The sequence below is a fragment of the Vibrio sp. CyArs1 genome (genome assembly GCF_022432925.1).
GTDB classification, from domain to species: Bacteria; Pseudomonadota; Gammaproteobacteria; order Enterobacterales; family Vibrionaceae; genus Vibrio; species Vibrio mediterranei.
Genome location: NZ_JAKRBO010000001.1, coordinates 1,266,570 through 1,381,912 on the forward strand (window position 1 = coordinate 1,266,570; position 115,343 = coordinate 1,381,912).

Annotated in this window: 104 protein-coding genes (2 of these 104 cut by a window edge); 52 read left to right on the forward strand and 52 right to left on the reverse strand. The window is 43.2% G+C overall.

What is annotated here, in order from left to right; genetic code table 11:
• Positions 1-410, forward strand: the 3' portion of a protein-coding gene (locus MMA19_RS05940; RefSeq protein ID WP_006070136.1) for a Dps family protein. Its footprint begins 64 nt before the window's first position; the window shows 410 of its 474 coding nt (coding positions 65-474); its start codon lies beyond the left edge, outside the window; the stop codon is at positions 408-410.
• Between the two features lie 42 nt (positions 411-452).
• On the opposite strand, the gene MMA19_RS05945 is transcribed toward MMA19_RS05940, so the two are convergent.
• On the reverse strand, positions 453-1,244 hold the full coding sequence (locus tag MMA19_RS05945; RefSeq protein ID WP_240205763.1) for a hypothetical protein: 792 nt from the start codon (positions 1,242-1,244) through the stop codon (positions 453-455).
• 169 nt (positions 1,245-1,413) lie between these two features.
• Between MMA19_RS05945 and MMA19_RS05950 the strand changes: the two genes are divergently transcribed.
• A complete protein-coding gene (locus MMA19_RS05950; protein ID WP_124941669.1) occupies positions 1,414-2,034 on the forward strand; it encodes a glutathione S-transferase in 621 nt (206 codons plus the stop codon).
• Positions 2,035-2,132: 98 nt separating this feature from the next.
• On the opposite strand, the gene MMA19_RS05955 is transcribed toward MMA19_RS05950, so the two are convergent.
• The 3 genes from MMA19_RS05955 to MMA19_RS05965 are packed head-to-tail and all read right to left on the reverse strand — an operon-like array spanning position 2,133 to position 4,526.
• Entirely contained in the window at positions 2,133-3,530 is a 1,398-nt protein-coding gene (locus tag MMA19_RS05955; protein WP_240205764.1) for an MATE family efflux transporter, read from the reverse strand.
• A 29-nt stretch (positions 3,531-3,559) separates the two neighbouring features.
• Positions 3,560-4,090, reverse strand: coding sequence for an NAD(P)H-dependent oxidoreductase (locus MMA19_RS05960; protein WP_240205846.1), 531 nt, complete (start codon positions 4,088-4,090; stop codon positions 3,560-3,562).
• A 22-nt stretch (positions 4,091-4,112) separates the two neighbouring features.
• Positions 4,113-4,526, reverse strand: a complete 414-nt coding sequence (locus tag MMA19_RS05965) for a VOC family protein (RefSeq protein WP_240205765.1) — start codon at positions 4,524-4,526, stop codon at positions 4,113-4,115.
• Between the two features lie 116 nt (positions 4,527-4,642).
• Between MMA19_RS05965 and MMA19_RS05970 the strand changes: the two genes are divergently transcribed.
• On the forward strand, positions 4,643-5,584 hold the full coding sequence (locus MMA19_RS05970; RefSeq protein ID WP_240205766.1) for a LysR family transcriptional regulator: 942 nt from the start codon (positions 4,643-4,645) through the stop codon (positions 5,582-5,584).
• A 281-nt stretch (positions 5,585-5,865) separates the two neighbouring features.
• Here the strand turns inward: MMA19_RS05970 and MMA19_RS05975 are convergent, their stop codons facing one another.
• From MMA19_RS05975 to MMA19_RS06020, 10 genes are read right to left on the reverse strand one after another with little or no spacing between them, the layout of a single operon-like run.
• On the reverse strand, positions 5,866-6,081 hold the full coding sequence (locus tag MMA19_RS05975; RefSeq protein ID WP_006070144.1) for a hypothetical protein: 216 nt from the start codon (positions 6,079-6,081) through the stop codon (positions 5,866-5,868).
• A 16-nt stretch (positions 6,082-6,097) separates the two neighbouring features.
• Positions 6,098-6,541, reverse strand: a complete 444-nt coding sequence (locus MMA19_RS05980) for a F0F1 ATP synthase subunit epsilon (protein WP_006070145.1) — start codon at positions 6,539-6,541, stop codon at positions 6,098-6,100.
• Between the two features lie 11 nt (positions 6,542-6,552).
• Entirely contained in the window at positions 6,553-7,938 is a 1,386-nt protein-coding gene (gene atpD / locus MMA19_RS05985; RefSeq protein WP_006070146.1) for a F0F1 ATP synthase subunit beta, read from the reverse strand.
• Positions 7,939-7,958: 20 nt separating this feature from the next.
• Positions 7,959-8,816: a F0F1 ATP synthase subunit gamma gene (gene atpG / locus MMA19_RS05990; RefSeq protein WP_031493101.1), complete on the reverse strand. Its 858-nt coding sequence runs from the start codon at positions 8,814-8,816 to the stop codon at positions 7,959-7,961.
• 24 nt (positions 8,817-8,840) lie between these two features.
• Positions 8,841-10,379: a F0F1 ATP synthase subunit alpha gene (atpA, locus tag MMA19_RS05995; protein ID WP_038230813.1), complete on the reverse strand. Its 1,539-nt coding sequence runs from the start codon at positions 10,377-10,379 to the stop codon at positions 8,841-8,843.
• Between the two features lie 12 nt (positions 10,380-10,391).
• On the reverse strand, positions 10,392-10,934 hold the full coding sequence (locus MMA19_RS06000; protein ID WP_038230814.1) for a F0F1 ATP synthase subunit delta: 543 nt from the start codon (positions 10,932-10,934) through the stop codon (positions 10,392-10,394).
• An 11-nt stretch (positions 10,935-10,945) separates the two neighbouring features.
• A complete protein-coding gene (locus MMA19_RS06005; protein ID WP_006070150.1) occupies positions 10,946-11,416 on the reverse strand; it encodes a F0F1 ATP synthase subunit B in 471 nt (156 codons plus the stop codon).
• A 35-nt stretch (positions 11,417-11,451) separates the two neighbouring features.
• Positions 11,452-11,688, reverse strand: a complete 237-nt coding sequence (gene atpE / locus MMA19_RS06010) for a F0F1 ATP synthase subunit C (protein WP_004727739.1) — start codon at positions 11,686-11,688, stop codon at positions 11,452-11,454.
• Between the two features lie 40 nt (positions 11,689-11,728).
• Complete coding sequence (atpB, locus tag MMA19_RS06015) at positions 11,729-12,499, reverse strand: F0F1 ATP synthase subunit A (RefSeq protein WP_006070151.1); 771 nt, start codon at positions 12,497-12,499, stop codon at positions 11,729-11,731.
• Positions 12,499-12,909 carry an ATP synthase subunit I gene (locus MMA19_RS06020; RefSeq protein WP_006070152.1) on the reverse strand — a complete coding sequence of 137 codons (411 nt, stop codon included), beginning with the start codon at positions 12,907-12,909 and terminating at the stop codon, positions 12,499-12,501. Before MMA19_RS06020 ends, atpB begins: the two co-directional genes overlap by 1 nt.
• Before the next feature lie 691 nt (positions 12,910-13,600).
• Here MMA19_RS06020 and MMA19_RS06025 point away from each other — a divergent pair.
• Together MMA19_RS06025 and MMA19_RS06030 are read left to right on the forward strand one after the other, a co-directional pair.
• Complete coding sequence (locus MMA19_RS06025; RefSeq protein WP_006070154.1) at positions 13,601-14,977, forward strand: HAMP domain-containing sensor histidine kinase; 1,377 nt, start codon at positions 13,601-13,603, stop codon at positions 14,975-14,977.
• Positions 14,977-15,609, forward strand: a complete 633-nt coding sequence (locus MMA19_RS06030; RefSeq protein WP_038230815.1) for a response regulator — start codon at positions 14,977-14,979, stop codon at positions 15,607-15,609. The genes MMA19_RS06025 and MMA19_RS06030 overlap by 1 nt, the downstream gene beginning before the upstream one ends.
• Positions 15,610-15,708: 99 nt before the next feature.
• Here the strand turns inward: MMA19_RS06030 and MMA19_RS06035 are convergent, their stop codons facing one another.
• From MMA19_RS06035 to MMA19_RS06045, 3 genes are all read right to left on the reverse strand, one after another.
• A complete protein-coding gene (locus MMA19_RS06035; RefSeq protein WP_240205767.1) occupies positions 15,709-16,092 on the reverse strand; it encodes a DUF1090 domain-containing protein in 384 nt (127 codons plus the stop codon).
• Between the two features lie 210 nt (positions 16,093-16,302).
• On the reverse strand, positions 16,303-19,320 hold the full coding sequence (locus MMA19_RS06040) for an efflux RND transporter permease subunit (protein WP_240205768.1): 3,018 nt from the start codon (positions 19,318-19,320) through the stop codon (positions 16,303-16,305).
• Between the two features lie 15 nt (positions 19,321-19,335).
• On the reverse strand, positions 19,336-20,121 hold the full coding sequence (locus tag MMA19_RS06045; RefSeq protein ID WP_240205769.1) for an efflux RND transporter periplasmic adaptor subunit: 786 nt from the start codon (positions 20,119-20,121) through the stop codon (positions 19,336-19,338).
• A 156-nt stretch (positions 20,122-20,277) separates the two neighbouring features.
• On the opposite strand from MMA19_RS06045, the gene MMA19_RS06050 reads away from it, so the two are divergent.
• Both MMA19_RS06050 and MMA19_RS06055 read left to right on the forward strand, forming a co-directional pair.
• A complete protein-coding gene (locus MMA19_RS06050) occupies positions 20,278-20,961 on the forward strand; it encodes a response regulator transcription factor (RefSeq protein ID WP_200874605.1) in 684 nt (227 codons plus the stop codon).
• Positions 20,958-22,223, forward strand: coding sequence for a HAMP domain-containing sensor histidine kinase (locus MMA19_RS06055; RefSeq protein ID WP_346657524.1), 1,266 nt, complete (start codon positions 20,958-20,960; stop codon positions 22,221-22,223). Before MMA19_RS06050 ends, MMA19_RS06055 begins: the two co-directional genes overlap by 4 nt.
• A 57-nt stretch (positions 22,224-22,280) precedes the next feature.
• Here the strand turns inward: MMA19_RS06055 and MMA19_RS06060 are convergent, their stop codons facing one another.
• Positions 22,281-23,216 (reverse strand): LysR family transcriptional regulator, encoded by a 936-nt coding sequence (locus MMA19_RS06060; RefSeq protein ID WP_240205770.1) that lies wholly within the window; start codon positions 23,214-23,216, stop codon positions 22,281-22,283.
• Positions 23,217-23,321: 105 nt separating this feature from the next.
• Between MMA19_RS06060 and MMA19_RS06065 the strand changes: the two genes are divergently transcribed.
• From MMA19_RS06065 to MMA19_RS06075, 3 genes are all read left to right on the forward strand, one after another.
• Positions 23,322-24,005, forward strand: a complete 684-nt coding sequence (locus MMA19_RS06065; RefSeq protein WP_096443991.1) for an SDR family oxidoreductase — start codon at positions 23,322-23,324, stop codon at positions 24,003-24,005.
• A gap of 37 nt (positions 24,006-24,042) precedes the next feature.
• Positions 24,043-24,687, forward strand: coding sequence for a glutaredoxin 2 (grxB, locus tag MMA19_RS06070; RefSeq protein WP_006070163.1), 645 nt, complete (start codon positions 24,043-24,045; stop codon positions 24,685-24,687).
• 63 nt (positions 24,688-24,750) lie between these two features.
• Positions 24,751-25,515, forward strand: coding sequence for a DoxX family membrane protein (locus MMA19_RS06075; RefSeq protein WP_006070164.1), 765 nt, complete (start codon positions 24,751-24,753; stop codon positions 25,513-25,515).
• A gap of 47 nt (positions 25,516-25,562) precedes the next feature.
• Here the strand turns inward: MMA19_RS06075 and MMA19_RS06080 are convergent, their stop codons facing one another.
• The 3 genes from MMA19_RS06080 to MMA19_RS06090 form a co-directional block, all read right to left on the reverse strand.
• Positions 25,563-26,726 (reverse strand): glyceraldehyde-3-phosphate dehydrogenase, encoded by a 1,164-nt coding sequence (locus MMA19_RS06080; RefSeq protein WP_240205771.1) that lies wholly within the window; start codon positions 26,724-26,726, stop codon positions 25,563-25,565.
• Positions 26,727-26,965: 239 nt separating this feature from the next.
• Complete coding sequence (locus MMA19_RS06085) at positions 26,966-28,546, reverse strand: BCCT family transporter (RefSeq protein WP_240205772.1); 1,581 nt, start codon at positions 28,544-28,546, stop codon at positions 26,966-26,968.
• A 309-nt stretch (positions 28,547-28,855) separates the two neighbouring features.
• Positions 28,856-29,461 (reverse strand): class I SAM-dependent methyltransferase, encoded by a 606-nt coding sequence (locus tag MMA19_RS06090; RefSeq protein WP_240205773.1) that lies wholly within the window; start codon positions 29,459-29,461, stop codon positions 28,856-28,858.
• A 160-nt stretch (positions 29,462-29,621) separates the two neighbouring features.
• Here MMA19_RS06090 and MMA19_RS06095 point away from each other — a divergent pair, with 160 nt between their 5' ends.
• Positions 29,622-30,248: a hypothetical protein gene (locus MMA19_RS06095; RefSeq protein WP_236110000.1), complete on the forward strand. Its 627-nt coding sequence runs from the start codon at positions 29,622-29,624 to the stop codon at positions 30,246-30,248.
• Positions 30,226-32,616 (forward strand): hypothetical protein, encoded by a 2,391-nt coding sequence (locus MMA19_RS06100; RefSeq protein ID WP_240205774.1) that lies wholly within the window; start codon positions 30,226-30,228, stop codon positions 32,614-32,616. The genes MMA19_RS06095 and MMA19_RS06100 overlap by 23 nt, the downstream gene beginning before the upstream one ends.
• Before the next feature lie 76 nt (positions 32,617-32,692).
• On the opposite strand, the gene MMA19_RS06105 is transcribed toward MMA19_RS06100, so the two are convergent.
• Both MMA19_RS06105 and MMA19_RS06110 read right to left on the reverse strand, forming a co-directional pair.
• Complete coding sequence (locus MMA19_RS06105; RefSeq protein ID WP_006070170.1) at positions 32,693-33,349, reverse strand: GntR family transcriptional regulator; 657 nt, start codon at positions 33,347-33,349, stop codon at positions 32,693-32,695.
• 187 nt (positions 33,350-33,536) lie between these two features.
• Positions 33,537-34,118, reverse strand: coding sequence for a HupE/UreJ family protein (locus MMA19_RS06110; protein WP_240205775.1), 582 nt, complete (start codon positions 34,116-34,118; stop codon positions 33,537-33,539).
• Between the two features lie 275 nt (positions 34,119-34,393).
• On the opposite strand from MMA19_RS06110, the gene MMA19_RS06115 reads away from it, so the two are divergent.
• The 3 genes from MMA19_RS06115 to larB are packed head-to-tail and all read left to right on the forward strand — an operon-like array spanning position 34,394 to position 37,075.
• Positions 34,394-35,629: a LarC family nickel insertion protein gene (locus MMA19_RS06115; RefSeq protein WP_240205776.1), complete on the forward strand. Its 1,236-nt coding sequence runs from the start codon at positions 34,394-34,396 to the stop codon at positions 35,627-35,629.
• Positions 35,604-36,425 (forward strand): ATP-dependent sacrificial sulfur transferase LarE, encoded by an 822-nt coding sequence (gene larE, locus MMA19_RS06120; RefSeq protein WP_240205777.1) that lies wholly within the window; start codon positions 35,604-35,606, stop codon positions 36,423-36,425. Before MMA19_RS06115 ends, larE begins: the two co-directional genes overlap by 26 nt.
• A complete protein-coding gene (gene larB, locus MMA19_RS06125; protein WP_236110005.1) occupies positions 36,413-37,075 on the forward strand; it encodes a nickel pincer cofactor biosynthesis protein LarB in 663 nt (220 codons plus the stop codon). The genes larE and larB overlap by 13 nt, the downstream gene beginning before the upstream one ends.
• A 43-nt stretch (positions 37,076-37,118) precedes the next feature.
• On the opposite strand, the gene MMA19_RS06130 is transcribed toward larB, so the two are convergent.
• The 4 genes from MMA19_RS06130 to MMA19_RS06145 form a co-directional block, all read right to left on the reverse strand.
• Positions 37,119-38,414, reverse strand: coding sequence for a DUF362 domain-containing protein (locus MMA19_RS06130; protein ID WP_240205778.1), 1,296 nt, complete (start codon positions 38,412-38,414; stop codon positions 37,119-37,121).
• Positions 38,415-38,493: 79 nt separating this feature from the next.
• Complete coding sequence (locus tag MMA19_RS06135) at positions 38,494-39,489, reverse strand: TRAP transporter substrate-binding protein (RefSeq protein ID WP_006070176.1); 996 nt, start codon at positions 39,487-39,489, stop codon at positions 38,494-38,496.
• A 256-nt stretch (positions 39,490-39,745) separates the two neighbouring features.
• Positions 39,746-41,032, reverse strand: a complete 1,287-nt coding sequence (locus MMA19_RS06140) for a TRAP transporter large permease (RefSeq protein ID WP_062461902.1) — start codon at positions 41,030-41,032, stop codon at positions 39,746-39,748.
• A 1-nt stretch (position 41,033) separates the two neighbouring features.
• Complete coding sequence (locus MMA19_RS06145) at positions 41,034-41,516, reverse strand: TRAP transporter small permease (protein ID WP_240205779.1); 483 nt, start codon at positions 41,514-41,516, stop codon at positions 41,034-41,036.
• 208 nt (positions 41,517-41,724) lie between these two features.
• Between MMA19_RS06145 and MMA19_RS06150 the strand changes: the two genes are divergently transcribed.
• The 6 genes from MMA19_RS06150 to MMA19_RS06175 all read left to right on the forward strand — a co-directional run bounded on the left by MMA19_RS06150 (position 41,725) and on the right by MMA19_RS06175 (position 47,055).
• On the forward strand, positions 41,725-42,738 hold the full coding sequence (locus tag MMA19_RS06150) for a C-terminal binding protein (protein ID WP_240205780.1): 1,014 nt from the start codon (positions 41,725-41,727) through the stop codon (positions 42,736-42,738).
• 2 nt (positions 42,739-42,740) lie between these two features.
• Positions 42,741-43,394: a bifunctional 4-hydroxy-2-oxoglutarate aldolase/2-dehydro-3-deoxy-phosphogluconate aldolase gene (locus tag MMA19_RS06155; protein ID WP_240205781.1), complete on the forward strand. Its 654-nt coding sequence runs from the start codon at positions 42,741-42,743 to the stop codon at positions 43,392-43,394.
• Positions 43,395-43,396: 2 nt separating this feature from the next.
• Positions 43,397-44,083: an RraA family protein gene (locus MMA19_RS06160; protein ID WP_240205782.1), complete on the forward strand. Its 687-nt coding sequence runs from the start codon at positions 43,397-43,399 to the stop codon at positions 44,081-44,083.
• Between the two features lie 49 nt (positions 44,084-44,132).
• The gene (locus MMA19_RS06165) at positions 44,133-45,113 is read left to right on the forward strand and encodes a 2-dehydro-3-deoxygalactonokinase (protein WP_240205783.1); all 981 of its coding nucleotides are present in this window, start codon (positions 44,133-44,135) and stop codon (positions 45,111-45,113) included.
• A 77-nt stretch (positions 45,114-45,190) separates the two neighbouring features.
• On the forward strand, positions 45,191-46,183 hold the full coding sequence (locus tag MMA19_RS06170) for a zinc-binding dehydrogenase (protein WP_240205784.1): 993 nt from the start codon (positions 45,191-45,193) through the stop codon (positions 46,181-46,183).
• Between the two features lie 11 nt (positions 46,184-46,194).
• Positions 46,195-47,055 carry a DMT family transporter gene (locus tag MMA19_RS06175; RefSeq protein WP_240205785.1) on the forward strand — a complete coding sequence of 287 codons (861 nt, stop codon included), beginning with the start codon at positions 46,195-46,197 and terminating at the stop codon, positions 47,053-47,055.
• A gap of 61 nt (positions 47,056-47,116) precedes the next feature.
• Here MMA19_RS06175 and MMA19_RS06180 read toward each other — a convergent pair whose 3' ends face one another.
• The 3 genes from MMA19_RS06180 to MMA19_RS06190 are packed head-to-tail and all read right to left on the reverse strand — an operon-like array spanning position 47,117 to position 50,635.
• Entirely contained in the window at positions 47,117-48,298 is a 1,182-nt protein-coding gene (locus MMA19_RS06180) for a lactonase family protein (RefSeq protein WP_240205786.1), read from the reverse strand.
• 58 nt (positions 48,299-48,356) lie between these two features.
• Entirely contained in the window at positions 48,357-49,784 is a 1,428-nt protein-coding gene (locus tag MMA19_RS06185; protein ID WP_006070186.1) for a sugar porter family MFS transporter, read from the reverse strand.
• A 32-nt stretch (positions 49,785-49,816) separates the two neighbouring features.
• Positions 49,817-50,635, reverse strand: coding sequence for an NAD(P)-dependent oxidoreductase (locus MMA19_RS06190; protein ID WP_006070187.1), 819 nt, complete (start codon positions 50,633-50,635; stop codon positions 49,817-49,819).
• Positions 50,636-51,085: 450 nt separating this feature from the next.
• On the opposite strand from MMA19_RS06190, the gene MMA19_RS06195 reads away from it, so the two are divergent.
• Complete coding sequence (locus MMA19_RS06195) at positions 51,086-51,493, forward strand: VF530 family DNA-binding protein (protein ID WP_240205848.1); 408 nt, start codon at positions 51,086-51,088, stop codon at positions 51,491-51,493.
• 87 nt (positions 51,494-51,580) lie between these two features.
• Here MMA19_RS06195 and MMA19_RS06200 read toward each other — a convergent pair whose 3' ends face one another.
• On the reverse strand, positions 51,581-52,564 hold the full coding sequence (locus tag MMA19_RS06200; RefSeq protein WP_124941656.1) for an arginine deiminase-related protein: 984 nt from the start codon (positions 52,562-52,564) through the stop codon (positions 51,581-51,583).
• A 470-nt stretch (positions 52,565-53,034) separates the two neighbouring features.
• Between MMA19_RS06200 and MMA19_RS06205 the strand changes: the two genes are divergently transcribed.
• From MMA19_RS06205 to maiA, 6 genes are all read left to right on the forward strand, one after another.
• Complete coding sequence (locus tag MMA19_RS06205; RefSeq protein WP_240205787.1) at positions 53,035-54,891, forward strand: ABC transporter ATP-binding protein; 1,857 nt, start codon at positions 53,035-53,037, stop codon at positions 54,889-54,891.
• Positions 54,892-55,104: 213 nt separating this feature from the next.
• Entirely contained in the window at positions 55,105-56,526 is a 1,422-nt protein-coding gene (locus tag MMA19_RS06210; protein ID WP_038230835.1) for an anaerobic C4-dicarboxylate transporter, read from the forward strand.
• Positions 56,527-56,908: 382 nt separating this feature from the next.
• Positions 56,909-57,982: a 4-hydroxyphenylpyruvate dioxygenase gene (gene hppD / locus MMA19_RS06215; protein ID WP_240205788.1), complete on the forward strand. Its 1,074-nt coding sequence runs from the start codon at positions 56,909-56,911 to the stop codon at positions 57,980-57,982.
• Positions 57,975-59,108 carry a homogentisate 1,2-dioxygenase gene (locus MMA19_RS06220; RefSeq protein WP_240205849.1) on the forward strand — a complete coding sequence of 378 codons (1,134 nt, stop codon included), beginning with the start codon at positions 57,975-57,977 and terminating at the stop codon, positions 59,106-59,108. The genes hppD and MMA19_RS06220 overlap by 8 nt, the downstream gene beginning before the upstream one ends.
• A 1-nt stretch (position 59,109) precedes the next feature.
• The gene (locus tag MMA19_RS06225; RefSeq protein WP_240205789.1) at positions 59,110-60,126 is read left to right on the forward strand and encodes a fumarylacetoacetate hydrolase family protein; all 1,017 of its coding nucleotides are present in this window, start codon (positions 59,110-59,112) and stop codon (positions 60,124-60,126) included.
• Positions 60,127-60,128: 2 nt separating this feature from the next.
• A complete protein-coding gene (maiA, locus tag MMA19_RS06230; protein ID WP_088877724.1) occupies positions 60,129-60,791 on the forward strand; it encodes a maleylacetoacetate isomerase in 663 nt (220 codons plus the stop codon).
• A 48-nt stretch (positions 60,792-60,839) separates the two neighbouring features.
• Here maiA and MMA19_RS06235 read toward each other — a convergent pair whose 3' ends face one another.
• Positions 60,840-61,388, reverse strand: a complete 549-nt coding sequence (locus tag MMA19_RS06235) for an acyl-CoA thioesterase (RefSeq protein WP_231892995.1) — start codon at positions 61,386-61,388, stop codon at positions 60,840-60,842.
• 133 nt (positions 61,389-61,521) lie between these two features.
• Between MMA19_RS06235 and MMA19_RS06240 the strand changes: the two genes are divergently transcribed.
• The 5 genes from MMA19_RS06240 (at position 61,522) to MMA19_RS06260 (ending at position 64,071) form a co-directional block, all read left to right on the forward strand.
• Positions 61,522-61,926: a PPC domain-containing DNA-binding protein gene (locus MMA19_RS06240; protein WP_240205790.1), complete on the forward strand. Its 405-nt coding sequence runs from the start codon at positions 61,522-61,524 to the stop codon at positions 61,924-61,926.
• An 89-nt stretch (positions 61,927-62,015) separates the two neighbouring features.
• Positions 62,016-62,456 (forward strand): DUF1499 domain-containing protein, encoded by a 441-nt coding sequence (locus MMA19_RS06245; protein ID WP_031494477.1) that lies wholly within the window; start codon positions 62,016-62,018, stop codon positions 62,454-62,456.
• A gap of 103 nt (positions 62,457-62,559) precedes the next feature.
• Positions 62,560-62,985, forward strand: a complete 426-nt coding sequence (locus tag MMA19_RS06250; RefSeq protein ID WP_031494475.1) for a hypothetical protein — start codon at positions 62,560-62,562, stop codon at positions 62,983-62,985.
• Positions 62,982-63,593 carry an SCO family protein gene (locus MMA19_RS06255; RefSeq protein WP_006070200.1) on the forward strand — a complete coding sequence of 204 codons (612 nt, stop codon included), beginning with the start codon at positions 62,982-62,984 and terminating at the stop codon, positions 63,591-63,593. Before MMA19_RS06250 ends, MMA19_RS06255 begins: the two co-directional genes overlap by 4 nt.
• Before the next feature lie 25 nt (positions 63,594-63,618).
• Complete coding sequence (locus tag MMA19_RS06260; protein WP_240205791.1) at positions 63,619-64,071, forward strand: copper chaperone PCu(A)C; 453 nt, start codon at positions 63,619-63,621, stop codon at positions 64,069-64,071.
• Positions 64,072-64,119: 48 nt separating this feature from the next.
• Here the strand turns inward: MMA19_RS06260 and MMA19_RS06265 are convergent, their stop codons facing one another.
• The gene (locus MMA19_RS06265; protein ID WP_006070202.1) at positions 64,120-64,773 is read right to left on the reverse strand and encodes a potassium channel family protein; all 654 of its coding nucleotides are present in this window, start codon (positions 64,771-64,773) and stop codon (positions 64,120-64,122) included.
• A gap of 147 nt (positions 64,774-64,920) precedes the next feature.
• On the opposite strand from MMA19_RS06265, the gene MMA19_RS06270 reads away from it, so the two are divergent.
• Positions 64,921-66,153, forward strand: a complete 1,233-nt coding sequence (locus MMA19_RS06270) for a patatin-like phospholipase family protein (RefSeq protein WP_006070203.1) — start codon at positions 64,921-64,923, stop codon at positions 66,151-66,153.
• A 45-nt stretch (positions 66,154-66,198) separates the two neighbouring features.
• Here the strand turns inward: MMA19_RS06270 and MMA19_RS06275 are convergent, their stop codons facing one another.
• The 5 genes from MMA19_RS06275 to MMA19_RS06295 form a co-directional block, all read right to left on the reverse strand.
• Positions 66,199-66,429 carry a hypothetical protein gene (locus MMA19_RS06275; RefSeq protein ID WP_171390236.1) on the reverse strand — a complete coding sequence of 77 codons (231 nt, stop codon included), beginning with the start codon at positions 66,427-66,429 and terminating at the stop codon, positions 66,199-66,201.
• A gap of 19 nt (positions 66,430-66,448) precedes the next feature.
• The gene (locus tag MMA19_RS06280) at positions 66,449-66,889 is read right to left on the reverse strand and encodes a hypothetical protein (protein ID WP_124941649.1); all 441 of its coding nucleotides are present in this window, start codon (positions 66,887-66,889) and stop codon (positions 66,449-66,451) included.
• 109 nt (positions 66,890-66,998) lie between these two features.
• Positions 66,999-67,952, reverse strand: a complete 954-nt coding sequence (locus tag MMA19_RS06285; protein WP_240205792.1) for a DUF3187 family protein — start codon at positions 67,950-67,952, stop codon at positions 66,999-67,001.
• A gap of 72 nt (positions 67,953-68,024) precedes the next feature.
• Positions 68,025-69,869 carry an FUSC family protein gene (locus MMA19_RS06290; protein WP_240205850.1) on the reverse strand — a complete coding sequence of 615 codons (1,845 nt, stop codon included), beginning with the start codon at positions 69,867-69,869 and terminating at the stop codon, positions 68,025-68,027.
• Positions 69,869-70,720 (reverse strand): HlyD family secretion protein, encoded by an 852-nt coding sequence (locus tag MMA19_RS06295; protein ID WP_240205793.1) that lies wholly within the window; start codon positions 70,718-70,720, stop codon positions 69,869-69,871. The genes MMA19_RS06290 and MMA19_RS06295 overlap by 1 nt, the downstream gene beginning before the upstream one ends.
• Positions 70,721-71,440: 720 nt before the next feature.
• Between MMA19_RS06295 and MMA19_RS06300 the strand changes: the two genes are divergently transcribed.
• The 4 genes from MMA19_RS06300 (at position 71,441) to MMA19_RS06315 (ending at position 76,049) form a co-directional block, all read left to right on the forward strand.
• Positions 71,441-72,826 carry a glutamate decarboxylase gene (locus MMA19_RS06300; protein WP_006070210.1) on the forward strand — a complete coding sequence of 462 codons (1,386 nt, stop codon included), beginning with the start codon at positions 71,441-71,443 and terminating at the stop codon, positions 72,824-72,826.
• A gap of 145 nt (positions 72,827-72,971) precedes the next feature.
• Positions 72,972-74,861: an aspartate-alanine antiporter gene (aspT, locus tag MMA19_RS06305; protein ID WP_240205794.1), complete on the forward strand. Its 1,890-nt coding sequence runs from the start codon at positions 72,972-72,974 to the stop codon at positions 74,859-74,861.
• 268 nt (positions 74,862-75,129) lie between these two features.
• Positions 75,130-75,528 (forward strand): hypothetical protein, encoded by a 399-nt coding sequence (locus MMA19_RS06310; RefSeq protein WP_006070212.1) that lies wholly within the window; start codon positions 75,130-75,132, stop codon positions 75,526-75,528.
• Between the two features lie 44 nt (positions 75,529-75,572).
• Entirely contained in the window at positions 75,573-76,049 is a 477-nt protein-coding gene (locus MMA19_RS06315; protein ID WP_006070213.1) for an outer membrane beta-barrel protein, read from the forward strand.
• A gap of 119 nt (positions 76,050-76,168) precedes the next feature.
• Here the strand turns inward: MMA19_RS06315 and rpoH are convergent, their stop codons facing one another.
• The gene (gene rpoH, locus MMA19_RS06320) at positions 76,169-77,026 is read right to left on the reverse strand and encodes an RNA polymerase sigma factor RpoH (RefSeq protein ID WP_124942227.1); all 858 of its coding nucleotides are present in this window, start codon (positions 77,024-77,026) and stop codon (positions 76,169-76,171) included.
• Positions 77,027-77,391: 365 nt separating this feature from the next.
• Between rpoH and MMA19_RS06325 the strand changes: the two genes are divergently transcribed.
• Positions 77,392-77,775, forward strand: coding sequence for an STAS/SEC14 domain-containing protein (locus MMA19_RS06325; protein ID WP_006070215.1), 384 nt, complete (start codon positions 77,392-77,394; stop codon positions 77,773-77,775).
• Positions 77,776-77,816: 41 nt separating this feature from the next.
• Here the strand turns inward: MMA19_RS06325 and MMA19_RS06330 are convergent, their stop codons facing one another.
• The 3 genes from MMA19_RS06330 to MMA19_RS06340 form a co-directional block, all read right to left on the reverse strand.
• The gene (locus MMA19_RS06330; RefSeq protein ID WP_240205795.1) at positions 77,817-79,382 is read right to left on the reverse strand and encodes a winged helix-turn-helix domain-containing protein; all 1,566 of its coding nucleotides are present in this window, start codon (positions 79,380-79,382) and stop codon (positions 77,817-77,819) included.
• Between the two features lie 128 nt (positions 79,383-79,510).
• The gene (locus MMA19_RS06335) at positions 79,511-80,503 is read right to left on the reverse strand and encodes a phospholipase A (RefSeq protein ID WP_240205796.1); all 993 of its coding nucleotides are present in this window, start codon (positions 80,501-80,503) and stop codon (positions 79,511-79,513) included.
• A 10-nt stretch (positions 80,504-80,513) separates the two neighbouring features.
• The gene (locus tag MMA19_RS06340; RefSeq protein ID WP_006070218.1) at positions 80,514-81,173 is read right to left on the reverse strand and encodes a DUF3313 family protein; all 660 of its coding nucleotides are present in this window, start codon (positions 81,171-81,173) and stop codon (positions 80,514-80,516) included.
• Between the two features lie 482 nt (positions 81,174-81,655).
• Between MMA19_RS06340 and MMA19_RS06345 the strand changes: the two genes are divergently transcribed.
• Positions 81,656-82,108 (forward strand): DUF2536 family protein, encoded by a 453-nt coding sequence (locus MMA19_RS06345; protein ID WP_006070219.1) that lies wholly within the window; start codon positions 81,656-81,658, stop codon positions 82,106-82,108.
• Positions 82,109-82,445: 337 nt separating this feature from the next.
• Here the strand turns inward: MMA19_RS06345 and MMA19_RS06350 are convergent, their stop codons facing one another.
• From MMA19_RS06350 to MMA19_RS06365, 4 genes are read right to left on the reverse strand one after another with little or no spacing between them, the layout of a single operon-like run.
• Positions 82,446-82,775, reverse strand: coding sequence for a hypothetical protein (locus MMA19_RS06350; RefSeq protein WP_006070220.1), 330 nt, complete (start codon positions 82,773-82,775; stop codon positions 82,446-82,448).
• A 42-nt stretch (positions 82,776-82,817) separates the two neighbouring features.
• Positions 82,818-84,167 (reverse strand): BamA/TamA family outer membrane protein, encoded by a 1,350-nt coding sequence (locus tag MMA19_RS06355; protein ID WP_240205797.1) that lies wholly within the window; start codon positions 84,165-84,167, stop codon positions 82,818-82,820.
• Positions 84,167-87,244: an efflux RND transporter permease subunit gene (locus tag MMA19_RS06360; RefSeq protein WP_240205798.1), complete on the reverse strand. Its 3,078-nt coding sequence runs from the start codon at positions 87,242-87,244 to the stop codon at positions 84,167-84,169. Before MMA19_RS06360 ends, MMA19_RS06355 begins: the two co-directional genes overlap by 1 nt.
• Positions 87,245-87,259: 15 nt before the next feature.
• Complete coding sequence (locus tag MMA19_RS06365) at positions 87,260-88,357, reverse strand: efflux RND transporter periplasmic adaptor subunit (RefSeq protein WP_038221943.1); 1,098 nt, start codon at positions 88,355-88,357, stop codon at positions 87,260-87,262.
• A gap of 237 nt (positions 88,358-88,594) precedes the next feature.
• Between MMA19_RS06365 and MMA19_RS06370 the strand changes: the two genes are divergently transcribed.
• The 3 genes from MMA19_RS06370 to MMA19_RS06380 all read left to right on the forward strand — a co-directional run bounded on the left by MMA19_RS06370 (position 88,595) and on the right by MMA19_RS06380 (position 92,225).
• Positions 88,595-88,864 carry a hypothetical protein gene (locus MMA19_RS06370; RefSeq protein ID WP_006070224.1) on the forward strand — a complete coding sequence of 90 codons (270 nt, stop codon included), beginning with the start codon at positions 88,595-88,597 and terminating at the stop codon, positions 88,862-88,864.
• A 60-nt stretch (positions 88,865-88,924) separates the two neighbouring features.
• Positions 88,925-90,523, forward strand: a complete 1,599-nt coding sequence (locus MMA19_RS06375; RefSeq protein ID WP_240205799.1) for a bifunctional aspartate transaminase/aspartate 4-decarboxylase — start codon at positions 88,925-88,927, stop codon at positions 90,521-90,523.
• A 112-nt stretch (positions 90,524-90,635) separates the two neighbouring features.
• Positions 90,636-92,225, forward strand: coding sequence for a winged helix-turn-helix domain-containing protein (locus tag MMA19_RS06380; protein WP_006070226.1), 1,590 nt, complete (start codon positions 90,636-90,638; stop codon positions 92,223-92,225).
• Between the two features lie 65 nt (positions 92,226-92,290).
• Here MMA19_RS06380 and MMA19_RS06385 read toward each other — a convergent pair whose 3' ends face one another.
• Both MMA19_RS06385 and MMA19_RS06390 read right to left on the reverse strand, forming a co-directional pair.
• A complete protein-coding gene (locus tag MMA19_RS06385; protein ID WP_006070227.1) occupies positions 92,291-93,349 on the reverse strand; it encodes a hypothetical protein in 1,059 nt (352 codons plus the stop codon).
• 78 nt (positions 93,350-93,427) lie between these two features.
• Positions 93,428-93,832, reverse strand: coding sequence for a hypothetical protein (locus MMA19_RS06390; protein WP_006070228.1), 405 nt, complete (start codon positions 93,830-93,832; stop codon positions 93,428-93,430).
• A gap of 293 nt (positions 93,833-94,125) precedes the next feature.
• Here MMA19_RS06390 and MMA19_RS06395 point away from each other — a divergent pair, with 293 nt between their 5' ends.
• The 3 genes from MMA19_RS06395 (at position 94,126) to MMA19_RS06405 (ending at position 96,818) form a co-directional block, all read left to right on the forward strand.
• Positions 94,126-94,998: an RNA polymerase factor sigma-32 gene (locus MMA19_RS06395; protein WP_006070229.1), complete on the forward strand. Its 873-nt coding sequence runs from the start codon at positions 94,126-94,128 to the stop codon at positions 94,996-94,998.
• Positions 94,999-95,040: 42 nt separating this feature from the next.
• Positions 95,041-96,363 carry an outer membrane channel protein TolC gene (tolC, locus tag MMA19_RS06400; protein ID WP_006070230.1) on the forward strand — a complete coding sequence of 441 codons (1,323 nt, stop codon included), beginning with the start codon at positions 95,041-95,043 and terminating at the stop codon, positions 96,361-96,363.
• Between the two features lie 86 nt (positions 96,364-96,449).
• Positions 96,450-96,818, forward strand: coding sequence for a hypothetical protein (locus MMA19_RS06405; protein WP_240205800.1), 369 nt, complete (start codon positions 96,450-96,452; stop codon positions 96,816-96,818).
• 124 nt (positions 96,819-96,942) lie between these two features.
• On the opposite strand, the gene MMA19_RS06410 is transcribed toward MMA19_RS06405, so the two are convergent.
• Together MMA19_RS06410 and MMA19_RS06415 are read right to left on the reverse strand one after the other, a co-directional pair.
• Positions 96,943-97,167, reverse strand: coding sequence for a hypothetical protein (locus MMA19_RS06410; protein ID WP_006070232.1), 225 nt, complete (start codon positions 97,165-97,167; stop codon positions 96,943-96,945).
• A 264-nt stretch (positions 97,168-97,431) separates the two neighbouring features.
• On the reverse strand, positions 97,432-97,857 hold the full coding sequence (locus MMA19_RS06415) for a universal stress protein (RefSeq protein ID WP_006070233.1): 426 nt from the start codon (positions 97,855-97,857) through the stop codon (positions 97,432-97,434).
• A 331-nt stretch (positions 97,858-98,188) separates the two neighbouring features.
• On the opposite strand from MMA19_RS06415, the gene MMA19_RS06420 reads away from it, so the two are divergent.
• The 5 genes from MMA19_RS06420 (at position 98,189) to rsgA (ending at position 101,698) form a co-directional block, all read left to right on the forward strand.
• Positions 98,189-98,506, forward strand: coding sequence for an HPF/RaiA family ribosome-associated protein (locus MMA19_RS06420; RefSeq protein WP_038230859.1), 318 nt, complete (start codon positions 98,189-98,191; stop codon positions 98,504-98,506).
• A gap of 10 nt (positions 98,507-98,516) precedes the next feature.
• Positions 98,517-99,188, forward strand: a complete 672-nt coding sequence (locus MMA19_RS06425) for a ferritin family protein (RefSeq protein WP_006070235.1) — start codon at positions 98,517-98,519, stop codon at positions 99,186-99,188.
• A 12-nt stretch (positions 99,189-99,200) separates the two neighbouring features.
• On the forward strand, positions 99,201-99,596 hold the full coding sequence (locus MMA19_RS06430; protein ID WP_038221944.1) for an HdeA/HdeB family chaperone: 396 nt from the start codon (positions 99,201-99,203) through the stop codon (positions 99,594-99,596).
• Positions 99,597-99,605: 9 nt separating this feature from the next.
• Positions 99,606-100,103 carry a DUF1269 domain-containing protein gene (locus tag MMA19_RS06435; RefSeq protein WP_038230861.1) on the forward strand — a complete coding sequence of 166 codons (498 nt, stop codon included), beginning with the start codon at positions 99,606-99,608 and terminating at the stop codon, positions 100,101-100,103.
• 539 nt (positions 100,104-100,642) lie between these two features.
• Positions 100,643-101,698 carry a ribosome small subunit-dependent GTPase A gene (rsgA, locus tag MMA19_RS06440; RefSeq protein WP_006070238.1) on the forward strand — a complete coding sequence of 352 codons (1,056 nt, stop codon included), beginning with the start codon at positions 100,643-100,645 and terminating at the stop codon, positions 101,696-101,698.
• Between the two features lie 69 nt (positions 101,699-101,767).
• On the opposite strand, the gene MMA19_RS06445 is transcribed toward rsgA, so the two are convergent.
• Entirely contained in the window at positions 101,768-102,292 is a 525-nt protein-coding gene (locus MMA19_RS06445; protein WP_006070239.1) for a CueP family metal-binding protein, read from the reverse strand.
• Between the two features lie 588 nt (positions 102,293-102,880).
• Here MMA19_RS06445 and sstT point away from each other — a divergent pair.
• Positions 102,881-104,098, forward strand: coding sequence for a serine/threonine transporter SstT (gene sstT / locus MMA19_RS06450; RefSeq protein WP_006070241.1), 1,218 nt, complete (start codon positions 102,881-102,883; stop codon positions 104,096-104,098).
• A gap of 69 nt (positions 104,099-104,167) precedes the next feature.
• Here the strand turns inward: sstT and MMA19_RS06455 are convergent, their stop codons facing one another.
• Positions 104,168-115,343: the 3' portion of a VCBS domain-containing protein gene (locus MMA19_RS06455; protein ID WP_240205801.1), read on the reverse strand. The gene runs 5,462 nt beyond the window's last position; the window shows 11,176 of its 16,638 coding nt (coding positions 5,463-16,638); the start codon falls outside the window, past its right edge — the gene reads right to left on this strand; the stop codon is at positions 104,168-104,170.

The window sequence follows — 115,343 nt, forward strand, 5'->3', positions numbered from 1 at the left end:
ATCAGCTACTCGCTAACTATCAGGTGTTGTACATGAACACTCGTGGTTATCATTGGAATATCAAAGGTGAACAGTTCTTCGAATTGCACGCTAAGTTCGAGGAAATCTATACGGACTTACAAACGAAGATCGATGAGCTTGCTGAGCGTATTTTGACTATTGGTCATACTCCAGACCATAGCTTTAGTCGCTATCTAGAGCTAAGTGCAATTGAAGAGCACCAAAATGCCTTTCGCGGTAAAGAGTGTGTCTCTGGCCTAGTAAATGGTTTCTCTGTGCTTATCAATAAACAGCGCGAAATCCTAGAGCAAGCTGGCGAGGCAAGTGACGAGGGTACTGCAGCATTGATGGGTGACTATATTCGCGAGCAAGAGAAATTACTCTGGATGTTGAATGCCTATCTTCAATAATTCAACCGCAACAAAAAAGGCGCTTAAGCGCCTTTTTTGTCATCAATCTGTCTGCGATGTTAGCGTGATATTCCCTGAATATCTATATCGACCATCTGGCCAAAGATGGGTCGGATAATGATAGTCCCTAGACTCCATTAAAGAGACTAAATCTGACAATAAATGCCTCAACTCTTTGTGACTTTTTACTCGCATTTCATCACTTTGCAAATCAGCACTAGACCCTAAATACGCCGCAGTTGCCAAGTAAAAGAACTCGACGGTTTTGCACGCATCATCACACGTTGGGTCATCATAACTGTACAGTCCCTTTTGCTCGGCTAGCTGCCATTGCTTATACAGCACACTTTGTTTTGCCTTTTTGTCGCTAAATACCGCTGGTAAATACGGCTGCCAACCCGCATTGACTATCAAATGATGTATCTCTTCTTGCGACGCATCTCGCCCAAACGTCGGTGCAGTTTCATCTGCCGATAAATCTTGCCCTAACATATGGTCAAAGTAGGGTTCGAGCTTTTCAAATGCGTCATCACTAAAGCCCGATTGGCTCATCAACAAAGTAGCGTGATTATTCCGAAGTGGCTCAATGATATTAGGTTCATCAATCTGACCGTTTTGATCGTTGTCTAGCCATTGTGCGGTCACATTGGCGGCATGTTTGAGCTTATCTTGGGGTACCGATGAGGTGGCACAAATCGTAACCACGTCAAAGACTCGGGCTTTCTGGGTAAAGAAATCACCTGGGCATCCAGCAACAGGCGATTCCACAGAAGAAAACTCTCCCGCACTAGATAATGCACTGATAAAGAATAGTAAGCCTATACAACGTTTCATCCCTGCTCCTCAACCGTTGCTTATTTTTGGTCCTCATTCTAATAACAGTGATGAAGACTTACTGTATTAACAGGTCATTAATTGTCAGTGTTAGCCATTATTCTATTGCCTTAACAAATTAAATAGATAACAATTATATTGCACACAATATATTTTTAAGGATATCGATATGATCAAGCTTCACCATCTCAATCACTCTCGTTCAAAAAGAATTATTTGGCTGCTAGAAGAGCTTGGTCTCGATTATGAAGTCGTCCCATATCAGCGTGACTCAGTGACATTTCTTGCACCACCCGAGCTGAAGTCGGTACACCCACTTGGCAAATCTCCAGTGATCGAATTAGACGGCCAAATCATCACAGAATCCGGTGCTATTACTGAATATCTTATCGAGCGATTTGGCGCAGACCAATTGGCACCAGCTCGTCAAAGCCTTATCTACGCCGATTATCTGACTTGGCTACACTTTGCAGAAAGTTCTGCGATGCTTCCGCTACTTCTGAAAGTGTTTCTTGCAAAAGAGCCTGCAGAAACCGCCTTCCTATCAAGCTATGCAGATATAGAACAAAACAAAGTACTGGATTATGTGAATCAGCAACTTGAAGGTAAACGCTATCTGATTGAAGATCGTTTGACTGGTGCGGACATCATGATGTCGTTCGTGGTGGATGTTGTCACGAATTTAGGCGTCATTAGCCAATACGCCAACATTCAGCGCTACTCAGAGCAGCTGGAGAAAAATCCAAACTACCAAAAAGCTATCGAAATTGAACTTCAACATAACCATTAAGCGGCGCTTGGTCATTCCTATTATGAGATAATCACCGAACCACGCCGCTCCATATCAATCAGCATTACTGATATGAGCGGCATAATGCGTATCTCGCCCTATTTACCTGACGACCAAAACATCAGATCCGATTTATAATCATTAACTATGCTTCGCTTTGGCAGCGTCGAACCATGCTCACTAAGCCAACGATTCAGCACTTTGTATGCATACCATGCTCCGATTACATTGGCGATGGACAATCCTACCCAAGTCCCTTCTAACGACCAATATGACCCAAGCAAAGCAAGCGGTATTGTCAAACCGAGCGACTTCACTATGGTAAGTTTTAGCGACGTTCGAGGCGATTGCACCCCATTGAGAAAAGAGGTTGTAATGAGTAGTAGCCCAAACATAGGGAAACTTAAGCCGACAGTCCAAAAATAATAAACTCCTTGCGCCACAACCGCATCAGATTGGGTAAACAGCGTCATGATCGTCTGTGGAAATAGCGCCACAATAGTGAAGGCCGCTATCCCCCAATACACGGTCAGTCGTCCTGCGTGAGCAACGATTTTATCCAGTCTATGCCAATGTTTAGCGCCAAAATTCTGAGCCACGAAAGGCGTCATCACAACACTCAATGACAAAATGCCCACCAGAATTAGCGATTCTATGCGCGTGACAATACCAAAAGCCGCGACCGCATCCTCGCCGTAACCAGACACGATGCGGGTTATCACTGCGATCGCGACTGGGTTCAAAAGCTGAGCCGCAATTGCGGGCATGGCAACATATAACATGCCTCTAAGATCCTTTATCGCCTGTCGAATATCCTTAAAGAAGCTGAGTGAGAGCAACGACTCGCGCACTAACAACGTCATCATCAAGAGGAAGATGACAGCCCAAGAAAGAACCGTAGCGTAGGCAGCTCCCGCTAACCCCATGGCAGGAAAAGGTCCAAAACCAAAAATCAGCACATAGTCGAAGACCACATTAACAATCCCACCAATCCCCATCACCAATGTCGAACGAATCATGATCCCTTTCGCCATCAGCGCCGCATTACCAATTAATCCTGCTACCAGCGCAAACATGCCGATAAACAGAGGCTCCATGTACTGCTTGACCAAAGGTAACATCACCTCAGTCACACCTAGCGCAAAGAATAGGGCATCCATAACCAACAAACCGATACTAGAGAGCAGCACGGTTAGAAAGATGAAAGCAACGATAGCGAGAGTAGTCAGCTGCTTAGCTTTTACCCATTGCTTTTCTCCCAGCACCTTCGCTACCGACGAAGACACGCCAGCAGCGGCGCCCATAAAGAAGGACACTACTAAGATGTATACAGGGTAAGAGAAGCTCATCGCAGCCAGTTCTTGCGTACCGAGCTTCCCGACAAAATAGGTGTCGATAAGTTGGAACATGAAGGTCATCAGCATGCCAAATGCGGCGGGAGCGGTCATGGAAATCAGTGCCGGACGTACCGGCGAGGTAATTATTTTCGCATCCATTGCGTTATCCCTATTCCCTATCGGCCGGATTAGCTCTCGGTCAGTTGAGCCACCGCAGAAGCTACTTGATCCGCTAGCTCACCATTGGTGATTTTCTGCTGCTCAACATCAAAATTGTCGTAGAAACTAGGAATCGACACTAATGCTTTCACATCCGCGGCAAAATAAGGTGCAGCTCCAGAGGCTGCAGCTAGCACGCTTTGCGCTCCACCTGGGCCAGGTGAGGTAGCCAAATACACCACAGGTTTGTTTTGAAACACTTGCATGTTGATGCGAGAGGTCCAGTCAAATAGGTTTTTGTAGGCTGCAGTATACGAACCATTGTGCTCGGCAAGGGAGATAATCACTGCGTCAGCATCTCCAATCAACTGATAAAAGCGCTGCGCTTGTTCAGGAATTCCAGACTGTTTTTCACGATCTTCACTATAAATTGCGGCTTCAAAATCGTTGAGGTCGATAAGATTCACCTCAGCGTTCTCAAGCAGGTTTGCCGCGTAACCGGCTAGGGTTTGGTTAATGGATGCTCGGCTATTGCTGGCACCAAATGCGAGTACTTTAATTGCTTTTGTCATGATTGTTCTCCTAATTCTTGTATGCGTCTAAACCCACGTATTCAATAAACTCAATCACATTGTCGTCAGGGTCTCTGATAAAAAACGATAAACCCGTTGGATGGGTCATTGGACCACCACTAAGGGGGATGTTGAGCTCTACCAAGTTGGCCATCACTTGCTCAGCACTCGACACTTCAATTGCCACATGGGTGTAACCTGTGTGTTTAACGGGTACATCCATAAGTTGGTTTTTCTTTTCACCTGAATTCGCATTCAGAATAAAATTAATATTGATACCACTTGGATGCTCAACAATGGCTACAGGCTCGGGGCCTGCTGGTCCTGCGATGTATTCAAAACCTAGCTTGGCGTAAAAGTCTCTCGATTGTTCAAAGTCACTCACTCGAATTCCTATGTGATTCACTCGGCTAATCTGCTTCATGTTGGCACTCCATTGTTCTACTTGTTCATGGTTAAATTCAGTGTAATTGCTAGTCATATGGAAATTAATGACTAAAATATAAAATCATTATTTCCATATGACTAGGAATAAGCACGATGTACAACGGGAAGCTATTGGATGGTTACGTGGTCTTTGTCGAGGTTGTGGATAGTGGCAGTTTCACTGTCGCAGCGGAGCGGACACAGCACTCCACCTCATACATCAGCAAAGAAGTGACCAAGTTAGAAGAACGCTTAGGCGTGCGTCTACTTCAACGCACTACACGTACGCTGAAACTCACTCCTGAAGGGGAAAATTTTTACCAACATGCTCGTAATGTTGTCGATGCGGCACAAACGGCGGAAGAGTCGTTGTCCGGTAGTCAAATTGAGCCGTCCGGCCTACTAAAAATCACCTGTCCTGTTGCCCTTGGGCTGTCCACTATGAGCGCGATCTTTACCCAGTATGCGCAACGTTATCCCAAGGTCACCTTAGATATCGATCTGAGCGATAAGAAAGTCGACGTCATTGAACAAGGAATCGATATTGCGATTCGTGCGTCTGATAGGCTTGAAGACTCCTCACTCATCAGTCGTAAACTCTTTACTGATAGAGGAATTACGGTGGCCTCTCCTGCTTACCTTCAGCAATATGGAACACCAAGAGCGCCTAGCGAATTGGCTCATCACAACATCATTAGTTATAGCTACGCGAAAAACAACAAGCGCTGGGTTTATGAGGATCTTGATGGGAATGAAGCTTCGGTGGACATCACCAGTAGAATCACGGTCAACAGCGCTAAAATGGAACTAGAAATGTGCAAAGCCGGATTGGGCATCACCCGTTTGCCGCGATTTTATTTAGGTAACGAACTAGAAGCCGGAGAACTGATCGAACTGTTTGACGACTATCCAAAGCATCAACTTGGGGTCTACATGGTGTATCCGAGTAGAAAACACATGTCAGCAAAAGTAAGAGCGTTCAAAGACATTGTCGAAACAGAGCTGGTTCATTCCTTGTCTTTGCGTCAGAAGGAACTAAACAAAGGAATGGCGTAATAAGAAAAGAAAAAGCCGTCACTCCCAACTATGAAAAGAGTGACGGCTAAGTGCTGAAACCAATCTGGATAAGTGGCGATGGAGTCACTTATATAGATTGACCTCACCTCAGTGTCCGGTTTGTTGAGTGCTGAGTTCAACTCAACGGAGCTGAGAGGACGGTATAGCCAGTTCTTGTTTTAGAAACATCAAAGCCTTCATTGGTGAATATGAGCCTTTAAAGTTTCGTTGCCGGGTTCGTCCTGTTAGCTAATGAGATTCGAGCCTCATCGTTGCTTGTGTTATTTCTTGTCTTCTGGTTTGAACTCTTCGTTATCATCCACGGTCAGTGGTTTTCCATCTGGTCCAAAAATCGCAATCGCACTGCCCAAACTCACTAGACGCATAGCCAGTGATGGAGAAACTGCTTTCTGGACCCCTTTTTCTGCTAAGATCTCACCTTCCCAAGCTCGGTCCATGTAGCGACCACTTTGTGTAAACTCAATAACTGTTCTCATGATCTTTCCTCCGGTTTTAATATCTAGCTCGCGCAACGGTAAGTTCTACCGCTCGTAGTTGAGCCAGTGCTTTTGCAAGTTCGAGCTGTGCCTGAGCAAAATTAACGTCGTCGGTATACTTGTTAATGTTCTCTTCGGCTGCGCGGCGCGCCGCTTCCGCTCGAGCTTTATCAATATCTTTGCCGTGTAATGCCGTATCTGCGAGTACGGTAACCACGTCAGGCTGTACTTCTACCAAGCCGCCCGATACATACAAGATCTGCTCTGGTTGCTTGAGATCACCAAGGATTCTTGCAACACCTGGCTTGATCTTGCTGATTAATGGGGAGTGGCCGGGACGAATCCCGAGCTCACCATCCGCTCCGGCAACGGCGATTGCATGAGCTGGCCCTGAATACAGCGTCCCTTCCGCACTCACCACATTGAGTTGAAAGGTTGTTTGTGAAACACCTATTGCCATCACGTCACCCCTTACAGTGTTTTCGCTTTCTCAAGCACTTCGTCGATAGAACCGCAGTACATAAATGCTTGTTCTGGGATATCGTCATATTGACCGTTAAGCAGACCTTGGAAGCCCGCAATAGTGTCTTTCAAAGGTACAAACACCCCTGGCTGGCCAGTAAAGACCTCAGCTACGTGATACGGCTGCGTTAAGAAACGCTCTACCTTACGAGCTCGAGATACCAGTTGCTTGTCTTCTTCGGAAAGTTCATCCATACCCAAGATGGCAATGATGTCTTTGAGTTCTTTATAACGTTGCAGTGTTTTTTGTACCGCTTGCGCTGTGTCGTAGTGCTCTTGACCAATTATTTGCGGATCAAGCTGGCGAGACGTTGAGTCTAGTGGGTCGATCGCAGGATAAAGGCCAAGTGCTGCAATGTTACGTGACAGTACAACCGTTGCGTCCAAGTGAGCGAACGTCGTTGCTGGCGATGGATCCGTTAAGTCATCCGCTGGTACATACACCGCTTGAATCGACGTAATCGAGCCATTTTTGGTAGACGTGATACGTTCTTGCAGTACACCCATCTCTTCCGCCAACGTTGGCTGATAACCTACTGCTGATGGCATACGACCTAACAACGCTGATACCTCTGTACCCGCCAAGGTGTAACGATAAATGTTATCCACGAATAACAGTACATCACGACCTTCATCACGGAAGCGTTCCGCCATGGTTAAGCCTGTCAAAGCAACACGAAGACGGTTACCCGGTGGCTCGTTCATCTGACCATAAACCATGGCCACTTTGTCTAGAACACCAGCTTCTTTCATCTCGTAATAGAAGTCGTTACCTTCACGAGTACGCTCACCAACACCAGTGAACACCGAAAGCCCTGAGTGCGCTTTCGCGATGTTGTTGATAAGTTCCATCATGTTGACGGTCTTACCTACACCAGCGCCTCCGAACAGACCGATTTTACCGCCCTTAGCAAATGGACAAATCAAGTCGATAACTTTCACGCCAGTCTCAAGTAGTTCAGTACTGTTTGACTGATCTTCGTAGCTAGGCGCTGGACGGTGAATCTCATACGACGCTTGTTCGCCAATTGGACCACACTCATCGATAGGTTGGCCTAGAACGTTCATAATACGCCCTAGTGTTTCCTCACCTACGGGTACGGTAATTGGGCTACCTGTAGTTTCTACTTGCAGACCACGTCTTAGGCCATCGGATGAGCCCATTGCGATACAGCGAACCACACCGCCACCAAGTTGTTGTTGTACTTCTAAAACAAGTGAGCTGTTTTCATCACCTACGACTTTTAGAGCGTCGTATACTCGCGGACCGCTGTTTTGTTCGAACTCTACGTCGACAACGGCACCGATGACTTTGACAATTTTGCCAATACTCATAATCTTACCTCTGAATCCTGTTACACCGCTTGAGCGCCGGCGGTAATCTCACTCAACTCTTGAGTGATCGCTGCCTGACGTGCTTTGTTGAACACGAGTTGCAAGTCATCAATTAACTGACCTGCATTGTCCGTTGCGGCTCTCATCGCAACCATTCGCGCTGCTTGTTCACAAGCAATGCTCTCTACCACACCTTGATACACAAGAGACTCAACGTAGCGCAGCATTAAATGGTCCAAGATATCTCTTGGTGCTTGCTCGTAGATGTAGTCCCAACGTGTCTCTTTTTCCGCTTCTTCTTGCTTAGGAAACGGTAACAACTGCATCACGGTAGGTTGTTGCGTCATGGTGTTTACAAATTGGCTATAAACCAGAAATAGTCGGTCTATCTGCCCTTCTGCGTAATGCTCCATCATGGCGTGTACAGTACCCAGTAGCTCTTCGAGCTTTGGGTGGTCTCCCAAACCTGAGGTTTGAGCAATGACACGCCCTGATGATTGAAAAAAGCTGATTGCTTTTGAACCAATCAATGTGGTGTCAACTTCGACACCTTGCTCCTGCCAGCTTTGCATTTCAGACAAAACTTTTCGGAACAAGTTGGTATTTAAACCGCCACATAAGCCTCGGTCTGAAGAGATAATGATGTAAGCAACCCGCTTAACTTCTCTCTCCTGCAGGTATGGATGGCTATATTCCAACGTACCGCCAGACACGTGACTGATTACTTTTTTCATGTTGTCTGCATAAGGTCGAGACGCTTCCATATTGTCTTGAACCTTACGCATTTTGCTCGCCGCCACCATCTCCATCGCACTGGTGATTTTCTGAGTACTTTGAATACTCGCAATCTTGGTGCGTATCTCTTTGGTATTTGCCATTACTGACTCCTACTTGGTTGATGGTTAATATTGCAGCGCAGAAAACTCTTCTAGCAGCGTATAAAGCTTGCCTTCGATTTCCTTGTTGTAATCACCAGTTTTGTTGATCTCTTCGAGTAGATCAGCTTGAGTCTGTTTGGCAAAAGCCACCAAACCATCTTCAAACTCCGCGAGCTTGTTCAATGCCACATCTTCCAAGAAACCCTTTTCGGCTGCGAAGATGACCAATGCTTGATTCGCAACAGACATTGGTGCGTACTGCTTTTGCTTCATGAGTTCAGTCACTTTTTCACCGTGGTCAAGCTGCTTACGAGTCGCTTCATCTAAGTCAGATGAGAACTGCGCGAAGGCAGCTAGCTCGCGGTACTGAGCCAATGCGGTACGAATACCTCCAGAGAGCTTCTTGATGATCTTGGTTTGTGCTGCACCACCTACACGCGATACTGAGATACCAGGGTCCACAGCAGGGCGTAAGCCAGAGTTAAACAACTGAGTCTGCAAGAAGATTTGACCATCGGTAATTGAGATAACGTTAGTCGGTACAAACGCAGATACGTCACCCGCTTGCGTTTCGATGATCGGTAATGCGGTTAACGAGCCAGTACGACCTTTAACTTCACCATTAGTAAAACGCTCTACATAACCCTCATTAACTCGAGCTGCGCGCTCTAGAAGACGTGAGTGAAGATAGAAAACATCACCTGGGAACGCTTCACGACCCGGTGGGCGTTTTAGTAGTAGTGAGATTTGACGGTAAGCAACAGCTTGTTTAGACAGGTCATCGTAGATGATCAATGCATCTTCGCCGCGGTCACGGAAATATTCACCCATGGTGCAGCCTGAATATGGTGCCAGGTATTGTAATGCAGCAGATTCTGATGCTGACGCCACCACAATAATGGTGTTTGCTAGTGCGCCATGTTCCTCTAGCTTACGAACCACGTTAGCAATCGTTGAGGCTTTTTGGCCAATCGCGACATAAATACATTTAACGCCAGTGTCACGTTGGTTGATGATGGCATCGATAGCCATCGCCGTCTTACCTGTTTGACGGTCACCGATAATCAGCTCACGCTGACCTCGACCGATTGGCACCATAGCATCAACCGCTTTGTAACCAGTTTGAATTGGCTCATCCACTGATTTACGGTCGATTACACCCGGTGCAATCACTTCTACAGGGTCAAAGCGTTCAGCTTTCACTTCGCCTTTGCCATCGATAGGCTGACCCAAAGTGTTGACCACACGGCCAAGCAGCGCAGGGCCAACTGGCACTTCTAAGATACGACCCGTACCACGGACCTTCATCCCTTCACAAAGGTCGGCATAAGGGCCCATCACTACCGCACCAACAGAGTGGCGTTCTAAGTTAAGCGCTAGGGCAAAACGGTTATCTGGTAACTCAATCATCTCACCTTGCATAGCATCCGCAAGACCGTGAATGGTGATAATACCGTCACTGACCGAAATGATGGTTCCTTCATTTCTCGCCTCACTCGCCATGTCAAAATTGGCGATGCGCTCTCTGATCAGTTCACTAATTTCATTTGAATTCAATTGCATCTCTTTCCCCTACTATGCGTGTAGGTTGACAGCAAGACGGTGTAACGATGAGTAAATACTTCCATCTAACACCTGCTCGCCCGCTTTAATCATCACTCCACCAACAAGGGATGGATCAATTTGCTGTTCTATCGTTACCGTTTTGCCAAACTTAGCTTCAAGCGCGTTCTTTATGTCCACCAATTGGTCTTGTTCCAATGGCTCTGCGGTGTAAACCAAAACTTCCATGGTTTTTTCATATTCCGCTTTCATTTCAAAGAACAGCTCAACAGTGGTTGCCAGTAGCTTGAGTCTCTTGTTTTCAGCCATAACACGTAAGAAGTTCTTAACGTATTGGCTAAGCCACTCATCACACGAGGTCAGTATCATATCGAGCAAGACTTGCTCTGAACTTTCCTCTTCAAGGTCTTCAATCACCTCGACGACCGCTGGCTGTGATACCACCATTTTTAAAAGCCCTAACGCTTGTCCCCACTCATCGAGCAGTGCCTCATCAAGGGCAAAGTCAAACGCAGCTTTGGCATAGGGTTGAGCAATTGAGGTAAAGTCATTCATCTGATTTACCCCTACATTTCGCTAATCATGTGCTCAACAAGCTCACGGTTACTCTTAGAATCAAGGTTTTTGCGAATCAGTTTGCTGGCACTTTCAATCACTAAATCTGCCATTTCAGATTTCAGCTCCTGACGAACCTTGCTCTTTTCGCTCTCTACCTCAGCTTTACCTTCAGCGATGATTTTCGCTTTCTCTTTTTGCGCTAGCTCTGCTGCTTCTTCCACTAATTGGTTTTGACGTTGCTGTCCTAACTCAATAATGGATTGTGCTTTTTCGCGCGCTTCCGCAACGATGCTCTCACCGTTTGCTTTTGCTAGTTCAAGTTCTTTTGCCGCGGCTGCAGTATTCTTAATACCAGTCGCGATTTCGTCTCGACGCTCGTCAAGCAGTGTTACCAATGGTGGCCACACATATTTCATGCAAAGCCAAACGAAGATAACGAAGGAGATTGCTTGACCCAGCATGGTTGCATTTAGGTTCATAACATCCTCACCAATGTTTACTTATTAAAAATCAATTAAGCCACTGCGAAGATGATGTAGAGACCAATACCAACACCAATCATAGGAACCGCATCCACTAGACCCATCATGATGAAGAACTGAGTACGAAGCATCGGGGTTAAATCTGGTTGACGAGCCACACCCTCTAGGTATTTACCGGCAAGGTTACCGATACCTGCTGCCGCACCCGCCGCACCAAGACCAATTAGAAGTGCACCTGCTACATATAAAACAGCACTTACAATATCCATAACAACTCCTGAGAAATATATTTAGTAAATTAAGTTTGAATTAGTGATGTTCTTCTACTGCCATGCCCATATAGACAACAGTGAGAACCATAAATATAAACGCTTGTAATCCGACAATTAATATATGGAACAATGCCCACGGAACACTTAACGCCCATTGCATCCACCATGGCATTAGTGCGATAAGAATAAATATCATCTCACCCGCATACATATTGCCAAATAGTCGCAGACCTAATGAAATAGGTTTTGAAATTAGTGTGACTAATTCAAGAACCAGGTTCACCGGATATAACAAAGGATGTGAAAATGGCTGAGTAGTCAGTTCTTTAATAAATCCTTTTATGCCTTTATGTTTAAAGGTATAGCCAAGGACTAGAATAAATACTCCTAACGCCATTGACATAGTGACATTAACATCCGCTGATGGTAGGTCTCTAAAGTGACCAAGTCCTATTGCTCGGGTAAAGGCTGGAATAAAATCGATAGGTAATAAATCGATAGCATTCATCAAGAATACCCAAACAAAGATAGTCAGAGCCAATGGACCTATTAGTTTATCTTGTGCTTGGAAAATTTCTTTTACCAGTCCGTCGACAAACTCAAACACCAATTCAACGAGACATTGCAATCGGCTAGGAACCCCACTTGTCGCCTTGGAAACCGCATAGCGAAAGCCTACGATAAAGACGATACCCAGTAACCAAACCATCAACATTGAGTCTAGGTTTATGCCCCAAAAACCATCACCCGAAGTCCAGAACGTCAAATGGTGTTCAATATAGTCATGTGCTGATTGAACGTTTTCCATTACGCTTTCCTCTGTAGTTCAATGGTTTGCTGATCTTTAAGCATTGGACTGATAAAGAAACCTAATACCGTAATGCAATATCCGGCTAATACAGTAACGTTACTCAGTTCCATAAATCGAAATGTCAAAATGAACATCACTATGGTGTAGATCATCTTGATATTGCGACTCAAACGCATCAGATCTTTTAAATTTTGTTGCGGCTTATATTTAGCTTTTAGCGACGCGAATATCATGCCTATGAACGGAGGTACAACTGCAATAATCACTCCGATTAACGCCGATTCTATATCTAGTTTGTCTTTAAAAAAGAGCTCGTAGAGTATAAATACCGACCCAAGCATCAACTGGCTGTATAATATCCGCTTCCCAGCTAGCATTATATCTTCGCTGGGGATACTAGCTTGCATCAGCAATCCTTAATTGTATTTAAAACATATTGATAAATTTAATTACCGACTAAATTAATTAATGGATAACTAAATTTATCATCGACGCAAAATGTAGTTATTTATCTACACAGCTTGCGAGAAGAAAGATACACCCAACAAAGTGATAATATAAATAATAATTAGCGAAACTTATCATTTCATTTTTGGAGGATTTATTTATTTGTATTCCATTAATGATCAAGCTACGTTTATATAGTAAGCCAATACTTACAGACTAACTTATTCACAAGGATGTGAACTCTTTAGTTATTTACATTTAACCTTTGCTATTTTTTGATAAATACACTTATCAACTTAGATTATATTTGCTTAATTATATTTCACTCCCTGATCGTTTATTCTTCCCCACCCAACAGAATAGACTTTCAAGGAGTGATTTTTTTATTTCTAGTCCTTATAAATTTTCCTTCTACCACCACGCTTCGTTAATGTAACGCTTTGTCACTCAAGTTAACTACATTAGTAACAACCTAGCGACAAATCACTCAACAATCCCACCCAAAACCCTTACATATCAATGACTTAATATGTTTTTATACATTCTTACATTTGTTCATTTTCAAAAATAGAAAGTAAGATATCAGTGATAGAGATCACATAGAGAAGTGCTATAACACTAATACTGATTATCTTGTAAACAATATTACTCATGGATACTCTCTTTGTATTTAAGATTTATCTCATTTACGGACTAGCATTTATAACGCTATTTTTCGCGATATTACTGCGCGATATGTCCAGCAGTGAAATAAAAATTGCTAAAGTTCTTCCTTACTTAGGCATTTCTGGATTGGTGCTTGGCTTCCATGAGTGGAGCGAATTGTATCTTGCTATTTACCAACAAGAGTTCGTCATTACGAAACCGATGGAAGTACTACTTCTATTAAAGTTTGTTATTGCCTATCTTCCTTTAAACCTATTCGCATGGAAGATGACCGAACTTCTAGATGCCACTATTGCTAAAACCGTTCGCCGTGTCTGGTTAGGCCTAGCGACTCTCTTACTCGCGGTTTCCTTCTATCAGTTTTCTACTCAAGATTTTTACGCCTTTACCATTAGCGCCACTCGCAACGCACGACTCCTTTTTAGCTTGATCGCTAGCTGTGTTGCAGGGGTTGGTCTTGCGTTGTATTCAAAACAGTTAGAAGAACAAGATGTTCCCAACCATCTGTACTTCTTGCTATCTGGCATTGCCTTTTTCATATACGGCCTCGGCAGCGCCCTTGTTTTTGCTCAGTATGGAGCTTGGGTCTTGGTCTTCCGCTGTGTTGGTGCTGTCATGCTATTGGCAACACTGTGGCAAGCATTGAAGATGTTTGATCTCGAAAGAAAACAACAAATAGAAGAGGCACTATCACTGTCTCTACAAAATCAGAAGTTAAAAGAGCTTGGAGAACTATCTTCAGCCATCGCCCATGAAATAAAAACACCTATTAGCAGTGCTCTTATGAGTTGTGATTTGTTAGAGCAGAATCGCGAGAACCAAGAAATCGCAGACCGTCAAATCGTCCGTATACGTCGAGGACTTGAGCGAGCGGCTTGCATAAGCCAAGAAGTACTACGTTACTCACATCAGCACAGTATTGAGCGGGAGCGAGTGCATGTTGAGAGCATAGTGAATGCCGCTCTCGATATGCTTCGCTACCGTCTTGCTCAATATGACCTGACGTTAGATATCGACCCTAAACTCTATGTCAGAGGCGATAAAGCCTTGCTTGAAGAAGTCGTTATCAACCTTGTATCCAATGCTCTTGATGCCAGCGCCAATCAACGCAAGCTAGCCATCAGAGTTCAAAAAGATCATGACAAAGTGTCATTGAAAGTACGCGACTGGGGTACAGGAATGTCCCCTAAAACCTTAGAGAAGGCGACACAACCTTTCTTTACCACTAAACCAAAAGGCAAAGGTACCGGTATGGGCCTTGCCCTCGTTAAACAAATTGCCACACAACATAACGGCTCTATTACATTCTCGAATGTTTGCCCGGGGCTACTTGTTGAGTTCAAACTACCAGGAGTTAAATAATGAAACTGCAACTACTTTTAGCTGAAGATGATACGGACTTAAGAGAAGTATTGGAGGAAGCATTATCACTTGAAGGCTTTGAAGTCACCGCCGTCGATAATGCCGAAGATGCTCTTGATCTCGCAAAAGAAAAGACGTTTGACCTAGCCCTATTCGATGTGGTGATGAGTGGAATCACTGGCATTGATGCGCTGACAACACTACGCCGATTCCAACCCAATATCGGTGTGATTGTCACTACCGCATTTGCTACGGTAGACCTTGCGGTTGACGCCATGAAAAAAGGCGCTGATGAGTTTCTGACTAAACCATTTAACCTTTCCGCACTCTCCGTCACACTCAAACGTGTTCATGCAGAGCGCTCTCCTAAGGACGTGCAAAATGCCGAGTCTCGTGACCAAGTATTCAGCGCACTATCGAACCCAATTCGCCGCACCGTAGTGAGACAACTAAAAGTACACCACAAAATTAAGTTCATGGATCTATGCCGAATTGTCGGTATCGAGGATCATACGAAATTCAACTTCCACTTAAGACAACTTGTAAACTGTGGACTGGTAACTAAGGACAACGGCAAGGTATACACTTTAACTACTTTGGGCCAGCAGGTTTATACCAGCATGCTTCAATAAGTTCGACAAACAGTAATCAGTTCTTGGTAGGCACTTCTATCGCGAGAGTGCCTACTCGACCTTACAGGAGCCATTTGTGTGCTTTCGAATAGAGAATAATCACTCAGATAACTCTGAAATAGCCTCCTGTAACTCCTCCTCGGCATCCGCTAATTTGCGCTCCTTTTTTTTGATTTTTTTCTGATCACCCTTAGCTTTTGCTTGCTCCAGCTCTTGAGCTCTTTCCGCTACCTTTTTCTTCTTGCTCTCCACTTTCTCCATTCCTTCCTTATACAGCTTTTCATCAGTGCAGTAATTTTGAACATTCTCTATGGCTAATTCGAGGCTTTGGATCTCATGAGTGTTGTTATACTTTTTAGCATATTCCAGCTTGGTTTTGAGTCGCTGCTCTTTGGCCGCACACCCCGTCAACGCTTCTTGGGCAGACACACTGCCACTAACGGATACGGTAAGTGCTAGTAAGGTTAATGTCATTTTTCTCATAGTGTACCTAAATAGATTACGTCTCTTAGACTTCGGATAAAGAAACTAGTAGCATAAAAAACAAACACTTCTTAGCTTAACATTAAGATACTATACGTAAAGATTAATTATCTAGATTGGCTTAAATTGGAGCCATGCGCCCAAAGTGACGCATGAGTGCATACACATGATGTATTTTTCTATCAATCGTATACTGCTTATAAACACACTCTAGGTATTCATCGGCTCACGTTCACGGACAAAACACAAACTATACAAAACTGGAACAACCAATAAGACAATCGGTAGCGAAAACAATAAACCATAGCCGAGTGTTAACGACATCGGCCCCATATAAACGTCAGTGCCACCTATACCGTAAGCGAGTGGTAATAAGCCCACTACTGTTGTCAAAGAGGTTAATAATATTGGGCGCAGTCGACTTACGGATGCTTCTATAACCGCATCAACACCACAATTTCCATCAGCTCTTAGTTCGTTGATTCGATTAATGAGAACCAAAGCGTTATTCACAACGACTCCAGCCATTCCGAGCACTCCTATCAACGCGAATAAAGACAACGCTTGAAAGTGCACAACCAATGCCATCAACGATGCAACAACAGCAAATGGAATCACTGCCATTACTAAGAGTGGTTGAAGTAGCGAATTAAACATGATCGCGAGAACAAAATAGATCGCCACCATAGCGGAAGGAAAAGCAACAATAAATCCACTCATGGTTTCATTAGTTTTTTCCGCTTCACCGCCAATATCAATAGTTACTGTAGCAGCGTATTTACCCTGTAGTTCAGTAAGTAACTCGTTCGACAGTGCTACTGAGCTTAGGGCATCATCCGTTATCTGTGCTGTTACTGTCACTTCTCTCTGTCCATTGTAATGTTTGATCAGTCTAGGGGAGTCAATTTGCTCTACTCTTGCCAAACGACTCAACGGGACTTGTTTTCCATCTGAGGTATAGATCTTTGTTGTCGCTAACTTTTCTAGAGATCGGTAGTCTTCATTTAAAATCATACGGATATCGACTTCTCGGGTGCTTAACCACGTGGAAGTGATTTTCTCGCCATCAAAGGCAATACGTAGTGTATTGGCAAGATCCGCTACCGTGAGTCCATATTTCGCTAGCCATGTGTGCTGCGGCACTATTTTTAATTGAGGATCTTTTAGGGCTTCACTGTTTGTAACATTCGCAAGACCAGAGTGCTCGGCTAACCATTTAGATACCAACTCGACCGCTTGTTGACGATCATGCTCCAATCCTCCCAAGACACGCACTTCGATAGGCTCTCCTGGAGGCGGTCCTCCTGCATCAATGGAAAACTTAACAAACACCTGGTCACTGTAACTGGCAACCTTACGATTCAGTTCAGCGACGATCTCATCTGCTGTGCGCTTTCGCTGGCTATAATCACTCAAGTTGATTCGACCTGTACTCACCGGCGATTGATAAGTCATTTCAAAACTGTCGAGTTCGTCTACGGGTAGTGACTTTATTGCCTGCTCGATTCTCGCATGCATTACGCGAACATTTTCTAACGAGGTTCCCGGCTTTACCTCGGTATGTACCTCTACATATTTTGCAGCTTGTGAAGGAAAGATATCTAATTTAAGAGTCATCACTAGACTCGTCCCTGCTAATGCAACAACGATCACCGCGGTAATAACAGACTTTTTGTAGCGAAGACATTTGGTCAACATCCGCTGATACCAGCCAGCTACCTTAGTGAATTTGCCTGAAGTAGCACGCTTTGATTCTAACGATCCAGAAAGGTGTGCAGGTAAGGTAAAGGTACATTCACCAAGAGAAAACAACAGTGCGGTAATAACCGTAATTGGGATAACGACAATCACTTTCCCCATAATGCCAGGAATAAACATCATCGGAATGAATACCAAGGCCGTGGTCGTCAAGCTGGCCAAAATAGGCTTAATGACCGCTTTAGTTCCCTCAATTGCAGCTTCAATTCCCTGTTTCCCCGCCTCTTTTTGTTGATAAATGCTTTCGGCAACAATCACTGAATCATCAACAATGATTCCTATAACTAACAACAATGCCGCCAAGGTAATACTATCGAGATTCAGCCCAAGCATCGGCAATACGATCATGACACCCAATATGCAAAATGGAATTGAAATAGAAACCCAAAAAGCAACTTGTCTTTTGAGTACCATGCTCAAAACTAGTAATACTAAGAGAAGACCAATAGCACCGTTGGTCGACACGATAGTAAAGCGATTGCTCATGTCATCAGCGAGGTTCATTCCATATTGGAAAGCGAACTGCCCCTGGTACGTAGTTTGTTCTTGCTCTAGCAACGCTTTGATACTGGCGACCGTTTTAGTGATATCCGCATTGCCGCTGTTAGAGATATCGAATAACACCGCATCTTGACCATTGATCACTCCTTGTTGCGTCGCTTTCGCAAAGGTATCAATCACTTGCACAACATCGGAAACTTTCACTATAGTGCCGCTAGGGAGCGCCTTAATAACGATATTTCCAATTTCCTGCGCCGATTGCACTTGAGTCATCGTGATCAGCTTTTGCTCGCTGTTTGTAGCGCGTACCATTCCGCCCGATTGTGACAAGTTCGACTGAACAATTGCATTACTTATCTCGGCAAACGTTAATTGATAACGACTCACCTTTGTAGGATCAATCTCTACCCAAAACTCTCGCTCGCTATACCCAGAGAGTGTGACGGTTTGAACACCTGATAGTGCGCTTATCGCACGTTCTAAGTGGTACGCATACTCTTGTAACTCTCCATTCCCTTGCGTCTCGCCAACAGCACTGATGCCGAACGATAGAACAGAAAATGAAGATGTTTGCTTTTGAGTCACTAGTGGCGGGTTAGTGATATCTTTCGGTAAACCACTCACCCTATCGACGGCTTGTTGAATATCGCGCATAACTTGTGTGGAATCGACATCTGGAAGAAACTCCAGTTCTATTGCAGAAAAGCCATCCACAGATTGAGAGGAAAAAAAGTTAATACCTTTTACCGTGCGTAACTCTTTCTCCAATAGATTAGTAACATTGACTTCAACATCGGAAGCCGTTGCTCCTGGGTAATGAGTCGTCACCTCAGCGGACTCGAAGGCAACATCGGGGTATTCTTGCAGTTTAAGAGTGTATAGTGAAATCACTCCCATCATTAATACCATAATCGTAATAATTCGGGCGAGAAACGGGCGCCGAGCAAAATAGGAAATTAAAGAAAACATGGTCAAAATCGCCTCTTATTTCACTGAAGTTGTGATTTGCGAAACATCGGTCGTGGCATACATCGACATACCTGGTATCAGCTTAAAATCGGCGTTTTTTATATCAACTTCAATCGGATAAGCCATGTGCTGAACATCCATTTCCACTCCTATACGAGCAATAGACGACACCACTTTTTGCTCTGGACTTGTCTCTGCCCAAAGTTCAATCGACTGCCCCACCGATAGCAAAGACATATCATGCTCACTAGCTAACAGACGTACCGTCAACGTATCAATATTCACAAGTCGATAAAGCAAATCACCTTGGTTTACCCAAGCACCAACTTGTGTATCACGGCTCACCACAAAGCCTTCAATATCGGCTCGGATACTTGTCTCTTCGAAGTTTTTCTGAGCAATATCAAGTTCAATTTGTGCCAGCTTAAGTAATGCTTTGGCATTGAGGTAATCAGCTTTGGCGATATCAAGTTCATTAACAGATAAGTTGTTGTTTTTAATAAGCTCTTGATAACGTTCGTACACGGAACGTTTGAGTTTGAGCTCCGCTTGTGCTAGTTCCAGATTGGCCGTGGTACGTGCTAGTTCAAACTGAAAGTCTTGCTTTTTGATTTCAGCTATAACCGTGTACTGCTGAACCTTATCACCGACCTCTACGTCCATGGTTTCAATTACGCCATTGACTTCGGCAACCACATTTACCGATGACAAACTGACAGTTTGCCCAATTAGTTCTATGGCTTGAGCCCAAGGCGCCACCAGACTTAAAGCCAAACAAACTAATGATTTTGGTGTTTTCATATCACACACTCCCTTAGTAAATAAGAGCAGTGTGCAGGAGTGGATGTCGAGTTTTTGTCAAAGCAGTTTTACAACTTAGCAATCGCGTTTCGACAAAAAATCGACACAAGTTTGCTATCATCAATTCACGCTATTGAATTGGAAACATGTATGAGTGTGTTATCTGGCAGCCAGATCTTAGTCGTAGAGGACAATGAAGAACTACAAGGCATATTGGCGGACTTTCTTGACGTCAAACAAGCGGAAGCGGACTTTGCAAGCAATGGTGAGTTAGGCCTATCACTTGCGTTATCTCATACGTTCGATGCCATTATTCTAGATGTAATGATGCCAAAAAAAGATGGGATGCAGGTGGCACGAGAACTGCGCCTTAAAGGCTGCACGACACCTATTCTCATGCTGACAGCACTAAATGGACAATCTGACTTATTGACCGGTTTCGATTCTGGAGTTGACGACTTCCTCACTAAGCCGTTCCAGTTTCCTGAACTCGAAGCCAGACTTACCGCACTAATTAAGCGCTATCGTGGTCAAGTTGCCAAAAGCACACTGAGATTTGGCGATATTGTTATTGATGAAAAAAGCCATCAAGTGACACGACAAGGCGAAAATATAGAGTTAAGCCCAGCGACCTATCAAATCCTACTCGCCCTAGTAAAAGCTCAAGGTGAAGTGGTATCAAGAGAGTCATTAATTCAAACCCTTTGGGGGGAAAATGTGCCCGATAAAGACGTATTACGAAGTCATATCTATTTACTGAGAAATGTCTTAGATAAGCCGTTCGACGTTCCATGCCTAATGACGGTACCTAAATTTGGCTTCAAACTGGTAATTCAATGATGAAAAGGTCAAAGTCACAACCTAGTTATTACTCCATAAAACAAGTCAAAGCTCGCTTGTTACGAACCTTCTCTCTTATCGCTTTGGTCACTTCTTTTCTGGTCTTCTTTGCCTTTTCGCTTCACTTGGCTCTGGAGGAAGACGACCAGATCGAACATCACCTAGTATCATTTGAAGAAATTGCTCAATCCTACTATCAACTTCGTCAAGTAAATCAGGCTCAGCTCAGTAAAAGCGTTACCGCGTACTTTGATGCTAATGTGCTACCGAAAAGAATCGCACAACAGGGGCCTTTCCCATCAGGAAAAGTAACGAAATACAATACCTTCCTCGAAGATGGCTTTTTGGTCTATCACACCAATTTTAAGTTTAACGAGCAAACTATCCCGCTTTACCTCACCATTGATTCGAGAGCGATGGACTTTGGAGATGACTCTTGGGACACATTGATGATCATTTCAATGCTACTGATGGTCTTTCTGATTTTTGTCTTGCGGTTATCGCTGAAAAGGGTCTTCGACACATTAATGTCGCCAATCTCATCCCTCAGCCACCAACTCGCAAGTAACCAAGACGGAGCATTCTCTATCACAGAGCATTCAATTTTAGAGCTGCAAATACTCACCGAGCATCTTAATAGTTACACGCAAATGAAAGAGCGTGTCGCCAAACAAGAGCTTATGTTTGCCAAGTATGCGAGCCACGAGTTGAAAACGCCCATTGCCGTTGTATTGGGTGCCGCCAACTTACAGGCAATGAAACAAGATGAGGCTTTTCAAACCAAGCAACGTGAACGCATACTCAAAGCGGCAAACGGTATGCAACAGACCGTGGAACTGCTACTAAACATCGTTAAACAAGAAAATGCGAGTCCCGATAGCTTATCGACCAAAGTCAATGAACAAGATTTGGAGCTAGCAAAATACTATTCAAGTGCTTCAAAAGACACAAAAGTAACGGTGCAGATCGAAGAAGGGACAGCGGTTAACCTACCATTGATAGCCGTGAGAATGATAGTCGGAAATTTGCTAGACAATGCCATACGTTTTACAGCCAAAGGGGAGATTTCCGTCCGTATCTCATCTCAGGAAATTTGCATTACTGATAACGGCTGTGGACTGAACAATAGTAACGATATTGAGCATGGGCTGGGGCTGCTGATTGTTCATCGGATCGCAGAAAGCTATGGCTGGCAATTTACACTTTCGAACAATACTAACAGTAATGGATGCTACGCGAGACTCATACGGATTGATAGCTAGACGCAAACGATAGGAACCAAGTCGTTCCTATCGTTACACGATCATCACCCGTAATCCTCAGTTATCGCTAGATTGCTTGACTAGATCTGGGAACTGTTCGAACAAAAAGTCTAAGAACAATCGAATGCGTTTGGGTTGGTATTTTTTACTCAAATAGACCACATTCAAATCCGCACTTGATACCGTTGTCGAAGCATTGAAGTTTTTCATATAGCCGTTAAGCACTGTTACCAAACGACGATGGTTAATGTCTGCCTGAACATCCAATAGTGACTTGAGAGCAATACCCGTTCCCTCTAACGCCCATCGACGAATCACTTCACCATCATCTGAAAAACGTTTGGGCGTTACCGTAATGGATTTTCGTTGGTCATTTTCTCGAAAGTGCCACGTCTTTAACTCTTCGTTATGACGCAACATCACTAAACAATCATGCCCAACCAAATCTTGAGGGGTAATAGGAGTCCCCCGCTTTGCTAGGTACTCTGGCGAGGCGCACAACACACGGCGACTGGACGCTAATCTGCGAGAGATGAGGTTACTATCCGCCATTTCCCCATAGCGAATGACAATATCCATACCCGATTCGTTAACGTTCGACAGGTGGTCATTGAGGTAGAGATAAGGAATGACGTCAGGATAGCGTTCTGAAAACTCATTCAGAATGGGCACTATGTATTGTTTGCCAATGTCTTTTGGCGCAGACACTCTCAGCGCGCCTTTTACCTCTTTAACGCCACTTTGGATAATATTTTCCACTTCATTGACGTTATCCAATATATCCAAGCAAGCTTTGTAGTAGAGTTCTCCTGAGTCAGTTAACGATACGTGGCGAGTACTTCGATTAAGCAGTTTTACGCCATAACGCTCCTCCAAAGCCTGAAGCCTAGCCGTCATTGAGGCTGGCGACAATCCAAGGTCTCTGCCCGCAGCCGCTAACCCTTGGTGCTTAACAATGCTCGCGAACATCTCCATATCTGAAAACTTATCCATAGGCGCTCCATTATTTAACCAATCCGAATAATGATTTCGTATTTTACCCAATTATAAAACTAAGTCGAATAAATATAATGGGCGTTATCAAATGAAGTCATCGAATTGGGAGAAACAATAATGAACCGCGAAAAAACAACTTACGTCATTCTAGGTGGCACCTCAGGTATTGGAGAAGCTATCGCTCAGCTCGTTAATCACGAAGAGAATATCGTCCATGTTGCTAGTCGCTCAACTGGTCTAGATATCAGCAACGAGAAAGAGATGCACTGCTACTTCGAATCCATCGGTGCTTTCGACCACCTTATTGTCACTGCAGGATCAGCGGCGCCTGCAGGCAAAGTAACCGATGTAGCCATTGACGATGCTAAAGGAGCATTTGACGTCAAATTCTGGGGCTCCATCAACGCTGCAAAACAAGCTGCTCGCTTTATCAAGCCAAACGGCACCATTACGTTTACGACGGGCATGTTATCTCGAAAAGTCGTTCCTAACACTTATGCAAAAACCGCAATGAATGCCGCACTAGAAGCGGTGACAAAGATCTTGGCTAGAGAACTAGCGCCAATTCGCGTCAATGCCGTCAGCCCTGGCTTAACAAAAACCACCGCATACAAAGGAATGGATCAAACAACCCGCGATACCATGTACGAAAATGCCAAGAACAATCTACCTGTTGGCAAAGTTGGTGAAGCGCAAGATGTCGCAAAAGCGTATTTGTTTGCTATCGAAAACACTTATATGACTGGCGCCATTATTGATGTCGATGGCGGCGCGTTAATCAACTAAGTCAAAACCAAGCCTACTCTTATTACAGGTATTCATCATGAAGCTTTATATCTATGACCATTGCCCGTTCAGTGCACGTGTTCGCTACGTGGCGGGAATGCTCAACTTATCACTGGATATTGTCACACTAGATTATGACGACGACACAACTACAAAAAACATCATCGGCAGTAAGCAAGTTCCTGTGTTTGTCACAGGTAGCGGAAAAGCCATGGCGGAGAGTCTCGATATCATCGGTTATCTGCTCGACTTAGCAGATTCGGCAGAAAACAGTACGCCATCTCAAGACGTGATGAGATGGCAGAAGGATGCCTTCTTACCACTGCAGAAAATTGGATATCCACGTTGGAGCGCCTTGCCACTCAAAGAGTTCTCCACCGCCAGTGCAAAAAAAGCATGGCGTACTAAAAAAGAAACCTATGAGCTTAATTTCAACAGCTTGTTAGAAGACACATCGCAGATCGCCTCACAAGCAGAGGTGCTGATCACTCAGGCGAATGAACTTCTCCAACTAGGTACCGGAAGTCGCAGGAAATTGGTGGACGAGGCTATTGTATTTTCCATTCTAAGAGGCTTTTTCAGTGCACCTGAAGTGCGCTGGGAGCCAAGTGTTGCCGATTGGATGGTCACTCAAAGTCAAAGTACTCAGGTGAAATTACTCAACAACGAACAATACCAATAACTCCGAAATTCAATATTTGTGGCCTTTGCCAGTCACGACGAAGGCTACGTAAGGTGTACGATTATGGAAAGCAAAAACTACGCAAATATTATCGTTTTCACAGGATTACTCGCCGCAGCAAGTGCCATCATTAACGCCGATCTTTACGATGGTACCTGGTCTGAAGTCGCTACCATTGCAGCCGCAATAATGATTCCCGTAACTGCCTACTTCAATAGGAAGAATGTCGCACTGTCTTTTCTTTTACCACTATTTTTTACCACCATTGTCGTTAGAAATGCTGATCAACATGATTGGTCAATGATTGGTTGGATAGCGGCAATATCTTATCTGCCGTTGCTCGCACAGTGTGTTGTAGTCATGCGACGTACCTTTATCAAAGAAGGTCCGACAGAAACAGCATTAAGTATGCTGCGTATATTCATCGGTATGAACTGGTTAACGCACTGTACAGAAAAACTGTTTGTTTCTTCCCACGACGCTGGCTTGGTTAACTTTTTTGCCAACGGATTTGGTAACTTGGTGGTTGGACACCCATTAACGGATTCAACCGCCAATATTCTGATTGTGCTTGGCGGCCTAGTGGAACTGGCTACTGCTATTTCATTGGGACTAGGGGTACTTTCTCGGTTTGGAGCGTTCATGTCAGCAGGATATCTGATTGTTGCCCAGATAGTGGGTGGACACTTTGCCGTTGGTTATACGTGGATTTTACCGGGTGGAGGATGGGAATTGGCGTTCTATTACTTTATGGTCACCATACCATTTATGCTTCCAAACGTAGGTGGCTCTGTCGCTTTGGAACGGATGAAGTTCGCTCGCTCTTAATCAAGTAAAACAAGGGGGACTTACCATGTCCCCTTGTTCGATCACTACTAAAAACCAGTGCCTACTTGAAAATAAATGGCGTTATCCGATTCACTGGTAGCCACATCGATCCCTGCACGCAAGCCATAGCGACGGGCTATAAGGTAACGAAAACCAACACCATAGCTATAATGGTTATTGGTTGTAAAAATCGAGTCGCCATCATCAACGGCGGTACCTAATCCACCAAAAACAGAAGCAGACCAACGCATAGTCATTTGCCAAGTTAATTGGGTTTCTAACGAGGCTGTTGTGTCACCTTGGTATCGCTCTCTAGCAATGCCGCGCATATTGATATCAGGGTATACAGGTGTTGGTAAGTAACGCTCACTGGTACTTAGCGTGTTGTATTGCCCTTTGAAACCAAGGTTCCACGATTCTTTAATTGGAAAATAGTGTATCCCTTTAAATGTGAACGTATCAAAATCGTAGTCACTACCAAAACTCTTTCTAAACATGCGATATTCACCACTGTAATCCCCACCAGCAGAGGGGTATAAGAAGCTATTCCGTGTGTCATGTTCAACCAATAACCCCAGCATTGAAAATGTAGAATCTAATGAAGGATAGAACTCTCGCTGATGACGATCATGCTGACGTTCGATGGAATTTAGTGATAACGTAGATTGAATAAAAGCTTGTGAGATCCCTAATAACAATGGCGTGTCAGCGACTCTAAATTGCAATTTCTGTAGTTCTCCATACCCTTTCATATTCAGCTCAAACTTACTGACGTGTTCACCGCTACCATAGAAATCCATATTCACGTCACCATAAAATGCACCACCAAGATAGCGGATACTGTCACGCTTCCATGAGTGCCGATGACCCACAAATCCAGCCCAAGTACCATTATCTGTCCCAAAAGCACCACCTACAGTGATGGCTGGCGTTAGCAATTGAGCACCACCATTTACCGATGTCATCGACAACTTTCTACGCTTTTCTTTCTGCGCCTCCGATTCATGCAAGAATACTCCCATCACACCACCGCCATACCCAACGGCAGGTTCGGTCACGAGTATTGGTACAGGCAAAAAACCATAAGCATTTTCAGCTAGGTATTCGCCCATATCAAACTGATGATCAACTGGATCGGTAAAACTAGTAGCAATGCTGTGACTTGAAGCGATTGAAACCGTCAAAACAATAATAGAGAGGGAAGCTCTCACGGTAAGATCCTCGTTACTGGCAACATTAGGGAAAACAACTCATGTGTAAACGTTGGCGTATAGTAACGAGGACGAAGATAAGATTTATCACTAAACAATAAGAGTGGAATAAAACTGAAATAGTGTATGACAATCAATCGCTTTATTTTTATTTTATCTAATCAGGCGGGCACTTACAGACCAGCCTGAACGAAAAACAGGTGCTCTGAGAGCACCTGTTTTTCATTAACTAAGCAATTTTACGAATAAAGTGCTTGTTCCGTCCTCAAACCTTTTATTAGGCTAAAACACATCAATAGCAGAACAAAAGTAAACGGCAGAGCCGTTGCCACCACGCCAGACTGCAATGCTTGAAGCGCCTCTTTACCGCCAATCCACAACATTACTGCTGCAATTGCCCCTTCAATACACGCCCAAAATATCCTCTGGGGTACTGGCGCATCAATCTTGCCGCCAGCAGTGATGCTATCGATAACCAACGAGCCAGAATCCGAAGACGTTATAAAGAAAATCAAAATAAGAACAATGGAGATCACGGACAAAATAGAGCCAAATGGTAAAGCATCGTATACGTGAAATAGCGTTAGTGAAATGTCGGTTAAACCATTCGCCCCCAACTCACCTACATGATTTGCCACTTGATCTATAGCGATCCCGCCAAATACTGACATCCATATTAACGTCACTGCAGTTGGAATAAAGATAACCGCTAACAAGAACTCTCGTACCGTGCGTCCTTTCGAGACTCGAGCAATGAACATCCCAACGAATGGAGACCAAGAAATCCACCACGCCCAATAGAATACCGTCCAACCATGCATCCAGACAGTGTCTTCACGGCCATGAGGACTACTGAGCGCAATGATATTTTCTACGTAACCAAGCGTTGTATTCCAGATTGACGGCAGAGCGACATCCAGACTCACAGCCGTGACAAAAATCAGCAATAAGAAGGCCACAACCATATTGATGTTACTAAGAACCTTTACTCCACCATCAATACCACGCACCACTGACATAACCGCGATTAAGGTAACAAATGCAATCACCGCCAGTTGCATACCAATGCCACCGTCTAGACCAAATACATAGTTGATGCCACTTGTCGCTTGTTGAGCACCTAAACCCAGTGATGTCGCTAGACCAAACAAAGTCGCCAACACCGCCATGATATCAATCACGTGGCCTAGCCAACCCCAAGCTCGGTCACCGAATACTGGATAGAATGCTGAGCGAATAGATAGAGGCAACCCCTTGTTGTAGGTGAAAAACGCGAGTGATAACGCCACAATAGCGTAAATACCCCAACCATGGATGCCCCAGTGAAACAGCGTTGCCCCCATAGCAAGTGATTTAGCTGCTTCCGTATTGGGCTCTACATTGAGTGGTGTTCCCCACCAGTCAGTAAAATAAGCCGTTGGCTCCGCCACTCCCCAAAATAGTAAGCCGATACCCATACCAGCCGCAAACAGCATCGCCAACCATGAAATGGTTGAATGGTCAGTTGTTGCATTTTTACCACCGATACGAATTTTCCCAAGAGGAGAAATCAATAACGCGACGGCAAAGAATAGGAGAAAATTGGTTGCCCACATGAAGAAGACATCAAAGTCATTAATGATGCCATTTTTAAGACCATTGAGAGCGTTGAGTGCGGTTGCTGGCTCGACGATAAGAAGGGAAATTAGGCTGAGAATAACAAGCGCTGCGCTTGTTCCGAATACGGGGTTGTGTATATCGAAACCCCACTTTTGAATGTTGTCCTGACCTACTTGATAGTCAGTGGTTTCGATACTGTACTTCTTTAATGCATTGTCCATAAATACTACTACTACTACTACGTGTCCAAATTGCTTTCCTCGAAAAGGAAAAAACTAGAAACCGCCCTCCATTTAATTAGAACTCTAACAATTAATTTCGGGCAAAATGCTATCACACGCACAAAAATGATTCAAATAGCTCAATTTTTCATAGTGAAAATTAGAAAACACTCAAAATCAGCCATAAAAAGCAATGAACTCTAATCATTAGAATACAAACTAATTGACATTAGACGTGCTTTATCCCACCAATCTGCATTAGTGAGAGCAGCGAATAACAGCATTAGCGTATGCCAGAAGTAACGAGGGCTATTTGGTCAGCTTTTCAGCAATAAGGTAGGTATGAAGCTCTGGGTGTTGGTCGAACTCCAAATGACGAATTGTGCAGCCAAGTTTAATGAAAAGCTCTAAAAAGCCATTAGTCCCAAGAGACGAGTAATACACTTCTGGCCCCATGAAATCATCAGTATGCTGCCCTGCTTCTTGTGTGCCTCCAAAAGAAAAAACAAACACACCGCCCGGATTTAGACTAGCAATAATCTTCGTTATAACAGTGACTTGCTGTTCTAGAGGAATATGCCAAATACTGTCCCATGCAGTGATAAAATCATAGTTACTTGGTAGATCAGCGATACAGATGTCTTGATGATAAAAGGGAACATCTGGATGACGTTCGCGAGCAAGCTGAATCATTTTACTCGAGATATCCATCCCCTCAGGTTGAAACCCTACTTGTTGCAACAGATTGATAAATCGTCCGGTACACCCACAACCGATATCGAGCGCCTTACCTCTAGACGAAATAAACTCAATCGCTCGTTTATGAGCTTCGATGCCATTGTCGAGATTAAACTCTTCACTCAACCACAGGTGAGTAATCTGATCGTAAGCTTTCCCTATTTGTTCTGGCGTCATCTTGTTCCCAACTTGTCTATTTCCCTGAGTACTATTGCTATCTCACTATAAAACATATTGATGTTTAACGCTTTCTTTAGAGTGACCGCCAACGAATTTTGCAGAAATACCTTTAAGCCCATCCTAGACTCTTAATGACAAAATCCGAGGGAGAGTGAACATGCAGCAATTCTTGCGCCTAACATCCATCACGCACAGTTTTAAGGTGGGATTATCTCGGCGACTGATTTGGCGAGTGCTGTTCATCGCCGTACTCAGTGCCGCGATTAACGCTGCTCAGTTCTATTTCTTTTACTCTCAAACGCTCGATGTGCTCGCTGAACAGCTCTCGTTTCAGTTGCTTCCCGAAGAGTTTGCAGCGGTAGCTAACTCCATGCCTTCAATGTACCAAGCCATGAGTAATTGGCTGATTTTATTACTGTTACTTCAATTAGCACTGGCAACGTGGGCTGGATGCTGGCTCAGCTACCGTCTTTATGGTCCGGTAGAGCGGATTCGACAAGCTCTGGTCGACATCTCCTTAGGTAGGCTAACGACAGAAGTGAAGACTCGGAGCGGTGATGAACTCAGCGACATTGCAGAAAATGTCAGTGACAGTGCCGCTCGCCTACAAGTGATCGTATTAAGCATGAAGCAAAGCCTTGATGGTCTAGATAGCAGCGCGATGACTCCAGAACAAACTGCTCACATCGAAATGGTTCGCAGTAATCTAGACTACTTTGAGACCATTGATGTTGGCCCATCCAATGAAGCCGAGCCGTCTAATGACTTTAACTCGGAACGCTAACTTGGCGTCATGGCAACCGTGGTTACTTACGTTATTGCTTACCTTATTACTCACCATGGGTAGTAGCCAAGCCGTGAACGCTCCCCAAGCAATCGTCGGTCAAGGAATTCAACTGGTTCAAGTTGGACAAGTCACACAAGCCAAGTCAAAGTTGAACCAGTTGCCACAGCCTTATTCAGGAGAAGCACTATTCTTGGCAGCGCGTATTGCAGAAGCAGAAAACAACTGGACAACAGCGATGACCCTGTATCGCGAATATTTAGCCAGTAACCCTTTTAGCGTGCACCAATTAGAAGCAAGGGCGGCATTTGCACTATTGCGAGCCTACCAAAATGATCCGTTACTTGGCGACTTCTTCACTCTAGTTAAGCTACGCGACCTAAATCATATTCAGCAACTTCAAAACACTAGCGCCAGGCTATATGCCACACATCCGCAAGCGCCGTTGGCGATTCGCGGACAGCTTCTGACCGCATACAGTTTGTTAGAACTAGCTCAACAACCCCAAACAGCATTGCAACTTTACCTTTCCATTGCAGAAGATACTCAGAATGCCGATGCAGATTGGTACATTCAGGCATTGTTTGGGGCGGCTTTCGCAGCCATTCGCGCCAACCGTTTACCGCTAGCCCAACGAGCTATCAATGACATACAGGGTAAATTGAACTCTAGTTGGGGCAGCCGCAACAGCCTGTTAGCGAGAAGTTGGCAACAGCGCATCAACGCCATGACCTTCATGTTGCCTCTCGCACAACAAACGACAGTATCAACAACGCCATTTTTATGGGGAGTCGGCGCAAGGTTGCTGTTAGATAACCCTGTAGGTAGTGGTAACAACTTCGCGCCAATCTGGCACACGCTTACCAATAATGATTTACGGGTAAACAGCGTCAGTTTGTGGATCACTCAGGACAGCGATTGGAACTGGCTGCGCACAGATTTACTTCGCGGCGCTCATTTGCATGGTTATATTCCTATGATTAATTACTGGTTTTTTGGTGACAAAATCAGCCCTGACTACGTCACTGCCAATCGTCAACGTTATCTTGAACAGATCAAAAACCAGCTGATTCCGTTGTTGCGAGACCTTCCTCAAGCCTATCTAATTTTGGAGCCTGAGTTTAACAAACAGGGTATTGAATCTTGGGACGAGTGGGATCCATTAATGCTGGAGGTGATCCAACTAATACGAAAAGGGGCACCGCAAGTTAAAGTAGGATTGGGGCTGGGTGATTGGGATAAACCCGGTGGCAAACCGAGTTACGCCAGCGCTGAGCAAGCCATTGAAGCCAGTGATTTTGTGGCAAGTATGCTAATGCTCTCTAGTTATACTGAGCGGGCTCACGCCGCGCCAGATTGGTCCGCTTGGGTTCGAGCTTTACGACTAGGCGATAGGTTAAAAAAACGCTTCAACAAACCGTGGATGCTGGCGTATTTATCAATCGCATCTCAACCAGCATGGGAGCAGCAGCAAGCGGTGGAGATTGACAAGCTGGCATTTTATCTGCCGATGCTTCGTAGTCTTGGTCTGTTTGCCCTTAATTGGTTCTCTCTTACTGATGAACCCGAGCAGCAAGGTTGGTTTGCCGAAGCAGAACAAAGCTTTGGACTTCTTAAAGCCAGCTACCAACCCAAGCCCGCATTGGCTGACTATCAACAACTCATCAACGCGCATCGTAATGAAAAAACGCCTCAAGTTAAGCAGTTTCACGCCAAACTAATGGCAAATCGTCAGCTCGAAATCAAAGCTCAGTTAGCACACTGGACTCGCTGGGAAGTCGTTATTCAACAAGACACCAACACATGGCTTGAAAAAGGCGTTGGTGATGCCTTTACTATTCATTGGAATGGACAAATGCTGCCAACTTGGGCTGAAAATGGCGAGGTGTCTGTAACGCTGGTCCTCAATGGTACTATTCACAACTCACTGGTAACGAACTGGAACGTCCCTCTTAATTTCCACCAGCAAGCCTTCAATGAACAGGTTTCACTCAACAGATGGCAAACTTGGAAGCAAGCACCGGAACAGAGCATTGCACTTGAGCAGCTAAGTTCGGGTATTCCTGCAGCCATTGAGCTTGTTCTAAAGCGGCTTACTTCCCCTCAACTCGAGGCGCTGCATATCGGGCTCATAGACCAAATTGGCTTCCAACAAACCGTCTCCGCCTCTTCTTACGCCTATCAAATCGGTGATAGCATCGCCATTTATGTCCCATTGCAACAACTCAATCGACAATGGGTCAAATACGTCGACGGTAAACCAATATGGCGAGATAAACCCAGCGGCGTCATTTCTGTCGTATTACAAAATAGTAGCGCTGAGAATGTCGCGTTTGAAGTGAGTAGAATGAATCACTTTAAACCGTAATTTTAGACATACTGCTAATAAAAAAGGCCACTTATGCCACTAAACATAAATGACCTCATTTAGAATACCGTGAGACTTATTTGCCTAACACACAAGCGTCAATCAGTGACTTAATATCTAGCACGTGCTTTCTCAACATAGACTTAGCTTCTTCAATCTCACCATCGCTAAGCATTTGGTAAATACGACGATGATCATCGAGGATCTCAGCATAAGCATCTTCCGTACTGGTTAGGTGACTACGAATGGCCCCAATGTGGAACTGAACTAACTGGTAGCTCTTCTGCAGTAACGAGTTGTTGCAGTGTTTGAAAAAGGATTCATGGAACTCACCGTCTAACAATAAGAACGCTTTGAAGTCTTTGTTCTTAAATTTGTGTTCCATTTTAACGATGCTAATTTCTAGGCTTTCCAAAAATGCTTGAGAGTCATTTCGCATTGATTCTTCAATTGCGATTGGCTCTAAATAGCTTCGAAAATTACATAGTTCAACAATAGACTTTTCATCTGGTTGAAAAACAAAGCTACCTTTCTGAGGAATGATATCGATCAACCCTTCTTGCTTAAGAATAAACAGTGCTTCTCTTACGGGCGTTTTACTGACTCCAAACGTTTCTGACAGTGACGCTTCTGAGAGTGGTTGACCTAGCTTCAATTCACCACTCACAATTGAATAGCGTAAATTCTCAGCAACATTTTCTGTTAAACTTTTAGGGCGAGTGATGACTTTCAATCTCGTTACCTCATGATTAATTCTACTGACGTTAGTCTACCCCAATATCTTATTGTTGACAGCAACTAATAAGTGGCGAGACCGGCTTACTCATGCATGTTAATAACACATATTATATTTATTTAATTTAGCTATATCACTCGTTGTTTCAGTGCGTTAAATCGCATTTGGTTAAAGACCTCGAAATTTAAACTAGAAACATTGCCGTCATCGCTAGGTACATACTACCGGAGTATAGAAACGCTTTTTTCTTCGATTCCGGGCTTTCGAATTGAGCACCCAAAATGAAACCCATAAAGTACAGCGCGGCACTAGCAGTGACAAAACCGAGTGTGTATAACATAACGGCTGCGTTTGTTGGCATTTCGAATAAATGCACGTAGCCATGAAAACAAGCAAAAGAGGCTAGCATATAGACTAACCATCGACTCAATTGTCGACCCGAAACACCAAACGTCAACACCACTCCTACTAAGACCACCGATAAGGCGATCAAACTCTCAAACATCGGGATATAAAAACCCGTCACTGCTATTCCGGCACCGAAAACCAAACTTAACGCAAGCACGCTAAGTGAGACCCATTTCATTGATTTGTCACGGCCAAAGTACAAGCTGCAAACTAAACCAATACCCATCATAGCTGCAACATGGTCAACACCGGAAAGTGGGTGCAGCATACCCGATAGAAATCCTACTTCAGAGTGACCGGGATGGGCACTTGCCAAAGAAGGAAAGAGTAAAGCCAATAGCATCCACGCGTTTTTCATAAACCTAGCCTTTTTGTTTATTAGAGAGTTCAAATGACGGCAACGTCTTATTGCAACCAAATTACGACAACTAACATATCAGATACCAATGGTTATTTTTTATAAATATTTTCTTTTAATGGCATCGATCACATTTAGAGAAAAACATCATTAAACTTAGTATGACAAACTAGATAACTATCAATTTTGAACTTAAAGTATCTGACATATCACATCAAAGAAAAATCACTACCATTTTATAAACGTGGCAGATAATGACGACTCGGAGTACGAAAATGCATATTCATTTGGATCTTGTCGGTGGAATTGCTGGTGACATGTTTACAGCATCCATGCTTGATGCATTACCAGACTTGGAGTTACCGCTGCTAGCTGCTCTTGATGCGGTGAAAGAGACCGCACAAGTTAATTATTGGACTGAGAGTGCGTTAGATAAGGGCTTAACCGGTAAACGCTTCTATGTTGAAAGTCAGCATGGTGCAACGGGTGACCATCACCATCACCATCACCATCACCATCACCATCACGAGCATAGAAGTTGGAAACATATACGACAGCTAATTTCTGAGTTGCCGTTAGATGAACCGATTAAAAAAAACGCGCTTGGTATCTTTGGACTTCTCGCGGAAGCAGAGGCGAAAATCCACGGTAAAAGTGTCGAGGATGTCCACTTTCATGAGGTAGGCGCGTGGGATTGTATTATCGATATCCTATCTGCTAGCTGGCTGATAGAACACTCCAAAGCCACATCATGGTCGTGCTCAGATATTCCATGGGGCGGAGGCACTGTAAAATGTGCTCACGGCGATATCCCAGTTCCTGCTCCGGCGACCTTATCGTTGCTAAATGGCTTTCAGATGATAGATGACGGTATCAAAGGAGAGCGCGTGACCCCAACTGGCGCTGCTATCCTTGCATGGCTCAATCCTTCACATAACGTAGCTAAGGGGCAAGTCTTTGACATAGGTTACGGTTTTGGCAAACGCAAACTAGATGGAAGAGCAAACCTTCTGCGAACCACCTTGCTGAAAACAAAGGAAGGCTGTCACAACAACCATGAAGAAATCTGTGTCATTCAATTTGATATTGATGATATGACTGGAGAGTTACTCGCGATCGCTAGGGAGAAAATTCGCGCTCAACACGGCGTACTTGAAGTGACCGAGACCGTGGCGCATGGTAAGAAAAATCGCCATATTAATACCATAACGGTACTCACTCAGTTAACGGTTCAAAACCCTATGATTGAGTTTATATTCAATCATACCTCAACTCTTGGTGTACGTTATTGGACCTGCCAACGAAAGATATTACCTCGCCACCATCATCAAGTCACAATCGATGGTAGTCAATATGACGTAAAAACGGCAGAGCGACCTGATGGTACCTTGACCAGCAAAATAGAATCGAGTCAATTAGAGCAGCCCCGCATGACCCTGAGCCGTCAGATTGAAATCAAATCACTTACAGAGAAGCTAGCGACCCATGAATTCAATAAACAACAAGATTGAGAGATTAGAAAATCAGCTCCAACAACTTGGTAAGGTCACTGTTGCGGTAAGTGGCGGTGTAGACAGCATGACACTCGCCTTTGTTGCTCACCGAGTGTTGGGTGCCAACGCAAAAATGGTTCACTCCATCTCTCCCGCTGTCCCGCCACAAGACACCCAGCGGATTGAGGACTTTGCTACTAGGTACGGATGGAATATGATGTTTGTGGAAAGCGGCGAGATAGATACTCCAAACTACCAATCCAACCCTGTCAATCGCTGCTACTACTGTAAATCATGCCTCTACACGACACTCGGAAGCTTATCATTTGGACAAGTGGTATCAGGCACAAACTTAGACGATTTAGATGATTACCGACCTGGCTTAATCGCTGCAAAGGAACACCGAGTGGTGCATCCTTTTGTCGATGCTTCAATCAATAAGCAAGATATCCGTGATATTGCTAATCAATTAGGACTACCTAAGCTGTCTAAGTTGCCCGCTTCTCCTTGCTTAGCCAGCAGGATAGAAACCGGTATTTACATCAATGAAAGTAACTTAAATTTAGTCAATTCGGTCGAACAATACTTACGAACCAAAGTAGAAAGTAATACGCTTCGTTGTCGTGTTCAAAAGCAGCGTTTAAGCATAGAGCTTGATACTCAAACCATAACAGCCCTAAGTGAATCTGAGATTAAAGTACTAACACAGCAAATAACGGTCATAGCCAGAAAGTTTGAGGCTTCCGTTCCCATTCAGTTTATGCCCTACCAGCGAGGCAGTGCGTTTATTGGAGAGAAAGAATGTCAGGCATAATAATCGATTTTGAACGCAAGCAACGCTGTGGTGTTGAAGAAGCTATCTTATGCTCTAGTAAGAGCCCGCTTCAAATAGAACAGATTATTCAAATGGCTCTAGAACGAGATGCGCGAATGTTGTTCACTCGCTTATCACTAGAAAAGTGGCAATCTTTAAGTCCCACCTTTCATCCGAAGCTATCTTATTGCTCTGTTTCTGAAACCGCTATTTTGGGAACAATACCAGACCTTACACAACAAGAAAGCCCTATTGCTATCGTGTCAGGAGGGTCTTCGGATACTAACATCTGTCATGAAATCTTACGGACGTTAAACTATCATGGCGTGAGTGCTTCACTGTATGAAGATGTTGGAGTTTCTGCGTTGTGGCGCTTAACAAACGCACTGGAAGACATTAACAAGGCCAAGATCATAATAGCAGTCGCGGGTATGGAAGCGGCACTGCCAACGGTTTTAGCAGGTCTAACACCTAGACCTATTATTGCGGTGCCTACTTCTGTTGGCTACGGCGTGTCAAATGGTGGTGAGCTCGCCCTACACTCTTGCTTAGGAAGCTGTGCTGCAGGCGTCATGACCATGAATATTGATAATGGATTTGGTGCTGCCTGCGCAGCGATCAAGCTACTAAACAGTTTCCAGCATAATTGATCACAAAAGAAAAAGGGCTCAGATGAGCCCTTTGTAACGATTGCTATTCAATCCAAGGCAATAAACTGCCTGATTCATCAAACTCAAACGCTATCGATTCCGAAATACAATCTACGCCCTCTAGCGACTCGACGACATCTTTCAGCCCTTCTGATACATAAATATTGTCGAGTTCAAGCGTGTTTTTTATCCACACGATTTTCGCATTCTGAATATCATGAATCGGTCCTGTTTTCAGCGCAAATACAATCGCTTCTCGGTCATTCCCCATAACCATGGGGATCTTTGCAGTCGCTAACGTACCCGCCGTCGCTGCGTTAGTGTACATCGCGGAAAAGTCTAGGTTTTGCACCAATTGACGAGTAGTAATGTCAGCCATGCCAATCCCAACGCCATTACCGTGAGTTGCTTCTGTAAGAGAAAGTACTACAGTGCTTGAAATATTAGGCCCAGTAAAGCCACTGACACCGGATCCCGGACGTCCTGTCACGTTCGGGTCCATCCCTTCACCGCTGATGTTCTTGCCGATTTCCTGAATAATCAGTACATCGATATCCGGTATCTTAATCGTCGCAATATTCTGTTTGGCTTTTTCCAAGTACTTCGGTTCGAGCGATAAGATATCGGCCTGTTCTACCACCTCAATATCCATTAACTCATCATAAGCATTTTCTACTAAGCCAATAGCGAAAGGCACGTTGATTTGTTCCAGCAAACGACCTCCTGCTTCAGGAATTACTCGATGAAAATTGTGGAATCCATACCGGTGAAGTGATGAAGCACCAACGTGATTCCCTAACCCAATACACAGCATTTTCAGTAAACCGCTTTCGACCTGACCTTTGAAATCAGCATGAGGTTTAATTTTATTACAGAGAATAATGCCGTCCGCTTCCATCGCCACTTTATCTAAGTAGAGCGAGACTCCATCAGACATTTGAGCAACTTCAATAACCTCCATGGAGGAAACGATAGGTACCTCCATGGAACTTTCTGTAATGCCGTAAGTTGCCAGTATCTTGGTTTGCCCTTCAGCATTCGCCGAACCATGACTACCCATAGAAGGAACAATAAAAGGGATAGCACCATGGCGCTTTAAAAACTGTATCGTTTGTTGGAGCACTGGTATTAGTCCAGAGATCCCACGACTACCAACCGTAATGGCCAAGCGTTGTCCCTGCAAACGTTCTGGATTAGGATAACGTGCTAATTCTTGGTTTATACGCTGAGGAATATCTTCCAGCTTGTTTCGGCTAAAGTGCTGACGCACCTTCACCATTTTAGGCAGCTCGCACTCAAAGCCACCATCTAACGTAAACTTTATTTCTCTATCAAACATGACTTACTTCTCACCAAGAATGAAAACGAAAAGAGAGGGCATTGCCCTCCCAAACAGTGGATGTAGAATTTGTGACTACTTAGCTTTTAGATGTCACTTCTTGAATAGTTGCCATCCATGCGTCATAGACGTCAGCACCTAGTTTTTCTTTGTACTCTTGACGTACTGGCTCAGTCGCATCAATAAATAGTTGAAGTTGTTCTTCACTCAGTGCGTTCACTTGTGTACCCTGCTTCTTAAACTCTTCAATCTGTTGACCTTCTTCCGCAGACACTAATTCCTGTTGATAAATTTCTGCGTCACGCATAGAGCCCTTGATTAATTCTTGGTCTTCTGCAGATAGGCCGTGCCAAAACTCTAGATTCATTACAGGGATATAGAAGGTAACTACGTGACTTGTCAGGCTTACATAATCCTGTACTTCATAGAAACGCTGCGCGTAGATATGCGCGATTGGGTTCTCTTGACCATCAATCACTCCTTGTTGAAGTCCAGAGTATACCTCACCAAAGTTCATTGGTGTCGCTGAAGCGTTTAGCGAGTTAAATGTCTTAACATGCGCAGGAACCTTCATTGTTCTAATTTTCAGACCTTTTAGATCTTCAGGTGTTTCTACTGGACGGCTGTTATTTGTAACGTGACGAACACCATTCTCTAACCAGCCGATACCTTGAAGGTTCATGTTGTTAAGTTTTGTTAGTAACTGGTCGCCAGCTGGGCTATGCACCGTATCTAGTGCCGCCTGCTTGCTTGGGTAGATAAATGGAAGTTCTACTACGTCAAAGGATGGATCCCAAGATGAATAAAAAGAAGAAGGAGATACCGCCATTTGAAGCATGCCAGATTGAACACCTTCAATCATCTCACGGTCAGGGCCCATTTGAGAGTTGGCAAAAATTTGGACTTCGAACTTACCCTCTGATTTAGTCTCAACGTCTTCTTTGAATTTTTCTAGAGCTCTATGTAAGTGATAGTTTTCATTAGCACCATGTCCAATTCGGATTGTCGTTGCTGACATTACAGAAGTTGATAGTGCGAGCATAGATACCGCGGTAGCCATAATTAGTTTTTTCATTGTGCCCTCGTTTCTCGTTTGCAGGGTGACTCTGGTTCATCGTTAAAGGCCGCTACATAGCGTGCAGCAACAATATAAGTATTCTTCACTCCATCTAACATCTGACATATCAGATGCTAGATGTTAATTATTACCGACTAATCTAATTATTGCTGTGAGAATGGTCACGAATATATAACGCTTTTTATTAATACTAGAAATAAAAAAAGCCTTAGTATGAACTAAGGCTCTTATTTACTACTCTAAAGTATTAGTACTATCCAATTAATTCTGTAAGGAATAGTGACAGCTCTGGTATAAATGTAACTGCCAATAATAATACTAACATCGATAATAAGAATGGAATTAATGCTCTTGATATTTTCTCTATACTTACATTAGAAACTTGGCTTGCAACAAATATATTAACTCCCAACGGAGGGGTACAGAAACCAATTGCCAAGTTAACCGTTAATATTACACCAAATACAATAGGATCAACGCCTATCTGTTTGACTACAGGTAATAGAATCGGGGTAAGTATGATAATCGCCGAAATGGTCTCCATAAACATACCAATTATCAACAACATACCATTAATTAATAGCAATAAGACTACTGGATTATCAGACAGTCCTACCAGAGTACTAGCAACCACAGATGGTATTTGTTCAAACGTAACCAAGCGACCAAATGCTGCTGCAAATACCACAAGAACTAGAATTGTTGCTGATGTTAGAGTCGAACGAGCGAATATTTTTGGCAAGTCGGAGAATGAGATTTCTTTATATATAAATAGACCACAAATCACTGCATAAACAACCGCAACCGCCCCTGCTTCAGTTGGTGTAAATACACCACCATAAATACCACCAAGAATAATACCTGGAACAATTAAAGCCCAAATTGATTCTTTAAACTGTGCACCAACTCCAGCCCATGAAAATGGCGTAGGTTCCACATCCATAATAGGCTGATTGCGAACAACTACTCGGCTCATTGCCATAAAGGTAAGTCCGAATAAAACGCCTGGAATAATACCAGCTAAGAATAACTTACCAATAGAGACTTCTGCAGATACACCATAAATAATAAATGGAATACTTGGCGGAATCATAACCCCAATCATGCCAGCAGATGCCGTTAATGCTGATGAGAAATCCTTTTTATAACCTTGCTGAGTCATTGAAGGAATAATATTAGAGCCGATTGCTGCCACCGTTGCTGGCGCTGAACCAGAAATAGCCGCGAAAAACATGGAAGCTATCACGTTTACGTAACAAAGAGAAGCTCGAATATGCCCAACAAGAGAATATGCAAAACCGATAATACGTGCAGACAGACCACCTTTTTGCATCAAATCACCAGCCAAAACAAACAGCGGTACAGCAATAAGTGGGAACGAATCAGCCCCTGTCACAATTGAGCGAGCCATCAAACTTAATGGCGGCGTGCCGTCAACAAAGCTCATCACGAACAGAGAGCTCATTCCTAAACTCATTGCAATGGGCATACCTAGGATTAATAAGAGGCCCAAAGCGCAAAATAGTATAATTCCAGACATTTTATACCTCTACTGGCGATGATGTTTGTGTTGGTTTTACAACGTAAAACTGAATAATTCTAAATACGGATAGCAGCGAACCTACCGGAGCGGATGCATACATAATGGCAATTGGAAGGTTAAGTACCACTGACTTTTGCGATAGAACATAGGGAAGAGTAATAAGTTTGTAAGACTGGTATGCCATTGTTAATAAGAAGGCAACAATGGCAATATCAATCAAAATTTCTAGTACTCGTTTTGCCTTCGCCGGAAGTAGGTCTTGGAAAAACGTAACTTTTACATGCTTTCTTTCTTTAAAAGCATAGGCGATACCAATCCAAATAAACCAAATAAACGTCCATAAGGTGAGCTCTTCAGACCAAGACAATGCATTTTGAAATACATACCGCATCACTACTTGGACTGTAATCAATATTACAATTCCCGCGAGAAGTAACCCGCCAAGGGCCGCTTCTAAATTGTCATTTAACCATTTCATCATACTAGTCTCATCGTTATCTGATTACTGATATGTCAGATATCATAGACCTCAAACAACGCCAAAAACAGTCAAAAGCATCAATTAAACCGTCAAATATCGAGTTTCTTGTGATTGATCACAGTTTGAAAACATCAGAATTCCGATCTTAAAATTCAACTGATATGTTAGATCTCAGATATCAAATATTACAACAAAGAGGTGATGTGACATGACTGCTGAGACCAAATTCAAAGTCTATGTATCCGACTATGACTATCCAGATCTGGAGATTGAGCGCAGTGTTTTGGAACCAATTGGCGCAGAAGTTATCGGCCTAAAATGTAAAACCGGTATTGGACTTGGTGAGTTAGCTAAAGACGCTGACGCTATTTTGCAGCAATATGCCAAAATCCCTCGCACCACTATTGAGCAGCTAGACAACTGTAAGATCATTTGCCGTTACGGTATTGGCGTGGATATTTTGGATGTAGAAGCGTGTTATGACCACGGCATCAAAGTATCTAACGTCCCAGACTACTGTATTGATGAAGTCGCTGATCACTCAATTTCACTAGGCTTGACACTGTTTAGACGCATTCCTGCCTACAACAAGTTCACCCATGAGGGCCAATGGCACTGGGATATCGACGGCTTAGTTCCTAAACGTTTTCGCTCTTCTACATGGGGTTTGATTGGCTTTGGTCGCATTGCCCAAAACATCGCCAAAAAGATGACTGCATTGGGTTTCAAAGTTATCTCTTTTGATCCTTATGTATCAGGTTCTTATATGAACACCTTTGGCGTAGAGAAAGTCGATCTTGATACTCTGATCAGTACGTCTGACGTCGTTAATGTGATGTGTCCACATACACCAGAAACCGACCGCTTAATCAATGAAGATCGTCTACGTCAAATGAAGTCGAATGCCGTACTTGTTAATGGTGCTCGCGGGAAAGTTGTTGATAACAAAGCACTTTACAAAGCACTTGTTGAAGGTTGGATAGCGTCTGCCGGTCTTGATGATCCAGAAGAAGAGCCTGCGAAACTCGATAATTGGAACCCTAATGACAACCCAATTTTTGGTTTAGACAACTGTATTGTGACACCACATGTTGCTTATGTTTCACAAGAAGCTTTCCAAGAATGTCGTCGCATTGCCGCAGAAAACGCAAAAGCCGTTTTATTAGGTGGTGAGCCTCTAGATCCAGTAGCGTGTGTCAAAACTCCAATTTCGGAACAGTAATCATGAGACAGACAACTATTGCCGCCATTGAAGAGCATCAGGTTTTCGCTATCGTTCGTGGCCTTGAACCGGACAATGTTCGCCCAACGATGGAAGCACTATACAGCGGCGGAATTCGTTTAGTCGAAGTGACATTTGACCGAAAAAACGGTGACGAAAATACGTTGGCAGCACTCGATATTCTCGCCAGCGAGTTTCAAGACAAACTGATCTTCGGGGCAGGCACCGTCACTACGGTGGAGCAAGTCAAAGCTGTCAAAGCCCTGGGTGGACAATTTATCGTTTCCCCAGACTTTAATGCAGACGTCGTTAAGGCAACCCGCGAATGCGATATGGTTTCATTGCCCGGCATTATGACACCAACCGAAGCCGTACAAGCCAATGAAGCTGGTGCTGACTTTATCAAGCTGTTTCCAGGAGGTTTGTTAGGACCTGAATATCTAGCTGCATTAAGTGCCCCTCTGTCGGATCTTAAATTTATTGCTGTTGGTGGTGTTGATGCAGACAACATCTCTGACTTCGCTAAAGCTGGCGCAGTTGGGTTTGGTATTGGCTCTAACTTGGTCAACAACACTCTCGTTGCAAACAACGAATTTGAAAAAATCTACCAAAATGCTTGTCGTTTTAAGCAAGCGATTGAATCTATTAGGAAGTAAAAATGGAATACGCAAAAAAAATCATTAACCCTCGTCCAGAAGTAAACGAAGAGCTCATCGCAAAGTGTGCAGAAATGACTGATGTTTTGAGCGTAAGTGCGGTCTTTAGTGATGCGTTTAAACGCGATGGTGTTATGGATCACGAGATCAAATTCCGTTCATCAAACAAGCCATTTATTGGTACTGCACTTACTGTAAAACTTAAGCCAGGCGACATCGTTGATTGTCTTCCAATCTTCGACATTGCTAAACCGGGCGATGTGGTTGTTATAGACGCAAACGGCACACCAAATACCTCAATCTGGGGTGGCTTAATGTCTGGCCTAGCTCGTGCTGCAGGTGTTGTCGGTGCAGTTGTTGACGGTTCTGTTCGTGATACTGATGAGTCAAAAGTGCTAGGTTTCCCAATCGCATCTCGATCTGTATCACCTCGCGCAGCGCACTCAGCAGAGACTGGCCGCACTGAACCAATCGAAATCAACGTACCAGTTGTTGCTGGTGGCCAAATTGTTAAACCTGGTGACCTAGTGGTTGCAGATGAGCTAGGTGTAACCGTAGTTCCTTACGAATTTGTAGAAGAAGTTTATCCAGCAGCTAAACAGCTTTCTGAAAATGAAAAGAAAGTACGTGAAGAGATTCTTAACGGTGCAACAGTAGAGCAGCTTCTAGCTAAGTTTGGCCGCATCTAAACATGACAGAGGCCCATTGAAAAATGGGTCTCTTCAGAGGGATATTCCATTGATCATTACAATAGATACTGGCACTACCAATACTCGCGTAGCGCTATTTGATGGTAAACAACGCGTTGATCTGGTTAAGGCGAATATCGGTGTTCGTAATACCAGTATCGACGGCAATAATCAGCAATTGATTAGTATTATTGCCAATGCTATTAGTCAGCTGAAAAAGACTCACTCTCTGCAAGATTCGGATATTGAAGCCATACTAGCTGCTGGGATGATTACCTCTAACTTAGGTTTATACGAGGTTCCACATCTTGTCGCTCCAGTTTCTCTCGAGAGCTTTGCCAACAACATCAAATCGGTCGTGATTCCAGAAGTTTCAGCTTTGCCAATCCACTTTATACCAGGCGTGAAAAACCTCGACACTGAAAACCTTCAGTCTGTTGTTGGTTTGGATATCATGCGAGGTGAAGAAGTTGAAGCACTAGCGATTGTTGATTTGTTTAACATTGAACAGGACGCCATAATTGCTCTCCCTGGTTCACACTCAAAGTTTGTTGCGGTTGACTCTAAGCAGACAATTAGAGGGTGCTGCACCACGCTTGCTGGTGAATTAAATGCCATCGTGACGCACCACACCATTCTTACCAACTCATTGGAAGACCGTTTTTCTGATACGTTGTGCAACGAGTCTCTATTAGAAGGTTATCAATCGGCTGACCGTTATGGTCTTGGTCACGCTCTGTTTATGATTCGACTTCAGGAACAATTCGGTGGCAAACAGCATGATCAGCTCGCCAGCTTCCTAATCGGTGTGATACTGCATTCTGACATAAAGGCTCTAAGCTCCGCTCCACAACTGCACTTTAACTCAGAAACTCCAGTGTACATCGGTGGCTCAGGATTGCTCTGCGAAGCGACCGCTACGCTACTTAATTACCAATTCCCTGATAACTCTGTGACTCGCTGTGAAGGTGTTCATGATTTGTCAGCTATTGGCTCTATTTATGTCGCCCAGAAGGCGAACCTTATTTAGTCACTCACCCCAAGTGACCTTTCTGGAGCTTTCGACCCCAATCGAAAGCTCCTTTATTGTTTTTGGAGACTCACAACATGAAAGCTCTAACCTATCAGCCTTCCATCGATAAGTTTCAGATTCAGGATTTGTCTATTCCTACTCCTAATACTAACCAAGTCTTGGTAAAAGTTCTTGCTTGCAGCTTAAATCCCGTCGATACCAAAATTGTAAACTGGCACACATTGGTGAATGACATGAAGGACGATTTTGTTGTAGGCCTTGATGTGGTTGGTGAAATCGTCACTATCGGCGACCAAGTCGACAACTGGAAAGCTGGAGACAAAGTGCTATTTCACGGCAATATGTTTAGCCAGCATGGTGGCTTAGCCGAGTTTTGCTTACAAGACAATCGTACATTAACACGACTACCGAATGTTCCTATTGCAATGGCTGCCTCCACACCTTGCGCAGGTTGGACCGCGTGGCGCGCGTTGTTCGACAAACTGAAAATAAAAAACCGTAACTCAATATTCATTGCTGGCGGTTCTGGTGGCGTGGGTAGCTTTGCTATTCAAATTGCCAAGCATTTTGGGCTTGAGACAATCATCACGACCTGCTCTGGTCGCAATATTGATTACGTTAGAAGCCTCGGCGCTACTCATATCATCGATTACCAAGCACAAGATGTGGTTAAAGAAATCATGGCAATAACTCATGGTTCTGGCGTTAATATCGCCCTTGATTGTGTGGGTGGCGAATCTGAGTTTTATTGTGCGGAGGCACTGGAATTTGACGGCGAGATGGTAGAGCTTGTCGGAACAGCAGACCTAAACCAATATCGACAAGCCAAAGCAAGAGGTATAGGAGTTCATCAACTGAGTCTGGGCGCTGGCTACAATAATGGCATCAAAGGTCGGAACTCAATTTTAAAGGCGGGAGAGTCATTCAACCTATTGCTCAATCAAAACGCGATTAAACCTCCTCACATTCAAACCATCGATCTTGAACAAGCAGCTCAAGCGCTAATGGAAATGAGAATGCAGAGGACGGTTGGCAAAATTGTTGTCATGTTCCCAGAGGCTGAATAAGGAGAAAAGCTATGGTGCGTTCTGTCAGGGGAGAATGGTATCTACTTATCGCTACTCTTTTTGCTGCCGTTGGCTGGGTCGCGTCAAAATATGTTTTACAAGAGATGGCTAGCAGCGCCTTTATCGGGGGGCGTTTTCTTATTGCTAGCGGGCTATTGCTTCCTTTTTGTTGGAAGGAACTAAGACATATCTCGATGACATTGACTCTGAAGCTGAGCGCCATCGGTATCTTGCTAGCATTATCGATTCACGTTTGGGTCTACGCTGTCAGCATCACCAAAAGTCTCTCCGAGGGAGCATTTATCATGAGCTTGGCGATGATTATTGCTCCGCTCACTCGCTGGGTATTGTTCCGGCAACGTCCCAACAGAGCATTCTGGCTTTCCTTGCCTATCGCTATAGTAGGCATGGTCTTTCTCACCCTGACAAATGGTTGGAGGATTGATATCAGTCAGGGGTACTTTTTGCTTTCCTCCTGCCTTTTGTCCGTTCATTTTGTCTTAAACAAACGCGCCAGTAGCGCCGCATCCCCATTATCTTCTATTTGTTTGCAAATGTGGGTGGTAGGAATGAGTGGTTTGCTACTTTATCTCATTCATGGTGCGCCTTCCCTGCTTTACTCTGGCAATACTTGGGTTTGGTTCGCAATCGCGACTTTTGTCGCAACTGCATTGAGATACTTAAGTCAGACTGTAGGTCAGCACTCAGCCAATATTGAAGTCGCAGCACTAATTATGATCTTGGAGCCTATATGGACACTGATTATGAGCGTAACCTTACTCGGTGAATCACTAAGTGGCTACAAATCACTCGGTAGTGGATTAGTCGTATTGTCCTTGTATCTTTATATTCGTCTTTCTAGGCGGAGGTAGTGTGCGTTTCAGGAAGCAAGTTAAAAGCATTCAAAACCGTTTCTTTTGAATGCTTTTAGTTTTATCGATTAATGAACACGAAGTCTGTCGGTACTGGGCAAAGTATTATTTGAGGGTTTTGCTGTAACTTTCCATTTTGTTTGTCGATCTTAAACCGAGCAATCGTGTCAGAGTTTTGGTTACCCACAACCACATAATTTCCATTAGGTTCTATTGATAAGCCCCTTGGAATACAACCTTCTGTCGAAACCCAGTCGATTGCCGTCACCTTGCCAGATTCTCCGCACACAGCATATACCACGATACTGTTCATTCCGCGGTTAGTGGCATAGATATAACTCCCATCGTCATTAATACAAATTGCTCCTCCAGTATTACCTCCTACGGGAACTTTGCCTGGATTGGTTGGGTCAAATATCGGTCGTTGAAAGTCTGTGTCTGCTGGTAGCAAAGACGTTGATTGTTTCCAAACCATACTCCCAGTCGCTTCATTAACAATGAAGACATCTAACGTTGACGACAGCTCATTGAGTACAAAAGCAAACTGACCATTGGGATGATTGACCATATGGCGAGGTCCACTACCAGAAGCCACTTGTGTTGAAGCTTGAGCGATGGGAGACAGCACCCTATCTTCTTGCTGTATTGACCATGTGTAAATTTTATCACTCCCTAAATCGACGCCAAATAAGAACTTTCCTGAAGGATGGGCCGTCATCATATGTGGATGTGATGCTGATTGACGATTAGGGTCGGCACCTATTTTGTCCAACGTAATAACGACTTCATCAACCATTAAACCGATTGAACCGTCTTGCTCAATTTGATGAGCAATAAAGTTTCCGGTTCCATAATTGGCACTTACTAAATAGCGGCCACAAGGCGTAACCTCGCAATGACAAGGCCAATTACCATTGGTCGATTGCGTGTTCAAAAAGGTTAATAAACCGGTGTGAGCGTCTATTCGATATGCACTAACTCGACCTTCCATCTTCCTATCATCCACGCCCAACTCATTGACACAATATAGGATGGACTGATCGCTATTACATGTTAGATAAGAAGGATTGGCCGATTCCATGACTTGAACAAGTTCATGGTTACCGCTGTCGTCAATCTCATACACTGATATGCCCTTGGCTGTACTAACCGTGTCTGAGCCGGGTGCAGAATGAGGGTAAGTATAGCTAGCTACATACATATACTTCTTGTGTGTCGACGGACTTTTATGAGCATCAATCATTCAATATTCCTTTTACAACATCACCTAAGCGAAGAAACTTCGCTTAGGTGAAAGGTCTTTATGCTTTCGCTGAGCTTAGTTCGCTCTGCTCTTCTTCGCTCGACTGCGCTTTCCAGTGCTGCTCAATCTCTTCAAGCGACATTCCTTTGGTTTCTGGCATCACCTTGAGTACAAAAAAGATCTGCGGTACCAAAATTAGAGCAAAGAAAATGAAAATTGCACCAACTGGGATGATTTCTCGAAGCATCGGGAAGAACTGGTTCAAGAATGCTTGGCACACCCAAATAGTGATAGTGGCAATGGCGACAGCTCGGCCACGCACTTTAGTTGGAAAGATCTCGTTCATGATAACGAACTTGATAGGTCCCATTGAGAAAGCGAAGAAGGCCACAAATGCACACATCAAGAATACAAGAGCAAAGCCCGTGTCATAGTTATTCAAGAACAGAATACCAATCGCTGTATGAGCCAAAATCACGCCAACAGTACCTGTAAGAAGCAGCTTTTTACGACCGGAAATATCCATAAGCCAAAGTGCCACTACGGTAAAGAGCACATTCACGATGCCGATGATAGCAAAGCCGCCTAACGAATCACCCAGTGAAAGTCCTGCTTTTTCAAGAATGGTAGGCCCATAAAAGAACACAACTGTGATCCCACTCATTTCAGAGAAGATTGATAATGCAACGGCAATCGTGAGTGCCGTTTTATAACCGCCCTTAAATAAATCAGAGAACTTACCCGTTTCTTCCGAGATAACCTCTTTAATTTCACTGATCTGCTTTGATGCCCATTGCTTTCCAGCCACTCGTGAAATGATCTGTTTTGCTTTATCTTCTTGGCCGTTACTAATCAGCCAACGAGGTGACTCTGGGATTAATAAACAAAGTAGTACAAAGAAAATGCCCGGGATACCTTCCGCCAAGAACATTCCACGCCAAGGCTCTGAACCGAACAACCAGCCTAAGGTACCTTCTAACTCTCCGCTTGCGATAAGAGAGTCTGACCAGTTCTTAATCGCTGCGTTAGAGAAGAGTGATATCATTATCCCAACAGTGATAGCGAACTGGAACAAAGTAACCATTCTACCCCTTACATTGGCTGGAGAGATTTCAGCAATGTAGAGAGGTGACACCAGCGTTGCAACGCCCACGCCAAAGCCACCAATTAATCGATAAAAGATTAACGAGTTAGCATCGGAGGCAAACGTACAGCCCATCGCTGAAATGAATAGCACTAACGCGGCCAAAAATAAGTTGTTTTTCCTACCAAAACGGTCACTGAGTTTCCCTGCAACCGCCGTCCCTGCAATAGCGCCAACTACCGCACTACTAACGAAAAAGCCTTCTTGCCATGGCAAAAATCCGAATTGAGCTTTTACCAGACTTATCGTCCCTGAGATAACAATTAAGTCAAACCCAAAGAAGAATCCACCTAAGGCAGATACTAAACAGATAAACCAGAGGTAGTGATTACTCCCACTCATATTTTTTCATTCCTTTTGTTTGTTATTTTTAATTAAAAGCTTGGTTTGTTTACCCATTTCCCTAGAGATGGAATGAGCCGTTGTCCTAGCCAAGCAATGCACTCTTTAATTCTTATCGTTATAGGTAATTCAGCTGTTGCACTGTCCTGAGGTTGGTAACCGATCTGTTGAGCCGAACTTTCAAGACACCATTTCATTCCTTTGTTGTTTGACATCAGGTTAACAACGACATGACCTTCAACTTCGGCAAAAAGCGAGCGCTCCATTCCATGCAGATAGTCTCGGTCACTCAGCCACATTAGTTGCCCCCAACGCCCCATTTCCATGTGCGCACCAGGCTGGTTATCATGAGTCCATTGAGTCCAGCCAATTCTCGCGCTGACCACACTCATATCATATTGCTCACTAAAGAAATTCCCCATACGCTCACCAACTAATTTGGTTACACCATAAGGGTTTACAGGATTAGGTAAGATGTCAGGTGTAAGGCGAGCATCGATAAATCGATAGCCACCTACAACCCAATTGGAACTGGCAAATACAAAACGTTTCACGCCATGTTTTGCAGCTGCTTGAAAAACATTGATAGTCGCATCGATATTATTAGGAATTGCAGAGTCCCAATTACATTGATTATCTCGGTCTGCAGCTAAATGGACTACACCATAACAATCTGCAAAGACATCCGCCCAAGCGTCATCATATTGGGTAATGTCACCAACAATAATTTGGGGGTTATCACTTGGTCTTATATCAAGACCCCACACATCCAGTTGATCGTTTTGCGATAAGTACTCATATAGCTTGTTTCCCAGATGACCTGTCGCACCTGTTATCACAATTTTTTTCATACATTCACTCTATATTAAACTCATTAACATTTCGCAAACTAATATATCAGATGTTAGATATGATATTTCGATCGAGGTCATGTTTAGAAAAAAGCAGTTTAATAACCCAAATTAGCTCACTAATAAGAAATAATAAATTACATAAAATTGACTTAGTAGCCATTAAATCTAAATGGATTTACTAGATAGAGTGATATGTAATTCAGAATAGAGGAGTATCAGGATACGAACCTTAAACAAAGCTTGACCGAATTAAAAATCTAAATCGCCGTTCTATAAAGAAAGCGGATGCTTTATAAAAATGTTGCAAATTTAACCGGAAATTAAAGAGATCTTTTATTTAGGTCAATTAAAGCTACTTTGTTAGACTTCGCGCTTTATTTCCCTTGAGTAATGTATGCTCATAAGCATCGTCTTACTAATCACCGACTGATGTAAGGACTTTTCATGATGACAGATGAAGAAAGAATCGAACTCCAACAAAATAACCCATTACATGGCCTTAAATTAGAAACAATGTTGCAAGAGCTAGTGGACTTTTATGGGTGGGATATTCTTGATACAGCGATGCGCTTTAACTGCTTTCATACTAACCCGTCGATTGCTAGCAGTGTGAAATATCTCAAGAAGACCGAGTGGGCACGAGAAAAGTTGGAGAACTTCTATCTGTATCGTTTTAAGCGTATGCCTCGAGCCTCTACTGAAGAGTACAATTTACCGCCACGTGCGCGCACTTTTCCTCATGGATTAGAACCTAAAGAACCAATGGCACTGACGGTTGATTCTATTTTGAAGTCTCAAGCGAAAGCTGCCTCTGCTTTCAAAAACCGCTCATCTCGTAGACGTCATTCTCGCTAATAAGCACATTCATAAACTATGAATAAACAACAGCCGCAACCTTTTTAAGGGCGCGGCTGTTATGATAATAATTATCAAGAAAATTGCTTATAGAGACTTCACTCGTGTTGGTAGAAACACTTCTCCCAACATACATCTCACGCTACCTCCACCAATGTTCTCAATGGTAGAAACATCAAAAGGAAGCAGTTTTCCGTGGGTAGACAATTGCTGTTTTTGTGCGGGATTGAACGCATCGAATGCGGATTTAGACATCGCGATCACCTTGTCACCATTAACCGTTTCAAGTTGCAAAATATTGCCGCAAAACTGATTAACTTGCTCAAGTGTAATATCAATCACCTGCTTTGTGTTTGCCAAAGACTTCACTACAAATCGACGTTCGTATTCAGGGATCACTTCTGAGCAAATCACCGCAAAGTGCTCACCAACTGCCATCATCACATTGGTGTGGTAGATCGGTTGCCCAGATGGCAGCGCCGTTTGAAATGATACGACGCGATGATAACCAATGCGCTTGGCGTAGTCTTCGAGTGCTTCACGCTCACATCGTTGAGAGAGTGCCGCATAAATCGTTTTGTTAATATGATCTTTTACCATCACACCCGTGCTCTCCAAAAAAGCACCTTGCTCGATGTAATTGGTCAACGAGTCCACAGCGACTACTTTTCTTCCCGCAGTTCCAAGACTATCAATCAGCGCCTGTGGCCTCACTTCTTGTTGCCGATTCTTACAAGCCATGGGGAAGGTATAGAAGGCACCTTCATGGGTGGTGCTAAACCAGTTGTTCGGAAAGACTGCATCAGGTGTTTCACTGGCATCCATAGGATAGTCAAACTCAACCACTTGAACGCCAGCGCGGCGCAAGCCAGAGACCATCGCTTTAAACTCAGACATTGCATTTTGCTTTACAGAATCGGCATCAAGAGAAACTTGGTGTTGAAATTCATTATCGGCTGCCGTCTGTGCATTAAAACCAAACTCTTTCGGCGGTACCATCACCACACAATTGGCATTTTGAACTGATCGACTAAGATGCGTCGGCTCAGCTGTTTCGATACTAACTGTCATTCCATGATTCATAGAGGGTCCACTTAACTACTTTTGCGTGCAACAATCTTTAAATTGTAAATAATGTGTTAAATATTAATTTACTGAATACGTGTTTTTTTCGTTTTCTCTCCACCGTTAATTACTGGATATTTTAAAAAATACAGTAATAATCACTGCCACCTATATTGTAAACCTAACTTCATCAGCGGAGTAAGGTAACGGTAAGGTGAGAGTCACAGCCAATATTCTGCGGTTAAATTGCTACAATTGTTGAGCAGTTTGGTTAAAGGTTATACACTGTTTCGTATCTGAATTTTCAGATTTCTTTCTCTTGTTCTAACCCGCGAAATGGATCTTTCGCCATGTAAAATTACATTATAAATTCGCTCTTACTATTACTCTTATCCTCGGATTGGAGGATTTTTTGTCTCTTCTCGAAAGCTCGAATTAACGTTGAAACACGGGCTTTCTAACGATTTAGGTGAATCATGTTTAAGCGCTTTGAAAATTTCACAGAAGCTTTTCCAAAGCAAGAACCCGATCAGCCGCCTGAGGGCATTTTTGCGTTTTGTCGACACTACACGCGTGGCTTTGAAAAACCATTACTGCTTATGGCGCTGCTCAGCACGACAGTGGCTATTATCGAGGTTGCCCTTTTTGGATTTATGGGTGAGCTTGTTGACTGGCTGACTTCGAGTAATCCTGAAACCTTTATGGATGAAAACGGCGCAACACTAATGTGGTTGGCCTTGGTGATATTGTTTGTAATGCCTGCGTTAATCTTGGTGTATTCATTAATTACGCACCAAACCTTGCTCGGCAACTACCCAATGTCTATCCGATGGCAAGCGCACCGCTACTTACTCAAGCAAAGCTTATCGTTTTATCAAGATGACTTTGCTGGACGTGTTGCTACTAAGGTGATGCAAACGGCACTTGCTGTACGTGAAACAGTCATGAAGACGGCGGACGTGTTTATCTATGTTTCCGTTTACTTTACTTCCATGTTGGTGATTTTGGCGCAAGCTGATTTACGCCTGATGTTACCTATGCTGTTTTGGCTTTTTGCGTATATTGGTATCCAGATTTACTTTGTACCAAAGCTCAAAAAAGTGGCGTCAGAACAAGCCGATGCACGCTCTTTAATGACAGGTCGTATCGTTGATAGTTACACCAATATCTCTACAGTTAAACTGTTTTCGCACAGCCGGCGTGAAACTGAGTATGCAGAAGAAGGTATGGAAGGCTTTTTAGATACCGTTCATCGTCAAATGCGTTTGGTAACTGGCTTTGACGTTGCCGTTCAGCTTGCCAACTACATTCTACTGTTCTCAATCGCAGCGATTTCTATCTACCTATGGATGGGCAGTGCGATTACCGTCGGCTCAATTGCTATCGCAATCAGTTTAGCACTGCGTATTAACGGGATGTCGATGTGGATCATGTGGGAAGTAGGTGCACTTTTTGAAAACATGGGTACGGTCGTTGATGGTATTAAAACCCTATCAAAACCTATTGCTATCCAAGACGAACCAAATGCTAAACCAATTAAGGTCGATCAAGGCGGTATTGAGTTCGATGACGTCAGCTTCCACTATGGTGAGAACAAAGGTGTCATCAGCAATTTAAACCTCAATATTAAGCCAGGTGAGAAAGTCGGCTTAGTCGGTCGCTCCGGCGCAGGTAAATCCACCTTAGTGAACCTGCTACTGCGTTTTCACGATGTTGAAGGTGGCAGTATTCGTATTGATGGACAACCCATTGATAAAGTTACCCAAGATTCACTGCGCAGCAAGATCGGAATGGTGACGCAAGACACGTCGCTGCTTCACCGCTCAATTCGTGACAACATCTTATATGGTAAGCCTGATGCGAGCGAAGAAGAACTTTTGGCTGCAACTCGCCAAGCTCATGCTCATGAGTTCATCGATACCCTAACCGACCCATTTGGTAACGCAGGCTACGATGCTCAAGTAGGTGAACGTGGTGTAAAATTGTCTGGCGGTCAAAGACAGCGTATCGCTATCTCGCGCGTACTGTTGAAAAACGCACCGATTCTTATTTTGGACGAAGCCACCTCAGCACTTGATTCCGAAGTAGAAGCGGCCATTCAGGAAAGTCTCAACGAGTTAATGGAAGGGAAAACGGTTATCGCAATTGCGCACCGACTCTCTACTATTGCCGCAATGGATCGTTTGATTGTTCTGGATAAAGGTGAAGTCATTGAGGAAGGTTCTCACCAAGAGCTTATTAACCACGGTGGTATTTACGCGCAACTATGGGCTCACCAAACTGGTGGTTTTATAGGTGCGGATGAGGACAACGAACAAGATATCGTTGCCTAACTCTCACTCTTGTGAAAAACGGAGCTCATTGGAGCTCCGTTTTTTTATTTACACTTTTATTTCAATAACATATGTAAACAAACCCGCAACAATGTGACCCACTTTTGAAATTTACACTCTCATCAGATTATGCAAACTTTTTCCTACCCAGATCAGTATTTGGTTTGCCATTGATGCGCATTATAACTCTGTCGTTATAAAAAAGGAGTTGTTATGTTTTATGTTCATATGCTGCTACTTTTGGCAGTAATATTTGTAGGTATTCGGTACGGTGGTATCGCTTTTGGTTTGCTAGGCGGACTGGGCGTCTCCATTTTAAGCTTCTTCTTTGGTATCGCACCGGGACAACCGCCCATCGGTGTTATGCTTATCATCCTTGCTGTCGTTGCGGCTTCCGCTACATTGGAAGCCACAGGCGGCCTCAAACTGCTAGTAAAGTACGCTGAAATCTTGTTGAGAAAGCACCCTTCAAAGGTGGTTTTTCTCGGCCCTCTATGTACTTACTCTCTAACAGTTCTAGTCGGAACTGGTCACTCTGTTTACCCACTGCTTCCTGTTATCTATGATGTCAGTATCAAGCGTGGAATTCGCCCCGAGCGTCCAATGGCCATCTCTACCATTGCGTCGCAAATGGGTATAACTGCAAGCCCAATTGCTGCAGCAGCGGCTGTAGTTATGGCCACAGCCGCTACTAACAACTTGGACATTACTTTAGGACAGGTATTGCTTGTCACTATTCCGGCGACTCTTACTGGTGTTCTCATCGCGGCGACGTGGAGCCTTAAACGTGGTAAAGACCTTAACGACGATCCGGAGTTTTTAGAACGTTGTAAAGATCCACAGTTTAAAGCGCAATTAATTGATACTAGTGAAGCAAGTACAGGTGCTGCTGGACAACAAGAAGACCAAAAAGCAAAACGTGGACTGACAGTCTTCTTGCTCGGTATTCTAACGGTTATCTGTGTTGCCATGTTTGGCAAAGATTTAGGACTACTGCCTGATGGCGTGAGTACATCCACAGCACTGCAATTTTTGATGCTGTCGGTCGGTGCCATTATCTTGCTAACCACAAATGTTGACCCTAAAAAAATCGTCAATACCAATGTGTTTATTGCTGGTATGAGCGCCGTCATTATCATCTTTGGTATTGCTTGGATGAGTGACACCATCATTGCTCACAACAAACCGTACATTATTAGCTTGGTTGAAGATGTCGTTCAAACTCATCCTTGGACATTTGCTATCGCCATGTATGCCTCTTCGGTATTCCTTAAGAGTCAAGCTGCCGTTCTAACCATCATGTTACCGCTTGGTTTTGCTTTAGGTATTCCTGCAGAAGTACTAATCGGTGTACTACCGGCTTGTTACGCTTACTACTTCTTCCCATTCTATCCATCAGACTTGGCAGCCATCACGTTTGACCGCTCTGGAACAACGAAAATCGGCAAATACATCCTGAACCATAGCTTCTTGATCCCTGGTTTCATCGGCGTATTTGTTGCAACTTGTATTGGTTATGCGCTATCTACTGGCGTATTGCCAATCTGGTTATGGGCTATTGCGGTTGCTGGATTAGCCTTTGCGGTAAACAGTTACATGAATCGTTTGAGCAGTGAAACACTTAAACTGGCTTAATCGATAATCACCACACTTCAAACGGAGCAATTTAGCTCCGTTTTTTTTATATAGATGCTAACAACCACTCTTCGTAAAGCTCGCTGTACTGCTTTTAGCCAAAATTTACACCCTGTAGCACATTGTGAACCCTCTCACAGGCAGCAGAATCCTCTCTTAGTTTTCAATTAGTTATTTTTGCGCTTAGTGTTTGTTATGCCCATAAAATCCACTATGTAGCAAAAATGTTACAAAAATAACTATCACTGCCCTTCTTTGCTAAATCCTTGAGTCAGTTTCTTTTTCTTCGCTAATTAGCCAAATTTTATAGAGGAACCACGCTTTACCAATAGAAAGCTCCTCATCATAAAAGGAGCGCAATGACTATCAAAAGGAAACCTACATGAGCATCAATTTTAACCCTCTCGGCACCGACGGATTTGAGTTTGTGGAATATACCGCAGCAGACGACAACGGCATTAACGATCTCAAACGTCTATTTGATTCCTTGGGGTTTGCAGAAATTGCTAAACATCGTTCCAAGGAAGCATGGTTATACCGCCAAGGTGATATTAACTTTATCGTCAATGCACAGCCTCACAGCCAAGCAGAGGCATTCGCTAGAGTGCATGGCCCTTCTGTGTGCGGTATGGCCTTTCGTGTAGAAGATGCAGGTAAAGCAATGTCTCACGCTTTGGAAAATGGTGGTCAACAATACGTGACCGAAATTGGTCCAATGGAGCTCAGTATTCCCGCCATCTATGGAATCGGCGAAAGCTTACTGTATTTTGTCGATCGTTATGGCAGCAGCAGTATTTACGATGTTGATTTCAAATTCTATCCCGATGCCGACAAGCGATTGGCTGAACAAGACGTGGGCTTATACGAACTTGATCACCTAACTCACAATGTTAAGCAAGGACACATGGATGTGTGGTCAGGATTTTACGAGCGTATTGGCAACTTTAGAGAAATTCGTTACTTCGACATTGAAGGCAAACTGACGGGTCTTGTCAGCCGAGCTATGACCGCGCCTTGCGGAAAAATCCGAATTCCAATTAACGAGTCCTCTGACGATAAATCACAAATTGAAGAGTTCATTCGTGAGTACAACGGTGAAGGGATTCAGCACATCGCTCTGACAACCGATGATATCTACCAAACAGTACAAACGCTTCGCGAGCGTGGGATGGACTTTATGCCAACCCCCGATACCTATTACGAGAAGGTTAACGACCGTGTGGTAGGCCACGGCGAAGATGTTGACCGCCTCCAAGACTTGAGAATCCTCATCGATGGCGCTCCAATGAAAGATGGCATCTTGTTGCAGATCTTTACGCAAACCGTTATTGGTCCAGTGTTCTTTGAAATCATTCAGCGCAAAGGCAATGAAGGGTTTGGCGAGGGTAACTTTAAAGCGCTGTTTGAGTCCATTGAAGAAGACCAAATTCGTCGCGGGGTACTTAATGATGCGTAAATGGCCAACGTTCCCTCACAGAGAGGGAACTTACTCCAAACAGGCGCACGCCGATTTTCCTGAAGAAGCCATCTACGAGCGAGAGGCGGGTCGCGAGGGGTTCTTTGGTCCCGCAACCCACTTCCATCACAAACATGCTCCTACTGGCTGGACAGAATGGGAAGGCGAGCTCAAACCGCGTGCTTTTAACCTCAACAATATAGAGGGTGCGCAGCAGACATCGCCATGGTCGATACCCACCGTACTGGAAAATAGCGAATGTAAAATTCGAGTATGGCGGCTGCAAGAAGCCATGTCCCACCTCGTTCGCAATGCTGATGGGGATGAGCTGTTGTTCATTCATCAAGGCAGCGCTGACCTATATTGCGATTATGGTCATCTAGAGGTCTCTGACGGAGATTACGTCCTGATTCCCCGCTCCACTGATTGGCGCCTAGAACCGCATAGTCCAATGTTCTTATTGATGATCGAAAACACAGGGTCGGCTTATGCGTTACCTGACAAGGGTATCGTCGGTCAACACGCGGTGTTCGATCCTGCGGTTCTTGAGCCACCAGCCATTAACGACAAGTTCAAAGCTCAATACAGCGAAAATCAAACTCAAGTACAGCTGAAACGTGGTGGAAAAGTGAATGTCATCACCTATCCCTTCAACCCTCTGGATGCAATAGGCTGGCACGGTGATTTGTCAGTGCTAAAACTCAACTGGCGTGATATTAGACCTTTGATGTCGCACCGTTATCACCTTCCTCCTTCAGCACACACCACCTTTGTTGGAAACGGCTTTGTGGTCTGTACTTTTGTCCCTAGACCGATTGAAAGCGACCCCGGAGCCCTGAAAGTACCGTTTTATCACAACAACGATGATTACGATGAAGTGCTTTTCTATCACGCGGGCGATTTCTTTAGCCGTGACAATATTGAAGCGGGGATGATGACGTTCCACCCAGCAGGCTTTACTCACGGACCACACCCGAAAGCCTTCCAAGCCGGAAGAGAAGCCAAGAAAACCTTTACTGATGAAGTGGCAGTGATGATCGATACCCGCAACGCGCTGCATCATAGCCCAGAAGCGGCAAACGTTGAGAATAACCAGTACGTCTATAGCTGGAAAACAGGAAAATAATATGAAGTTAGCCACATTAAAAGATGCCTCTCGCGACGGCCAACTCGTCGTCGTGAGCCGTGACTTATCACAGTGTATTGCAGTGCCTGATATCGCGAACACATTGCAATTCGCACTCGACAACTGGCAACAGACCAAACCTCTATTGGAAGAGGTGTACTTGGGACTCAATCAAGGGATCTTGCTTCAAGCTATGCCATTCGACCAAAACCAGTGCGAATCACCATTGCCAAGGGCCTATCAATGGGCGGATGGGTCAGCCTATGTCAATCATGTCGAACTGGTTCGTAAAGCCCGCGGAGCAGAAATACCAGAAAGCTTTTGGACTGATCCGTTGATGTACCAAGGTGGCTCGGACGCATTTCTAGCCCCAAGAGATCCCATCGTCATGGCAAGCGAACAATGGGGCATAGACTTTGAAGGCGAAGTCGCGGTTGTGACCGGCGATCTCCCTATGGGTTGCTCGACCGCACAAGCCTCTGACGCGATTCAATTGCTGATGCTGGTCAATGATGTTTCGCTTCGCGGCCTTATCCCACAAGAGCTCGCCAAAGGGTTTGGTTTCTTTCAATCGAAACCGTCATCAGCGTTCTCCCCCGTTGCGGTCACGCCAGATGAATTAGCAGACGCGTGGCAAGATAACAAAGTGCATTTGCCGCTTGTTTCTGTCTACAACCGTGAACCTTTCGGTCACCCCAATGCTGGGCTCGACATGACATTCGACTTTGCCCAACTGGTTGCTCATGCTGCTAAGACTCGTCCTTTATCAGCTGGCACTATAGTTGGCTCTGGCACCGTCTCTAACAAGCAAGGGACAGAATATGGCACCTCTATCGAAGAAGGTGGCGTCGGCTATTCATGCATTGCAGAGCGGCGCATGATAGAGACCATAAGAGATGGAAAACCAAGCACATCGTTTATGCATTTTGGTGACACGATTAAGTTGGAAATGCTCGATAAAAACGGCCACTCCATCTTCGGTTCCATTGAACAGGTGGTGGAAGCATACAAGGATTAACCATGACTCAATTTGTTCTGTATGAGTATTGGCGCTCGTCTGCCTCTTATCGGGTACGAATTGCTTTAAACCTGAAGCAGTTACCTTACCTATCCATGCCTATTCATCTGCTTAAAGATGGCGGAGAGCAACATCACGCCATGTATGCAGAGCTCAATGCCAACGAGTTAGTACCGACGCTGGTCGATAATGATTTTGATGGTGAAAAACTGGTACTGAATCAGTCTCTCACCATTATAGATTACCTAGACGAACGTTTTCCTCGGCCGCGGTTAACGCCCGTTTCAGGCCGCGAACGTTATCTCGTTACTGCATTGGCTCAAGACATCGCTATCGATTTACATCCCATCAATAATCTACGCGTTATCCAAAAGCTCAGTCGAGACTTTGATTTGAGTGAGGCGGGTAAAACCGAATGGATGCAATATTGGATTGAACTTGGTTTTCATGCACTAGAGAAAAAGCTCATCGATGTGCATGGAGAGTATTGTGTCGGTGATAGCATCAGCTTAGTAGATGTTTGTCTGGTCCCTCAGCTCTACAACGCAGAGCGGTTTGGCGTAGACATGAGCCCGTTTCCAATCATTACATCAATTTGTTCGAAACTTTGTGAACATCCAGCTTTTGTTGCCGCAGAGCCAGAAAGGCAACCCGATGCCAGTTAATGAAAAAGACCAGCGTCAAATGCTGGTCTTTTTTTGCTATTCAATAAATTAGGCCAGATTAGATGGCGGCCAAGGTCGATGCTGCTCAGAGTCGACCCATTCCTGTACCCATTGTGGCGTTTCGTTGTCTGCAGGACTTACGCCTGCGGCATCCACTACATCAAGCGGCGCAACGATGCCTTGTTTTGATGTGACACCCGCTCGAATCAAAACCGATGAGCAAGGCTCGCCTTTCACCCACATAGACTGTTCGAGGTAAAACCACTTGTCATCTGTTGCGACGCATTGGGTTTTCATGGTGATTTTATCAAACATGTGGATGCGCTTTCGATAACGGACTGAGCTGCCTGCAACGACTAGTCCCCAACGTTTTTTCTTTAACGTCGACATCAAGCCACATTTTACAGATAACGCCGTACGTCCGAGATCATATAAGGTTAGTATGCGGCCATTGTTGAGCTCAAGAAACAGATCGATATCCCATGGGTGGCAGCGAAATTGGATTTCATCTTGTTGTGTGTAGGAAAGTGTTGGCTGCTTTTTTGATTGAATAATGGTTTTTGCCAACCGGAAAAAAGGGTACATAGGGTTACTCATATTACTGATTGACCTATAAACATAGACCTAATTTGGAGGTTTTACTCTAATATCTCTTATTTTTGTGAACATAACGTTAACTATGGCAATCAATACCTGTAACATTAAGATTTTACAAATCGTGGATTGAACAATGACGATATCGCCAATTACTGTGCGCCTCACTCGAGGAACTGATTTGAAACAAGCATTGCATAAGCTGGTTGCTGAACACCAGATCCAAGCGGGTTCCATTGCCTCATGCGTCGGTTGCCTGTCACAAATATCTATGCGTTTAGCAGGAGCAGAGCACACTCTTAAACGCTCTGAGCCATTTGAAATTGTCTCTGTGATGGGAACTCTGACGCCTGAGCATCAACATGTGCACATTTCTGTCGCTGACAGCAAAGGCAATGTATTGGGAGGACACCTCTTAGAGGAGAGCATCGTTGATACGACAGCGGAGCTCATTGTGCATTGTTATCCAGAACTGGTGTTCGAACGTGAGATAGACAAAACAACTGGGTATACCGAACTTCACGTTATTTCAAAGGATTAACCGTAAAAGCTACATCCAACGTAATATCTATTAGTGGATTATACTAAGGCAAAGCTTTGCTAAGATTGAGTCAAATATAAGGAACATTCATGATCGCTAAAATCATTATCACGCTACTCGTTGTACTCGTTGGATACATGTTTTACAAAAACAGTAATGCCCCCTCTTACCTCGGTATACACAATGGCAAATTCGCCCCTATGCCTTCCACACCTAATGCAGTCTCATCACAAACTGATGACCCAGAAAAATCAGTGGATGCACTGAGCTTCAAAGACCTAGACTCAGCCAAACAAAAAGTAGTCTCTGTGCTCAGCACTATGGGTGGTAATAAGATCGAAGAAGACGACGGCAACTACCTGCATGTTGTTTTCACCACACCGACGATGAAGTACAACGACGACGTCGAACTGTATTTCGACACGAATAGTGGTCTTTTACATTACCGTTCTCAATCGCGAACAGGATACAGCGACAAGGGATTGAATCGAGAGCGTTACAATCAGTTTAGTACTCTCTACAACGAGTAGTCCTGCCGTTCGGTAACCTCTAGTAAAAGTTTGCTGCATCGCACAGCCGAGATTCTAAAATATGTTAGGATGCGATTACATTAAGATTTGGGGCATTAACAATTTGAACAATAAAGTAAAAGTCCTATTTGTCGCTCTCGCTTTAGGCGCAGGTTTTTTTATTCCTAACCTGCTAAAACACGAACCTTCTGCTGATGTTGATCTCACCGATTACTGCATGCTTTCACAGCAAGTGTGCGAACAGCAGGGAGTCAAAATGAAGGTAGACTCACCACGCGTCACACCTCTAACACCTATTACGGTCGAAGTATTTTGGCCAGAGTCTGACGCACCTAATTTGAACATCTCATTGCAGGGAAAAGAGATGAACATGGGAGTGGTAAAGTTTCAGCTAGAAATGATCAAGCCTGATGTGTACCAAGGCGAAATCATCTTGCCCGTCTGTGCTGAAGATTCAATGACATGGTACGGCACCGTCTCCAACGGTGATAGCGATATTAAGGCAGCGGTAAGGATGACGGCACGATGAAAAAACTCTGGATTGGCGCACTAGTTGGGGCATTTGCTTTAGGTTTTGGTGCTAAATTACTAGTGGACAAGCATAATGAGTCATTACTGCATCAAGCTGAATTGGATCAGTTGGCGCAAGTGTCTGAGTCCGTACTTTTTGGAGAAGGTGGTAAACCTGTCGCCATCTTTGATCAAGCTGATCCTAGAACTCGCATTGTGTACTTTGGCTTTACTCGTTGTCCCGATGTATGCCCTACCTCGCTCGCCATGCTCGCTGGAGCGTTAAATCAAATCGACGATGAAACCAAACAAACACTCAGACCCATGTTTGTTTCCCTTGACCCGGAGCGGGATGCGGCAGAAGCCTCTGCTGAATATGCGCAGTATTTCCATCCTATGATTGAGGGGTTGTCAGCACCTTTAGAGGTCACTAAACCACTCGCTCACAAATATGGAGTCATCTTTCGCAAAACAGAGCTAGAAGATTCCAAACTAGGCTATACCCTCGACCATAGCTCATATTTCTATTTCCTAAGCCCAGACGGTACGCTTATTGAAAAAGTACCGCATACTTTAACTCCTGCTCCTATCGTTGAAGCCATCAAACGCATCAATGCTCAGGGATAAACTAACGACAACAATGGACTAAACCATGAAGCTCAACAAATTGATACTTCCTCTACTTGCTCTAGCACCGCTATCTATGGCTCACGCAGCTATTGACGTCAACGACGCATATGCACGTGCAACGCCACCCAACGCCACCACCAGCGCCGTGTTTGCTACCATCGAGAATACTGGCGATAAAGATCGCGTTATTGTAGAAGCGGCGTCACAAGCTTCACCTGTCGTGGAACTGCACGATGTTATTATGGACGGCGACGTCATGAAGATGCGTCAAGTGAAGAGTATTACTGTACCTGCAAACGGTCAGACCATCCTTAAGCCAGGCAGCTTGCATATAATGCTGCTAGACGTTGAGAAACCAATGAAGGAAGGTGAGACCATTAATGTTGAGCTGACCTTTGCTAATGGTGAAGTTCAAGTATTAACCGTGCCAGTGAAAAAAGTCATGTCAGGCATGAAGAAACACGCTCATCACTAAGAACTAAAAGGCCAACGCCACGAGAGGGTTGGCCTTCATTCTGATAAATTAATGCCCCTTCTTTGCGCTCACTAAACTAGACACCACTACAGCCATATAGAACACACCCGTAATCGCCTGTAAGTATACCGCGACCTCTGCAAGTGGACTGTTAGGGCTATAGTCGCCATAACCCAGTGTGGTTAATGTGACAAAGCTAAAGTAAGTCACTACTGAGAAGTTACTTCCCCATTTATCTGAGTGCTCAATCCCATTGATTGCTGTTGGGTTAAAATTAATCAGCAACAAATAAATCGCAGCCCAACCAAGCCCCATCACTAAGAACAAGGCAATGGAGCCTACTAACTTATTGTTGTCAATCTCGGAAGAAAGCAAAATCTGATGAGCAGTCGACTGAAACACACCATAGAAAAACGCCAACATCAGTACTAACATCGCAACATTTGCGTGTCCGCTATCAAAGAAGGTGTGAGTAAGGATCGCAATAAGCATCATGATACTGACACTAACCAAGTATATATACCAACCTTTTGAAAATTTCATACTAATCAAACAAATAACAAAACTGTTTAACACTACAGGCTTCAACAAAAAGTCAAGATCATCGCCGGGGAGCTCACGCGAAAGAGCACCTATAATCAGAATAAGAATGAGAGAAAGAGTGAAGAAAATGAAGTTGTTAGATTCATTGATTGATCGCATGGCTACCCCAATATGATTGTCTAAATCGTCATCAGCACTATTCAGTGAATAGCAAGCTAATATTTTTTGTAAATAACTGAATATTGGTACTAATCTAAAGAATGTCCCCTAACAAATTAGAATAGTAATAAGCAAACGGAGTTGCCAATGCGTCTACCAATTATATTGGTGTTAACAGCGCTTGTCGTTGGGTGTAGCAGCAGTCCCCACGACAGTACCATTCGTGTTAATGAATCAAACTATTTACAGGCGAAAATCGGCCCCAGAGATGAAGCCGTCAGCCTTATTAATGAACCATATCGCATTTGGGGAGACCAAATACCGAAAAACCTTAAAGTACTAAAGGAGAATTACGACGATAAAGGTAACCTCGACCTTTTGAAGAACGCACCAGATGCACCAAAAGTGATTGGTGATCGTTTCAATGTTCTCGTACTTTCCGGTGGTGGTCCTAGAGGTGCCTATGGTGCTGGCGTGATTAATGGCTTGAAAGATAAAGGGGAACTGCCTGAGTTTTCTCTGATTACGGGAGTTAGTGCTGGCGCCTTAATTGCTCCATTTGTTTTCGTTGGCGGCGACAAGTACGACGAACTCAAAACGGTCATGTTAGGCCTGAACGATGACATGATGTTAGGTGGAACCAGTATTTTTAAGATTCTGTTTGGAGACGCATTCTCTGAGGGAGACAACTTCTACAAAATGGTTCAGAAAACCTTTGATGATGAATTTATAGAGGAAATTGCAAAAGCGCACCAATCGGGCAAACGTATGTTGATTGGTACTACTCACTTTGACTCTGGCAGACAGATGATCTGGAACATAGGACGTATCGCTACCAGTGATCTACCCAATAAAAAAGACATTATTCATCAGGTTCTTGCAGCTAGTTCATCCATACCTGGAGTCTTTCCCCCACAGTTCATTCCTGTTAAGTACAACGGTCAGTCTTTAGAAGAGATGCATGTGGATGGTGGCTTATCCAGTCAACTATTCTTCGACCCAGTGGGCTTTGATTTCACCAAGGTGACCAAGGCACTCGGATATGCAAAACCTCCGCATATTTACATCATCCGTAACGGACGATTAAGAACCGAGTTCAAGTTCATCGAGGACGATACCGTCAGTTTGGCAGCTCGCAGTGTAGATAATTTAATACTCGCCCAAACTAGAGGTGATGTGTTTAGGGAAATGTACATCTCCAAAAAAATAGGCGCAAAGTTGTTCTTAACTTTTGTCGATGAGGATTACACTCAAAAGCCTCAAGACGGTAAGTTTTTCGACCCTGAATTTCTTAAATCTTTATACGACTATGGTTACGAAAAAGCGACCAGCGAAAAAGTTTGGGTTAATGAAATCCCATTGATTCGCCAATCTCCTTAGTATTTTATCACTTAAAAAAACCGCTCTTATCGAGCGGTTTTTTTGTTATTCCTCAGAAGCTTCAGTGTGGTTACGCTTATGAGTGTTATGGTGCGCCGTTTTATGATGGTGGTGCGTGGGTTTGTGCACATTGTGGCCACCATGAAGATGACGATGCTCATTGCTTTCTTTGTCTTGGAAAGTTAAATGATCTTTGTTGTGTTTGTGCTCGACTTCGTTGCCGTACTCGCGCATCATTTTTTCATGTGTCGCTGATTTTGTGTGTTGCATTGACATGGCTAACCTCTTCTAAAAATTATTTATACTCGACAACGCGAGCAACGTAATCTGTGATTTCAATGTCACCGATGCTGTTCTGATATAGGTCTACAGAAAAGAATTCAGGAGCATCTTTAGATACTTGACTCTCTACTTTTTTAATTAGGTTCTCAAAGTTTGCTTCGCTGTATACAGTGAATGTTTTTACTTTTTCTAAGTTGTTGGCTTTCGCTTGATCTGCCGTGATGTAGGTATCACGATACTTTGCAGAAAGTTCATCCACGCTATCAGTAATGGTAAAGCCATTCTGAGTATTACTTACAATATATACATCATCAGAAAGCTTAACTTCTTGGATGCCTTTCATTGCTGTCGCCATTTCTTGTTTGTTATGGTTCACATCAGACATGTGCTGAAGTGATTCTGCGTAGACGCCAGATGAAAAAACGACTAAAACAGGTAGTAGATATTTAAACATAATAAGTTCTCTTGTGGTCATGTTGTGCGATGAGATTAATTTCTCATGCTTTGTTCTCACTTAACAGTGAAGGTTCTTTAAACGTCAATTAAGCCTTGTTTAACTGAGTTTAAAAATAATGTCTCACCCCTAAGGTGAAGGCGATATCTGTAGAGTTATCCATATTAAACAAGTTCTCGGTACCCGATATTTCTAATATGGTATTATCCCAATAATAACGATAACCTAGGGTCGCTTCATTGACGTTTTCTGAAAAAGCCGTCTGGTTTAACGCACCTTGATATAAATGATATTCTGCAATAATTTCATGGTTAGAAAGGAATCGATAACCATAACCAATTGCACCTTCCCAAGTGAATTCTTTGAAATACAGATCTTCATCAATATTTTTATCGGCATGATGAACTACTCCTAACGTCGAATAAATAGAGTGTCCACTTTTTGCGTATGACCAATTCAATTGTAAGTTTTGTTCAAAGCCACCTGATGAGAATTCGTAATCACTTTTATTGTTGTAATATAGCGACCCACCGATTGCCAATGCCTGATGTTCAGATTCATAAAGTGAATACTGAAGATACAGCGACACGGCGCTTTCCAGCGTATCGCCTTCAAAGTTGTTGTTATGAACACCATAGGTATCGCTATCGACGTTGAAGCTATCGTCTTCGACTTCGTCACGCCCATCAAGCTTCAGTCCAGCAGCATTATGGAATGACTTCACCAAACTATCTAAATGGTTATTATGGGCCCACGCAAACTGATAGCGTAGCTCAAGCTGTATCTTATCTGCGGGTGACCATTGCACCCCCGTCGTTATTCTATTTTGGTAGTAATCCATTTGGATATCATCACTGGTGATCCAAACGCTGCCGAAGTTGTACGTTGCAAACAGTTCGGTTTTATCATTAGTAAAACCGCTACGAAGTTGTGTTGCCAGCCCTAATGACTGTACTGGAGCTTGAGCATCTACTTTTAATGGCGATGATTTAATATCTTCTGCCATTGCATAATTGGTACCTAATAATGTCCATATCACTAGGCCTATGAGAATATTTTTCATCATAACCTCTGATATATATAGTTCTCAGAAAATTAACTGAGAAATTAAAATGATAGTTAATTTATATTTTTTCTAGTGACCTTGAGCTTTCAAAGCATTATATCTATCGCACAGAACGAACCAACGGTAATTGTGTTTCGCAGCTGTTGTCGCCTTATAGTCCATCAAGTTTGAGAATATTTGATTACTTCCTAGGTCGAAGAATTTTTTATCAATAGAGGAAAGAAGAATTTCTCGCTCTTCAGGTTCAAGTTCTTCATGGTTAATGACACTCTGTAGCGCTTTTAGATATAACAGTCTATTAATACTCACTAAATCTGAAATGCTAATTAAGTAAGCATAGGATGCTAGGATCCAGTTACTTACATTCAAAGACTTTCTCTTTTCTATATCGGTCACTTTGAATTTATTAATAAATCGATTCAGTTCTTTCTTGATCACTGTGGCTGTTGTACGTGCAGGGATTAAATAGAACGCCCCCCACAAAATCAGCAATGCAGTGATATTACCGACGATAGAATTAAGAAAGTTCTCAAAATCGTAACTTGGGGCACTGGTTAACGGAACAAGGCTCGTCCATGAAAACAACGAAACCATACACACCACTTTTAGTAGTGACTTGCTCTGCCAAAACCAATAAGCCGCCAAATACACGCCAGTAAAGCCGACTACTGCAACTATCCAAGGCGAACCAATTGGCATGGCCCCAAATGTCAGAATAAACGCAAAACCACCAGCTAAGAATTGTGCATATATATTTGGACTTTGTGCCTGCTCTGAACCTGGATTTGCAGCGTACACCGAGATGATCATTCCAGCCATGATCATTGCCGACATACCACTATCCCATTGCAGCTCAATCCACATAAATGAAAGCGTGAACAGCGTGATGGTTGCTCTCACCATATTGTTGAGCACTACGTAACCATCGGTAAAGCGTCCTATATCGTTGGCATAATCTTTATTGGTGTAGTCAAATACACTGTTTTCGCTCTTGTATAAATCCAGTTGTGTGGCAAATAAAGCGACCTGCTCATTAAACACCTCGACCAGGTCAATATCTTTAATTCCCCACCTTTCAATCCATGATTCATTGATATCAACGCGAAAATTAGCTTTACACAACTCCTCCCACGCCTCATTAGGAATGGCTATGGCCCCACCAAGCTTTTTTAACTCGATGGCTTTGATACCAATATTGATAGAGTCATAAAAAGCAGTACGACTGTTGAGTTTTTCTTCCTTAGCACTTCGGCTTCCATATATCTCATCATCAACCAACTGCCACTTTTTGCTCACAAATACCAAAAACGCACGTGTCAGTTTGGTAGCATTATCTTCATCAGTAACAAACAGATTGCTTAGGAAGTTCTCTGTATAACTTTTGACAGAAAACAACTCATGCTGGTCATCTTTATAAGGAATGATCATAGCCGCGACCATTGCCATTAAAATACCAAATGAGATACCAACACAACGAAGCTGTACGTGGTCAAATAAATTGGTCATGTCAGGGTTCGCTGCCAATGGGAAACCCACTAAAGACAAGGTAATCCCCATCACGGCAAACATGTAGGACACACGTCCATGAAAATATGATGCGATACCTAAACTTGTTACCACTCCAAATATAATGAATGAGTTAAACAACCAAGAGTCAATAAGCGTAGCGCTGGCCACAAAAAGCACATATGCACCGCCAGTAAATGTCCCGATAAGGCGTGCCGCCGCTTTTTTGATACTCGCTCCGCGACTGCCAGTGATTTGAATAATCGCGGCTGTTGCCATAGAAGTACTCGTGGCCGAAGAATCCATTAACAGCGATAAACCCCATGTCATCAATACAGCCAGGCAAAACCGCAAAGCAAATGCCACCGATTCTGGATTTGTCCATTGTCGAGCAATCGTCGCTAACATCACTGAATATCCACTGAAACCGTTGTGCCAGCAATCAGTCTCTCATTTTCAAGGACTTCTTTAGGGATGCTAATACGCACCGGTACGCGTTGCGCGAGACGGACCCAAGGCACTGTTGGGTTAACGTTTGATATTAATCCGGAATTATCGGCACTCTGATCAATAATCGCACGACCAATACCTTCAATTTTGCCGACAAATGTTTTATCGGATGAAAATGGACGAATGTTAGCTTTCGCCCCTTCAACCAAGCCTTTTACTTTTGTCTCGGTGAAATAGGCCAAAATGTAATAGGTGTCACTCTCGACTAATGCAACAAAGGTTTCACCTTTATTGATGTAGTTCCCTTGGCGTTGGTTAAGATTCGTTACATAACCATCTTGCGGTGCGACCACTTTAGTGCGACTTAAATCTAATTCTGCTTTAGCCAAGCTACTTTTTGCTTGCTCTAAAGCGGCTTTATTAGCTGCTACGGCGAGCTTCTCCGAGATCACTTGCTCTTCAGAGACTAGTTTTTTACTCAACAATCTTGAATCACGACGGTAAGAGTTCTTCGATTGCTCTAGCTCGGCCTCCGCCTTCAACATTGCATACTTAGCTTGGGAAACACTGTTTTTGTAATCCGCATCATCAATAGCAAAGAGAAAATCACCAGCATTAACAAACTGGTTGTCATGTACAGCTACGGTAACTATCTCTCCCGAGACTTTTGGCGCTACTTCTGCAATTTCAACGTGAACTTTAGCATCGCGAGTCCAAAGAGATTGGGTGTAGGCGACCCAAGACGTATAACAAGTCGCCCCCGCAGCGATCACTAATGCAGTCGGTAATAGAACACGAAATAACTTCATTTAGCTCACCTTTATTAGTAGTAATTGTCCAGTAACAATAATTACTAAACAAAGTTCTGTTAATGAAGGATTCATGATCTTTCCTTTTCTCAATAGTCCACCTAGTGTGTATTTGACTACAATTAGTATTGCAATTGCCGCTGCTACCAACACCATAAAACCGGGTATGTAGAAGTAGTCAAATATAATATGATCATTCATTTTTACACCATTATAGTTTTTAGAATTAACTTAAATAACTTTACTTTCTGATATAGATAAACAATGAAAGCAGCGGTAATAGCTAAGATTAAATCTATAAGCACTTTCATTAATCAACTTGGTATTCATTTTAATATCCACTGAAGATAAATTAATCCACAGCCAATAAAATTCACATAAAAACAATCTACATATAAATCTCAAACCATTGATTTTCATAAAATTAATCCCAAAAAACCAACCATTTCAGACCATGTGGACCGTATCAAAATTAACTAGTATTAGCCGTAAATCAATGATTGGACTTCACACAGCGGCTCTAGTAAGAGACAAATAAAAAGGATATTTGGCGCAACAATTTATTTATAACACGATGATTATTGTCTTTTTATTTTCTATTGATGGTTTTATTCATTTAATTGGTAATAATTCAATTCGACTTAAGCGAGACAGCTTTTTCAAAAACCAAACGCAGTGATATTACTGTTCTATCCAATTAAATAAATCTGGAGCTATATAATGCCTTTTGAAGAAAAGAATAATGCAGCTATCGATGATGTTTTTGCAAACAAACTATTAGACAAAACCATCGATAAATATACTTTCCCTAATGACGAATCAAATCCTGATGCTGCATACCAGCTAGTATCTGATGAGCTTATTCTTGATGGTAACTCTCGTCAAAACCTAGCAACTTTTTGCCAAACTTGGGTAGACGGTAACATCCACAAAATCATGGACGAGTGCATCGACAAAAACATGATCGACAAAGATGAGTACCCACAAACAGCAGAAATCGAGAACCGTTGCGTTCATATGCTTGCTGATCTTTGGAACTCTCCAGATCCTGAAAACACGATGGGCTGTTCAACAACAGGTTCAAGTGAAGCGGCCATGCTTGGCGGTATGGCAATGAAATGGCGCTGGCGCGAGAAGCGTCGCAAGGAAGGTAAGCCAACTGACAAACCAAACCTAATTTGCGGTCCAGTACAAGTATGCTGGCACAAATTCGCTAAGTACTGGGATATCGAACTACGCGAAATTCCTATGGAAGGCGACCGTCTACTAATGACTCCAGAAGAAGTTCTAGCCCGTGTTGACGAAAACACTATCGGTGTTGTTCCTACTCTTGGCGTAACGTTCACTTGTCAGTATGAACCTGTAAAAGCGATTGCTGATGCACTAGACAAACTGCAAGAAGAAACTGGCCTTGATGTACCAATGCACGTTGATGGCGCAAGTGGCGCATTCATCGCACCGTTCTGCGACCCTGAACTAGAGTGGGATTTCCGTATTCCTCGTGTTAAGTCAATCAACGCATCTGGCCACAAATATGGTCTTGCACCTCTTGGTGTGGGCTGGGTTGTCTTCCGCGAAGCAAGCGATCTTCCTGAAGATCTGATCTTCCGTGTTAACTACCTTGGTGGTGACATGCCAACATTCGCACTGAACTTCTCTCGCCCTGGCGGTCAGATCGTTGCTCAGTACTACAACTTCTTACGTTTGGGTAAAGAAGGTTATAAGCGTATCCACGACGCTTGCTACAACTCAGCTCAATACCTAGCTGATGAAGTAAGCAAAATGGGCTTATTCGACATCATTTACGATGGCCGCGGTGGTATTCCAGCTATGAGCTTTAGCTTAAAAGCGGACGTAGATGCAGGCTTTAACTTGTTTGACCTAAGTGACGCTATCCGCGCTCGTGGTTGGCAAATTGCCGCATATTCCATGCCTTCAAACCGCGAAGATTTGGTCATTATGCGCATCCTAGTTCGTCACGGTGTGAGTCACGACATGGTTGATCTACTCGTTCAAGATCTAAAACGCACAATCGAGAAATTTGAGAAATTCCCAATCGTTAACTCTGTTGACGAAGAGAGCTCAAGCACGTTTAACCACGGTTAATCATCTCAAGCAAAGAGGGGCTAGTAGCCCTAGTCCCTCGCACTCTAATCACAATAATTATTGCGTACCAAAGCAGTCTGGTTCTTGTTCCGGGCTCTGGAGTTCTTTGGTTTGCATTTAGGAATCTAAGTAATCAGAGGTTAAAATGGCAACTCTAATGAGGCTATCTCCTTCTAAATATATTAAGCATATTTTTCTAAGTATGTTGGCAGTATTTATGCTGGCAGGAAATATCACTACAGATACAAATAGCGGCGTATCTGGCTTTGACATATTCAATAATGTTCAAGCTCAAGAACAAACTACAGACCATGCTGCTGTTCAACATTCAACTACAAGCATCAAAGCTCCAGCAAAAGCAGAGCCTATGTGGGTAGTAAAAGTGTTCCGTGAACACCAAGCATTGGCAATTTTCATCACCCTGGGCTTGGGATATTGGTTAGGGGCAATCAAATTCGGTCACTTCAGCTTAGGTGCAGTAACAGGTACGCTAATCGCAGGTGTTATCATCGGTCAGCTTGATATCTCGATCTCTTCACAAGTTAAGTCAATGTTCTTCACGATGTTCCTATTCGCTGTAGGTTATGGTGTCGGCCCGCAATTTGTTCGAGGTGTAGCCAAAAATGGTGCTCCACAAGCGATATTCGCAGTAGTCATTTCATTTCTATGTTTCGCAGTAACGTACGCTGGTGCCAAAATTGCAGGTTACGATGTTGGTCTAGCTGCAGGCCTTTGGGCCGGCGCACAAACCATCTCCGCTTCTATCGGTCTAGCGACTGATGCAATCAACTCATCTGGTTTCAGCAATACTAAAGAGCTACTAGACCAAATTCCAGTGGCTTACGCTATCTGTTATCTGTTCGGTACTATTGGTACTGGTATGATCCTAGCTTATGTTGGTCCAACTCTACTCGGAGTTAACCTTGAAGAAGCTTGTAAAGACTACGAAAAAGAGATGTCTGCAGGTACACCAGAAGATGGTATTTCACGTGTTTGGCATCGCTCTGAATCTCGTACCTATGAGATCTCTGACGATATCAACGGTATGACAGTGGCTGAATTCGAATCTCAACACCACGCAGAACGCCTCTTCATTGAGAAGCTGAAACGCAATGGTGAAGTAGTGGATGTCGAGCCAACTATGGCGCTAGCGGCAAAAGACATTATTGCATTAACAGGTCATACCGATGCACTCGTACACGCTCAACAGTATTTAACAGAAGTAGCGGACGAGGAGCTTGATAACCTGCCATTAGAAACCGTAGACCTAGTTGTTACCAACAAAAAGTTCGCTAACCGCACATTAGTCTCACTAGCAGATGAAGATTACGCTCGTGGCGTGTTCCTAAACAAAATCAGTCGTGGTGCAGCAAGTCAAGAAGTACCCCTACTAGCACAAACTGAAATTCATCGTGGTGACGTACTAAGTATTACTGGTACTAAAACGCATACATCACGTATGGAAAAAGAAGTAGGCCATGTAGATAGAACGACAACTGAAACGGATATGGTTTGGGTTGGTCTCTTTATCGTAATATTCGGTTTACTAGGCGCACTAGCTGTTAATATCGATGGCGCACCCGTTACTCTGTCTGTATCTGGCGGTGTTCTAATCGGTGGTTTGGTATTAGGTTGGTTACGCTCAATTCACCCAACATTTGCTCGACTTCCAGAACCAACACAGTGGTTTATGAACTCAGTTGGTCTTAATGTCTTTATTGCTATCGTAGGTATTTCTGCAGGTCCTGGCTTTGTGGCTGGCCTTAAAAACGTAGGTCCAGAACTGTTCTTAATCGGTGCGGCAGCAACGGCTATTCCAATGCTATTAGCTCCACTTATTGGTAAGTATATCTTTAAATTCCACCCAGCTATAAACCTAGGTATTTGTGGTGGTGCACGTACGAGTACTGCTTCAGTCGCTATGGTAGGTGAGAAAGCGAAAAGCAACATCCCTATGCTTGGTTACACTGTTCCTTATGCGGTATCCAATACCCTATTGACCTTAATGGGTATGTTTATGGTGTTATTCTACTAATAGGTAGCAGTCATGAACAATTACCACCCTCGATGATCAATTAAGCCCCTTACTTTTGTAAGGGGCTTTTTTATGCGAGTTATTCCTCAATAAAACCACTAACAAAAATAGCGGTTTTTTCTTTCTATAACCCTCTGATTTAAAAACCATATCCAACCGTCCTTAAAGATAATGAAAATAAAATATGAAAATATTTCTTATTTTTCTTGAATTCCAATATTGGGTGACCCTACCTATGAATTGTCGATAATTGATTTAGGTATTAAAAGTGAAAAAGACAGCATTAACATTACTTCTTCTTACACCAATGATGAGCTATGCCAATACTGGAAAAAAAGTGGGGATCGGTATGGCATTTGACCAAGGTCTAAGCGTAGTCGTTGACTTTAATCAGCAAATAAAGTTCATCGCAGGCGATGATGGATTAGCTCTAGATTATTCATTTTTAAAGGGAAATCTAGCTGCAGAAGCTCCTTTGAGTTGGTATGTGGCTGGCGGTGCGTACTACGACTGGAATAATGATTTTGGCGTTCGTATTCCTATTGGCATGAATTTGAACTTTGCAAAAGATTGGAAACTTTATGCACAGATCCATCCCGAATTAAATATGAATCATGGCTTAGATTTGGATATTGGCGCTGCATTAGGCGTTACTTATAGCTTCTAATTCTAGTCGCTAAATTTAAACATTAACAAATAGAGAACTTAATAATGAACAAGACATTTCTACGTACTTTGCCTTTGCTATTATTACCACTAGCATCGGTTTCTTCTGCAGAACCTTATATTGGTGCTGGTTACTTATACTCTAGTTACGATGACATTAACGTATCAGGTTCTAATAATGGCTACACTATTTACGGCGGCTACAATTTTGCAAAACTCTTCTCTGCCGAATTAGCATACGCGGATTTTGTTGATACGAACTCCCCAATTGACAACTCGTCTATCTACTCAAATGCATGGCTAGCAAGTGGTAAGGTCACGTTACCAATTGCAATTTTCGATGTGTATGGTCGTCTTGGTATGGGTAGATTCTCTAACAGCATCAATACATCTACAGACGTATTCGGTGGTATTGGTGCAGGCGTTTCTTTAGGCCCAGCTCGAGTTGCTTTGGAGTACACTAAGTATGACACTGCGATTGTCAAAGATAGCGTAAACCTTTTAGTTGAATTCCACTTCTAATCACTCAACACTACCAGAGAAAACCAAAGCCAGTTCGCTTTGGTTTTTTTATACCCGCTGTGAACATCTAATCATAAAAAAACCGACCGCTGGTAATCGCGGTCGGTTTTTTGTGGACTCTATGGCTGAATGTGCGTCAACAAATCTTTAAGCTTCTCAAGTGTCATCAATTCAATTTGCCTGACTCTCTCTGCTGAAACCCTATGCCTCTCAGCAAGTTCGTTCAATGTTACTTTTTCTGATAACAGCCAACGACTTACGATAATATCTCGGCTTCGAGCATCTAATTTAGCCAAACCTGCATTCAATTCATCGTTAATGTGCCTATCCCAATCTTGAGTTTCATATTCAATCGCCACATCGAGTTGTGGCTCGGCAAACACTTCACCAGTCGATATGACTTGGTCTTCATCTTCACCTATTTTCGGGTCAATATAGGAATCTCTTGCAGATAGTCGCCCATCCATAGACAGCACATCTTTCTTGCTGACTTTCAACTTACTGGCTAAATTTTCAGCCTCACTCTCACTCATCCACTCTTGAGATTGCTTGTATTTTTTCAGATTAAAAAATAGTTTTCGCTGTGACTTCGTTGTGGCGATTTTTACAATGCTCCAGTTTTTTATAATAAAGTCGGTAATTTCTGATTTTATCCAATGAACAGCAAAGGATACCAACCTGAAGCCCAGTTCTGGGTTAAATTTCTTAACTGCCTTAAGCAAACCGATATTACCAGACTGAATCATATCGACTAACGGTAGACCATACCCGGCGAACCCCTTGGCGATGTAAACAACGTATCGCAGATGAGGCAATACTAATTGTGATATTACATCTTCATTATTGTTGTAGTATAGCTCGTTAGCTAATTGTCGCTCTTCACACTCTTTTAATATTGAGTGCGAATTGACATATTGCATATAGTAAGAAAGGTTTTGGCTATTGTTGAACGAAATAGCAGCATTTGAATGAGACATCATTTCTCCGATATATAGTAGTTTTTATGTAGACTTAAATCGGCGCGAATACTATTGATGTGATAAATCAATATAATAATGAGTTCATAATCTTGAGATAAAGTAAATATAACATATTAAAAACAATGACTTATGATAGTATTTTGTATATTTTCAAACTTGACTTTGCAATAAAAGTTACTGGTGATTAATTAAAATTCACAAACAGTTATCGTTTCTTTATTGTCATATTATGTATAGCAATTTCCCAAAAAGTAACATCTTCCTCGCTCTGTAAGTAGGTTATCAACGCAACACCTTTATATGTTTCATATTTAGATAAGTTACTTACGCAAATCAAACTAACTATTATAGAGAAAGTCATAATGTGTAATCAGAAACCAGCAAATGTAACCATCAATGTAGAAGCAAACCATGATTCTTTGATGTTAAAGCTGAAGCCAACTGGAAAATTAACAAAGGAAGTGGTTACTCAAGTAGCCAATTTGATTGAAACTAGTATTAAGGAAAATGAGGACAAGAAGATTAACCTTCTTGTTGATGCTACTGCTTTCTCTGGTTGGGAATATGAAGCATTTGTGGAAGATATTAAGCTGAGTATTAAGCATCGTAACGACATAAACAAAATCGCATTATTTGGCGATCAAAAATGGCTTGAAATAGCGGCTACATTGGCGTCATTCGCAACCAGTTCAGAGGTGAAGTACTTTACTAACAATCAAGAAGCACAAGGTTGGATTAAACACTAATTGCGCAACTACCCTGTACTGAAACGTGTCAGCCAGTTTGGCTACCACGTTTCAGTAGTACCAGTAACATTATTGGTAATCTTGTCTCTAATATCAGATAGATCACTATAAAAGAATAGCGTTTCGGACAAGTTTAATACCTGTACCGTCGATGCTTCCAAGATCGCATGATAGTAAAACTCTTCCGCCGCAGATGTATTCCCTGTTGATTCCGCTACCTTCGCACTAATTATGTAAAACATGATACTACGCCTGTCGTAAGGGATGGCTGTAAGATACTGCTTCGCTTTGTATGGCTCATCTTTACTCATCTCCATCATAGACATCGCTTCCAATAACCTAGGTGTAAGCTGCTGATCCTGAGAAAACTGGTTGATGGACTGCTGCATTTTCTGATTAAGCTGTTCTATTTGATTGATGTTATTGCCATCAGGTTTGATATACATCTTCGATAGAATAAACATATAAGCCGTTGCGATGGTGTATTGATTTTCGGGTGCTTGTTGGGCCGCTAACTCTATCAGTTGTAATGCTTTTTCCTCATGATTCACCTGAAAAGCTGCACCTAATGACTCCAATATAGAAGAAACTGCATTCTCATCATCAGGCAACTCATCCACCAGACTGGCGACCTGAGATTTTCCGACCGAGATATTGAAAGACTCAAGTAGGTCAGTCAGCGATTTTTTTATTGCGGCTTTCACATGCCCTTGTGAAATCTTGTACCGTCGATCTAGGTGTTTATCACCCGATACTCGATTAAAGTACTCAATTTCTAGATATTGATGACCACCTCGTTCAATCGACGAAAAACGTAACTCGTTGGCCGCGACTTTTGCAGCAGGCCCATCATAGATGATCCTATAATCTCGATAGATCTTTAAATAATCCAACAACTTACGTGCCATCCCCACTTTAAGGTGGTCGCTTAGGAATTCCTCGTTAGCTTTCACATAAATATATCGAGGTTCAAAAGACAAATAACTAGGTGCTATCGTTGAAGCTGGATGCGCCTCTTTTTCCACACCATTGATGAATACCAGATATATTATTCCTGGAACTAGACAAATCAACAGAACAGACGCTATGGCCCAGTGCTTTAAATAGTTGGGTTTTTGTGTCCCACTAAGTCGCAGAGGTCTCAATGAACGAGCATTATCAGTATCACTCGTTTTACCTGCTTGTGATGATGTTGTCTTATCTTTGTATAGGGGATTCTCTGACTTACTTAGCGCTCCGGCACCTACCCTCCCGCCATCGACTGGTGCGGGGGTTTCGACTTTTCTTTCAACATCCGCATCTAACTTGTAGCCTCTTTTAGGAACAGTAACAATATACCCAAATGGATGACTACCGTGCTGTTTGAGAATTTTTCTTAACTCAAATATCGCCTGAGTAATGACTTGATCAGTTAAGATCGAGCCATTCCAGACTTCATTTATTAATTCATCTCTAGAAAAGACGGTATAGGGATTATCACACAGAAAATGGAACAATCTAGATAGTCGATGATCGATAATAAACTCTTCGTCATCCAAGATAAATTTGTCTTCACTTGGAATAAAAACCCAATCATCAATAGTAAATTGTATCTTCTGGTTCTTCATAGGTTAGTATTAAGTAACTGTAACTTATAAAGAAGTATTGGATACTATTTAGGATATTTCAAAAAATCCACCTTACACGGCACGAAAATGACGCACAAAGCGGACCCCGAAAAATCCTGACGTATCGCTTAGAGAATATCTGTTAGTAGAACCCCGACGCCAATACGCTTGTTGTTGTAATTGTAATCGATCAAACTTTCACCATACCCTTGGTAATATTGAACATAACCACGAACTCTCCCTATAAGGGGGAAGCTCATACCTGCCTCAAAGCCACCATAACCGGTACGGAAGTTATAACGAGCTACTCCACTGAACTCTACCGCTTGGTATTTATAAGCAGCGGTTAGTTCAAAGTGTCCCATGTAGTCTTCTATATCGGGGTTATCGTCATCACTGTCAGGGATGCGGTACCAAGGCTCCAAATAAACCATGAGGTCGTCTTCAGCATATCCAATACCACCATAAATTCGATTCCAACTGCGACTCAACTCTTGAGTTCGTCCATTAGATTCATGTTCAAAACCAACTCGTGTAAACCACACACCTTCCGTACTCTCTATTGGCAAAGGAGATTCATAGAAAATCTCTGGGCGATAGTTAGTTTCACGGAAAGGTGCTGATATCTCAGAAGAGTATGCCTGCCAAAATGACTTTAACGTAAAACCAAAGTAAATCTGATCTTCTTCGTTAAAAATACCATCTTCGACTAGAGGCATTTTAAAACTGATCTGGAACTTGATTTCTTCATCTTTCAGTTCATCAGACTTTCCTTCAAAAATGTCTGATGTGTAAGGTGCCGTATTTACCTGGCTCATTTCCGTAATAGGCAAAATGTAGTTTTGCCTATAGGGAGTAATGACAAACGGGTTATTCTCCGTCTCTTTTTCTAATGTGTGTCGAGTTGGAGAGACATGCTCTGTCGACGCTTGCACTTCACTCAAGCACTGTGCCTTAATCTCATCGAGGTTATCATGTTCAACATCCATGTGAATCTCACGCAACAAACAATTATCAAAGCGTGTGTCGAAACTGGCATCGTTTTCTTGCGCCAAAGCATGCATAGGCCCGAAAGCCACAAGTAGCGCTAGGATTTGAGAATGTCGAACAGATAACTTCATAACTCAACCCTTACATGTACATAGCGTGAAGAATGAAGTCGACACTTTGCTCAGTAATTCGATTCACGTTCGCATCTAAGATTTTTTGTGTGATCTTCGACTTATCATTCTCAAGTACGCCATTGTTGTTTACGACAAAAATACGACGAGCAAGTAAGTGGCCGTCATCTTTATCTTTAATATCAACATCCACAAGTAATCTTACTGAACGATCACGAGTACCAGCCGCCTCTTTTGCTAAGGCAACGATTGCACCAATTGGGATAATTTCTCGTGCTTTTACATCTTCACCGATGTCTTCAACTTTAATGATGTTGACGTCAACAATAGCTTGGTGTTGGCTCGCCGCATCTGTTGGGAACAGTTTCGAGCTCTTTTCAGACAAAGTGCCTTTAAGTTCTTGCTTAAAGTTCTCTACTGTTTGGTCTGTTAGCAAACGGTCTATCGTTTTACTAACGTGTACATTAACATCGTGAACGATAATATTCTGATATTCGTCTTTTTTAAGGTCGCTCGAGTGCCAAACATATCCATCTTCATGGGAGTTGTATTTTTGTTCTTCGTATGTACGTCCATCATTTAACGTCACCATTTCTTCTTTATCTGGTAGTGAACCTGCACACCCAGATAGAACCGTGATAATAGATAGTAGTAGTATTTTAGCTTTCATTTCTTTCTCCAGACCTTATTAGTCAATCTTGCTTTAAGAACAATAAATATGTTCAAGTGAATTTCGCTAACAATTATGATTAGCAAAATTAAAAAGTGAATAAACTAATCAGCATACTTCTATTAATGTTAAATTCTCTATTATTTATTGATATAAAAAACCTGAACAAAACCAATAATGGCGTATAAAATAAAAATAAAACCCTTAATAAACAATGACCTAAAAACAATTCATCGTAATAACCCTAACCCGAGAACAATTAAAAACCGCAAGTTTAGATATAAAACCACCTTTGAATAGATAAATCTAAAACAAAAATACAGAACTAAGAATATTTATTATTTACCATACAATTAGAGCCTTATTATTTCATCATTTCATGTAGCGGTTAAAATTAACATCGAAATCTGGCCTGATTAAACCATCAGGTATATATAAGCTCAACCAACGCCATTTAGGCGTCAATTAATAAGGTATTTAAAATGTTGAAATATGTACTTCCTCTTTGTGTTCTAGCTTCTGCATCGGTAATGGCAGATGACTTTAATCCATCAATTGTTGCCAGTGACGGCTCTCAAGAGCAGAACCAATTAAGCGTTGATGCAGCAATGAGCTCACTTCAAACTGACACAATTCGCGCTAACGAATTCGACTATGTTTTAGTGACTGACGATAGTGTTACTACACAGTTTGATACTTACTTAGATTCTATCTATCGCCAAACTTACATCACTCAAGAAGAAGCTAAAGAAATGGACCTTAAGCCGGGTTATTCTTTCCACGTGTACGACTTTGATTCTGTTCAAGATCTAGAGAAGAAAATCGCGGAGCGTATCAACCAAGATAAACCGATTTACTTCACTGTTGACTACTATCAACACCCTGTAAACCAGTCAGAACGTACTGAATACACAGCGAAAGTAACGCTATACTAATTTTTGTCCCCGATATTGATTCAATATCGGGGATTTTTTTATCTTTCCTACCTGTTTCCTCATTTCCGCTTTCTATCCTCCACGAATGAAAAGCTTCGTCAGTAGTTCATCGTTCAATTCATCCATTGCCAACCAGTCAACAAGCAAAGGCCTAACTCGGTTATAGTGGTGAAAAAGCGATATCAATTGTGTCAAAGAGTATTGTCTTGGAGTGTGTTAGCTCGAAGGGTTATTAGCTTGAAGAAGTGATGGAACACTTTGAGAAAATAGGAACTTATTAGTGAGGTGTCAGAAAGAGGCATACAAACGTACCTATATTTGCATGCCTAAATTGAGGTTATTGAGATTTGCTTTCTGATATTGGAGCGTTCTTGTTGTCATACACCATACATCCGCTGTCGGGATTACAGTTGACTAAATACACCACTTTTTTACCACAGCCGGACACTCCAACTTGATACTGAGGTACTTCATAACGATAAAGGTCGATCGTTTTTTTGTTTAGTACTGTTGTTTGCACAGTTTGGCAGCTTAGTTCAAACTTCGCACGATTCATTGCCGCTTCCGTTGCCATAGATTGGTTTTCATTTAGAAATTCTTGAGTGCTCGTACAGCCCATCATAAAAATAGACGTTAACGTACTGATTAATAATAATTTAGTCTTCATTTGTTTTCTCTAATTGATTGTGTAATGTATATTTGAGGCGTATTAGAACGCCTCGGTAAAGGTGAGATAAAAACCTTTGTCGTCGTTGCTACCTATCCCCAAATCCACTCGAACGTTCATTCGCGGTTGAATTTCATACCGATAGCCGACGCCGTAGCTATAGAGAAAGTTCGAGTACAGCTCATCCAATGAACTATCGACGGAACCTACTCCAGCCCAAAATGTCACACCGTGCTTAGTCAATTGGTCTTGACCGTCTCTCAGGGTCCATCGATATTCCAATGTGTTTTCGATGGCAATGTTGTCGCGATAGCGACCTTGATAGATGCCTCGCATAGAGTCTTGCCCGCCCAAGGTCGGCATGTCATAAAATGGGACATCACCTTGACTCCATTGGAGCTTATTGAATAACGCTAACACCTTGCCTTTTGACAGGGCGTAGTAGTATCGATAATCCACAGATGCTTTTGAGTAGTCGTTGTCACTGCCAATGAATGAGTTGTAATCGACAAACTCAATTCCAAGGAAACTCCCTTGCCAGGCATTAACCGTTACATCGCGAGTATCGTATTGCACTGTAAAACCTGCACCGATTGAAAATGGCTTATCACGATAAGTTTGGAAGTTGTCATCGTTTAAGGCACTCGTGGGTAAATCATCATTGCTAGGATCGTAGTAGCGAACGCGAAGAACAGGACCTACGTACCAATGTTGATTTGTTCTAAAGGTCAGATTGGCATCGTAGTTAACAAACTTGTAGTCCAACGACATATCATCACTTGCATCGACTACCTTTCCCTTGTCATAGCCTGTTCCCCAGTAGTACTGGCTTTGATTGCCAAAGCTCAGACTACCTACATAACGAATATCGTTATTCTGGAAAAACAAATTCTGTTTCGAACGTAAACCAAAGCCGATACCAGACTCCATCTCGTTACCAATTGCCACGAGACTGACACTAGAACGTTGTAAGTTGTCACTGTCGCGATCGGTGCTAAAAGAATAGAGCCCTCCTAACGCGAGCATAAGCCCTGTTTCCGGCATATAGCCAGGGCCTCCTAATATTGAAACCAGTGGTAATCGATTGGTTTCTATAAATGCCTTTTTTTCTTTTTTCAGCCTTGCTTCTTCCCTCTCAAGCACAGCACAGTTGTTAACACACTCCTTCTGAAGCTGTTGATTGGCATCGATTTTTCTATCAAATTCAGCCAATTGAGCTTCTGCTTTCCGAGTATTTTCAACAAATACTGGTTTAGACAGAGAGACTATTGAACTTTGTTCACCTCGCCCTGTATTGGCGTAGCTCTGACTCAACGGCATCACAAATAAAAAGCAAGAGGCTGCAAAAAAAGAAAGCACCATCCTTGGTGCTTTTTGATTGGTTTTCTTCACTATTGTTGCTCTTCTACAAGCTTAGTGTTGGTATCCTCAGTAGATTCACCTGAGTGGTCATCAGCCAAGAATGTATAAACCGTAGGGACGACAAATAAGGTAAACAGAGTACCTACTGTCATGCCCACAGTAATTACTAGACCGATAGAGAAGCGGCTTTGCGCGCCAGCACCAGCTGCTGTCAGTAGTGGTACGACACCAATTACCATTGCTGCTGTTGTCATCAATACTGGACGTAAACGTTCCGCTGCTGCTTTCTTCACTGCGGCAATCTTATCGCCTGCGAATTCCGGCTGGATTTGGTTCGCAAACTCCACGATCAAAATACCGTGCTTACTGATCAGACCGATAAGCGTTACAAGGCCAACCTCAGTGTAGATATTGAGCGTATCGATACCCAAGTACAAAGGAATCATGGCTCCGAATATCGACAACGGAACACTGGTCAATACGATCAATGGATCTTTGAAACTTTCAAACTGAGCCGCTAGCACCAAATAAATGATAATAAGCGCAAGAGCAAAGGTTGAAACCAAGGAAGCTCCTTCTTGGACGTACTGACGTAATTGACCAGATGAGTCTGTTGCGTACGACGTTGGAAGAATTTGTTTTGCACCTTCCTGCATCACTTCATAAGCTTCACCAATACTAACGCCTGGCATCATCTTCGCTTCGATAGTCGCGCTGTTCAATTGCTGGAACTGATCCACGGCTGATGGCTGCACACTTTGCTTGATATCAATAAGCGTTGATAGCGGAACCATAGTGCCGTTATTTGAGCGCACGTAATATTGGTCGATATCATTCCAAGAACTACGGTCAGAACGTTCTACTTGAGTGATTACCTGATAGCTGCGCTCATCTAATGCGAAATAGTTAATAAAGCCTTCACTCACGTAGCGAGTTAACACATTACCAATTTCTTGCGCGTTCACATTCATCAATGCTGCTTTGTCACGATTAATGGTAATTTCTACCTGAGGCTTATTGAACTCTAAGTCATTCTGAACATAGATAAACTTGCCACTATTGACCGCATACTCTTTCATTTTTTCTGCGTACTGGTAGAGCTCCTCATAGCTTCCTGTCGGCGTTTTCAATACCATTTGGAACGGCAGACCTTGCGATGTACCAGGTAGATCTGGAGGTGAAATAGTAAACACCTGCAATCCAGGGAAATCGACTATGTCATTCTGGAATCTTGTCATGATGTCTTTCACTGACGCTTCACGAGAATCCCAATCTTTAAGTACACCTAATCCGAAGAACTTATTGTCTTTTTGGTAACCATTTACCATCATCGACATTTCAGTTTCAGGATAACTGCTGATCGTTTTATCCAACGCTTGAGTGAAATTGCCAAGGTAGTCGGTATTAGCTTGCGATGGACCTTGACCCATCATGATTACAACACCTTGGTCTTCTTGTGGAGCCAATTCACTCGCAGTGTGAGTAAACATGAACACCAACGACACAAGGAAAGTCAGAACTAATGGCCACACCAACAGACGGTTGTTGAGTACGGTCGTTAGAATGTTTTCATAATGATGTGTAACACCAGAAATAACATTATCAATTTTCTTGACCATTGCGCCTTCTAGAATCTGCTTGTTGAGCATTTTAGAAGTCATCATTGGTGTGAGAGTTAGTGCGATAAATCCAGAGATCAATACAGAACCAGCAAGAGTAAACGCAAACTCTGTAAACAGTTTCCCCGTTAGACCACCCATAAAGCCGATCGGAGCATATACGGCAGCCAACGTAATCGTCATAGCGATGACAGGGCCAGCGATCTCTCGTGCACTTTCAATCGCCGCTTGTACTGGTGTTGCCCCTTCCTCAAGGTGACGGAAGGTGTTTTCTACAACAACGATGGCATCGTCAACAACTAGGGAGATAGCCAATACCATTGCCAGTAGCGTCAACAGGTTGATACTAAAGCCCATAGACATCATCAAGAACAACGAACCGATGAGTGACAATGGAATAGTAACCAAAGGAATGACCATGGCACGCATTGAGCCCAAGAACGCTAAGATGACGATAATTACGATCACCGCAGCCTCTACAAGAGTCTTGGTTACTTCTTCAATCGAGCTATCGATAAATTTCGTTGAGTCATAAACCACTTCCGCTTTCATACCTAGCGGCAAGCTGTCTTTAATCGCTGGAAGAACGTCGTACAGTCCTTTAACAACCGTTAGCGGGTTTGATGTCGAGGTATTGCTGATTGCTGTTGTGATCGAGCTTGTACCGTTAAACAATACACGCGAGTCGTAAGTGTTCGCACCAAGCTCTACCGTTGCTACGTCTTCTAGGTGAATTAATTGACCATTCGCAGCTTTAAGCACCATGTTTTTAAATTCATCAACAGATGATGCATCGGTGTGTGCATTAATATCAATCTCGATATAGTCCGCTTTCAATTTACCCGCAGCACTCACAGAGTTACTTCCCTGGATTGCAGCCTGTACATCGGCAGCCGTTAGACCAAATGCCGCCATTTTGGTTGGGTTCAACCAAATACGCATTGCAAAGTCACTCTGTCCTAGTAGGTCGATCTTTGATACGCCATCTACAGTTGAGAATGTTGGCTTAACCACGCGACTCACATAATCAGAAATCTGTTGTGTTGCCAGGCGGTCACTTGAAAACGAAACATAAAGGATTGGCGACTGTGATGTCGATTTCAAGATGCTCGGATCCTGCGTACCTGCTGGTAAGCGATATTTCACTTGTTGAACCAGCGACAAGATTTCGGTTAGTGCTTTATCCGTTGGATAATCCAGTTTCAGATTCACCGTAATTAAAGACTTACCTAAGCTACTTTCTGATGTCATGTAGTCAATTCCCTCAGCTTGCGCGATTTGAGCCTGCAGAGGTTGGGTAACATAACCCTGGACACTGGTCGAACTTGCGCCTGGATAGGTCGTCGTAACCGTAATCACACCCGTTTCAATTTCTGGGTATTGACGAACCTGAAGCTCCGAAAAAGCTTTGAGCCCCAGCACCAATAACACCAAGCTCAACACTGTTGCTAGAACAGGTCTCTTTATAAATATGTCGGTAAAATTCATAATTTTGCCTATTTATTACTTAAATGTTTTAGGAAACGGAGTTGAGTTATTGATCTTAACCACGGTTCCTTTCTTAAGTTGTTGTTGGTTGGAAGTCACAACGATTTCGCCTCGCTCTAAGCCTGACACAATGCCGACTAAGTCATCTTTGCGGGGGCCAATTTCGACTAACTTCTGCTCGACAACTTGTTGACCATTTTCATTTTTCACGACAAAGACACTGTCGCCATAAAGAGAGTAAGAGATAGCAACTTTTGGTACGGGAACAATCGCAACTTCACTGCCTAACGTTATTTTTGCGTTGATGTACATGCCACTCACAAGTTGGTTTCCATCGCCTTCTACTTCTGCACGCACACTGATGTTGTGTGACTGCTCATCTGATGATGGCTGGATAGCAGAAACAATCGCAGAGAATGTTTTGTCTCCATAGGCATCATTGGTAAAAGTCACCTTTTGTCCTAATGCAAGCTGTGGCTGAAAGTCTTCTGAAACTGAGATATCGATGAAGTTGTCGTTAATACTTTCTAACTCAACAATAAGTGCACCTGGATTGATGTAATCACCAAGATCGATGGTGCGAATACCTAATTTGCCAGCAAACGGGGCTTTGATACTCATAAAGTCAATTTGCGACTTAATGTAAGCAAGGTCTGCCGACTCTGCGTCATATTGAGCTTGCGCTTTATCTACCGAGTTTTTTGCTGTGCTTTTGGTTTTAAGAAGTTTCACCTGACGTTGAAGTTCGATCTTTGCCAATTTCTGCTTTGCAAGTTGGCTACGGTATTTTGCTTGTAGTAATGAGTCATCAAGTTGAACGATAACATCACCCTTATTTACCGTTTGACCGGAATTAAAGTTGATTGCTTTAACCTGACCGGATATTTGACTGGTAACTTCTGTAGATTGTTTAGATGTAATTTGACCTACTGCTTGGATGTTTTGTTCCCAGCTATCTTTTTTAGATGTAATAGCAGTTACAGAAACAGCAGGTGCTTTATACTCGCTGATTTTTTTAGCGATCATATGATTTTTAAAACTATTAAATCCGAAAACAAATAGCAGTATTAATACTACTACAGCTAGGACTATTGATATTGCTTTCTTAGACATAACCTTCACTTAATAATGTTTAACGTTGAGAACACATTTAATCTACCGTGATAGAAAGAGAATTTAATAACTCTTGGATAATCAATGCATAATGTTCAATAAACAAAATATAAACATTAAAAATCAAGAGCTTACAAAAAACAAAGGAAGGATAAAATATAAAACAATGATGGTAATTTCATGTTTTATCAAAGGGGAAAGATTAAAGTATCCGGGTACTTAATTAGGAGTAAGACTATGTCAGAGAAAATGCAACATACAAAACACACCACCTCAGAGAAGATGAAAAGAATCTATGGTGATGTAGAGCACAAACACAATAAAGACCACTTGGAATTTGAAGATAAAGTTAAAACTCATCCTCACCAAAAACATGGTGGTAAAAACGAAGGCCATAAACATTTAGTTAATCACCACTCAGATGGTCATCATGACAAACATCACCATGATAAAAAGCACAGCCACAAAACTTCTTCTAGAACTCATCATAAAACAAGTTCTAAGTAAGAGAATTAATATATCCCTAGCGTAATAACTACGCTTATAAAATAATATTTGGAATCGAAAATGAATCGTAATGACGAAAAACAGCTAGAAACGCTTAGCCCATTTGAAGTAAAAGATACACTGATGAAGCTTGCTGCTGAAAACAAAGATCACGCTATGATAAATGCTGGTCGAGGCAACCCAAACTGGGTAGCGACAGTGCCAAGAGACGCATTTTTCCAGTTAGGTATGTTTGCTCTACAAGAATCTAAAGCAACCTACTCTCAATACCCTGGTTTTGGCGGCATGAGTGAAAAAGACAATATCTCAACGCGCTTTCTGTCATTCTGTGAAGACCATGAACAGAATGAAGGCGTTCGTTTTCTTCTAAATGCATTTAGCTTCTTAACAACTGAACACAAACTTGATGCGGATGAGCTCATCTATGAATGGGTAGAAGGCATTCTGGGCGATAACTACCCTGTACCTGATCGCATGCTTAAAAACTGCGAGTTCATTTCTCGTAAATACATTGAACAAGAGATGGGCAGCAAAGCTGGTTTACCAGACTCTCACTTTGATTTGTTTGCTGTCGAAGGCGGCACTGCTGCGATGGTATATATCTTCAACACATTGAAAACCAACCGTCTTCTAAATAAAGGAGATAACATTGCCATTGGTGCACCAGTGTTTACACCTTATCTAGAAATGCCAGAGCTTGAAGACTACAGCTTAAACAAAGTAGAGATAATGGCGTCAGAAGAGACACAATGGCAAATCCCAGATAGCGAACTAGAAAAGCTTCGTGACCCTAAAATCAAAGCCTTCTTCCTCGTTAACCCAAGTAACCCAGCTTCAGTTAAACTGAGCGATGAAACACTGCAGAAAATTGCAGATATCGCCAATGAGCGCCCAGAGCTGATCGTGCTGACTGATGATGTGTACAGTACGTTCACCGATAACTTCACCTCATTGGCAATGTTAGCACCCAAAAATACTATTCTGGTGTACTCATACTCGAAATACTTCGGTGCAACGGGTTGGCGTTTGGGCGTTATTGCCCTAAATGAAGACAACAATCTTGATAAGATGATCCAGGATCTACCAGAATCTACACGTCAAGAACTGACTCGACGCTATAGTGGTATCAGTCTTGATCCTGCAAATATCAAGTTCATCGACCGACTTGTTGCTGATAGCCGTGCAGTTGCTCTAAACCACACTGCTGGACTGTCTACTCCACAACAAATCCAAATGGCACTGTTTTCTCTGCTTGCTCTACTAGAAGGTGGTAAAGAATACCAAGATAACGCGAAACGCATCGTACGTGCTCGCTATCACACACTCATGGAAAAATCGCTGACTGAGCCAACCATCGCTGAAGACAACAGTAATGGCGCTTTCTATTACGTTGAGATTAATATCCAAGACCTAGCAACATCTGCGTACAGCAGTGATTTCTTTGCCTGGATGCAAGAAGGCTATGAACCGCTAGACTTCCTAGTTCGCCTAGCCGAAGAAAGTAGTATTGTGGTCATGCCTGGTGGTGGTTTTGATGCTCCAGAATGGTCACTACGTGTCTCTCTCGCTAACTTGCCACAGTCGGCTTATGCGACAATTTCAACAGCAATCAATGCCGTTTTAGAAAGCTACTATCAAACTTATTTGAACAATCGATAGTCAATTCTTAGCGCTGAAAGCCTCGTTACAAAAATGTATCGAGGTTTTTTTTGTATTTTCACCAATACTATCCAATACTTCTTTATTAGATACAGTAAGTTATGAATGGTCTATGAAAAATCAAAAAGTACAATTTAAAATAGATGATTGGGTGTTTTATCCATACGAAGACAAGTTCGTTTTACATGGAGAAGATATCGTCATTGATAACAGGCTATCCAAGCTTTTTCACTTCTTATGTGAAAATCCCGACACCGTGTTCTCAAGAGACGAACTTATTAACGAAGTGTGGAACGGGTCAATCCTAACAGACCAAGTTATCACTCAAGCTATTTTTGAGCTAAGGAAGATACTCAAACAGCACGGCAACCACCCATATGGCTACATTGTCACGGTTCCAAAACGTGGATATAAGCTCGATGCGACTGTTGAAAAAGTCATAGAAACACCTCAACCTGTCATCGAAACCACTGATTCTGTCTCTGAAAAAATTGATGTTTTGCGAGACGAGTCGGCACCTGAAACAACCGATATTGTTCTCCCTGAAGCAGGAGCAAGCACGGAAGTCGAAGCCTCAGCGGCTGAGCCAGTACGTCAACGCCCCGCCATGCAAACTGCAACAAAGAAAACTGGTTTTAGGAAGCGCTGGATTGCAACCGCGGCATTACTCGTTATCGGCATAGGTGTGGGTGCAAGCTATCTGCACGTAAAGCAAAATGATCGAGCCGCTGCAAAAGTCATCGAGCCCATTGCCACACCAAGTTACCTATCTCTTGAACCTCGTTATATTCACGTCATTCTTGAAGATGGAGTCCTACGCGATGATCTGAAAGTAGGGTTTACTAAAAAGCTTTTGGAACTGCTTAAAACCTATAAGGATTATCGTGTCATCTATGACGGTCCAGCATCTAAAGTAGCGGCAAATGAACTTAAATTTGCAGCATCCAAACGCGATAACCAAGACTACATTGAAATTGAATACGTGAATCGCATATCTGGCCATAAACATCTTGATCGCAAATATCGAGTTACAGAAGACATGCTGAAGCCGTCTTTGAAAAAGTCGTTAGACGATTTGTTGGATTCATTTAATATCGAAATTGAAAAGTCACTAATCGCGGATTTGGTCGATGAACTTCCTAACGAAGCTGCATCAATTGAGTCAGCTTTGACGTCTATTGGCGCGTCTTATCATGACTATACTCATACCAGAGCCATTGAGCTCATTGAAGAGGCCAAAAAACTTTCGCCAGACAACCCTTACGTTGTCGCTACCGGCTATATTTTTAACGTATCTAGAATGTACCTTGATCCGCCACACAACATGGCACAATATCTAGAGCAGTTAAACACAGAGACTTTGCTGAAGTTTGAACAGTTTGCTAGCGCCAATCAAACTACGCCAAGAGTTCTTGAAGCTAGTGCTATGATGGCGTTGACCAACGATGAACCATTGCAAGCGAAGACCATATTACAAACCATTCCTCATGAACGGCGCACTGTGTTTTTCTATATTTTAAATGCGAAAGCCTCAGAACTAACAGGCAATAGAGACGCGGCTGAAGAGTTCTATTACCACGCTGTCCTAGAGTCCTCAACTATTCAAGTTCTAAATCTATCTGAAGTGTTGTTCTTCAATAGCGACCTTTCCGATATCAAGAAAAAGGTAGAAACAAGCTTAAGCGAGAATGACGCAGTATAAGTCAAAAAGGGCAGCGTGGTTAATACCACACTGCCCTTCTATTTACGGAGGATTTGGAACAATCACTACCATCGATAGGTCAACATAGCCATTACGCTTTTTCGACCTTCACCAATATTAGCCTCAGCGGAGACACCATAGCTTCTCGCTAAGTTCCAGTTAAAGCCAACAATGCCTGACCAATCATTCGTATTGTACTGATCAATGCTGTAACTCAAGCCTTGGATATCTAACGCATCTGTTTCACTTGTTGTACCGGTGTTATTCATATACGAAACACCAATGTATGGACTAAATAGACCCCAGTTTTCAATGTGATAAGACCGTCCTACACGAGGGCTCACAGCAATGGTTTGACTCGATGTACGACCATCATCAGTTTGAGACCATGTATAACTGATTGGTAACACACCAAAGTATTCTCCAAAACCAGCAACAAAGTTCGTCGATATTCCATAGTTCCAACCCTTAAATTCTGGAGAAAAAGATAGAGAGGGTAGGTTGTTCAATGCATTCGATAACTTGTCACCACAGTAGTCATTGAAGCGGTTACACGTCACTTTAGAATTCGCTAACTTGTCAGATAACGTACCAGGGAACACCGAGCCAGGTATTGTTACATTAAGGTCCGTATTACCATCAAAACGCCCTACATGGGCGCCTACTTGCATGAATGGAAATAACCAAGCGGCTGCTCTTAGTTGCAATGTCGCAGTTTTGACATCAGGATTGCCAAAGTCGATTTGGTTTAAATCAACCACATCACCTAATGACACATTGCCTACATTAACATTTAGATTATTAAAGCCAATATTCTGCTCAGTATAAGTAGGAATAATCGACAATGAAAAAGGCAACGGTAAATCAAAGCCCAGGTCAATTGCATTCTGAGCGTAAAATGGAAGCGCATGTTGCCATTTCCTATCGAGCTTTTTCTGTTCTGTTAGCTCTTTAGTTGCTACAACATCACCAGTTCGTGTTGCATTTCTCGCTTCTCTTCGTGCCTGCTTAATATCCTCTCTCGATTGCAACCAAATATCTTCATTATTTGGCATTGTGCTATCCGCATAACTCGGTGAAGAAATAATGGCGAGAAGAAGTGTCGACAATACTGCCTTTTTCATTCTGATTACTCTTATAATGGTTAATATATCGTGATCATGTATGTTATTTAGTACTCACAAATATATTGAAAACTGAGATTAGTTAAGAATTGTGTAACCACGCTCTTTCATACAATTGCGCATAACGGTATCTTTCTCACTTTGGTAATTCGCTTCAGCTTGTTGTTTTTCAGCAGAACTGCCTAATACACCTGTTACTAAACCAATTCCTGCGCCAATTCCTGCGCCTTCTGAACCAGAACCACCACCAATTGCGGCTGCACCAGCACCTAAGGCAGCAGCACGTCCCATATGTTTAATCGTAGTGCGTCCTGTACCTTCAACATTTTGCTGTTGTACTTGGTCACTTAATTGTTGACATTGATACATATCTGCACTGTATTTCTCTTGGTCAATACCTTTTGTATCGATGATTAGATTATCGGCAAATACTTGAGGAGAAATAATTAAACCGATAAGGAGAGTTAGCTTTAGACTTTTCATGTTAATTCCAGCTTTTTGGTTGATTTACAACTACTCTAACTGAAAATTCCGCTACAAAAATCAACGTAAAATAAAGGTTAAATAATAGCTTTTTAAACCTCATAAAAATCATAAATCAGCTAGATAAAACCTCATAAAGAGGCGATAAAATCCCAATAAAAACACATAGTAATCCATTGTTTTACATGTAAAAAATAAAATGTAGCAGAGTCTAATTTATCCATGATTACAAGTGGTAACTCATGACATAAACTTCTCGAAAATTCTAATTCAACAAATACATCGGAGAAGAAATGTCAGCTTCATCATATTTCACCAATGCAGAGTCTAAAGATAGTCTCTCGCACTACTTAGGCTCAATTAGCAAGTATCCATTACTTAGTGAAGAAAAAGAAAGGACACTAGCTAATAAAGTAGTTACAGAAAATTGCTCACAATCGTTAAATGAGCTGATACTGCCTCATTTAAGATATGTTGCTTACATTGCGAAAAATTTCGTTGGCTACGGTATGTCTACTTTAGACATTATTCAAGCCGGCAATGTTGGACTAATAAAAGCAATAAAGAAGTTCAACCCTGCTCGAGGAATTCGATTAGTTTCTTTCGCTATTCACTGGATAAAGTCAGAAATTAACGAATACATAATCAAGAATTGGAGCATGGTAAAAGTTGCAACAACGAAAGAACAGAGAAAATTATTTTTTAACTTGAGAAAGCACAAAAATGATTCTGGCTGGGTAAGTGAAGAACAAGCGAAAGATATTGCGAAGAATCTAAAAGTACGAGTGAGGGATGTATTTGTAATGGATGGACGACTATCTAATAAAGATAAACAGTTAGAAAGTCATAATTATGATGAAGAATTTCACTGCCCATATACTGAAGACAATTATTTTCGCGAGCATCGCGACGATTTCGCAGACAATCATGAAGAAGAAAATTGGAGTAACCACCTATCTTCTGAGCTAAAGATTGCAATACAAAAGTTAGATGAGCGCAGCAAAGATATTATTTTTCATCGATGGCTAACCAACGAAAAAGCCACACTCTCAGAGTTAGCAGACAAGCACCAACTATCCGCTGAGCGAATTCGTCAAATTGAAGTCGCCACGTTAGCAAAGCTAAAGAACCTAATGGGTCACATACCGATGGCTAACGCAGCCTAACACTGTCATTACAACAATATTAACTACCTTTACGGCATTAGAATGAAAAACACATTTAAAATTACACCGCTTATTTTATTAGCCATAGCTAGCTCGGTAAAAGCGGATACTTTGACTGAAATCTACGACTTAGCTAAGCAAAACGATCCTCAGTTACTTAAAGCTTCTGCACAAAGAGACTCTGCCTTTGAAGCCATTAACTCTACTCGAAGTGCACTACTACCTCAGATCGACCTAACAGCAGGCTACGCGTATCAAGATAGCGATCGTCACACAACCGACGGAAGCACCACAGATCTGAGCTTAGGATTGTCCCAATCCATTTATGATCGCAGCAGCTGGATAGCCCTCACTATCTCGGAGAAAAGTGCCCGTGAAGCCGATGCACGCTATGCGTCTACACAGCAACAAGTCATCTATAACGTCGCCGAGGCGTATTTTAATGTATTGCGTGCCGAAGATGACCTGCGGTTTATTCAAGCCGAGAAACAGGCCGTGGCAAAGCAACTAATGCAAACCGAACAGCGTTTTGATGTTGGTATTGCTCCAATCACCGATGTACAAGATGCACGAGCGCAATATGACAGTGTTCTAGCTCAGGAAATCCAAGCCAAAAACAATGTCGAGAACGAATATGAAGAGTTGCGAGCCATTACAGGACAGCAAGCGAGTAATTTGGCTGTGTTAGATACTGCTCGATTCTCTACTTCGTTACCAAGTAAAAACGCTGATCAGCTCGTCGCACAGGCGACAAATGAGAACTTAGATCTTTTGGCAAATCGCATTCAAAAAGATGTTGCCAAGGAACAGATCTCTCTCGCTCAATCTGGCCATCTACCGACTATTTCACTGACATCGAACTATAGCTATACAAAAAACTATAACGAACCTAATGACCCAGTGACGGGTGCACAAATGGATGACGATGAAAACCTATTTAACCTAGGAATTTCGATCGATTTACCAGTGTACTCTGGTGGACGCATCACATCTGAAGCCAAGCAGGCTGAATATCAATTTGTTTCTGCGAGCCAAGATTTGGAATCGACGTTCAGAGAAGTACAGAAAGATGTTCGAGCCATTAATAATAATATTCGTTCTTCCATCGGTTCTATCCAAGCCTATAAACAGTCAGTTATCTCCGCGGAATCAGCCCTTACCGCCACTCAAGAAGGCTTTAATGTTGGCACCCGCACTATCGTCGATGTTCTAGAGAGCACTCAGAACGTCTATCAAGCAAATAAAAACCTGTCTGACGCACGCTACCAATACATTTTATCGCAAGTGCAGCTCAAACAAGCGATAGGAACTTTGAGCGAGCAAGATATCGTAGACATCAATGCTGGACTAAAGAAGGTCAACTAACGCAGTTCCTTCATCAATTACGCCCATCCATTGACTGGTATGGGCATGTTTTCTACAAGGAACATGAACAAAACTTCGGATTAACAATGAAAATAACAAGTAAAAACGTGCAGCTCCCACCTAAAACGACATCACTTATTGCAGATAAATATCAACACTTAGTGGACCGTAATTTAGACCTACTCTTTAGTCGTTGTGAGGTCGTCTTTCATAATGGTTTTGGCGATTATGAGGTGTCGTTAAAGGTGCACTTAGAAACACAATCTTTCTATGTCCTTCGCACTGATTTGCTACTCGATAATGCTATTGAAGACGCTTTTCTGTCGCTATATTACAAAATCGAAAAATATGAAAACAAGTTAGCCGCTAAACAGTTTTTTCGTTCTAACCTTCAGAAAATTCTACGATTTTTGAGTAGCAGCAAGGCGAGGCGTTCAGCAAAAATTACTTACTAACGTTGGGTTGGATTATGCAAGAAAGATGGATGTAAATGAGCTGGGTGGTTTATGGATAGGAAAAGTCGGCATTATTGGATTGATGTTTCCGATAGCCTCGCATCCTGCGAGGCCGATGATCGACTTAGCTGCCAATTAAGTTGAATAAACTCGCATCATATGCCGCTAACATCTTTTCAAACAGTCCAATCGGGACTGCGTAGTAGACTAACGTATTCTTGGACAATACAGCAATTGCATTACCATCACATTCATTCAATACTTCAGTGGGCTCACTGTTCATTCTTTTAGTACACGTGCAGTAATCACCTAAGATTATATGTTCATCAACGCCCACTTCGCTCGACATATCTTTACCTCTTTACATTGTATTTAGAGCAATTGTTCTAATAATTTTCTCAATACATTTAACTTCATGATAGTTAATGTTTTTCCACAAATGACTGCCATTTTGAGAACTCTACCAAACCAACGCCGAATGATGTCTCCATAAGCATAAGACAGATGACATGCTGCTTTTCCACATGGCTGAAGTCGACAGAAGCAAGAACAGGCGTTGATCAGTGGCTCACCGCATTTTTATCAATGAGTTAAAACATGCGGCAAATTAAACCTAAGAAACGAGCAACACATCTAAACCTGCTACGCTTCGCATGCTTCTTTCTAACGTTCCTTCCATATTGACCACACTATGATGCTTGCCCAGTATAATCAGATCAGCGTCCACAATTTCGATTACAGCATGCATCTCCCGGCTAACATCACCGTTTTTTATGTAGATATTTTCCTTCGAGATCGGGTAGGCACTCACGATAAATTCCAGCTCCTTTGTATCGTGTTTTTGCTCAAGTTCAGCAACAAACTCTCTATAAATATCTCCCCAGTATGCTAAAGAATATGGGTTGTATTCCACATTTGGGTGAACGTAAACCAGACTGATTGTCGCTCCTAAGCTAAATGCTAGGTCAGTGGCATTTTTGATGAGCTCAGCGTCACTATGCTCGAAGTCTATCGCTAAAAGTATATTTTTGTATTTCATATTACCTCAAGAATTTTCAATCTATTGATTGGTGAATTTTTAATCCAAACATTCTTTAAGTTAATACGAGGAAGAATCTAATAAATAAGATAGCGATAATATCCCGATAGTATTTCCACTGGAAAGAACTGTTTTTTTAATAAAACCTAAAAAACCAAAACAAAAGCTAAACGCTCATCAACAAGACCACATAACCAACTGTTTTAAAATGAATATTTTTAATTTATACAGTGTTTACCTACTAATGATTTAGAGGTAAGCGGTTTGTTTTAATATTTTGCCTCACCTAAAAACACTAATACTCACGTATCTATTTTAATGGGAAATATAAATGCAAATCACATCTATGCACGTTGATATCACTCCATCTATGAAAACACTTATCGAAGAGAAGTTTGCTCATATTCAAGGGCACTTTCATTCTATCGATCAAGAAAAATGCCATATTATCTATCATGAGAGTTATCGTCTGTTCGAAGTTGAGCTTACTGTACATCTCGATCATGAACAGTTCTTCACCAAAAAGTCTAACGCGACATTCGCAATTGCTCTGCAAGAAGCGACCCAAGCAGTTTTACACTCATTAGAAAAACATAAGACTAAGCTGTCTGCTAAACATCAGAACCATCACCACAACGAACCAATGTAACGGTCTGCCAATGATAGAAAAATACCAAACATATCATTGCAACCTGTGTGGCAATGAAGTCGAAGTGACATGTGTTGGCGGTGGTCAATTGACGTGTTGCCAGCAGTCAATGCAAGTGAAAGAGATGGATAGCGTCTCTATCTATCTTAAGAAAGCCTTTGAAGGCGAGGCAGTGGCGTTTACGAAGTATAACTTATACTCGAAGCTCGCGCGAAAGTCAGGCTATCACCATATCGCTGATCAGCTTGCACATATTGCCGCCAATGAACTGGTACACGCCAAACTTCATTTCAAACATATAGAACAACGCACGTTAGGAGCTCGCTTAACCGATATTGCCGCTGCGTTAAAAGACAGCATCGATGGCGAAAGTTTTGAATCTGTCGCGTTTTATCCTGAGTTGTCTGAACTCTGCAACTCGCACGGTGATTCAGTAGTCGCGGATCACTTTCTTAATATAGGGGCGATTGAGAAAACGCATGATGAGCGTTTATCTAATTTACTCTATCGACTTGAGTCAGGTTTTGAATTCGAGAGCCTAATACCAACTGAATGGATTTGTGAAAAGTGTGGTCACACACACATCAGCCCCAAGGCATTCGATGAGTGTCCCGTTTGTCACCATGATAAAACTTATCAAAGACGAATGGCGGAAACTAGCCACCGGATTGCGATTTTATAGCCAGGAGTAATTTTGAGTAAACGTATAAAAAAACTCGTTTTTGAGGGAGTCGTAGGCTTGTTTTCTCTGGTTACGATTTTGGCTTATGCCGCAAACGCTCAGCCAGAAAACACTGGTGAAGTGACACTTTCACAGCCAATTGCTACAGCTAGTTTTGAGTCTACTATGACGTGTTCAGAGTTCCTCGAATTAGACTACGACCTGATGCCTGTAACGTTAGGTTACCTAGTTGCATGGAATCATAAATCCAATAGTGAAGTGCAAGTGTTCGATATCACTCAATTAGATGCTATTGAAATTGATGAAATCGTCGACCAATGCCACAAAGCTCCTGCTGCACGAGTACACAAAGTTGTCGCAAAGCAGCTCGCTGATGCTAAATCGGAACAAATCGAAAAATTACTATAGGTATCAATGATGAATAATTCTAACGTTGTCGCAATTGCACACACACATCTGGATGCAAAACATATTGTAACCACCTTAGTCGACCAGGGATTTCCTATAGAGTGCATATCTATCATTGGGAAGGGCTATGAAACGGAAGAGCACGCTACCGGTTTCTACAACACAGGCGACCGCGTCAAAAACTGGGGGAAAACAGGTGCCTTCTGGGGCGGGATTTGGGGCGCACTTGTGGGCTCTGGCTTATTTTGGTTACCGGGTATCGGGGCGGTTGTTGCCGCTGGCCCCATTGTGGCTGCTGTTGCAGGTGCTGTTGAAGGCGCTGCAATAACAGGTGGAGTAACAGCCATCGGTGGAGCATTAGCCAGTATTGGTATTCCAAAAGACACCATTGTCAAATATGAAACCGCCATCAAAACTGACAAGTACTTAGTCGTATTCGATGGTGAAAGTGAACAACTAAAAAAAGCACGCAACTTTGTCCAAAACCACAAAGGCAGCACACTTTAATCCAATCGGCACATGGATGTGCACTTCCTATATATTAGCTATAGTCCTTTGATATGTTTCATTTTATTTTTTTGTTATTTAAATTATAAATGACTTACCGCCATTTAATGCCTTTGCTCTATGACAAAGTTACACTCTCTCCCGTACTGAAACGGGTTGAGAACCATCATTAGGTAGCCGTGATTTCTACTTAATGATGGTTTGACACCTTTCTAACTGAAGTCACAATTTTACTCCAACCATACCCACTGCATTATCAACTACTAGCCTTTTCTGATGTTAGTGCTATCATCGCTAACGATGACACCTAACCAAACACTATCTGGAGGAATTTGATGATTGTAATGCGTACCCACTTGGTAAAGTTGGTTTAATAAAGCGAATTAATTAGCAAACAACACTCTCATTTCGTTTAGAAATCGATCATACTTTACCCGGTGTTCCTTTACCGGGGTCCTAGTGCACCCGCACACACTTACATCGGTAAGTACCTGACCCTATTTAAAATTGCATATTTTGTGTATTTTTAGGTACTAACAATGAGTTCTATTTTTACCCATCCAATCTCAATTAACGAACTTGGTTGGAAAACATTTTTTCAACAGCAACTGACATTAGAAGAATACGACGGTATCGTCCTAGGGCGCGTCATTGCGCATCATCGCAGCGGATATGTTGTCTGTACGGAACAACAAGAGTTCCATCTAGAACATCACATTCATTATCCTCAGATGACGGTTGGTGACTGGATTTTACTCGATGAACAACATCGATTTCTTCGCCTTCTTGATCGCCGTTCTTTGTTCAGTCGCAAAGCGCCTGGTTCAAAAGTAGATGAGCAATTCATTGCCGCCAACGTAGACACGGTTTTTATTGTTTGTTCGCTCAATTACGACTTCAATCTAAGTCGGATAGAGCGTTACCTCACTCTGGTGAATGAAGCGAGATCCGAAGCGGTTATCGTGCTAACCAAAGCAGATCTCTGTAACGATGTAGATGACAAGCGACAACAAGTACAAGCGCTTGACCCATTCTTGATCATAGAAACTGTGAACGCACTGGATAGCGGTACGTTACAAGGATTGCGCTCTTGGTGTGGCAAAGGACAAACCGTTGCCTTCATGGGCTCATCTGGCGTAGGTAAATCCACCTTGGTGAACAGCCTGATGGACGACCAAGCACAGGCAACAGGGTCAATTCGTGAGGATGATAGCAAAGGTCGTCATACTACGACGTCTCGCTCGATGCACAAGATGCCAGAAGGCGGTTTGTTACTCGATACCCCTGGAATGAGGGAAATTCAGCTAACCTCGAGTGAAGAGGGATTAGCAGAAACGTTTAGTGACGTTGAACTTTTGGTCGAGCAGTGTCGATTTAGTGATTGCCAACACACCAATGAACCCGGCTGCGCGGTGCGTAAAGCACTTGAGAATGGAGATATCGACGCAAGGCGCGTAGATAACTACTTTAAACTCATGCGAGAACAAGCTAGAAACAGCGCTTCATTAGCGGAGAAAAGAAGTAACGACAAACAACTTGGCAAGTTTTATCGTTCTGTTCAAAGCGAGAGTCGACATCGTAAAAAAGGCTATTAGCATTAGTCATTTAACGTTGTAAATATGAATCAAAAGACCGCTTTTACGCGGTCTTTTTTTGATAGAGCTTTACGATACACTTTCTAATTTCATATCAGTAATACACGTATTATCCATAATACTTGTTCCTATCACTTTGGTTGCTTTCTTGCCTTTATAGTTCACTATAATCTCAAGGTGTTCTCGGTCCCTAGGTAACCATAAGTCAATGAATCCGTTAGGATTGGTTTTAGCCATTTTGAATAAGAGCTGCCGATGACTATCCTTATCATAAACGGTGACGCCCATTTTCTCGTTTTGCAACTCACCTGTACAACCCGTCGGTAAGTGCATATCACAAGGGTGCATTTTGTTTAGATAAGGTGCAATTGAGACTAGGAACTCCTTCTCAAGTGGCACTGCCCCAAGACTGCCATCTTTGAACTGTCCAACAATCTTTGTTGGTTTCACTTGAATAGAAGCTTCACCAGTACGAAACATAGCATTCGCCTCGTCTAGCGCTTCATGAGGTGTCAGTTTGGAAAACTCTGAACCTTGACTCGCAAACACACCAAAACTCGCTAGCATTGAAGCAACTAAGATTAATCTACGCATCGTATTCACCCAAAGAAGTAAGCAAGAGCGAATACAACCACACCAATGATTGCGATGTATTTAAGTGCAGTGCCCATACTTGCTCCGCCGCCTGCTGGCGCTTTATTACAACATCCCATGATGTTCCCCTTCTGTCGTTAGCCTACGAACCAAACTAACCTTTACCCTAAGGGGAGGGTCAACAGAGAATATTGATAAAAAATCATATAAAACAACCCAGTATCTGATAAACGATATTCCATTTATGATCATTTCGAATGGATTGGCTGTAGAACTGGGCAGATGAGACACACAACAGTCCCTCTAGAATTTTCATTATCACGCTGATGTTTTGAATACTGCGTTGTACAAAAACATCAATCTGGTAACATTTATCAAAACAATAAACTATAAATTGCAACAAATACCACAAATTTTATCTAAAAATAAATTATATGTAGACACATTAATTTGCATGGATAATATAAAACGCGCAAACACACTTTTTTACAAAATAAAGCCGACCAATCTTCGTCGAAAACTCTTATCTAAACGAATAGGAGTCGTCAAACGACATTAGGTCCGGCACCACTTATACAGGGATAAAAAATGCAAAGTTCTAGCTTGTTAGCTCGCTATGCCAATGGCAACCTGGTTCTCCAGATCCTAGCGGGTATCGTTTTTGGTGTTATCCTCGCACTCGCTTCTCCTTCAACTGCTCAAAGCTTCGGAATGCTTGGTAGCCTGTTTGTCGGAGCATTGAAAGCTGTTGCCCCAATTTTAGTCTTCATTCTTGTTGCAGCTTCTATTGCTAATCAAAAGAAAAACCAAACCACTCACATGCGCCCAATCGTGGTGTTGTATCTAATTGGTACTTTCTCCGCATCATTGACAGCGGTATTACTAAGTTTCCTTTTCCCAACGGAGCTCACCCTCGTTGCTGGTGCAGAAGGTGCAACACCACCTCAAGGTATTGCAGAAGTCCTTCACACGTTGTTGTTTAAGCTTGTAGATAACCCGGTCAGTGCGTTAATGAACGCGAACTATATTGGTATTCTAGCTTGGGCAATTGGTCTGGGTTTAGCACTACACCACGCATCTGATACGACAAAAGCAGTGTTCGAAGACCTGAGTCATGGTGTTTCACAGATCGTGCGCTTTATTATCCGCCTAGCGCCATTTGGTATCTTTGGTCTTGTAGCTAATACATTTGCAACAACGGGCTTTTCGGCACTTGCTGGTTACGCGCAACTACTATTCGTTCTACTTACCGCAATGGCGATCATTGCCCTTGTTGTGAACCCAATCATCGTTTATGTAAAAACCAAAGAGAATCCATATCCACTTGTATTCCAATGCCTTCGTGAAAGTGGTGTAACGGCTTTCTTCACTCGTTCAAGTGCGGCAAACATTCCAGTCAACATGACGCTCTGTGAAAAATTAGACCTAGATGAAGATACCTATTCAGTCTCTATTCCACTAGGTGCAACCATTAACATGGCTGGTGCTGCGATTACAATTACTGTGCTAACACTAGCAGCGGTTCATACTATGGGCATTGAAATTGATATCCTGACAGCATTGCTACTGAGTATTGTTGCTGCAGTATCAGCATGCGGCGCATCAGGCGTGGCAGGTGGTTCTCTACTGCTAATCCCTCTAGCATGTGGTCTATTCGGTATTTCGAACGATGTGGCGATGCAAGTGGTTGCTGTTGGTTTTATTATCGGCGTGATTCAGGATTCAGCAGAAACAGCACTGAACAGCTCAACAGACGTAGTGTTCACTGCGGCGGTTTGTAAAGCAGAGCAGAACAAATTGAGCTAACATTGTACTCAAACAAAAACAAAGGGCTGCGCATCGCGCAGCCCTTTTTCGTTTTATAACGACCCGTCTCTACGGGTCTACCTTAATGATGCTCAAGTGGTCTAGCTGATTCAGTAACTCTGACTGATGATTTCCTTGATCAGTCATTACATTACTATCGGCAATACCCAAGTCATTCCATCCAATACCCTCAAGAGTGATATCCGTTTGCTCACCATTGTTGGTGACACTGATAACTGTTGTCGCTGGATCAGTGTTGTCGTTCGGATCATCATTAACCGTAATGGTAATGTTTCCTAGCAAATCACCTAAATTGTCGTGATCTGGCAACAAGTCAGAGATATCCAACTTATCATCACCAATATGGAAATCCGTTACGGTTTGCTCTGCAGGGTTGGTTGTGGTGCCAGCACCTTCCTCAGTAAACAAGAATAAATCAAAGCCGTCTCCACCGGTAAGAATATCGTTACCGCCACCGCCGTAGATAATGTCACTCTCATCCGTACCAATTAACGTCTCAGATGCTCCTGTACCAATGCGAATTTGGTCGGGTAGCGTGAGCTGCTCAGATTGATGTAGAGCCAGTAGCACCTCAGTTGGCGTCATACTGTCCACTTCCTGTTGAGACACACCTAGAAGCGATGTCAGTGTCACACCTTCCAATACAATAGACTGTAACACTGCCCCACTATCACTGATCTCAATAACCGTATCACCAGACTGCTCTGACACACTCAACTGGTCTGTTAATTGCTGGTCCGCTTTAAAGTCGACTGCAGTTAGGTCAACCACATCATGTTTCACGTTTGGATCAGTGGCTGCAAAGTCACGTACATCAAAGTCTTTAATCGTATCCGTTCCAGCGAGACTCGCTGTTTCCCAACGGAAAGTATCTTGCGACTCAGTGTCCACACTAGTACCACCGCCAATAGGAATAGAGTTACCAAATAGCCACTCATCATCCGAGGTTGCGGTAAGAATGTCGTCAAGCGAACTATCGCCAATCTGACCTTTGTTCCCCGTCACTGTGATGGTAATTGGCTGTACGCTATCACCACCAGGAGCGCCATCTGTAGCTTCAATATAGAACGTCTCTGTAGCAGTTTGGTCTCCAGTGAGTGCATTACTGCTGCCAGTAAGTAATACGTACGCCCACACGCCAGTCGCCACGTTGAATGTAAGCGTCCCATACTGGCCTGTTGCAGTAAATGTATCACCACTCAATGTCCCGTTACGCAACGAGCGAGTCACCGAAGCACTATCCACATCGGTGATGTTCACTGTTCCGGACACAGAATCAGTCACACCTTCTTGAACACCTTTGGCAAAATCACCAGTGATGCTTGGCGCATCGTTGGTGCCTTGGATGGTTACTTTGACTGTCGATACGGTGCCATCCACAGATTTCACGTTAAAGGTATCATCGACCGATTGGCCCACATTTAAACTATTGAATGACTCGTTTGCAATATACGTCCAGTTTCCATCAGCATCGATAGAGAACGTACCATGGTTACCTGCGACATTGGTCTGTTCCTGGAACTTATTGTCAGGATTGTCGATATCTAAAGAGGTTAACGTGCCACTTGTACTCAGCACCGCGTCTGCTTCCTGTAAGGTCACATCTGCACTGCTCACTGTAGCGGCATCATTAGTACCCGTGATGACTATCTTCACCTCAGAGGTAGTGCCATCAATAGAAGTCACCGTAAAGCTCTCTTCTGCTTTCTGACCTTCTGCTAGGTTATCGAAATTACTCTTAGCGGTGAATGTCCACACGCCCGCTGCCGTCAGGGTAAACGTACCTAAGTTACCCACTGTCCCATTTTGAGCAACAAATACGTTATTTGCATTATCAGGGTCATCTGCCGTCAGCGTCCCGTTAGCCGTTAGTATGCTGTTTCTTTCTGTAAGGTTCTCAGTAGCAGCACTAATGTCTGCAGCATCGTTGGTGCCGTTGATTTTCACCGTAACAGTCGATGGCGTGCCATCAACAGAGGTGACATCGAACGTTTCTGAGACGCTTTGACCGACGTTTAAATGATCAAATGACTCTTTAGCAACAAATGTCCAAACACCATTGGCATCAATACTGAACGTACCGTACGTCCCTACTTTGCTGCTAGGCGTAAAGGTATTATCCGCGTTATCAACATCACTAGACGTTAAGGTATCGGTAATTGTCAATGGAGCATCCGTTTCATCTCGCTCCACAGAGCCAACACTTACCGTAGCGGCATCATTGGTACCCTCGATCTTCACCGTCACACTCGTTGGCGTTCCATCGATAGTAGTAACAGCAAAGGTTTCTTCAACACTTTGACCAACATTCAAAGAATTGAATGCTTGGTTAGCCACAAACGTCCATTCGCCGTTGGCATCGATACTAAACGTACCGTATGTGCCTTGCTTATTGTTTTGAACCGTAAACGTATCGTCAGGGTTATCGACGTCCGTTGAGTTGAGATTGCCTGACATCTGCAGCGGTGCATCGGTCTCGGCATGAGTTTGAGATTCAGGAGCAACTATCGCAGCGTCGTTACGGCCTTCGACCGTGACTTCAATTGTCTGCTTGATTGCATCGCCTTGAGCCACACCACCAACCAAGCTCTCAATAAATAGGTCAAAGTTTTCAGTGACTGGACCATCGTTAAGACTGTTGGCTTTATCTTGGTCTAGTACGTACTCCCACTTGACACTTTCCGGTGTATCTCCTGCAATTAGCTTAAGCGTACCGTACGTACCTTGGATTTCCGTCACCATACCGGAGTTACTCAAGCTATAGCTGTGAGTATCGTTATGGTCAACATCAGCGATCGTCACCACACCATTAGCCGTGCCAGATTCTGCGCCTGCTGGATCTTCATGTACGGTTCCAGTGGCAACGGTATTTGCAGCAACAATGGTTGGAGCATCGTTGGTACCTGTCACTTGGAAATTGACAGTAATAGTATCTGAGGCACCGTGTTCATCCGTGACTTTCACTTGATAGCTTAATGGACTAGACAGCGTTTCACCTTCTGATAAATATTCAAAATCACCAGTCAGATTAAAGGTCCAAGCTCCGGTCACCGGATCGACCGTCAATTCGCCTCTTGGATCACCAGAGACTACTTGCCAGTGATGGCTATCCGCCACATTAACAGTATCAACATCACCAGAGTCAAAGTTGCCAGTAAGCTGCGTCGTGGTGTTTTCCGTCGCCATTTGTTCGCCAATATCCACGATTTGCGGTGCATCGTTGGTACCGACAATAGTGATATTAATGACATGTTCGTTGGACTCTTCTGTTGCCGTTACGCCAGAACTGTCTGTCGCGACAACACTCACTTGAATAGTTTTAGTCTGCCCTTTGGCTAGCGCATTAATCTCTGGATTGTTCTCGTCAACCACGAACTTCCAGTTACCGTTGTTATCAACAGTGAACGTACCAAGATTTGAGTCTTGTTTTACAGAGAAGGTATGAGTGTCACCAACGTCAACATCGGAGACCGTGACTTTACCTGCCGCGGTGCTACCCAAAGCATCACTTACTGAGCCTGAAGCCGAGCCTGATACGGTTGGTTGATCGTTAGAACCGACTACCGTCACTTCTACTTTTTGAGTAACTTCAGCACCGAATTGATCGGTTGCGCGTATTGTGAACTCTTCCGTTACCGTGACGCCTTCACCTAATGATTGAACATGAGGCTTGTCGTTGAATAGAACGTATTTCCATGTATTTGTAGATGGGTCGACAACAAAGTTACCGTAAGTACCGTTTAGGTTGACTGGATCAAGGGTAACGACATCGTTAGTGTCAACGTCATCCAAATGGATCTGCTTGGTCACTGATACTTCCGCACCACTGAAGACATCTTCCGTAACAGACCCATTATCGGTCGTCATCGTTGGGGCTTGGTTATCCCCTTGAATATTGATCGTCAGAGTTTGAGTCGCCGTCTCACCTTTAGGATCCGTAACGGTTACTGTCCAAGTTTGCTCAATGCTTTCATTGGCAGCTAGTGCGATGATATCTGGATTGGTTGGGTCGACTGTGTATGACCAAGTGCCATTGGCGTTAAATGTTAATGTTCCATAGCCATTATTCACGCTATCTGGAGTGGCTGCCCAAGTATGTTGATTCTGATCTTGAGCATCTACATCAGAGACAGCTAATTTACCTGAAATTGTTTGGTCAGAGTCGTCGGCAACAATAGTTTCTTCAACGTGGGCTTGTAGCGTTGGAGCATCATTTTGGCCATGAACATTAACTACGATTTCTAGTGTTTTAGGTAATCCATTTTCATCAACCACAGTTTTTCCGTACTGGTCAACTGCGTATACCTCAAACGTATCTTCTCGAACCTGACCTTCTTGCAGTGACTGTACCGCACGACTGTCATTATCTAGCGTGAACACCCAAGAACCATCTTGAGCAACAGTGATACTGCCGTAAGTACCTTGGCCATCAACCAATGTCCAACTAATTTGGTTGCCCAATTCAATACTAGGGTCAAGCGTAAGTGGACCACCACTTATTACTACCTCATCAGCGCCAGTCCCTAACTCGCTAGATACACCATTGTCTTCATTTGCAGTGATGGTCTCTACAACGATTTTGGTGTCACCTTGGTCGGAGTCTTCTGCCGAGCCAATTATTTTGACTTTCACCTCACGTGTATCTGATGCTGTACTCGCACCTTCATTTGTATCGGTATCAGTAACCCTAACAACAAATGTATCAAACACCTCTTTTTCAGCAGGTATTTCGATCCCAGGCTTAAGAACATATGTCCACTCACCTGTATCAGGGTTTATGGTGAGAGTTCCGTATTGACCAACCGAATTACCATCAATTCCCCATACATGAGTATCTCCCAAATCAGCGTCATCCACACCAAGCAGACCAGACATTGACGTGGTTACATCTTCAGTCGCTTCACCTAACAAAATGGTGTCGTTCTGAGGGGCTGTAGTGTCTGTCTCATATGTAATTTCAGGCTTATCTGCTTTACCTTCAATCGTAACGGTGACATTTACGTAATTGCCATTTTCATCGATTACGCGCCAAGTTTCTGTTGCAGTTTGGCCTTCTTCTAAACCTTGTGTAAAAGGTGAATCATTATTTAGAACATAAGTCCAACTGCCATTACTGGCTTCTAAATGGCCATAGATTCCACCACTAATTGGGCTAGTAGTCAGAGTGCCTTGTAATGGGTTACCCGCATCAGCGTCATTATCTGTATCTGTTAGTTTATCGTCTTCAATGACATTTAGTTGCGAATCGTCAACTTTAACGCCGGCACCTCCACCGCCACCGCTAGGGTCATACTGGCCGATTACATTAATAACTACAGGGATACGTTCTGATACACCACCATTATTATCAGTGGCTACTACATAGAAGGTTTCTTGTTCAGTCTGCCCGACTTGTAGGGCTTGAGTTGCTGCCTTAGTATTATCAAGAACATACGTCCACTTACCGCTATTATCTAACGTTAAGGTACCGTATTGACCCACACCTGAGGACTCAATCGACCACGCATGAATAGAGCTATTGTTATCGACATCTGTAGCGACCAATTGGCCTTCAACGCGGGTTAAATCAACACCAAATACATCCGCAGTACCGTCCTCTACAACCGTGCCAGTCGATTCACCATGAATCACCGGAACGTCATTTCGGCCTTCAATCGTGATAGTGATTTCTTGGGTAATGGTGGCGCCATTTTTGTCTTGAGCAATAACGGTGAACACTTCTTTTTGTGTTTCGCCTTCTGCTAGTGCTTGCAACAAATCATTCTTTGGCGTGAACTCCCAATTACCATCTTTATCAATCGACAAGTCACCACGCAGCCCCGTGTAGACGCTATGAGTTTGCCCATCTGCAATCACAAACTCGGCAGAGTCCCCATTGTCTACGTCAGTAAGTACCGCCTGACCAGTCACTGGTGTTAAGTCATCACTTGGGTCATCCGTCCCGTTATCTTCGACAAATGTGCCAGACACATTACCACTAACTGTTGGCGCATCGTTTTGCCCCTCGATACGGATAGTTACCGTTTCAGTGGATGTTGCCCCATGACTATCCGTTACCGTGACTTCAAAGGTATCAGTGACTACCTGCCCTGGTTTTAAGGCTTTAATTTCTGCTAATTTGCTTGGCTGGTCATAAGTGAACATCCATTGACCATTGGAGCTGAGCGTCAATGTGCCATATTCACCGCGTCCGTTATTAGAATCAGTGAGTGTCCATAGATGAGTATCATCAGCATCGACATCGCCGGGTTCTAGCAATCCCGTTGCCGTATTTTGCCCTGCCTCTATCGCATCTTCCGATATGGAAGCGACTTTCGCCCCCGTGATGTTTGGTGCGTCATTCTCACCTTCAATAACAATCTTAATTTCTTGAGTCGACTCAACACCATACTTATCTCTAACACGCAACTGAACGGTGTCACCACCTGGTAATATATCTCCCTTATCAAGAGAATCTACATCGGGATGGTTATTGTTCAGCACATAAGTCCAAGTACCTGTGGCTTCATCAATACTGAAAGTACCGTATTGGCCACCTTGCAATACACTCCAAGAAACGATTTCACCCTGATCCGGGTCACCACCACCAATAACATTGTTATCTAGCTGATCTTGGGTCGGAATACCCGCAATGATCGTTCCACTCAAGGCGGCTCCATCTTCTATCACGGTATATTCAGGTTGAATAACAATTTCTGGCTCACTGTTGGTGCCCGCAACGGATACCGTAACAGTAATCGTGTCTGTTAAACCGCCAGCGTCCGTTACAACAACTTGGAAAGTATCTGTTACCGTCATGCCTGGTGGTATTGAGCGAGTAGCCAGTGAGTCACTGTCGAGCTCATAAGTCCACTTACCATTATCATCAACCGACAGCTGACCGTAGGTGCCCGTCGCTTTTCCATTGACTGGGTTCTCACCCTGAACCTGCCAAGAATGAGTATCAGTAGAATCAATGTCAGATACGGCAAGGTTACCCGTCGCCACTTCACGTCCTGGAGTGTCTTCGATAACACTACCAGTTGTAGTACCCGCAAGTTCTGGAGCATCATTCGTTCCAGAAATATTGATAGTAATGGTTTGAGTATCAGAACCATTGGATTGACCTGAGCTGTCTTTAACCGTGACGGTGAAGGTTTCCGTTAGCGGTGTATCTCCCGGTCTCAATGCTTGCACAGACGGGTTGCTATTATTGAGGGTGTAAATCCATTCACCAGTCACTGGATCGATAGAAATGTTACCGAACTGTCCTTTCCCGGTATTCAAAGACCATGAATGTGTGTCATTGGTATCGACATCTCCTGGATCAAGCTGGCCGACAAATTTGATTGGCTGAGAGGGGTCATTGTTAGGGAAATCATCTTCGGTAACACTACCTACAAAGTCTCCGTTAATGACTGGCTGATCGTTGGTCCCCGTGATATTTAGGGTGATGGTTTTTTCATTAACCGCACCGAACTCATCGGTCACTTTAATGGTAAATGTTTCCGTGACTACTTCACCATGAGCCAATGCTTGCACTTTACCACTTTGAGCGGAGGATGCTTCTAGATCGTATCGCCATTTGGTGACACCATTGGCATTCTCAAAAATAGTCAGAGTGCCGTACTCACCAACACCACCGTTACTATCAGTAATTTCCCAAGTATGATCATCGTTAGCATCAGGGTCTCCATCTTTCAAAGCTCCCGAGCGAGATTCAACACCATCTTCGACTAAGTTAGTATTGCCATTGATTTTAATTTTCGGTGCGTCATTGGTACCCGTAATATCAATGGATACGACTTCTGTACTCACTGCTCCGAACTCATCGGTCACTTTAACATTGAACGTAAGTTCTTTAGTTTCACCTTCTCTTAAAGCTTGGGTTTCTTTCGAACCATTCTTCAATACGAACTTCCACTGACCATCAGGTTGAACTACAAGGTTTCCGTATGGTGTTGAACCGTTGTCGACAGAGAAAGTCAACTGTGCATCGACATCGATATCAGTACCGTGTAATGTACCAGTGGCAATTCGTGTACCAGCTACAGAAGTTCCGTCATCTAAATTTCCGGCCTCGACCACCGAACCACTTAAGTCACTTGCATTGGTGAACGTGGGTTGATCGTTAGTACCTTTTACCGAAATAGTAATGACTTCAGTATTTAGCGCACCCAACTCATCTCTTACCGTAACGGTAAAGTGAATATCCTGAGTTTGTCCCTCTTTGAGCGCCTGAGTTTCGGGAGAGTTATTATCTAATGTAAAGGTCCATTGGCCATCTGGTAAAACAACTAAGTTACCAAAGTCACTACTACCGTCATTGACGTAGTACGTTAGATTACTGCCGGCATCTGCATCAGAGCCAACCAACGTACCTGTCGCTTGAGTGACTCCGGAAACAATCGTACCGTCATCATTATTTCCGGCCTCAATTACAGTGCCGGTCAGATTGCTAGCGCTAGTGATCTGTGGTTGATCATTGGTCCCTGTAATATTGATTTTGACGACTTCGGTATTTACTGCACCAAACTCATCAGTGACCTTAACCGTAAATGAAAGCTCTTTAGTTTCATTTTCTCTCAGTGCTTGTGTATGTACAGAGTTGTTGTCTAATGTAAACTTCCATTGGCCATTTTCCTGAACAACCAATTCACCATAATCATTGCTTCCATTATCCACTGAGAACTTAAGCTGAGCATCCGCATCAACATCTGTCGCAGTCAATGTACCAGCAGCAACGGCGACACCCGCAACAACCGTTCCGTCATCTAAGTGTCCGGCCTCTGTGACAGCCCCATTAAGAACACTAGAACTAGTAAATGTCGGTTGGTCATTCGTGCCCTTAACGGTAATGGTGACGGTTTCAGTGTTAATCGCGCCTAATTCATCCCGTACTTTCACAGTGAAAGTAACATCGTGGTTCTGACCTTCTTTCAAAGACTGTACCTGAGAAGACGTATTATCTAGAGTAAACTTCCAGTCACCATCATCGTCGACAACCAATGTGCCATAGTCACTGCTACCATCATCAATTGAGAAAGTGAGGCTTGAGCCAGCATCTACGTCAGCACCAATCAGCGTGCCTTCAACCTCTGCAGTACCAGTAACTGGCGTGCCATCATCTTGATGTCCTGCTTCTTTTACATCGCCAGACAGATCACTTGATTGGGTTATCGTTGGTTTATCATTAGTACCTGTGATGGTAATTTTGACGACTTCAGTATCAGTCGCGCCAAATTCATCCGTGACTTTTACGGTAAAAGACAACTCTTTAGTTTCATTTTCTCTTAGCGCCTGAGTTAGCGAGGAGTTATTATCTAGTGCAAATGTCCATTGGCCATTTGGTTGAACCACTAAATTGCCATAACCCGTTGCTCCATTTTCAACAGAGAAGGTTAACTTAGCATCTGCATCAATATCTTCTGCATGCAACTGACCAGACGCAGATGGAGTTCCTGGAACAGCCGTTCCATTGTCCAAATGCCCTGATTCAATAACATTGCCCGATAGCTCACTCGAGTCAACAAAGGTTGGTTTGTCATTGGTACCTTTGATAGAAATGGTCACCACTTCATTATTAATAGCACCGTGCTCATCGCGAACTGTCACTGTAAAGTTGACGTCTTTTGTCTGCCCTTCTTTCAGAGCTTGAGTTTGCTCTGAATTATTGTTCAGCGTAAAGGTCCATCGACCATCCGGCAACACAACCATGTTTCCATAATCGCTAATACCATTCTCGATGTAATATGTCAGCGTGCTATCTGCATCAACATCAGTACCAACTAACGTCCCAGTTGCGACATCCGTTCCAGGCACCGTAACACCAGAGTCCGTATGCCCAGCTTCAGTAACGGTAGCTGCGAGAGTACTGCTTGAAGTAAAGGTTGGTTGATCATTGGTACCCGTTATAGTGATGGTCACCGTTTCGGTGCTCACCGCACCAAACTCATCGGTCACTTTGACCGTAAAGCTAACGTCTTTAGTTTCGCCTTCTTTAAGTGCTTGCGTCTCAGTCGTGGTGTTATCTAGCGTAAAGGTCCATTGACCACCTTCTTGCACCACAAGTTTGCCGTAAGGACTGTCGCCATTGTCCACAGCAAACTTCAACTGTGCATCAGCGTCTGCATCATCCGCAGTCAAGGTACCAGTAGCCGTTGGTGTACCTGATATAACATTGCCATCGTCATCATGGCCCGCTTCAGTCACAGCACCAACAAACTTACTGCTGGCATTAAATGTTGGCTGGTCGTTGGTACCCGTAATGGTGATGGTCACGGCTTGCTCAGTCACCGCCCCTTTATCGTCGGTCACTTTCACCGTGAAAATGACGTCTTCCGATTGGCCTTCTTTCAGCCCTTGGGTAGCGTCTGAGTTGTTATCTAGAGTGAACGTCCATTTACCCGTCACCGGATCGATAGCGAAGCTACCGTAGTTGCTGCTGCCTTCGGCGCTAAACGCCAGAACGGAGTCGGCATCCACGTCAGTGGCTTCAATGGTACCCGTTGCGCTTGGTGTGCCAGATACCACGGTGCCGTCATCTTCATGGCCCGCTTCTTTCACCGCTCCCGCTGTTACGCTATTACCATCAATAGTCGCAGCATCGTTGGTACCGGTAATAGTGATGGTCACGATTTCAGTGTTCACCGCACCAAACTCATCGGTCACTTTGACTGTAAAGCTGACGTCTTTGGTTTCGCCTTCTTTGAGTGCTTGCGTCTCGGTTGTAGTGTTGTCTAGCGTAAAGGTCCATTGACCGCCTTCTTGCACCACTAGTTTGCCGTAAGGGCTGTCGCCATTATCCACTGAGAATTTATGCGTTGCACTGGCATCTACATCATCCGCAACTAATGTACCGGTAGCGGTAGATATGCCCGCTTGAAGGTTACCCGCATCATCGTGACCCGCTTCGGTCACCGCACCTACAAGCTTACTGCTGGCATTAAATGTTGGCTGGTCGTTAGTACCCGTAATGGTGATGGTCACGACTTGCTCAGTCACCGCCCCTTTATCGTCGGTCACTTTCACCGTGAAAATGACGTCTTCCGATTGACCTTCTTTCAGCCCTTGGGTGGCGTCTGAGTTGTTATCTAAAGTGAACGTCCATTTGCCCGTCACCGGATCGATAGCGAAGCTACCGTAGTTGCTGCTGCCTTCAGCACTGAACGCCAGAACGGAGTCGGCATCCACGTCAGTAGCTTCAATAGTACCCGTCGCGCTTGGCGTACCAGATACCACGGTG

Coding starts and splice junctions, on each gene's coding strand:
- MMA19_RS06335 (WP_240205796.1), bottom strand. CDS start 80,503: ATGAAGTTATCTGTTCGACATTCTCAAATCCTAGCGCTACTTGTGGCT.
- MMA19_RS06035 (WP_240205767.1), bottom strand. CDS start 16,092: ATGAGAAAAATGACATTAACCTTACTAGCACTTACCGTATCCGTTAGT.
- MMA19_RS05955 (WP_240205764.1), bottom strand. CDS start 3,530: ATGGATGCGAAAATAATTACCTCGCCGGTACGTCCGGCACTGATTTCC.
- MMA19_RS06365 (WP_038221943.1), bottom strand. CDS start 88,357: ATGTCTAAGAAAGCAATATCAATAGTCCTAGCTGTAGTAGTATTAATA.
- rpoH (WP_124942227.1), bottom strand. CDS start 77,026: ATGTCTCATTCAAATGCTGCTATTTCGTTCAACAATAGCCAAAACCTT.
- MMA19_RS06180 (WP_240205786.1), bottom strand. CDS start 48,298: ATGATTGATGCTCATAAAAGTCCGTCGACACACAAGAAGTATATGTAT.
- MMA19_RS05945 (WP_240205763.1), bottom strand. CDS start 1,244: ATGAAACGTTGTATAGGCTTACTATTCTTTATCAGTGCATTATCTAGT.
- maiA (WP_088877724.1), top strand. CDS start 60,129: ATGACTCAATTTGTTCTGTATGAGTATTGGCGCTCGTCTGCCTCTTAT.
- MMA19_RS06175 (WP_240205785.1), top strand. CDS start 46,195: ATGGTGCGTTCTGTCAGGGGAGAATGGTATCTACTTATCGCTACTCTT.
- MMA19_RS06295 (WP_240205793.1), bottom strand. CDS start 70,720: ATGAAGTTATTTCGTGTTCTATTACCGACTGCATTAGTGATCGCTGCG.
- MMA19_RS06090 (WP_240205773.1), bottom strand. CDS start 29,461: ATGACGCCAGAACAAATAGGGAAAGCTTACGATCAGATTACTCACCTG.
- MMA19_RS06115 (WP_240205776.1), top strand. CDS start 34,394: ATGCATATTCATTTGGATCTTGTCGGTGGAATTGCTGGTGACATGTTT.
- MMA19_RS06350 (WP_006070220.1), bottom strand. CDS start 82,775: ATGAAGACTAAATTATTATTAATCAGTACGTTAACGTCTATTTTTATG.
- MMA19_RS06200 (WP_124941656.1), bottom strand. CDS start 52,564: ATGACAGTTAGTATCGAAACAGCTGAGCCGACGCATCTTAGTCGATCA.
- MMA19_RS06140 (WP_062461902.1), bottom strand. CDS start 41,032: ATGTCTGGAATTATACTATTTTGCGCTTTGGGCCTCTTATTAATCCTA.
- larE (WP_240205777.1), top strand. CDS start 35,604: ATGAATTCAATAAACAACAAGATTGAGAGATTAGAAAATCAGCTCCAA.
- MMA19_RS06190 (WP_006070187.1), bottom strand. CDS start 50,635: ATGAAAAAAATTGTGATAACAGGTGCGACAGGTCATCTGGGAAACAAG.
- MMA19_RS06150 (WP_240205780.1), top strand. CDS start 41,725: ATGACTGCTGAGACCAAATTCAAAGTCTATGTATCCGACTATGACTAT.
- MMA19_RS06280 (WP_124941649.1), bottom strand. CDS start 66,889: ATGTTTAAATATCTACTACCTGTTTTAGTCGTTTTTTCATCTGGCGTC.
- MMA19_RS06445 (WP_006070239.1), bottom strand. CDS start 102,292: ATGCGTAGATTAATCTTAGTTGCTTCAATGCTAGCGAGTTTTGGTGTG.
- MMA19_RS06285 (WP_240205792.1), bottom strand. CDS start 67,952: ATGAAAAATATTCTCATAGGCCTAGTGATATGGACATTATTAGGTACC.
- MMA19_RS06260 (WP_240205791.1), top strand. CDS start 63,619: ATGAAGCTCAACAAATTGATACTTCCTCTACTTGCTCTAGCACCGCTA.
- MMA19_RS06040 (WP_240205768.1), bottom strand. CDS start 19,320: ATGTTTTCTTTAATTTCCTATTTTGCTCGGCGCCCGTTTCTCGCCCGA.
- MMA19_RS06375 (WP_240205799.1), top strand. CDS start 88,925: ATGAATCGTAATGACGAAAAACAGCTAGAAACGCTTAGCCCATTTGAA.
- atpG (WP_031493101.1), bottom strand. CDS start 8,816: ATGGCAAATACCAAAGAGATACGCACCAAGATTGCGAGTATTCAAAGT.
- MMA19_RS06315 (WP_006070213.1), top strand. CDS start 75,573: ATGAACAAGACATTTCTACGTACTTTGCCTTTGCTATTATTACCACTA.
- MMA19_RS06220 (WP_240205849.1), top strand. CDS start 57,975: ATGCGTAAATGGCCAACGTTCCCTCACAGAGAGGGAACTTACTCCAAA.
- MMA19_RS05975 (WP_006070144.1), bottom strand. CDS start 6,081: ATGAGAACAGTTATTGAGTTTACACAAAGTGGTCGCTACATGGACCGA.
- MMA19_RS06300 (WP_006070210.1), top strand. CDS start 71,441: ATGCCTTTTGAAGAAAAGAATAATGCAGCTATCGATGATGTTTTTGCA.
- MMA19_RS06385 (WP_006070227.1), bottom strand. CDS start 93,349: ATGAAAAAGGCAGTATTGTCGACACTTCTTCTCGCCATTATTTCTTCA.
- grxB (WP_006070163.1), top strand. CDS start 24,043: ATGAAGCTTTATATCTATGACCATTGCCCGTTCAGTGCACGTGTTCGC.
- MMA19_RS06100 (WP_240205774.1), top strand. CDS start 30,226: ATGACTTTAACTCGGAACGCTAACTTGGCGTCATGGCAACCGTGGTTA.
- sstT (WP_006070241.1), top strand. CDS start 102,881: ATGCAAAGTTCTAGCTTGTTAGCTCGCTATGCCAATGGCAACCTGGTT.
- MMA19_RS06435 (WP_038230861.1), top strand. CDS start 99,606: ATGAATAATTCTAACGTTGTCGCAATTGCACACACACATCTGGATGCA.
- MMA19_RS06415 (WP_006070233.1), bottom strand. CDS start 97,857: ATGAAATACAAAAATATACTTTTAGCGATAGACTTCGAGCATAGTGAC.
- MMA19_RS06330 (WP_240205795.1), bottom strand. CDS start 79,382: ATGAAGAACCAGAAGATACAATTTACTATTGATGATTGGGTTTTTATT.
- MMA19_RS06425 (WP_006070235.1), top strand. CDS start 98,517: ATGATAGAAAAATACCAAACATATCATTGCAACCTGTGTGGCAATGAA.
- MMA19_RS06290 (WP_240205850.1), bottom strand. CDS start 69,869: ATGTTAGCGACGATTGCTCGACAATGGACAAATCCAGAATCGGTGGCA.
- MMA19_RS06270 (WP_006070203.1), top strand. CDS start 64,921: ATGCGTCTACCAATTATATTGGTGTTAACAGCGCTTGTCGTTGGGTGT.
- MMA19_RS06045 (WP_240205769.1), bottom strand. CDS start 20,121: ATGAAAACACCAAAATCATTAGTTTGTTTGGCTTTAAGTCTGGTGGCG.
- MMA19_RS06130 (WP_240205778.1), bottom strand. CDS start 38,414: ATGTTTGATAGAGAAATAAAGTTTACGTTAGATGGTGGCTTTGAGTGC.
- atpE (WP_004727739.1), bottom strand. CDS start 11,688: ATGGATATTGTAAGTGCTGTTTTATATGTAGCAGGTGCACTTCTAATT.
- MMA19_RS06235 (WP_231892995.1), bottom strand. CDS start 61,388: ATGAGTAACCCTATGTACCCTTTTTTCCGGTTGGCAAAAACCATTATT.
- MMA19_RS06205 (WP_240205787.1), top strand. CDS start 53,035: ATGTTTAAGCGCTTTGAAAATTTCACAGAAGCTTTTCCAAAGCAAGAA.
- MMA19_RS06345 (WP_006070219.1), top strand. CDS start 81,656: ATGTTGAAATATGTACTTCCTCTTTGTGTTCTAGCTTCTGCATCGGTA.
- MMA19_RS06380 (WP_006070226.1), top strand. CDS start 90,636: ATGAAAAATCAAAAAGTACAATTTAAAATAGATGATTGGGTGTTTTAT.
- MMA19_RS06145 (WP_240205779.1), bottom strand. CDS start 41,516: ATGATGAAATGGTTAAATGACAATTTAGAAGCGGCCCTTGGCGGGTTA.
- MMA19_RS06410 (WP_006070232.1), bottom strand. CDS start 97,167: ATGTCGAGCGAAGTGGGCGTTGATGAACATATAATCTTAGGTGATTAC.
- MMA19_RS06390 (WP_006070228.1), bottom strand. CDS start 93,832: ATGAAAAGTCTAAAGCTAACTCTCCTTATCGGTTTAATTATTTCTCCT.
- MMA19_RS06240 (WP_240205790.1), top strand. CDS start 61,522: ATGACGATATCGCCAATTACTGTGCGCCTCACTCGAGGAACTGATTTG.
- MMA19_RS06135 (WP_006070176.1), bottom strand. CDS start 39,489: ATGAAAAAACTAATTATGGCTACCGCGGTATCTATGCTCGCACTATCA.
- MMA19_RS06420 (WP_038230859.1), top strand. CDS start 98,189: ATGCAAATCACATCTATGCACGTTGATATCACTCCATCTATGAAAACA.
- larB (WP_236110005.1), top strand. CDS start 36,413: ATGTCAGGCATAATAATCGATTTTGAACGCAAGCAACGCTGTGGTGTT.
- MMA19_RS06060 (WP_240205770.1), bottom strand. CDS start 23,216: ATGGATAAGTTTTCAGATATGGAGATGTTCGCGAGCATTGTTAAGCAC.
- MMA19_RS06210 (WP_038230835.1), top strand. CDS start 55,105: ATGTTTTATGTTCATATGCTGCTACTTTTGGCAGTAATATTTGTAGGT.
- MMA19_RS06160 (WP_240205782.1), top strand. CDS start 43,397: ATGGAATACGCAAAAAAAATCATTAACCCTCGTCCAGAAGTAAACGAA.
- MMA19_RS05980 (WP_006070145.1), bottom strand. CDS start 6,541: ATGGCAATAGGTGTTTCACAAACAACCTTTCAACTCAATGTGGTGAGT.
- MMA19_RS06185 (WP_006070186.1), bottom strand. CDS start 49,784: ATGAGTGGGAGTAATCACTACCTCTGGTTTATCTGTTTAGTATCTGCC.
- MMA19_RS06360 (WP_240205798.1), bottom strand. CDS start 87,244: ATGAATTTTACCGACATATTTATAAAGAGACCTGTTCTAGCAACAGTG.
- atpA (WP_038230813.1), bottom strand. CDS start 10,379: ATGCAATTGAATTCAAATGAAATTAGTGAACTGATCAGAGAGCGCATC.
- MMA19_RS06055 (WP_346657524.1), top strand. CDS start 20,958: ATGATGAAAAGGTCAAAGTCACAACCTAGTTATTACTCCATAAAACAA.
- MMA19_RS06000 (WP_038230814.1), bottom strand. CDS start 10,934: ATGAATGACTTTACCTCAATTGCTCAACCCTATGCCAAAGCTGCGTTT.
- MMA19_RS06075 (WP_006070164.1), top strand. CDS start 24,751: ATGGAAAGCAAAAACTACGCAAATATTATCGTTTTCACAGGATTACTC.
- MMA19_RS06275 (WP_171390236.1), bottom strand. CDS start 66,429: ATGTCAATGCAACACACAAAATCAGCGACACATGAAAAAATGATGCGC.
- MMA19_RS05965 (WP_240205765.1), bottom strand. CDS start 4,526: ATGAAGCAGATTAGCCGAGTGAATCACATAGGAATTCGAGTGAGTGAC.
- MMA19_RS06030 (WP_038230815.1), top strand. CDS start 14,977: ATGAAACTGCAACTACTTTTAGCTGAAGATGATACGGACTTAAGAGAA.
- hppD (WP_240205788.1), top strand. CDS start 56,909: ATGAGCATCAATTTTAACCCTCTCGGCACCGACGGATTTGAGTTTGTG.
- MMA19_RS06225 (WP_240205789.1), top strand. CDS start 59,110: ATGAAGTTAGCCACATTAAAAGATGCCTCTCGCGACGGCCAACTCGTC.
- MMA19_RS06405 (WP_240205800.1), top strand. CDS start 96,450: ATGAAAATAACAAGTAAAAACGTGCAGCTCCCACCTAAAACGACATCA.
- MMA19_RS05950 (WP_124941669.1), top strand. CDS start 1,414: ATGATCAAGCTTCACCATCTCAATCACTCTCGTTCAAAAAGAATTATT.
- MMA19_RS06340 (WP_006070218.1), bottom strand. CDS start 81,173: ATGAAAGCTAAAATACTACTACTATCTATTATCACGGTTCTATCTGGG.
- MMA19_RS06245 (WP_031494477.1), top strand. CDS start 62,016: ATGATCGCTAAAATCATTATCACGCTACTCGTTGTACTCGTTGGATAC.
- MMA19_RS06170 (WP_240205784.1), top strand. CDS start 45,191: ATGAAAGCTCTAACCTATCAGCCTTCCATCGATAAGTTTCAGATTCAG.
- MMA19_RS06395 (WP_006070229.1), top strand. CDS start 94,126: ATGTCAGCTTCATCATATTTCACCAATGCAGAGTCTAAAGATAGTCTC.
- MMA19_RS05970 (WP_240205766.1), top strand. CDS start 4,643: ATGTACAACGGGAAGCTATTGGATGGTTACGTGGTCTTTGTCGAGGTT.
- rsgA (WP_006070238.1), top strand. CDS start 100,643: ATGAGTTCTATTTTTACCCATCCAATCTCAATTAACGAACTTGGTTGG.
- MMA19_RS06025 (WP_006070154.1), top strand. CDS start 13,601: ATGGATACTCTCTTTGTATTTAAGATTTATCTCATTTACGGACTAGCA.
- MMA19_RS06255 (WP_006070200.1), top strand. CDS start 62,982: ATGAAAAAACTCTGGATTGGCGCACTAGTTGGGGCATTTGCTTTAGGT.
- aspT (WP_240205794.1), top strand. CDS start 72,972: ATGGCAACTCTAATGAGGCTATCTCCTTCTAAATATATTAAGCATATT.
- MMA19_RS06005 (WP_006070150.1), bottom strand. CDS start 11,416: ATGAACCTAAATGCAACCATGCTGGGTCAAGCAATCTCCTTCGTTATC.
- MMA19_RS06195 (WP_240205848.1), top strand. CDS start 51,086: ATGACAGATGAAGAAAGAATCGAACTCCAACAAAATAACCCATTACAT.
- MMA19_RS06325 (WP_006070215.1), top strand. CDS start 77,392: ATGTGTAATCAGAAACCAGCAAATGTAACCATCAATGTAGAAGCAAAC.
- MMA19_RS06370 (WP_006070224.1), top strand. CDS start 88,595: ATGTCAGAGAAAATGCAACATACAAAACACACCACCTCAGAGAAGATG.
- MMA19_RS06085 (WP_240205772.1), bottom strand. CDS start 28,546: ATGGACAATGCATTAAAGAAGTACAGTATCGAAACCACTGACTATCAA.
- tolC (WP_006070230.1), top strand. CDS start 95,041: ATGAAAAACACATTTAAAATTACACCGCTTATTTTATTAGCCATAGCT.
- MMA19_RS06155 (WP_240205781.1), top strand. CDS start 42,741: ATGAGACAGACAACTATTGCCGCCATTGAAGAGCATCAGGTTTTCGCT.
- MMA19_RS06020 (WP_006070152.1), bottom strand. CDS start 12,909: ATGCAAGCTAGTATCCCCAGCGAAGATATAATGCTAGCTGGGAAGCGG.
- atpB (WP_006070151.1), bottom strand. CDS start 12,499: ATGGAAAACGTTCAATCAGCACATGACTATATTGAACACCATTTGACG.
- MMA19_RS06110 (WP_240205775.1), bottom strand. CDS start 34,118: ATGAAAAACGCGTGGATGCTATTGGCTTTACTCTTTCCTTCTTTGGCA.
- MMA19_RS06095 (WP_236110000.1), top strand. CDS start 29,622: ATGCAGCAATTCTTGCGCCTAACATCCATCACGCACAGTTTTAAGGTG.
- MMA19_RS06265 (WP_006070202.1), bottom strand. CDS start 64,773: ATGCGATCAATCAATGAATCTAACAACTTCATTTTCTTCACTCTTTCT.
- atpD (WP_006070146.1), bottom strand. CDS start 7,938: ATGAGTATTGGCAAAATTGTCAAAGTCATCGGTGCCGTTGTCGACGTA.